This window comes from Streptomyces ortus (genome assembly GCF_026341275.1).
Taxonomy (GTDB): Bacteria; Actinomycetota; Actinomycetes; order Streptomycetales; family Streptomycetaceae; genus Streptomyces; species Streptomyces ortus.
Genome location: NZ_JAIFZO010000002.1, coordinates 6,077,892 through 6,193,234, shown reverse-complemented (window position 1 = coordinate 6,193,234; position 115,343 = coordinate 6,077,892). Strand labels below are relative to the sequence as shown.

General features: G+C 71.2%; 93 protein-coding genes and 9 pseudogenes (2 of these 102 cut by a window edge). 35 read left to right on the top strand and 67 right to left on the bottom strand.

The annotated features are described in order from the left end of the window. From K3769_RS30610 to K3769_RS30590, 5 genes and pseudogenes are all read left to right on the top strand, one after another. On the top strand, nt 1-106 hold the final stretch of the coding sequence (locus K3769_RS30610) for a hypothetical protein (RefSeq protein ID WP_267029485.1). 359 nt of this gene lie to the left of the window's left edge; 106 of the gene's 465 nt are visible here — the last part of the coding sequence; its start codon lies beyond the left edge, outside the window; the stop codon is at nt 104-106. Then, entirely contained in the window at nt 103-1,404 is a 1,302-nt protein-coding gene (locus tag K3769_RS30605) for a glycosyltransferase family 4 protein (RefSeq protein ID WP_267029484.1), read from the top strand. Before K3769_RS30610 ends, K3769_RS30605 begins: the two co-directional genes overlap by 4 nt. Further along, a pseudogene (cysC, locus tag K3769_RS30600) lies at nt 1,401-1,970 on the top strand (adenylyl-sulfate kinase); the annotation flags it as partial. The gene K3769_RS30605 and the pseudogene cysC, both read left to right, overlap by 4 nt. Nucleotides 1,971-2,000: 30 nt before the next feature. Then, a pseudogene (locus K3769_RS30595) lies at nt 2,001-2,398 on the top strand (elongation factor 1-alpha C-terminal domain-related protein); the annotation flags it as partial. A gap of 256 nt (nt 2,399-2,654) precedes the next feature. After that, complete coding sequence (locus tag K3769_RS30590; protein WP_267029483.1) at nt 2,655-3,107, top strand: ATP-binding protein; 453 nt, start codon at nt 2,655-2,657, stop codon at nt 3,105-3,107. A gap of 27 nt (nt 3,108-3,134) precedes the next feature. Here K3769_RS30590 and argF read toward each other — a convergent pair whose 3' ends face one another. After that, on the bottom strand, nt 3,135-4,142 hold the full coding sequence (argF, locus tag K3769_RS30585) for an ornithine carbamoyltransferase (protein ID WP_267029482.1): 1,008 nt from the start codon (nt 4,140-4,142) through the stop codon (nt 3,135-3,137). Nucleotides 4,143-4,306: 164 nt separating this feature from the next. After that, entirely contained in the window at nt 4,307-5,536 is a 1,230-nt protein-coding gene (locus tag K3769_RS30580; protein ID WP_267029481.1) for an arginine deiminase, read from the bottom strand. A 175-nt stretch (nt 5,537-5,711) separates the two neighbouring features. Between K3769_RS30580 and K3769_RS30575 the strand changes: the two genes are divergently transcribed. Beyond that, entirely contained in the window at nt 5,712-6,749 is a 1,038-nt protein-coding gene (locus tag K3769_RS30575) for an SPFH domain-containing protein (RefSeq protein WP_267029480.1), read from the top strand. Continuing rightward, a complete protein-coding gene (locus K3769_RS30570) occupies nt 6,746-7,666 on the top strand; it encodes a ferredoxin reductase domain-containing protein (protein ID WP_267029479.1) in 921 nt (306 codons plus the stop codon). The genes K3769_RS30575 and K3769_RS30570 overlap by 4 nt, the downstream gene beginning before the upstream one ends. A 32-nt stretch (nt 7,667-7,698) precedes the next feature. On the opposite strand, the gene K3769_RS30565 is transcribed toward K3769_RS30570, so the two are convergent. From K3769_RS30565 to K3769_RS30505, 13 genes are all read right to left on the bottom strand, one after another. Further along, nucleotides 7,699-9,408, bottom strand: a complete 1,710-nt coding sequence (locus K3769_RS30565) for an HEXXH motif domain-containing protein (RefSeq protein WP_267029478.1) — start codon at nt 9,406-9,408, stop codon at nt 7,699-7,701. Nucleotides 9,409-9,458: 50 nt separating this feature from the next. Further along, a complete protein-coding gene (locus K3769_RS30560; protein WP_267029477.1) occupies nt 9,459-9,689 on the bottom strand; it encodes a hypothetical protein in 231 nt (76 codons plus the stop codon). A gap of 100 nt (nt 9,690-9,789) precedes the next feature. Next, entirely contained in the window at nt 9,790-10,914 is a 1,125-nt protein-coding gene (locus K3769_RS30555; protein ID WP_267029476.1) for a caspase family protein, read from the bottom strand. Further along, on the bottom strand, nt 10,911-12,083 hold the full coding sequence (locus K3769_RS30550) for an alpha/beta fold hydrolase (protein WP_267029475.1): 1,173 nt from the start codon (nt 12,081-12,083) through the stop codon (nt 10,911-10,913). The genes K3769_RS30555 and K3769_RS30550 overlap by 4 nt, the downstream gene beginning before the upstream one ends. A 112-nt stretch (nt 12,084-12,195) precedes the next feature. After that, the gene (fxsT, locus tag K3769_RS30545) at nt 12,196-16,665 is read right to left on the bottom strand and encodes an FxSxx-COOH system tetratricopeptide repeat protein (RefSeq protein WP_267029474.1); all 4,470 of its coding nucleotides are present in this window, start codon (nt 16,663-16,665) and stop codon (nt 12,196-12,198) included. Nucleotide 16,666: 1 nt separating this feature from the next. Next, on the bottom strand, nt 16,667-17,776 hold the full coding sequence (locus K3769_RS30540; protein WP_267029473.1) for an AAA family ATPase: 1,110 nt from the start codon (nt 17,774-17,776) through the stop codon (nt 16,667-16,669). Then, nucleotides 17,773-19,308 carry a VMAP-C domain-containing protein gene (locus K3769_RS30535; protein WP_267029472.1) on the bottom strand — a complete coding sequence of 512 codons (1,536 nt, stop codon included), beginning with the start codon at nt 19,306-19,308 and terminating at the stop codon, nt 17,773-17,775. The genes K3769_RS30540 and K3769_RS30535 overlap by 4 nt, the downstream gene beginning before the upstream one ends. A 166-nt stretch (nt 19,309-19,474) precedes the next feature. Continuing rightward, nucleotides 19,475-22,069, bottom strand: a complete 2,595-nt coding sequence (locus K3769_RS30530) for a polynucleotide kinase-phosphatase (protein WP_267029471.1) — start codon at nt 22,067-22,069, stop codon at nt 19,475-19,477. Further along, nucleotides 22,066-23,556, bottom strand: a complete 1,491-nt coding sequence (locus tag K3769_RS30525; protein ID WP_267029470.1) for a 3' terminal RNA ribose 2'-O-methyltransferase Hen1 — start codon at nt 23,554-23,556, stop codon at nt 22,066-22,068. The genes K3769_RS30530 and K3769_RS30525 overlap by 4 nt, the downstream gene beginning before the upstream one ends. A 151-nt stretch (nt 23,557-23,707) precedes the next feature. Then, nucleotides 23,708-24,628: an LLM class F420-dependent oxidoreductase gene (locus K3769_RS30520; protein WP_267029469.1), complete on the bottom strand. Its 921-nt coding sequence runs from the start codon at nt 24,626-24,628 to the stop codon at nt 23,708-23,710. Between the two features lie 74 nt (nt 24,629-24,702). Then, a complete protein-coding gene (locus K3769_RS30515) occupies nt 24,703-25,164 on the bottom strand; it encodes a DUF6099 family protein (protein ID WP_267029468.1) in 462 nt (153 codons plus the stop codon). A gap of 246 nt (nt 25,165-25,410) precedes the next feature. Continuing rightward, complete coding sequence (locus tag K3769_RS30510) at nt 25,411-25,737, bottom strand: nucleotide pyrophosphohydrolase (RefSeq protein WP_267029467.1); 327 nt, start codon at nt 25,735-25,737, stop codon at nt 25,411-25,413. Between the two features lie 97 nt (nt 25,738-25,834). Then, nucleotides 25,835-26,224: a cell division protein SepF gene (locus tag K3769_RS30505; protein ID WP_267031608.1), complete on the bottom strand. Its 390-nt coding sequence runs from the start codon at nt 26,222-26,224 to the stop codon at nt 25,835-25,837. A 230-nt stretch (nt 26,225-26,454) separates the two neighbouring features. Between K3769_RS30505 and K3769_RS30500 the strand changes: the two genes are divergently transcribed. Together K3769_RS30500 and katG are read left to right on the top strand one after the other, a co-directional pair. Then, a complete protein-coding gene (locus tag K3769_RS30500; protein ID WP_267029466.1) occupies nt 26,455-26,910 on the top strand; it encodes a Fur family transcriptional regulator in 456 nt (151 codons plus the stop codon). A 54-nt stretch (nt 26,911-26,964) separates the two neighbouring features. Then, on the top strand, nt 26,965-29,196 hold the full coding sequence (gene katG, locus K3769_RS30495; RefSeq protein WP_267029465.1) for a catalase/peroxidase HPI: 2,232 nt from the start codon (nt 26,965-26,967) through the stop codon (nt 29,194-29,196). 99 nt (nt 29,197-29,295) lie between these two features. Here the strand turns inward: katG and K3769_RS30490 are convergent, their stop codons facing one another. The 10 genes from K3769_RS30490 to K3769_RS30445 all read right to left on the bottom strand — a co-directional run bounded on the left by K3769_RS30490 (nt 29,296) and on the right by K3769_RS30445 (nt 39,178). Beyond that, complete coding sequence (locus tag K3769_RS30490; protein ID WP_267029464.1) at nt 29,296-29,640, bottom strand: DUF3140 domain-containing protein; 345 nt, start codon at nt 29,638-29,640, stop codon at nt 29,296-29,298. Beyond that, on the bottom strand, nt 29,637-29,864 hold the full coding sequence (locus tag K3769_RS30485; protein WP_267029463.1) for a hypervirulence associated TUDOR domain-containing protein: 228 nt from the start codon (nt 29,862-29,864) through the stop codon (nt 29,637-29,639). The genes K3769_RS30490 and K3769_RS30485 overlap by 4 nt, the downstream gene beginning before the upstream one ends. A 163-nt stretch (nt 29,865-30,027) precedes the next feature. Further along, complete coding sequence (locus K3769_RS30480; RefSeq protein WP_267029462.1) at nt 30,028-31,041, bottom strand: DNA topoisomerase IB; 1,014 nt, start codon at nt 31,039-31,041, stop codon at nt 30,028-30,030. A 75-nt stretch (nt 31,042-31,116) separates the two neighbouring features. Beyond that, complete coding sequence (locus tag K3769_RS30475; RefSeq protein WP_372515075.1) at nt 31,117-32,292, bottom strand: spore photoproduct lyase family protein; 1,176 nt, start codon at nt 32,290-32,292, stop codon at nt 31,117-31,119. Between the two features lie 39 nt (nt 32,293-32,331). Further along, complete coding sequence (locus K3769_RS30470; protein WP_267029461.1) at nt 32,332-33,975, bottom strand: cryptochrome/photolyase family protein; 1,644 nt, start codon at nt 33,973-33,975, stop codon at nt 32,332-32,334. 150 nt (nt 33,976-34,125) lie between these two features. Further along, nucleotides 34,126-34,524: an ANTAR domain-containing protein gene (locus K3769_RS30465; protein ID WP_267029460.1), complete on the bottom strand. Its 399-nt coding sequence runs from the start codon at nt 34,522-34,524 to the stop codon at nt 34,126-34,128. Nucleotides 34,525-34,624: 100 nt separating this feature from the next. Further along, a complete protein-coding gene (locus K3769_RS30460; protein WP_267029459.1) occupies nt 34,625-35,653 on the bottom strand; it encodes a glycosyltransferase family 2 protein in 1,029 nt (342 codons plus the stop codon). Nucleotides 35,654-35,664: 11 nt separating this feature from the next. Beyond that, nucleotides 35,665-36,735 carry a glycosyltransferase gene (locus K3769_RS30455; protein ID WP_267029458.1) on the bottom strand — a complete coding sequence of 357 codons (1,071 nt, stop codon included), beginning with the start codon at nt 36,733-36,735 and terminating at the stop codon, nt 35,665-35,667. Continuing rightward, complete coding sequence (locus tag K3769_RS30450; RefSeq protein ID WP_267029457.1) at nt 36,732-37,844, bottom strand: glycosyltransferase family 4 protein; 1,113 nt, start codon at nt 37,842-37,844, stop codon at nt 36,732-36,734. Before K3769_RS30450 ends, K3769_RS30455 begins: the two co-directional genes overlap by 4 nt. After that, nucleotides 37,841-39,178, bottom strand: coding sequence for a glycosyltransferase family 1 protein (locus K3769_RS30445; protein WP_267029456.1), 1,338 nt, complete (start codon nt 39,176-39,178; stop codon nt 37,841-37,843). The genes K3769_RS30450 and K3769_RS30445 overlap by 4 nt, the downstream gene beginning before the upstream one ends. Before the next feature lie 398 nt (nt 39,179-39,576). Between K3769_RS30445 and K3769_RS30440 the strand changes: the two genes are divergently transcribed. Beyond that, nucleotides 39,577-41,109, top strand: coding sequence for an FAD-dependent oxidoreductase (locus tag K3769_RS30440; RefSeq protein WP_267029455.1), 1,533 nt, complete (start codon nt 39,577-39,579; stop codon nt 41,107-41,109). Between the two features lie 66 nt (nt 41,110-41,175). On the opposite strand, the gene K3769_RS30435 is transcribed toward K3769_RS30440, so the two are convergent. Further along, complete coding sequence (locus K3769_RS30435) at nt 41,176-42,654, bottom strand: aminotransferase class I/II-fold pyridoxal phosphate-dependent enzyme (protein WP_267029454.1); 1,479 nt, start codon at nt 42,652-42,654, stop codon at nt 41,176-41,178. A gap of 384 nt (nt 42,655-43,038) precedes the next feature. Between K3769_RS30435 and K3769_RS30430 the strand changes: the two genes are divergently transcribed. The 3 genes from K3769_RS30430 (at nt 43,039) to K3769_RS30420 (ending at nt 44,245) form a co-directional block, all read left to right on the top strand. After that, a complete protein-coding gene (locus K3769_RS30430; RefSeq protein ID WP_267029453.1) occupies nt 43,039-43,365 on the top strand; it encodes a plasmid stabilization protein in 327 nt (108 codons plus the stop codon). A 104-nt stretch (nt 43,366-43,469) separates the two neighbouring features. Beyond that, complete coding sequence (locus tag K3769_RS30425) at nt 43,470-43,694, top strand: hypothetical protein (RefSeq protein ID WP_267029452.1); 225 nt, start codon at nt 43,470-43,472, stop codon at nt 43,692-43,694. Nucleotides 43,695-43,855: 161 nt separating this feature from the next. Continuing rightward, complete coding sequence (locus K3769_RS30420) at nt 43,856-44,245, top strand: ANTAR domain-containing protein (protein ID WP_267029451.1); 390 nt, start codon at nt 43,856-43,858, stop codon at nt 44,243-44,245. Here K3769_RS30420 and K3769_RS30415 read toward each other — a convergent pair. From K3769_RS30415 to K3769_RS30405, 3 genes are all read right to left on the bottom strand, one after another. Continuing rightward, nucleotides 44,231-45,157 (bottom strand): SDR family oxidoreductase, encoded by a 927-nt coding sequence (locus K3769_RS30415; RefSeq protein WP_267029450.1) that lies wholly within the window; start codon nt 45,155-45,157, stop codon nt 44,231-44,233. The genes K3769_RS30420 and K3769_RS30415 overlap by 15 nt on opposite strands. Before the next feature lie 110 nt (nt 45,158-45,267). Then, the gene (locus K3769_RS30410; protein WP_267029449.1) at nt 45,268-45,804 is read right to left on the bottom strand and encodes a cysteine hydrolase family protein; all 537 of its coding nucleotides are present in this window, start codon (nt 45,802-45,804) and stop codon (nt 45,268-45,270) included. Between the two features lie 47 nt (nt 45,805-45,851). Further along, nucleotides 45,852-46,700 carry a helix-turn-helix transcriptional regulator gene (locus tag K3769_RS30405; RefSeq protein WP_267029448.1) on the bottom strand — a complete coding sequence of 283 codons (849 nt, stop codon included), beginning with the start codon at nt 46,698-46,700 and terminating at the stop codon, nt 45,852-45,854. Between the two features lie 282 nt (nt 46,701-46,982). On the opposite strand from K3769_RS30405, the gene K3769_RS30400 reads away from it, so the two are divergent. Next, nucleotides 46,983-47,960 carry an SDR family oxidoreductase gene (locus K3769_RS30400; protein ID WP_267029447.1) on the top strand — a complete coding sequence of 326 codons (978 nt, stop codon included), beginning with the start codon at nt 46,983-46,985 and terminating at the stop codon, nt 47,958-47,960. A gap of 65 nt (nt 47,961-48,025) precedes the next feature. On the opposite strand, the gene K3769_RS30395 is transcribed toward K3769_RS30400, so the two are convergent. The 9 genes from K3769_RS30395 to K3769_RS30355 form a co-directional block, all read right to left on the bottom strand. Beyond that, a complete protein-coding gene (locus K3769_RS30395) occupies nt 48,026-48,481 on the bottom strand; it encodes a DUF4232 domain-containing protein (RefSeq protein WP_267029446.1) in 456 nt (151 codons plus the stop codon). Nucleotides 48,482-48,773: 292 nt separating this feature from the next. Beyond that, nucleotides 48,774-49,601, bottom strand: a complete 828-nt coding sequence (locus K3769_RS30390; RefSeq protein WP_372515073.1) for an endo alpha-1,4 polygalactosaminidase — start codon at nt 49,599-49,601, stop codon at nt 48,774-48,776. Next, entirely contained in the window at nt 49,598-50,266 is a 669-nt protein-coding gene (locus K3769_RS30385) for a spherulation-specific family 4 protein (RefSeq protein WP_267029445.1), read from the bottom strand. The genes K3769_RS30390 and K3769_RS30385 overlap by 4 nt, the downstream gene beginning before the upstream one ends. Beyond that, nucleotides 50,263-51,168, bottom strand: coding sequence for an NAD-dependent epimerase/dehydratase family protein (locus K3769_RS30380; RefSeq protein WP_267029444.1), 906 nt, complete (start codon nt 51,166-51,168; stop codon nt 50,263-50,265). The genes K3769_RS30385 and K3769_RS30380 overlap by 4 nt, the downstream gene beginning before the upstream one ends. A 4-nt stretch (nt 51,169-51,172) precedes the next feature. Then, nucleotides 51,173-51,886 (bottom strand): nucleotidyltransferase family protein, encoded by a 714-nt coding sequence (locus tag K3769_RS30375; protein ID WP_267029443.1) that lies wholly within the window; start codon nt 51,884-51,886, stop codon nt 51,173-51,175. Nucleotides 51,887-51,995: 109 nt separating this feature from the next. Next, complete coding sequence (locus tag K3769_RS30370) at nt 51,996-53,003, bottom strand: SDR family NAD(P)-dependent oxidoreductase (protein WP_267029442.1); 1,008 nt, start codon at nt 53,001-53,003, stop codon at nt 51,996-51,998. 170 nt (nt 53,004-53,173) lie between these two features. Further along, a complete protein-coding gene (locus tag K3769_RS30365) occupies nt 53,174-54,523 on the bottom strand; it encodes a hypothetical protein (protein ID WP_267029441.1) in 1,350 nt (449 codons plus the stop codon). Beyond that, nucleotides 54,520-56,085 carry a GT4 family glycosyltransferase PelF gene (gene pelF, locus K3769_RS30360; protein ID WP_267029440.1) on the bottom strand — a complete coding sequence of 522 codons (1,566 nt, stop codon included), beginning with the start codon at nt 56,083-56,085 and terminating at the stop codon, nt 54,520-54,522. Before pelF ends, K3769_RS30365 begins: the two co-directional genes overlap by 4 nt. A gap of 132 nt (nt 56,086-56,217) precedes the next feature. After that, nucleotides 56,218-58,395, bottom strand: a complete 2,178-nt coding sequence (locus K3769_RS30355) for a hypothetical protein (RefSeq protein WP_267029439.1) — start codon at nt 58,393-58,395, stop codon at nt 56,218-56,220. 1,493 nt (nt 58,396-59,888) lie between these two features. Here K3769_RS30355 and K3769_RS30350 point away from each other — a divergent pair. Both K3769_RS30350 and K3769_RS30345 read left to right on the top strand, forming a co-directional pair. Further along, nucleotides 59,889-62,186, top strand: a complete 2,298-nt coding sequence (locus tag K3769_RS30350) for a molybdopterin-dependent oxidoreductase (RefSeq protein ID WP_267029438.1) — start codon at nt 59,889-59,891, stop codon at nt 62,184-62,186. A gap of 133 nt (nt 62,187-62,319) precedes the next feature. Then, nucleotides 62,320-62,871, top strand: coding sequence for an EF-hand domain-containing protein (locus K3769_RS30345; protein WP_267029437.1), 552 nt, complete (start codon nt 62,320-62,322; stop codon nt 62,869-62,871). A gap of 171 nt (nt 62,872-63,042) precedes the next feature. Here K3769_RS30345 and K3769_RS41205 read toward each other — a convergent pair. Continuing rightward, nucleotides 63,043-63,457, bottom strand: a pseudogene (locus tag K3769_RS41205) (hypothetical protein); the annotation flags it as partial. Nucleotides 63,458-63,628: 171 nt separating this feature from the next. On the opposite strand from K3769_RS41205, the gene K3769_RS30340 reads away from it, so the two are divergent. After that, nucleotides 63,629-65,368: a SpoIIE family protein phosphatase gene (locus K3769_RS30340; RefSeq protein ID WP_267029436.1), complete on the top strand. Its 1,740-nt coding sequence runs from the start codon at nt 63,629-63,631 to the stop codon at nt 65,366-65,368. A gap of 22 nt (nt 65,369-65,390) precedes the next feature. On the opposite strand, the gene K3769_RS30335 is transcribed toward K3769_RS30340, so the two are convergent. Further along, nucleotides 65,391-65,723, bottom strand: a complete 333-nt coding sequence (locus K3769_RS30335; protein WP_267031766.1) for a hypothetical protein — start codon at nt 65,721-65,723, stop codon at nt 65,391-65,393. Nucleotides 65,724-66,196: 473 nt separating this feature from the next. Next, nucleotides 66,197-68,041 carry a TerD family protein gene (locus K3769_RS30330; RefSeq protein WP_267029435.1) on the bottom strand — a complete coding sequence of 615 codons (1,845 nt, stop codon included), beginning with the start codon at nt 68,039-68,041 and terminating at the stop codon, nt 66,197-66,199. A 303-nt stretch (nt 68,042-68,344) separates the two neighbouring features. On the opposite strand from K3769_RS30330, the pseudogene K3769_RS41200 reads away from it, so the two are divergent. From K3769_RS41200 to K3769_RS30295, 7 genes and pseudogenes are all read left to right on the top strand, one after another. Then, nucleotides 68,345-68,548, top strand: a pseudogene (locus tag K3769_RS41200) (IS630 family transposase); the annotation flags it as partial. Nucleotides 68,549-68,964: 416 nt separating this feature from the next. After that, nucleotides 68,965-69,159 carry a hypothetical protein gene (locus tag K3769_RS30320; protein ID WP_267029434.1) on the top strand — a complete coding sequence of 65 codons (195 nt, stop codon included), beginning with the start codon at nt 68,965-68,967 and terminating at the stop codon, nt 69,157-69,159. 103 nt (nt 69,160-69,262) lie between these two features. Beyond that, a complete protein-coding gene (lanKC, locus tag K3769_RS30315; protein WP_267029433.1) occupies nt 69,263-72,016 on the top strand; it encodes a class III lanthionine synthetase LanKC in 2,754 nt (917 codons plus the stop codon). Then, entirely contained in the window at nt 72,013-73,359 is a 1,347-nt protein-coding gene (locus K3769_RS30310; RefSeq protein ID WP_267029432.1) for an MFS transporter, read from the top strand. The genes lanKC and K3769_RS30310 overlap by 4 nt, the downstream gene beginning before the upstream one ends. Continuing rightward, nucleotides 73,356-74,441: an MsnO8 family LLM class oxidoreductase gene (locus K3769_RS30305; protein WP_267029431.1), complete on the top strand. Its 1,086-nt coding sequence runs from the start codon at nt 73,356-73,358 to the stop codon at nt 74,439-74,441. Before K3769_RS30310 ends, K3769_RS30305 begins: the two co-directional genes overlap by 4 nt. Beyond that, nucleotides 74,438-74,944: a flavin reductase family protein gene (locus K3769_RS30300; RefSeq protein WP_267029430.1), complete on the top strand. Its 507-nt coding sequence runs from the start codon at nt 74,438-74,440 to the stop codon at nt 74,942-74,944. Before K3769_RS30305 ends, K3769_RS30300 begins: the two co-directional genes overlap by 4 nt. A 35-nt stretch (nt 74,945-74,979) precedes the next feature. Next, nucleotides 74,980-76,080: an MsnO8 family LLM class oxidoreductase gene (locus K3769_RS30295; RefSeq protein WP_267029429.1), complete on the top strand. Its 1,101-nt coding sequence runs from the start codon at nt 74,980-74,982 to the stop codon at nt 76,078-76,080. A gap of 160 nt (nt 76,081-76,240) precedes the next feature. Here the strand turns inward: K3769_RS30295 and K3769_RS30290 are convergent, their stop codons facing one another. The 7 genes from K3769_RS30290 to K3769_RS30260 form a co-directional block, all read right to left on the bottom strand. Beyond that, entirely contained in the window at nt 76,241-76,819 is a 579-nt protein-coding gene (locus K3769_RS30290; protein ID WP_267029428.1) for a GAF domain-containing protein, read from the bottom strand. Next, nucleotides 76,816-77,661 carry a S8 family peptidase gene (locus K3769_RS30285; RefSeq protein WP_267029427.1) on the bottom strand — a complete coding sequence of 282 codons (846 nt, stop codon included), beginning with the start codon at nt 77,659-77,661 and terminating at the stop codon, nt 76,816-76,818. Before K3769_RS30285 ends, K3769_RS30290 begins: the two co-directional genes overlap by 4 nt. Then, nucleotides 77,662-81,150, bottom strand: a complete 3,489-nt coding sequence (locus K3769_RS30280) for an adenylate/guanylate cyclase domain-containing protein (protein WP_267029426.1) — start codon at nt 81,148-81,150, stop codon at nt 77,662-77,664. Between the two features lie 70 nt (nt 81,151-81,220). After that, nucleotides 81,221-81,463, bottom strand: coding sequence for an aroma-sacti cluster domain-containing protein (locus tag K3769_RS30275; protein ID WP_267029425.1), 243 nt, complete (start codon nt 81,461-81,463; stop codon nt 81,221-81,223). After that, nucleotides 81,460-82,185, bottom strand: coding sequence for an iron-containing redox enzyme family protein (locus K3769_RS30270; RefSeq protein ID WP_372515179.1), 726 nt, complete (start codon nt 82,183-82,185; stop codon nt 81,460-81,462). Before K3769_RS30270 ends, K3769_RS30275 begins: the two co-directional genes overlap by 4 nt. Nucleotides 82,186-82,205: 20 nt before the next feature. Beyond that, nucleotides 82,206-83,333 (bottom strand): radical SAM protein, encoded by a 1,128-nt coding sequence (locus K3769_RS30265; protein WP_267029423.1) that lies wholly within the window; start codon nt 83,331-83,333, stop codon nt 82,206-82,208. Nucleotides 83,334-83,514: 181 nt separating this feature from the next. Next, entirely contained in the window at nt 83,515-85,410 is a 1,896-nt protein-coding gene (locus K3769_RS30260; RefSeq protein WP_267029422.1) for an AfsR/SARP family transcriptional regulator, read from the bottom strand. Nucleotides 85,411-85,645: 235 nt separating this feature from the next. Here K3769_RS30260 and K3769_RS30255 point away from each other — a divergent pair, with 235 nt between their 5' ends. The 4 genes from K3769_RS30255 to K3769_RS30240 all read left to right on the top strand — a co-directional run bounded on the left by K3769_RS30255 (nt 85,646) and on the right by K3769_RS30240 (nt 88,920). Next, nucleotides 85,646-86,146: an XRE family transcriptional regulator gene (locus K3769_RS30255; protein WP_372515071.1), complete on the top strand. Its 501-nt coding sequence runs from the start codon at nt 85,646-85,648 to the stop codon at nt 86,144-86,146. A 60-nt stretch (nt 86,147-86,206) separates the two neighbouring features. Continuing rightward, nucleotides 86,207-86,809, top strand: a complete 603-nt coding sequence (locus K3769_RS30250; RefSeq protein WP_267029420.1) for a ParH-like protein — start codon at nt 86,207-86,209, stop codon at nt 86,807-86,809. Then, entirely contained in the window at nt 86,802-88,064 is a 1,263-nt protein-coding gene (locus K3769_RS30245; protein WP_267029419.1) for an MAB_1171c family putative transporter, read from the top strand. The genes K3769_RS30250 and K3769_RS30245 overlap by 8 nt, the downstream gene beginning before the upstream one ends. A 304-nt stretch (nt 88,065-88,368) precedes the next feature. Beyond that, nucleotides 88,369-88,920, top strand: a complete 552-nt coding sequence (locus K3769_RS30240; protein WP_267029418.1) for a hypothetical protein — start codon at nt 88,369-88,371, stop codon at nt 88,918-88,920. A 34-nt stretch (nt 88,921-88,954) separates the two neighbouring features. On the opposite strand, the pseudogene K3769_RS40965 reads toward K3769_RS30240, so the two are convergent. Further along, nucleotides 88,955-89,077: pseudogene (locus K3769_RS40965) on the bottom strand (DUF5994 family protein); the annotation flags it as partial. A 501-nt stretch (nt 89,078-89,578) separates the two neighbouring features. Between K3769_RS40965 and K3769_RS30230 the strand changes: the two are divergent. Continuing rightward, on the top strand, nt 89,579-89,839 hold the full coding sequence (locus K3769_RS30230; RefSeq protein WP_267029417.1) for a hypothetical protein: 261 nt from the start codon (nt 89,579-89,581) through the stop codon (nt 89,837-89,839). Nucleotides 89,840-90,183: 344 nt separating this feature from the next. Here K3769_RS30230 and K3769_RS30225 read toward each other — a convergent pair whose 3' ends face one another. From K3769_RS30225 to K3769_RS30165, 13 genes are all read right to left on the bottom strand, one after another. Further along, nucleotides 90,184-90,621 carry a BON domain-containing protein gene (locus tag K3769_RS30225; RefSeq protein ID WP_267029416.1) on the bottom strand — a complete coding sequence of 146 codons (438 nt, stop codon included), beginning with the start codon at nt 90,619-90,621 and terminating at the stop codon, nt 90,184-90,186. Between the two features lie 136 nt (nt 90,622-90,757). Then, entirely contained in the window at nt 90,758-91,474 is a 717-nt protein-coding gene (locus K3769_RS30220; protein ID WP_267029415.1) for an ANTAR domain-containing protein, read from the bottom strand. Between the two features lie 13 nt (nt 91,475-91,487). Then, nucleotides 91,488-92,351, bottom strand: coding sequence for a GAF and ANTAR domain-containing protein (locus tag K3769_RS30215; protein WP_267029414.1), 864 nt, complete (start codon nt 92,349-92,351; stop codon nt 91,488-91,490). Between the two features lie 37 nt (nt 92,352-92,388). Next, nucleotides 92,389-94,272: a CheR family methyltransferase gene (locus tag K3769_RS30210; RefSeq protein WP_267029413.1), complete on the bottom strand. Its 1,884-nt coding sequence runs from the start codon at nt 94,270-94,272 to the stop codon at nt 92,389-92,391. Further along, nucleotides 94,272-94,868, bottom strand: coding sequence for a chemotaxis protein CheB (locus K3769_RS30205; RefSeq protein ID WP_267029412.1), 597 nt, complete (start codon nt 94,866-94,868; stop codon nt 94,272-94,274). The genes K3769_RS30210 and K3769_RS30205 overlap by 1 nt, the downstream gene beginning before the upstream one ends. A gap of 271 nt (nt 94,869-95,139) precedes the next feature. Further along, nucleotides 95,140-98,712: a GH32 C-terminal domain-containing protein gene (locus K3769_RS30200; protein WP_267029411.1), complete on the bottom strand. Its 3,573-nt coding sequence runs from the start codon at nt 98,710-98,712 to the stop codon at nt 95,140-95,142. 84 nt (nt 98,713-98,796) lie between these two features. Further along, nucleotides 98,797-100,341: a glycoside hydrolase family 32 protein gene (locus tag K3769_RS30195; RefSeq protein ID WP_267029410.1), complete on the bottom strand. Its 1,545-nt coding sequence runs from the start codon at nt 100,339-100,341 to the stop codon at nt 98,797-98,799. Then, nucleotides 100,338-101,411, bottom strand: coding sequence for an ATP-binding cassette domain-containing protein (locus K3769_RS30190; RefSeq protein WP_267029409.1), 1,074 nt, complete (start codon nt 101,409-101,411; stop codon nt 100,338-100,340). The genes K3769_RS30195 and K3769_RS30190 overlap by 4 nt, the downstream gene beginning before the upstream one ends. Beyond that, the gene (locus K3769_RS30185) at nt 101,408-102,361 is read right to left on the bottom strand and encodes an ABC transporter ATP-binding protein (RefSeq protein ID WP_267029408.1); all 954 of its coding nucleotides are present in this window, start codon (nt 102,359-102,361) and stop codon (nt 101,408-101,410) included. Before K3769_RS30185 ends, K3769_RS30190 begins: the two co-directional genes overlap by 4 nt. Before the next feature lie 3 nt (nt 102,362-102,364). Further along, nucleotides 102,365-103,294 (bottom strand): ABC transporter permease, encoded by a 930-nt coding sequence (locus tag K3769_RS30180; RefSeq protein WP_267029407.1) that lies wholly within the window; start codon nt 103,292-103,294, stop codon nt 102,365-102,367. A gap of 14 nt (nt 103,295-103,308) precedes the next feature. After that, nucleotides 103,309-104,286, bottom strand: a complete 978-nt coding sequence (locus K3769_RS30175) for an ABC transporter permease (RefSeq protein WP_267029406.1) — start codon at nt 104,284-104,286, stop codon at nt 103,309-103,311. A gap of 81 nt (nt 104,287-104,367) precedes the next feature. Then, nucleotides 104,368-106,050 (bottom strand): ABC transporter substrate-binding protein, encoded by a 1,683-nt coding sequence (locus K3769_RS30170; RefSeq protein ID WP_267029405.1) that lies wholly within the window; start codon nt 106,048-106,050, stop codon nt 104,368-104,370. 74 nt (nt 106,051-106,124) lie between these two features. After that, complete coding sequence (locus K3769_RS30165) at nt 106,125-107,147, bottom strand: LacI family DNA-binding transcriptional regulator (RefSeq protein ID WP_267029404.1); 1,023 nt, start codon at nt 107,145-107,147, stop codon at nt 106,125-106,127. A gap of 260 nt (nt 107,148-107,407) precedes the next feature. On the opposite strand from K3769_RS30165, the pseudogene K3769_RS30160 reads away from it, so the two are divergent. From K3769_RS30160 to K3769_RS30150, 3 genes and pseudogenes are all read left to right on the top strand, one after another. Next, nucleotides 107,408-107,533: pseudogene (locus tag K3769_RS30160) on the top strand (carbohydrate kinase family protein); the annotation flags it as partial. A 169-nt stretch (nt 107,534-107,702) separates the two neighbouring features. Beyond that, nucleotides 107,703-108,577, top strand: a pseudogene (locus tag K3769_RS30155) (PfkB family carbohydrate kinase); the annotation flags it as partial. A 1,238-nt stretch (nt 108,578-109,815) separates the two neighbouring features. Further along, complete coding sequence (locus K3769_RS30150) at nt 109,816-110,076, top strand: hypothetical protein (RefSeq protein ID WP_267029403.1); 261 nt, start codon at nt 109,816-109,818, stop codon at nt 110,074-110,076. 205 nt (nt 110,077-110,281) lie between these two features. Here the strand turns inward: K3769_RS30150 and K3769_RS30145 are convergent, their stop codons facing one another. Further along, a complete protein-coding gene (locus K3769_RS30145; protein WP_189774729.1) occupies nt 110,282-110,887 on the bottom strand; it encodes a hypothetical protein in 606 nt (201 codons plus the stop codon). A gap of 167 nt (nt 110,888-111,054) precedes the next feature. Here K3769_RS30145 and K3769_RS30140 point away from each other — a divergent pair, with 167 nt between their 5' ends. From K3769_RS30140 to K3769_RS30130, 3 genes and pseudogenes are all read left to right on the top strand, one after another. Beyond that, the gene (locus tag K3769_RS30140; protein WP_267029402.1) at nt 111,055-112,239 is read left to right on the top strand and encodes a helix-turn-helix domain-containing protein; all 1,185 of its coding nucleotides are present in this window, start codon (nt 111,055-111,057) and stop codon (nt 112,237-112,239) included. 160 nt (nt 112,240-112,399) lie between these two features. Next, on the top strand, nt 112,400-112,612 hold the full coding sequence (locus tag K3769_RS30135; RefSeq protein WP_267029401.1) for a hypothetical protein: 213 nt from the start codon (nt 112,400-112,402) through the stop codon (nt 112,610-112,612). A 527-nt stretch (nt 112,613-113,139) separates the two neighbouring features. After that, a pseudogene (locus K3769_RS30130) lies at nt 113,140-113,388 on the top strand (helix-turn-helix domain-containing protein); the annotation flags it as partial. Between the two features lie 546 nt (nt 113,389-113,934). On the opposite strand, the pseudogene K3769_RS30125 reads toward K3769_RS30130, so the two are convergent. From K3769_RS30125 to K3769_RS30110, 4 genes and pseudogenes are all read right to left on the bottom strand, one after another. Continuing rightward, nucleotides 113,935-114,161: pseudogene (locus K3769_RS30125) on the bottom strand (helix-turn-helix domain-containing protein); the annotation flags it as partial. A gap of 42 nt (nt 114,162-114,203) precedes the next feature. Continuing rightward, complete coding sequence (locus tag K3769_RS30120; protein ID WP_267029400.1) at nt 114,204-114,623, bottom strand: hypothetical protein; 420 nt, start codon at nt 114,621-114,623, stop codon at nt 114,204-114,206. A 220-nt stretch (nt 114,624-114,843) separates the two neighbouring features. Continuing rightward, nucleotides 114,844-115,236 carry a type II toxin-antitoxin system death-on-curing family toxin gene (locus tag K3769_RS30115; RefSeq protein ID WP_267029399.1) on the bottom strand — a complete coding sequence of 131 codons (393 nt, stop codon included), beginning with the start codon at nt 115,234-115,236 and terminating at the stop codon, nt 114,844-114,846. Then, on the bottom strand, nt 115,233-115,343 hold the 3' portion of the coding sequence (locus K3769_RS30110; RefSeq protein ID WP_267029398.1) for a ribbon-helix-helix protein, CopG family. The gene runs 84 nt beyond the window's last position; only the last 111 of its 195 coding nucleotides appear in the window; its start codon lies beyond the right edge, outside the window — the gene reads right to left on this strand; the stop codon is at nt 115,233-115,235. Before K3769_RS30110 ends, K3769_RS30115 begins: the two co-directional genes overlap by 4 nt.

Genomic DNA, 115,343 nt, shown 5'->3' with positions numbered 1-115,343 from the left:
GATCATGGTCTTTCCCGAGCAGCGCGTACACGGTCTGCGCGTACGCCCGTACTACACAGTGAAGGACAACCTTTCACTGGAGTGCCGTACGGGAGACGCCTCATGACGGATCATCAGACCTCAGCCCGGCGCGCGGACGCGACCGGACGGCCGAAGGTCCGCTATCTCCTGCTGCACGCCTACGGCCGCGGCGGCACCATCCGCACGGTGCTGAACCAGGCCAACTCCCTGGTGCGGGCGGGGTGGGAGGTCGAGCTGGTGAGCGCGCTGCGCCGCCGGGACGACCTCCAGTTCCCGCTCGACCCGCGCGTCCGCGTCAGCACGGTCGTCGATGTGCGCGAGAGCGCCCACTCCCCGGGCCAGGGGGTGGCCGGCCGCTGGCGGGACTGGCGCCGCGGGCGGCTGACCGAGCGGCCGGCGCGGCACGTCCCGGCGGGCGAGTTCGGCTACCGCTACTTCAACCGGTACGTGGAGCGGCGGCTGATCGCGTACCTCTCCTCGTTGCGCGACGGCATTCTCGTGACCACCCGGCCGGCGCTCAACTTCCTCGCCGCGGAGCACGCGACGGGCGGCGTGGTGCGGGTGGCGCAGGAACACATGAACCACGGCACGCACAAGCCTGACGTGCGGCGCCGCATCCGGGAGACGTACCCGCGCTTCGACGCGGTCGCCGTCCTGACGGAACGCGACCGCGAGGAGTACGGGCAACTGCTGCCCGGCACCCGGGTGGTGCGCATCCCCAACGCCGTGCACTCCCTCGACCAGCTCCCCTCGGACCACCGGTCGAAGATCGCGGTGGCGGCCGGGCGGCTGTTCCCGCAGAAGGGCTTCGACCTGCTGATCCCCGCGTGGGCGAAACTCGTCGAGGCGTACCCCGACTGGCAGTTGCGGATCTACGGCAGCGGCGAGAAGAAGGCCGAACTGCGCGCGCTCATCGAGGAGCACCACCTCTACAACCATGTGTTCCTGATGGGTCACACGGACCGGCTGGACGACGAACTCGCCAAGGCCTCCTTCTACGTGCTCAGTTCACGCTTCGAGGGACTGCCGATGGTGATGATCGAGGCGATGAGCCACTCGCTGCCGGTGGTTGCCTTCGACTGCCCGACCGGCCCCTCGGACGTGCTCACCCACGGCGTCGACGGCCTGCTGGTACCCCCCGAGGACCCCGACGCGCTCGCCGGCTCCATGGCCAGGCTGATGGGCGACCGGGCGTTGCGCGCCGACATGGGCCTCGCGGCCGTGCTGACGGCGGCCTCGTACGGCCCGGACGCGGTGCACCCGCGCTGGGAGGCCCTGTTCAACGAACTCGGCGTACCGGCCGCCCTGCCCTGCACACCCCCCCCCGCTCACCCCGAACCACGGCACCGCACCTCGGACGCCGCGAAGGGACACCACGCATGACCACCACGGCAAGGGGCCGCCGGAAGCCCCCTACCACCCAGGGGGCCACGGTCTGGCTCACCGGGCTGCCGAGCGCGGGCAAGACGACGATCGCCCGCTTCCTCGCCGGGCGGCTGCGCGCCGAGGGCCATCGCGTGGAGGTCCTGGACGGCGACGAGATCCGCCGCTTCCTCTCCGCGGGACTCGGCTTCTCCCGCGAGGACCGCAACACCAACGTGCGGCGCATCGGCCTGGTCGCCGAGGTGCCGGCCCGCAACGGCGTCCTGGCCGTCGTCCCCGTCATCGCCCCGTACGCCGACAGCCGCGGGGCGGTGCGCAAGCGCCACGAGGCCGGCGGGACGCCCTACATCGAGGTGCATGTCGCCACACCGGTCGAGGTGTGCAGCGAACGGGACGTGAAGGGCCTGTACGCGCGCCGGGCGGCCGGCCGCCTGACCGGGCTCACCGGCGTCGACGACCCGTACGAGCCCCCGCTCGACCCGGCGCTCGCACTGGACACGCGGTCGCAGACGCCCGAGGAGTCGGCGGACTCGGTGCACGCGGTGCTGGCGGCCAGGGGATTGGTGCGAGTTCCACGACGACCGTCACGGAGACACTCGTACGCGCCGCAGTCGCTGACCCTGCGCCTGGCGGACCACCTCGACGTCTCCCGCGGCGACATGATCACCGGTGGGCGGCGGCGCCCGCGCTGACCCCGGACGTGCGGGCCGCCGTCTGCCATCTGGCCGACCGTCCGCTGCGCGTCGGCGACCGTGTGCTGGTCAGGCACACCACCCGCACGGTGCAGGCCGTCGTGAAGAGCCTGGCCGCGGAAGGAGCCGGGCTGCACGCGAACGACCTTGGCCGGATCGTCCTGCGCACCGCCGAGCCGCTCGCCCGCGACGACTACGCCGACTGCCGCCGTACCGGCGCGTTCATCCTGATCGATCCGGCGGACGGGGCGACGCTGACAGCGGGTATAGCCGATCTGAGCGGGGGCGCCGGCACGGGCTGAGCCACCCGTCCGAGGAGTCGTACGAGGCCGGGCACCGAGTGACAGGGTGCCCGGTCTCCCGCTGTCGTGACAGGCCCGGTCACCGAGTCACGACTCGTCGATGGCTCGGTAACGGCGGGAGCGGTCCGCGCGAGGCGCACCGTTCTTCTGGGTAGACAGCCCGGACCGGGCCGAACGTCCCGGGGAAAGCCCGCCGAGCGCCTCTGCCGGGATGCGACGTACCATTCCTAAAGTTGAAAGCAGGACATCCTGCTCCATGAACGGATCCGCCTTGCACGAGCCTCACGCCCCAGCCTCCTGGCGCATCGCCCTGCCGCACTCCGTCGCGGCGGTGCCGGTCGCCCGCGCACTGGTCCGTACCGCGCTGGCGGAGATCGAGCTGACCGCGGACTGCGACACCGCTGAGCTGCTGACCGCGGAACTGGTCGCCAACGCCGTGGAGCACACCAGGGGCGACGCGCCCATAGAGCTGGTCGTGGAGCTGCTGCCCACCGGGTGCCAGGTCGAGGTGCACGACCCCGACCCGTCCCCGCCGGGCGACCTCACGGTTCCCGATCCGTCCTGCGAGCCCGACCCCTGGCTGGAGCACGGCCGAGGGCTGCTGCTGATCCGCACGCTCAGCTCGTCGTGCGGCCACCGCCCGACGGAGTCCGGCAAGGCGGTCTGGTTCCGGCTGCCGGTGGTCCCCCACCAGCGAAGGTCCGCCTGACAGCGCTGAGCCGCCCCCCGTCGCCGCTCAGGAGAGTGTCGCCACCAGTACGGCCTTGATCGTGTGCAGCCGGTTCTCCGCCTCGTCGAAGACGACGGAGTGGGCCGACTCGAAGACCTCGTCGGTGACCTCCAGGCAGTCCAGACCGTGCCGCTCATGGATCTCACGGCCGACCTTGGTGCCCAGGTCGTGGAAGGCGGGCAGGCAGTGCAGGAACTTGACGTCCGCGTTGCCGGTGGCCCGCAGGACGTCCATGGTGACGGCGTACGGACCGAGATCGGCGATGCGCTCGTCCCAGACCTCCTTGGGCTCCCCCATCGAGACCCACACGTCGGTGGCGACGAAGTCGACGCCCAGGACCCCCTCGCCGACCTCCTCGGTGAGCGTGATCCGCGCCCCGCTGACCACGCCCAGCTCGCGCGCCTGTGCCACGACCTCCTCGGCGGGCCAGTAGGCCCTGGGCGCGACGATCCGCACGTCCATGCCGAGCAGCGCGCCGGTGACCAGGTACGAGTTGCCCATGTTGAGGCGGGCGTCGCCCAGGTAGGCGAAGGCGATCTCGTTCAGCGGCCTGTCGCAGTGCTCGACCATCGTGAGCACGTCGGCGAGCATCTGCGTGGGGTGCCAGTCGTCGGTCAGGCCGTTGTAGACGGGCACGCCCGCGTGGGCCGCCAGTTCCTCGACGCCCTCCTGACTGTCACCCCGGTACTCGATCGCGTGGAACATCCGGCCGAGCACCCGCGCGGTGTCCTTCACGGACTCCTTGTGCCCTATCTGTGAACCGGACGGGTCGAGGTACGTGGTCGACGCGCCCTGGTCGGCGGCGGCGACCTCGAAGGCGCAGCGCGTGCGCGTCGACGTCTTCTCGAAGATCAGCGCGATGTTCCGGCCCCGCAGCCGCTGGGTCTCCGTCCCGGCCTTCTTCGCCGCCTTCAGCTCGGCGGCGAGTTCGATCAGGCCGCGGAACTCCTCCTGAGTGAAGTCCGACTCCTTCAGGAAGTGGCGGCCGGCGAGGGCGTACGGGACTGTCGCCATGGGGGCGCTCCAGGGTTACGTAAACAGGGACTCTTGGAATTCTATACGACGCCCCACATTTCTATACGGCCACGGCCGCGCATCCGGACGGTGCCGCACCCGGACGGTCCCGCACCCGTACGACCCCGCTGCCGTACGCCCCTGGCGCCGCCCGGGCCGGTCGGTCAGCCGCCCACCGCGTCCCGCTGGACCGGGCAGCTCATACAGCGCGGGCCGCCCCGCCCTCGCCCCAGTTCGCTGCCCGGGATCTCGATCACCTCGATGCCCTGTTTGCGCAGATGGGTGTTCGTGGTCTGGTTGCGCTCGTACGCGACGACGACGCCCGGCTCGACCGCGAGGACGTTGCAGCCGTCGTCCCACTGCTCGCGCTCGGCCGCGTGGACGTCCTGGGTGGCGGTCAGGACGCGGATCCGGCTCAGGCCGAGCGCGGCGGCGATCGCGCGGTGCATGTGCTCCGGCGGATGGTCGGTGACCTTCAGCTCCTTGTCGCCCACGCCCGGCTCGATGGTGTACGAGCGGAGCATGCCGAGGCCCCCGTACTGGGTGAAGGTGTCGCCGTCGACCATCGTCATCACCGTGTCGAGGTGCATCAGCGCCCGCCTCTTGGGCATGTCGAGCGCGACGATGGACTGCGCCGAGCCGGTGGCGAAGAGCTTGTGCGCGAGCATCTCCACGGCCTGGGGCGTGGTCCGTTCGCTCATGCCGATGAGCACGGCGCCGTTGCCGATGACGAGTACGTCGCCGCCCTCGATGGTGGACGGATAGTCGGCCTGCCCCTCGGACCACACGTTGAAGGTCTCCGCGCGGAACAGCGGATGGTGCCGGTAGATCGCCTCGAAGTGCACGGTCTCGCGTCTGCGCGCGGGCCAGCGCATGGCGTTGATGGAGACGCCGTCGTAGATCCAGGCGGAGGTGTCGCGGGTGAAGAGGTGGTTGGGCAGCGGCCCGAGGAGGAAGTCGTCGAGGTCCATGACATGGAAGCGCACGGAGGTCGGCTCGGGGTGCGCGTCGAGGAACTCCCGCTTGGTCATCCCGCCGATCAGCGCCTCGGCCAGTTCGCCGGCCGGCAGCCCCTCGAAGGCGGCCCGCAGATGATCGGTGGCGAGCGGCCCGTACTCCTTCTCGTCGAAGACCCGGTCCAGTACGAGCGACCGGGCCTCCGGGATGGCCATGGCCTCCGTCAGCAGGTCACCGAAGAGGTGGACGGTGACGCCGCGGTCGCGCAGGACGTCCGCGAACCCGTCGTGCTCGGCGCGCGCCCTGCGCACCCACAGCACGTCGTCGAAGAGCAGAGCGTCCTTGTTGCTGGGGGTGAGCCTCTTGAGCTCCAGATCCGGCCGGTGGAGGATGACGCGGCGCAGCCGCCCGGCTTCGGAGTCGACGTGGAATCCCATGACTCCATCCTGACCACCGAAGGGCCGCTTGACCCACTCGTCGGCTGTTTCTTCGCCCACTCGTCCGCCCGCACGCCCGCACGACCCGCCTCCCCCTTTCTAGTCATCTTGACTATTAATGACTCGACCGGTTATCGTCGAACAGACGACAATCGAGGGGGAACGAGGGAATCCGATGGCCGACATCACCCGGCGCCTGGGCTGGCGCCACCTGCGCGGCGCTCCGACCGCGCACATCCGGCACCACTGCGGCGAGGAGCTGCTGCACGACGGCCCCGGACTCAGCTTCTGGTACCGCGCGCTGAGCGCCGCGCTGTCCGAAGTACCGGTGGACGACCGCGAGTTGGCGATGACCTTCCACGCCCGTACGTCCGACTTCCAGGACATCGCGGTACAGGCGACCGTCACCTACCGGGTCAGCGACCCGGCGCTCGCCTCCGCACGCCTGGACTTCTCCATCGACCCCGACACCGGGATCTGGCGGGGCGCGCCGCTGGAGCAGCTGGGCACGCTGCTGACCGAGTCGGCCCAGCAGCACGCCCTGGACGTACTGGCCCGTACGACCCTGGCGTCGGCGCTGGTCGACGGCGTGGCGTCGGTACGGGAGCGGGTCGCGGCGGGGCTGGCGGCGGAGCCGCGGCTGCCCGCGACCGGTATCGAGGTCGTCGCCGTGCGCGTGGTGGCCCTTCGCCCGGAGCCGGAGGTGGAGCGGGCCCTGCGCACCCCGGCCCGCGAACAGATCCAGCAGGAGGCGGACCGCGCGACGTACGAGCGGCGGGCCGTGGCCGTCGAGCGGGAACGGGCGATCGCCGAGAACGAACTGGCGAGCCAGATCGAACTCGCCCGGCGCGAGGAGCAGTTGGTCGAGCAGCGCGGCACGAACACGCGGCGGGAGGCCGAGGAGCACGCGGCGGCGGACGCGGTACGCGCCGAGGCCGAGGCGGCCCGGACGGTGAAGCTGGCCGGGGCGGAGGCCGAACGGTCCGTGCGGCTCGCACGGGCGGAGGCGCAGGCGGCGCGCGAGGTCGGGGAGGCGCGGGCGCAGGCGCAGGCGGCCTGGCTGCGGGTGCACGCCGACGTCGACGTCAGCACGCTGCACGCGCTGACCGGGTCGCGGCTCGCGGAGAACCTGCCGAGCATCGACAGCCTGACCATCTCGCCGGACGTGCTGACCGGCCTGCTGGCCAAGCTGGGCGTCCGGGACGACGCATGAGCCTCGCCCCGCGGATCGTGCTGGTCCACCGCACCACGGAGTACGAGGAGTTGGTGGCCCACCACGGTACGCACGGGCAGGCCGCCTTCTTCCTCTCCTCCCGGGGCCGGGACATCGAGGAGGTCGCCGAACGCCACCGCCGCACCAGGCGCGCGCTGTCGGACGTGACCGCGGCGATCCCCCTGACCTGGCGTCAGAGCCGGGTCGAACGCACCGACCTGGACCGCTTCCTGTTCGCCCCGGAGGACGTGGTGGTCGTGGTGGGCCAGGACGGCCTGGTGGCGAACGCGGCCAAGTACCTCACCGGGCAGCCGGTGGTGGGCATCGACGCCGACCCCGGCCGCAACGCGGGCGTCCTGGTACGCCACCGCCCGGCGGACGCGGCCCGTCTGCTGCCCGCGGCGCTCGCCGCCGGCACGGGGACGGAGGAGCTCACCATGGTCGAGGCGGTCGCCGACGACACACAGCGCCTGCTCGCCCTGAACGAGATCTACGTGGGCGCGGCGGGACACCAGACGGCCCGGTACCGCCTGGCCGTGGAGGCGGGCGGAGCCTCCTCCTCCAAGCCGCAGGCCCCCTCCGAGGCGCAGGCCTCCTCCGGGGTCCTGGTGGGGACGGGGACGGGCGCGACGGGGTGGATCAGGTCGGTGTGGCAGGAGAGGGGCAACCCCCTGCCCCTCCCCCGCCCCACGGAGGACCGCCTGGTGTGGTGCGTACGAGAGGCCTGGCCGTCCCCGACGACCGGCACGTCCCAGGTGGCGGGCCAGCTGTCGGCCACGTCCCACCTCACCCTCACCGCCGAGTCCGAACGCCTGATCGCCTTCGGGGACGGAATGGAGGGCGACGCCCTGGAACTCACATGGGGACAGTCGGTGCGGGTGGGGGTGTGCGGGCGACGGTTGCGGTTGGTGGGGTGAGCCGGGCACGGACCACTGGTCCGCTCAGCGGCTCATCGGCTCAGCGGCTGGAGCAGTTCGGGCCGGGCCAGCATCCTGCGGGACACCCGGCCGCCACCGAGGGTGGCGCGGGCGACGATCCAGCCGGCGAGGATGTGCGGTTCCGCCGAGTCGGCGGTGAGGATGTCCCCGTACCGGGCGAGCGCGGCTGCCGGATCACCGGCGGCGAGATACTCGTCGGCGGTACGCGGCACTGCGGGCGGAGTCGCGAAGGCGTAGGTGCGGCTGTCGGACCAGGACGTCCGCTCGGTGCGGAGCACGAGCGTGTCCGCTGACGCCGACGACATCTGCCCGGGCAGCACGTTGCGCAGTCGCCATTCGGTGCGGTGCAGGGCCGCGGCCGTGCGGGCCCTGGCGAGAGCGGTCGCCGGGACGGGCTCACGCAGCCAGCCGTCGAGCGTGCGGGCGAGCCCCGCCGCGAAGGCCCTGCCCTGGACGGTCATCCGACCGCTCGTCAGCAGGGTGCGCACGACGAGACGGCTCTGCGTCCGGCGCAGCGCGAAGTGGTAGCCGGCCACCTCCGCCTCCTCGGGCCGCCGGGCCTCGGCGAGGCGGTCGCGCCAGAAGCCCGCGACGCCCGTGAAGGCGTACGCGCCGTGCAGCAGGCCGGTGAGGTGTCGGGGGTCGCCGCGCCACGGAGCGTAGTAGCGCTCCTCGCGGTCGTCGTCGAGCAGCGGGAACAGATGGAGCAGGGCGGCCAGTTTGCTGTGCTGGAACTCGTGCACCAGCGTTTCGGCGAGCGCGAGGGCACCGGCGGGCCGGGCGATGACCATGGCGGCGTAGGAGTCGCCACTGGAGGCGGAGAGCCGCACGGTGGGCGGGGCCTCGGGAAGTGCGGTGGTACGGCCCCATGGCACCACGGCGCGGATCTCGGCGGCGTCCAGGCGACCGGGCCCGTCCGTACCGCCGGCGGAGACGATCAGAGCGGACTCCTCGAACAGCCGCTGCCATGCGGTCGCTTCCCCGGCGTGGAGCCGGGCGGGCGCGAGGGGGTCGTCGAGGTCGCGGTAGGGGTCGAGGTCGTCCAGGGTGACGGAGGCTGTTCCCGACGGCCGCCGGAGCGTGAGGACGCGCAGCGGCGTCCAGTGCGGGTCGATGTCGGGTACGGCCCCCGCAGTGCCCACGAGTACGGCGGTGGGACGGCGGAGGACGACAGGCGGGCTGTCCACCACCTCCGACGTGAGCGTCAGCTCGCCGCCGCGCACGTTCGCCCGGCCGGCCGACGGCCCGCGTGGTGCGCCGGGCAGCCGCGCCAGGCCCAGGGAGGGAAGGACGAGGGCGCCGTCGAGGAGCGGCACCTTCAGGTCGGCGTCCGTGCCGGCCCGCAGAGCCGCCGCCACGGCCAGCGCGCTGAGGTGGCCTGTCTCGACCCACAGGGGCGGACCGCCCGCAGCGCTGCCGTGCAGACGGCGCAGTACGTGGCCGAGCCAGCCGCCGGTCTGCGGGGCGAGAAGCAGCCGGTCGACGGGTCCGGGGGCCCGGTCCGCGGCGGCCTTGAGGGTTCGCCACGCGTCGGCGGGAGTGTCGAGCGGTGTGGGCAGTGTGCCGAGGCGGACGAGCAGGGTGCGCAGAAGCAGCAGTCTGCGGGCGCGTTCACTGCGCGCCAGAAAGGTCAGGGCGTCGGCCGAACTCCCGCCGGTGGCCAGCTCGTTGAAAAGCCGCCCCGGCATGCGAAGCGGGAGGTCCGACTGCTTGCTGGTCATTCGCGGGGCCTCCGGTCGGGCGGACGGACGCGCTTCGGGCGCGGGGACCGTCATTCCGCTCTGCCTTGCGGTTCACCTCCGCCTTTTACGCTGTCCCGGGCGCGCAGAACCTCGGCGAGCACACGGGAGTCCTCGCCGAGCGGAGGGAGACCGTCGAGGGCGGCCAGTGACAGCGTCGCGAGGTCGGGCAGCTCGGACTCCCAGTCGTGGGCACCGTCTGCCGTGACGACCGGCTCGCGGGCGGCGGCTTGAGCGTCGTGCAGAGCATGCGACTGGTCCAAGGCGCATCCCTTTCTCAGGCAGTGGCACTCGATGCCCCGCGTACTGTCCATCATGACGAACACAGCCCTTGTCGGAAAGCCGTACGATCACGCCACCGGATCAGCCCGGACGACGCCGTTGGGCATGGTATGTCGCGAATTCCCGCAGCGCGTCGGCGAGTTCCGCTCGTTTGTCGGTGTCGTCGTCGACGGACACCACGACGTCGAACAGCTCCCACAGATCCTCAGGCCGACGACGGCCGAGCGAGTTGAGGATGCCGGTGACATCGGTGCGGGCCTTGCTGTGACGGGGCAGCGTCGCATGGATCCGGGGGCCCAACGCGGCGACGATGGCCTGCCGTTCGACGGGATCGGCCGTCCAGTCGTAGGCCATGACCGCCTCCACCGCCCGGAGCAGCGGAGACAGGCCACGCTCCTGCGCCGGCGGCAGCGTCTCGGTCCGCTGCGGACTCCACAGCCGGATCTCGGGGTGCTGCAACGTCCGGCCCGCCTCGCGCAGCGCCGCCACGCGAACCCGCACGGCGGAAAAGAGTTCCTCCGGATCGGGCAGGGCGGGCAGCGCCCCGGCCCGCTCCGCGAGCAGGTCGAGCAGGATCTCGGAGAAGAGGCCGGTGGCGCGCACGGGATCGTTGGCCGCGGCCCGGCCTCGGCCCGCGGCCCGCAGCATCGCCTGCCGGTGTGCGAGGTTGCGCCGTCCCACCGGGAGGGCGTCGTCGGGCAGCGGGTCCCTGAAGGACAGCGCCTCTTCGAAGGTCTCGCAGGCGTCCACCAGCCACAGTTGCTCGGTCAGTGCGGGAACGGCGTCGCCGGCATACCGGGCCAGGGCGGTATCCAGATCGAGAGCCACCTTGTCCCCGGTGGTCGCGTCGGAGCACAGCAGCCGGAGGTGGTCCGCGCGGTCGAGAACCCCGTGGCCGCCCCACCACACCCACAGCACCTCGCCCTGGGCGGCGGCGAGTTCTCGTACGAGCGCGCGCCGCAGAGTCGCGTGGTCGGCGGGCCGGTAGGGGGTGTCGGGGGCGAACGGGGGCAAGGGTGCCAGGTGCAGGCGCAGTTGGGAGTCCGGCACTCCGGCGAGCTTCAGCAGTCGGTGGAACGCGAGGGCATCCCTGGCAGGTCCGGGCAGGTCCCACGCACCGCCCGCGCCGTACTGCTCGATGCCGACGATCAGGGCGTGCACCCGGCGCGGATCCTGCCCCTTCCCCGCCGCTTCCGGTCCGGTCACGGCAGCCGGTCCGCGATGTGCCGGTACACGTCGGGATGGGTCCAGTAGGCACTGTGGGACGCGGGAAACGGCTGACGGCTGTCGACGGCGGTGTCGGTGACCCGTTCGTCGAAGAGACCGGCGCCCAGGTAACTGAGCAGGTCGCGGCGGTCGTACAGATTCAGCCAGGGCGGGACGTGCGCCGGCAGGGGCGCGGGATGCACGAGAGAGGGCAGGGCGCCCAGCTCGTAGAGGAACGGTGCCTGCGAGCCCGCGGTGACCAGCAGGCAGACTTGTGGGAGCGGCGCGGTGACCAGCGTGTCCAGGGCGATGACCCCGCCGAGACTGTGACCGACGAGGGTGACGGGCGGTTCGAGGCCCGCGACCAGCTCGCGCAGGTCCGCCCGGACCGCCTCGCCCCTGCTGAGGTACCGCAGGACGTCCCCGGCCGCGGGATGGGCGGCCTCGGTCAGTGCCCGTCGGCGGTGTACGACTGCTCGGGAAGCGCCGCGGCCCACCAGTCGTAACAGCCCTGCTCCCAGACCTCGTTCCACGCCCTGGGGTGGTGCACCGAGCGCCTGGGCGACGCGGTCCACCACGGCGTCCCTGGTGTCACCGGTCGGGATGAGCGGATCGTCGGCCTCCAGCGCGTCGGCGACGGTCCTCGCGACCAGCCGGCGAGCCGCGACCGCCGCGAGTTCGTCGGGAGGCAGCGCTGTGGCCGCGGGACCCAGCAGGGGATGGGCCGCCAGCTCCGACGCGGCATCCGCCAGCCCGGGGCCGAGCTCGCCGGCGGGGCCGTCCCCCTGCGCGGCCAGCTTCTCCAGGAGGGCCTGTATCTGCTGTTCCTGGGGTACGGAGCCCGGCGGGCGCTCGGTGGCCGACGCCGTCTCCGCCGCCGCCAGGGCGAGTTCGGCGTCGGGGTCGGCGTACAGCACCGCCCAGGCGGACGTCTCGTCGTCCGGGCCCGACCCGGCCAAAACATCTCCGAGGCCACGCCCGGCGCCCGCCTCCGGCGGCAGGCTCAACCCGCCGCCGGCCAGCGTGGCACCGTGCGGACCGCCCCAGTAGTACGGCACGACACGAAGTCCGTCCCGCAGGGCCCCGAGCCCTGCGGCCACCCGCCCGGTCAGGGCCGAGAAACCAGGCTCGCGCACCCCGGTCCCATGAATGAACACAACGGTCGCCATGTGTCCCCCCCTGACGCCCCTCAAGGTTCCCGTACGGCTTCGTCCCTGTGATGACCGGTACCGCGTCCCGTTTCGGACGGCACGGCGTGCCGAGCCTGCCCGGGACGCCGTGTCACAGCGGCATCGGTGCGATGTCGCACTCGATCCGCCGACGCAGGCGGACCGCGACGAGCCACGGATGGTCCTCCCGGACCACTCGCCCGAAGCCCTGGACCGCTCGCCGCTCCATCTCGTCCGCCTCCGGCACTCGTCCCAGCCCTCTGAGGTCGAGTGCCAGGTTCGAGGCACAGGCAAGAGTGAGCGGGTGTTCAGCTCCCGCGGCCTCGGTCAGCAGCGGAAGACCGGCCTCGTCGATCTGGCGGGCCTGCTCGAAGTCCAGCAGCGCGTATGCCGAGTTCGCCTGACCGATGCTGACCGTCAGTGTCGTCACATGGTGGGCTCCGAGTGTCCGCGCGAGCTGGGTGGCGGCGTCGTCCTCGTACTCCTGCGCGAGGGCGAGATCCCCGAGACCCCGCAGGGTGGCGGCGAGGTTGGCCTTCATGAGCAGGGTGTAGGCGTGGGTGGGGCCGAAGCGCTTCGTGCAGCCGGCCAGAGTCGCCTCGCCCAGCGCACGCGAGCCGTCCAGGTCACCGGCGAGACGCCGGTCGACACTGACGTTGATGGCCATCGCCAGAGACTCGGGGTGGCTGCTCGTGTACCCGGCCACGAAAGCGTGCAGGGTCTCGTCGGAGAGCTTGGCCGCATCGGCGATCGCACCGTCCCGACGTCGGCAGACCGCCAGATTGCCGGCGATGCGCAGGGTGAGCGGGTGGTCGTCACCGAGGGCGGCGCGCGCTTGGCGGTGCACGTCCTCCTGGAACACGCGGGCGCCTGGGTAGTCCCCGCTCTCGCGCATGTCGAGCGCCAGGCCGTTGAGTGTGTTCAACGTGAGGAAGCTGGCAGGACCGAGCATCTCCTCGCGCAACCGTGCAGTCTCCTGATCCATGGGCAGCGCCTCACGGAACTGACCGCACAGCCGGAGGTCCACGCCCCAGCTGTGCGCGGCCCGCAAGGCGATCTCGTCGTCCAGTCCCAACTGGGCACGCGCACGTTCGGTGGCTTCCTGCCCGAGGTCACGGGCCTCCTCGAACCTGCCCTGGTAGCGTCGTGCGTCGGCCAGTTCGATCATGGAGTCGATGAGGTCCTCCTCCTCGACCACCCCTCGGCGCGAGAGCTCCAGCGCCTTTTCGTTGTGCTGGATGGACTCGGCGCCCTCACCGACAATACGCAGCAGGAACGCCAGGATCTTCGAGATGCGGATGACGTGGACGTCCTCCTCGCCGGAGGTGTCGAGCCATGCGGTGTGGGCCTGCCGCGCGAGGGCGGCGGCACCTTCGTGGTCACCCCAGAAGTAGAGGAACAGCGTGGTGTCGTAGACCAGTTCACGGACATCCCTGTCCGTGTTCGTCACAGCCTGGGAGCTCAGCACGTGCGGTAGCAGCGCCTGATAGGCGGGCCATTCCTGCGACGATGCGTAGTGGCCGGGTTTGGCCGCCGACAGAAGCTGGTGGGCCGCGTTTTGCATACGCTCACGTTCCTCGGGCCCCTGCTTGGCGAGGAGCACATTTTGCAGCAGACGGTGCATCTGGAGTGTGTTGGCTCGCAGGTCCAGTTTTACCAAGGAGAACTGGGTCAGGGCGCGAACGGCCCGGCCGCGTTTGATCGCCTCGCCGAGAATGGGGTCGATGTGGGGCGAGATGTCGATTCCGCGGCTCCTGCGCAGCAGCGAGAGCGGAATGGGCTCGGGGGCCATACAGGCGCAGATGTCCAGGAGTTCGCGCGCCCCGGGGCTGTTCTCCTTGATCCGCTCCAGCGAGATGTCCCACGCCGCGGCGACGGAGACCGGGTAGTCAGGGGCCGGGTCGAGGTGGAGGATCTCCGGACTGCGCCGGTCCAACAGGTCGATGTAGTCCTCGACGAGCATGCCCGTGACCGCGCGCCAGGCTCCCGCCTGCTCCACGGCGAGCGGCAGGTCGCCCAGGGCCCCGGCGAGCAGGTCGGCATCCTCCGCGGAGAGGTCCGGGGAACGCTTCTGAAGAAGCTCAACCGATTCCTGCCTCTCGAACACGTTCACCTGAAGAGGCGACGCCACTCGTTCCCATTCGGGGTTCCGCGACGTGACAATGATCTTTCCAGGGCCGTTCCCGGGGAAAAAGCGGCGAACCAGTTCGATATTCTCGGCATTGTCGAAAATCAGCAGCCATTTGTCGTACGGCGACCCCGTGCGCAGCGCTTCGAGGACAGCCGGTACGGCCGTGTTGGCGGCCGGGGCGTTGCTTCCGTCCTGGCCCGCGGGGGTCACGCGCAGACGGACGGCCAGACCCGCGAGTGCCGTCAGGATCAGGCTCTCCCGCTCGGCCGGAATCCAGCAGATCACGTTGTATTCCCGCTGGTGACGGTAGACGTATTCCAGCGCGAGCTGCGATTTCCCCACCCCACCAAGCCCGTGCAGCGCATGCGGCAGCACAGCGGCGGTGTCCTGGGTGTCCAGCCGCCTCTCCACCGCCTGGAGGAGCTCCGTCCGGCCCACGAACGAGGTGTTCCGCAACGGAACGTTCACCATGAGAGCCGGCGTTCCGATCGCCGGTGTTCCGGTCGCCGGTGTTCCGGCCGCGCTGCTCGGCATGGGGGGCTCAGCCTCCGGGGACTCGGGTAGGGATGTTTCGGTAACCGGGCTCGCCACATGCTCTCCAGGTGGATCAGGATCGGGGACTCTCGACTCGGGTTTCTCACTGCCCGATCCCGCACCGGACGAAGCACCAGAAACGGCAGGTTTTGCTACAGCGGCCGCGAATCGTGGCGCATGCGGTGCAATGCGTTGTGCACGTTCGGAGTAACGACGACCGGACAGTGCGCGCAGGGCGGCCAACTGCGTCAGTACCCAGGCCCGCTCCGCGGGGTCGGGCAGCGCGGCGCCTTCCGGATCACGCAGCGCGTCGCGCAGCGCCACGCCCTGCTCGCCGGCCGCCGGAAGGGCGCTCAGTGCGTCGACCGTCAGGTGGAGATCGGTTCGGGTCACGGTCGCGAGGAGCTCTTCCCGGATCCCGTCGGCGAACTCCGGCTGCTCGTCGCCGGCCCCGTTCCAGTCGATCAGACCGCCCATCAGGATCTCGGCGAGATCGTCGACGCCGGTGGCCGGCGTGACCCGTTTGCGGTACTGGTCGACCAGTTCCAGGTCGAAGGGCATGGCGGCCATGTGCGACGCCATCCGGCGCGCGGCCGGAGACGCGAGACCGAAGAAGCGGCGCACCGCGTCCGGCGCGGCGCCGGCGTGCCCTGGGGCGTCCAGCCCCGGCGCGGGCGCACCCTTCGTGAGGGCGCCGGCCAGGACGACGGGCAGCTCGCGGGACACCCCGTGCATCCCCGTGACGAGGTCGGCCCAGGCGGCGATCGACGCGGGCTTGCGGGACAGCACAGGTACGGGAACGGCACCGTCGCCCCGCTCCGGCAGCGGACGCATCGGGTCGGGACCGTGGGCGGGCGGCCGGTACTCCAGGCTCTCGTTGGTCGCGCCGAATCCCCCGGCGGCGAGCAACGCCTGATGAGGGTCGAGCGAGGTGCGGTGGCGCAGGTGGGGCGGCAGCAGGTGGACGAGCGCGGTGGGGCCCGCCCGGCCCAGACGGCTGAGCAGCGTGTCGGCCGCGGAGCCCGCCCAGCCGTGGGCCAGACCGTCGGTGACGACCAGGAACACGCGATCGCCGCTTCCGTCGAGCAGTTCGGCGGGGTCGGCGGGAGCCTGGTCCGCGCCGCGGCGCACGGTCGCTTTTCCGGCGCGCGGAACCGCGACCCGGACGACACGCACGGCGCGGAAGGCCCCGCTCTCCTCGGCCGCCTGCGCCAGCCGAATGGCCCAGTCGCTCCAGATCCGCATGGTGGGCGCGTCGTCGATCAGCAGAACAAGGTCGAAGGACGATGTCAGGGCCGGTTTGAGGAAGGGCAGCCACAGCCCGTCGACGATGCCTCGCTCAGCGGTGGTCTCCTCGTCCAGCTCTTTGGCGAGCCTGGACGGAACACGGCGGCCGAGCCCGTGCAGGGAACGCGCGAGCCGGGCCGTCTCCCTGCCCGGAGCCGGTCCTGCGGGCGACGATCCCGCGTCGGGCAGCAGCGGCCCGCCGACACGCAGGACCTCGAACCCCTCGGGATCGGATAAGAGCCGAGGCCGCGTCGTCGCGTCCTCGAAAGCACCGCCCGGCAACGAAACGGGCCGGATCGACGGTTCGCCGGAGCGACCTCCGTCACCGGAGGTGGCCTCGGGCGGCTGCTGTACGGGGTCGGAGGCCGACGGGCCGCTGTGCGGAAGCCGAACCGTGCCGCCGGCCGCACCCGGTGGGGCAGGAGTTCCGCCACCGGCTTCGGCGCCCGGGTCGGGGCCGTGCCGTGCGTGACGTTCCCAGTGGGCCGCGAGCCATACGGCGTCGGCCAGCTCTTTCCAGTGCGGTGCGGGGTCCGCGTCGGCTTCGGGCAACGCCGAGCGGGACGACGCCCCGGTGCTGGGGTTCCCGTCGCCGTGCCCGGATGAGCGCTGCCAGTGAACGCCGGTCAATTCAGCGGCCCTTCGCGAGATCGCGGAGGAGCATTTCAACGAGCTTACGCCCGGCAGCATCGACCTGGGAACCACTCAGAGTAGTCAACTGCACCGCGTTCAGCAACTGATCGAGGGAATGGGTACCTCCACCCCCCACCCGGTGCAGGTAGTCGTCGACCAGGGACTCGGCGCCCTCCGGAAGCTCCCTCAGATGGCTCACCACGATGGCCAGAAGCTGCTCCCTCGTGGGCGACTGCAGCTCCAGCGGGAGGCAGCGCCGGCGGAACGCCGCCGGGAACTCCCTCTCCCCGTTACTGGTGATCACGACGACGGGGAACTCCCGGCACTCGATCCTGCCGTCGCGCACCACGGCATGTCCGCCCGGGTCGCTGGTGTGCACGACGGCCGACTCGGCGGCGTCGCGCACCAGTTCCGGGATCTCATAACTTCCGTTCTCCAAAACGTGCAGCAGGTCGTTGGGCAGATCGATATCGCTTTTGTCCAGCTCGTCCACGAGCAGGACTCGGGGACGATCGTAGGGCAGCAGAGCCGTCCCCAGGGCGCCCAGAGTAATGAACTCACCAATTTTTGGCGCCTGTTGACGATTTTCCGAGGCCGCGCGCCCCCTCCCGTCGGCAGTCGCGCCATCCGTGCCGTCGGCACTGTCGGAGAACTCCGCCGCGTCCTCGCCCCGGAGTCCCGCCCGCCACGCCGCGATCGCCTGTGCGCGTCCGAGAGCGTCGTACGTGTGCAGGCCGTCGCGCAGGGCGGTGCGGCTGACGATGCTCCATTCGAGGACCCGCCCCAGGCCGAGTTCCCGCGCGACGAGATAGGCGAGGGTGGACTTTCCGATGCCGGGAGGCCCGGTCACCAGCAGCGGCCGGCGCAGCACCAGGGCCGCGTTGACGATGTCGGTCTCCCTGGCTCCGAGCTGCTGGATCACACCACTGGTCCCCAGCCGCCGCAGTGCGGCCTCCGTGTCGTCCGGCGGAGCGGGCTGGGGCGGCCCGCCGCGGAACCGCCGCCACGGCGGAGGCTCGGGCAGCCGCGACGGGGACGCGTCGGGGGCGCGTCCGGTGGCGTGGAAGACGCGCCAGTCGCTGGGGGCCGTCTGCTCCAGTTCGGTCATGTCGGTGCCTCCTTGCCGTCGGTAAGGTCCTGGTCGAAATCATGGAAGTCGACGCGACGATTCGGGTCGTCCCAGAAGAAGGCGACGTGACGCCCCAGCAGAAGGGGCCGGCTGTCGTTGAGCGCGGCCTTGAGGCGCAGACGGTGGATGGCCATGGGGATCTGTGTGGGCGTCGGCACTGACGCGAACACGGCAGTCAGCACTTCCCGCCGCTCCTCAAGGAAAACACCCCGGCGATCCCACAGGGCAAGCCCGATCCCCTCGGCGATGGCAGCCTTGAGCGCCGCCAAGGGCGAGGCGGAACCGGGAGCGTCCATGACCACCGCCGTGGGACCGCTCTCCCCGGCCAGTACGGTTCCCCACTCGTCCAGCCGCCTGACGTCGGACTCGCTCCAGCCGTGCACCACGACGCCACGCTCACCGAGACCGCGCCAGCGCTCCCGCCACTGCTGCTGGACCCGTACATCGGTGGTACGCATCCGTTCCAGGCTGCGTAGGTGCACCGGGTACTTCAGAGCGAGCGGTAACGGCCCTGCGTCACCGATATGAAGCCTCAACCCGGCTACATCATGGTTGAGGAGGTCATACGGAAGGACGAACTCCACGTACGGCGGCGCTTGGGCGCGTCCACCCGAGGGCGACTCGTGCTCATCCGTCCACAGGCGGGCCTCCTGCCACAGGGCCCGCTCGACAGCCGGGCCGAGCGCATCGAGACGGGTGGTCGCGGGTTCGCCGGGCTGCGGGTTCCACCGGCCGGGGGTCGTGTTGAGCCAGGAACGGACCATGACCTCGTCCGACCCGTCCCGCGCTGGCTCTACTGACACGACCAGGCAGCGGGGGATCGCCGGGTCGTACTCGGCGGCGGCACGCCGTACCCGGCGCCGCTCCAGTTCTTCGGACAGGTCCGCTTCCCGAGCCCACTCCTTGGCCCAGCCGGCCAGCGCGGTCCGGTGATCGGATGCCCCGGCGAGTGCGCCTGCCAGGTCCATGAGCAGGACGGCGGGGGGAAGGCCGTCCGACTGGACATTCAACTCGACCACAAACGTGAAGAGTTGCTCGACGGAAAGTCCCATCGGCAGGTCCAGGCCGTTCAGCTCCAGGACCAGTTCGTCCCGTAATCGCATCGACGGCACGTCGCCCTTGGCAGCGTCCAGATGACTGCGCGCGGCGCGCTGGTCCTCCTTGGACAGCGGGCCGGACGGCATCGCGTCCGCCACCGAGCGGACCACCGGGGAGAAAAGCCGCTCCAACTCGGTGGCCGCCATGGGCCCTTCGTAAACCCGCACCACCAAGAGAAGTACGCGTTCTCCCCCTGCCACGCTCAATGAGATGCGGGCGAAAAGAGCGGCGTCGTCACGGAGTCTGACGCCCCGCGCCTCGACGGGTCTGCCCAGGTGCTCTCCGAGCACCTGGCCGAACTGCACACGCGTCTGAGCGTCGTCCAGGCAGCTCAGTTCGCACAGGGCTTCCGTCAGCTCGGCCAGCAGCTCAAGTCCCCGCACCCGGCCGGGTTCGTTCCCGGGCTCGCCCAATCCCGCGACTGTCCCCACCGACTGTCCCCCATGAGTCGGTACACCTGCTGGATCGGCCTGCGAACATAGCACGGCAACTGACGGTTAACCAGGTGCCCTTGCGGGCGCGTGCTGCGGGCGCGGCGCGACTGGTCCGTCGCGCCGCCTGCCTGTCGGCATCCGGCACCTACAACCGAGGGTCCACCGGCTCCGACTCCAGTGCCAGCACCCCGAACACGGCCTCGTGCACCCGCCACAGGGGCTCGCCCTCGGCGAGGCGGTCCAGGGACTCCAGGCCCAGGGCGTACTCGCGCAGGGCGAGGGAGCGCTTGTGGTCGAGGGAGCGTCCGCGCAGGCGGTCGAGGTTCTCCGGGCGGGTGTACTCCGGGCCGTAGATGATCCGCAGGTACTCCCGGCCCCGGCACTTGATGCCCGGCTGGACCAGCCGGCCCTTCGCGGTGCGGGCCAGGGCCTGGACGGGCTTGACCACCATGCCCTCGCCGCCGCGGCCGGTCATCTCCAGCCACCAGTCGACCCCGGCCCGGACCGACGCCGGGTCGGCCGTGTCGACGAACAGGCGCCGGGTGGTGCCCAGGAGCCCGGACGCATCGGCCGTCACCAGCCGGTCGATCAGGGCGAGCTGCTCGTCGTGCGGTACGGCCGCCAGGCTCCGGCCCTGGGTGGCGAGGATCTGGAAGGGGGCGAGCCGCACCCCCTCCAGACCGGTCGTGGGCCAGCAGTACCGCCGGTACGCGTCGGTGAAGGCAGCCGCGTCGGCGGCCCGTTCGCGCTGCCCGGTCAGCAGGTCCCCCACCTCGACGCCCCGCGCCGCCGCCCCCTCCAGCGCGCCCAGCGCACTCGGGAACACCGCGCCGGCCGCGGCGCCCACCGCCGCGTACTGCGAGCGCAGCAGGCCGGAGGCCTTGAGCGACCAGGGCAGCAGCTCGGCGTCGAGCAGCAGCCAGTCCGTCGCCAGTTCCTCCCACAGTCCGGCCTCCGTGGCGGCCTCCCGCACCCGGCCGAGGACCTCCTCGGTGAGGGAGACACCCCCGGCGGAGCCCTCCGCCGGTTCCGCGAAGAAGGGGCGCCCGGTACGGGTGTACAGCGCGCCGGTGACCCCGGTCGTCGCCCCGAACCGTTCGCGCGCGGTCTCCGCGGTGCGGCACACCAGCGCCACCGCCCGCGACCCCATGTGCTTCTCCTCGCACACGACCCGCGCGACCCCGTCCGACCGGTACTGCTCGAACGCCTCCGCCGGGTGCTCCAGGAAGCCCTCGTCCGCGGCTCCGCCGGCGGCCTCCCGCCGCGCGGTGGCGGTGGGCGCCATCGTCGGCGGCAGGTACGGCATCAGGCGGGGGTCGACGGCGAAGCGGCTCATGACCTCCAGGGCCGCCGCCGCGTTCTCCTCGCGCACGGAGACGCGCCCCGCGTGCCGGGTCTCCACGACCCGGCGGCCGGATACGTCCGCGAGGTCGAGCGGCCGTCCCTCGCGACCGCCCGGCGCCTCGGAGGCCAGCGGCCTGGCCGGCTCGTACCAGACCTTCTCGGCCGGTACGTCGACGAGTTCGCGCTCCGGCCAGCGCAGCGCGGTCAGCTTGCCGCCGAAGACGGCTCCGGTGTCCAGGCAGATGGTGTTGTTGAGCCAGGTGGCCTCCGGCACGGGGGTGTGGCCGTAGACGACCGCCGCCCGGCCCCGGTAGTCCTCGGCCCACGGATAGCGCACGGGCAGCCCGAACTCGTCGGTCTCGCCGGTGGTCTCGCCGTACAGCGCGTGCGAGCGCACCCGGCCCGACGTACGGCCGTGGTACTTCTCGGGCAGGCCCGCGTGGCAGACGACGAGGCCGCCGCCGTCGAGGACGTAGTGGCTGACCAGCCCGTCCACGAACTCGCGTACCTGCTGCCGGAATTCGTCGCTCTCGCGCTCCATCTGCGCGATGGTCTCGGCGAGGCCGTGGGTGGGCTGCACCGTGCGGCCCCTGAGGTGGCGGCCGTACTTGTTCTCGTGGTTGCCCGGTACGCACAGGGCGTTGCCCGAGCCGACCATGGACATCACCCGGCGCAGGACGCCCGGCGAGTCGGGGCCGCGGTCGACGAGGTCGCCGACGAACACGGCCGTACGCCCGTCGGGGTGCACGCCGTCCACGTAGCCCAGCTTGGCGAGCAGCGACTCCAGTTCGGCGGAGCAGCCGTGGACGTCGCCGATGATGTCGAACGGTCCGGTGAGGTGGGTGAGGTCGTTGTACCGCTTCTCGGTGCGGACCTCGGCGCTCTCGGCCTCCTCCGCGCCCCGCAGGACGTGCACCTTCCGGAAGCCCTCGCGCTCCAGGTGCCGCAGTGAGCGGCGCAGTTCGCGGACGTGGCGCTGGATGACGCGGCGCGGGACGCCGGCGCGGTCGGTGCGTGCGGCGTTGCGTGCGACGCACACCTCCTCGGGCACGTCCAGCACGATGGCGATGGGCAGCACGTCGTGCTTCCTGGCGAGTTCGATCAGCTGCTTGCGGCTGTCGGACTGCACGCTGGTCGCGTCGACGACGGTGCGCCGGCCCGCCGCGAGGCGCTTGCCCGCGATGTAGCCGAGGACGTCGAAGGCGTCCTTGCTGGCGCTCTGGTCGTTCTCGTCGTCGGCGACGAGGCCCCGGCAGAAGTCCGACGAGATCACCTCGGTCGGCTTGAAGTGCCGCCGGGCGAAGGTGGACTTGCCCGAGCCGGACGCGCCGATCAGCACGACGAGGGAGAGGTCGGTGACGGGCAGCGTGCGCACCCTGGTCTCGTTGTCGCTCATGCGGCCTCCTCCTTCTTCGCGTCCTTCGTCGTGTCCGTCTTCGTGCTCCGGTCGCCCGCCGTGAAGACGGCCATCTGGGTCGGGGGCCCCACCTCGGGATCGTCGGGGCCCACCGGTGCGAACTCCACGCCGTACCCGTGCCGTTCGGCCACCTCGCCCGCCCACGCCCGGAACTGCGCCCGCGTCCACTCGAAGCGGTGGTCGCCGTGCCGGACCCGGCCGGCCGGGAGGGTGTCCCAGCGGACGTTGTACTCGACGTTCGGGGTCGTCACGATCACCGTCGCGGGGCGCGCGGAGCCGAAGACCGCGTACTCCAGGGCGGGCAGCCGCGGCAGTTCGAGGTGTTCGACGACCTCGCTGAGCACCGCCGCGTCGTACCCCTTGAGCCGCTTGTCGGTGTACGCGAGCGAGCCCTGGACGAGGCTGACGCGCTCGGACTGCCGCTCCCCCATCCGGTCCAGGCCGAGGCGACGGGCGGCGACGGTGAGGGCCCGCATCGACACGTCGACCCCGACGATCTCGGTGTACCGCGTGTCCTTCAGCAGCTCCTGCACCAACTGGCCCTGTCCGCAGCCGAGGTCGAGCACCCTGGTGGCGCCGGTCGCCCGCAGCGCGGCGACGATCGCGTCCCGGCGCCTGACGGCCAGCGGTACGGGCGCCTCCTCGGTGTCCGTCCGCTCGTCGACGGCGTTGTCGATCTCCTCGACGGCGCTGTCGTCCGTCTCGGCGAGCCGTACGAGTTCCAGGCGCTCCCTGGCCTGCCGGGTGAGCGTGGAACGGCGTGCCAGATAGCGGCTGGTGATCAGCTCCTGCTCCGGGTGGCCCGCGAGCCAGCCCTCACCGGCCCGCAGCAGCTTGTCCACCTCGTCGGAGGAGACCCAGTAGTGCTTGGCGTCGTCGAGCACCGGCAGCAGGACGTACAGGTGCCGCAGCGCGTCGGCGAGGAGCTGTTCCCCTTCGAGTACGAGGCTCACGTACCGGGAGTCGCCCCACTCGGGGAACTCCGTGTCCAGCGCCACCGGTTCCGCGCCCACCGTCCACCCGAGCGGCTCGAAGAGGGCGCGTACGAGACCGGGGCCCCCGTCGGCCGGCAGTGCGGGCACCTCGACGCGCAGCGGCAGCGGGCGCGCGGGCAGCTCCGGCCTCGCCCGGCAGGCGCCCTTCATGGCGCTGGAGAACACGCTGCTCAGCGCCATGGCGAGCAGTGAGGAGGCGGCGTACGGGCGGTCGTTGACGTACTGGGCGAGAGCCGCGTCCGGTGCTCCGCCACGGCCCCTGCCCCTGCCGCGTCTGACCAGTGCCACCGCGTCCAGCTCCAGGAGCAGCGCCGCCGTGCAGCGCTCCGCGCTCGCCTCGGGGTAGAAGACGTGCGCCCTGCCGTAGGAGGTGCTGAACTCCTGCGCTCTGTCGGGATGCTTGTGCAGGAGATGGCCGAGGTCGGTGGCGGGGCGCTCCGGGGCGCCGGTGGTACTGATCGTCAGGAACACTGATCTGCCTCGAAACGTCTTCTGAACTGCGGAAACCCAACCGTGTCCGCGCGCCCGCCCAACGTACCGCCAACGCTCCCGCCCCACGCAGGCATTTTCGGGGGCGCGGGGGCGTCGGCACGGCCCCGCGCCCCCTGCGGGGCACCGCCGCTCAGAGCTGGGTCTGGACCTGGGAGGAGATGAGCTCCAGGTGGTCCAGGTCGTCGAGGTCGAGGATCTGGAGGTAGACCCGCTGGGAGCCGATCTCCGCGAAACGGCCGATCCTGTCGACGACCTCGGCCGGGGAACCCGCCAGGCCGTTGGCCTTCAGCTCCTCCACCTCACGGCCGATCGCCGCCGCCCGGCGGGCCACCTCGGCGTCGTCCTTGCCCACACAGGCGACGAGCGCGTTCGAGTAGACGAGGTCGGAGCCCTTGCGGCCGGCCTGCTCCGCGGCGGCCCGCACCCGGCCGAACTGGCGCTCGCTGTCCTCGACGGACGCGAACGGCATGTTGAACTCGTCGGCGTACCGGCCCGCGAGGCGCGGGGTACGGGAGGCGCCGTGGCCGCCGATGAGCACCGGCACCCGGGACTGCGCGGGCTTGGGCAGCGCGGGTGAGTCGGTGAGCTGGTAGTGGGTGCCGTCGTAGGAGAAGGTCTCGCCGACCTTGGTCTCCCACAGCCCGGTGACGATCGCCAGCTGCTCCTCCAGGCGGGCGAACTTCTCCTTCGGGAACGGGATGCCGTACGCCTTGTGCTCCTCCTCGAACCAGCCCGCTCCCAGGCCCAGTTCGACCCGGCCGCCGGACATCTGGTCGACCTGGGCGACCTGGATCGCCAGGACGCCGGGCAGGCGGAAGGTGCCGGCGGTCATCAGGGTGCCGAGGCGGATCCGCTTGGTCTCGCGGGCGAGTCCGGCGAGGGTGATCCAGGCGTCCGTCGGGCCGGGGAGGCCGTCCGCGGAGCCCATGCGCAGATAGTGGTCGGAGCGGAAGAAGGCGTCGAAGCCGAGGTCCTCCGTGGCCTTGGCCACGGTGAGCAGCGTGTCGTAGGTCGCCCCTTGCTGGGGCTCGGTGAAGATTCGAAGATCCATGCCTCCATCCTGCACGGTCGTCATCCGGACGGCCCCGCCGACACCGGACCCGTCAGGGGCTCCGCCCCCGCCCGCTACCCCGCCGCCGCTCCCTGGTCCCGCACCGCGAGCCTGCGCAGCATCTCGAGAACCCGGTCCCGGGACTCGTCCGCCGCGTCGATCGCCTCCATGCACTGCCAGTACGTCGCCTCGTCCGCGGCGGCGCAGGCCACCCCGACCAGGGCGATCCCGACCTCCGCGAGCAGCCCGCCCAGTTCTAGGAGGGCTCCCCGCGCATCGCCCAGCTCGGACAGCCGCGCCGCCCGCAGACTGCTGACATCGAGCGCCGGAGCGCCCAGCACCCCGCACCCCCGGCCGGCCAGCTCCGTCAATCCCAGCGCCTCGCCCCGCAGCTCGGGAGGCCCGGACACCGCCAGCCGACTGCCTATCGCCTGGGCGAGGGCGTGGGCCTGCCAGGCCTCGGCCATGGTCTCGGAGGCGTCGCCGCTCCTCATCAGGGCACACCTGCTCGCGCCGATGAGCCGCACCGCATCCATCCACTGTCCCCGTCTGTCCCGACGCGTTGTGCACACGCCTGCCCGAACTCCGCCTGCCACTACCCAGAGTGAGCTGCCTCGGGACGAAAAGCCAGAGGAAGTCTGAAATCTGCGGACACGGAATCGAATATAAGCAGATCGACAACTCCGGAGAGTGACAATCGGAATTGTTGGTTCGTTTTTCGGCGCAAGGCAGGAGAGTTGGGCGCAGTTGGTCGAGTTGGCAGCGGGTCGGCCGGGGGCGGGTCACTCCTCCACCGGGAACCTCACCTCGTTCCGGTCGATCTTCGCGTCGAGTGCCGCCAGCGCGTCGACCCCGAGCACCTCGCACAGCTGGAGCAAGTACGCCAGCACGTCCGCGACTTCGTCCCTCACCCGAGGCGCCTTCTTCGGGTCGTCCATCACCCGGGCCGACTCCTCCGGTGTCAACCACTGGAAGATCTCGACGAGTTCGGACGCCTCCACGCTGAGCGCGGCCACGAGGTTCTTGGGCGTGTGGTAGAGCTCCCAGTTCCGCGCCGCGGCGAACACGGCCAGCCGTCGCTGCAGGGTCGCCACATCAAGTTCGGTCACGGTGCAAGGTCTACCACCGTCGTTCCGCGCACCCCGCCGCCCGGGACGCGCCGCCCACGGCCCGCGCGGTGCGCGGGGAACGGGGAACGGCGCGAGGTCACACGCCGGGAATCCCGGCCCCCTGCATCAGTCCCGCCACCTCGGTGCCCGGTGGAGTCAGCAGGAAGACGTTCTTGTCGACCCGGTGCATCCCGCTCGCGAGGCCGAAGACCACGCCCGTGCTGAAGTCGAGCACCCGCTTGGCGACGTCCGTCTCGGCGCTGGTGAGATCCAGGAGGACCGGGATACCGGCCATCAGGGTCTCGGCGACCTCGCGGGCGTCCGCGAAGATGGTGATGCGCAGCACCACGAAGCGGCGCCGCGTCTCGGTCTCCGCGTCCGGGAGCGCCCGGTGGCCGACCGCCGACGGCCAGGCGTCGCGGCCTCGCAGAGGAACTACCTGGGCGAGCCCTTCCCACTGTTCATCGGTGACGTCGTGGCTGTTCACCGGCTCCCCCCGCCCTGTCGTGCCCTGTGTGATGTCCTGCGTCGTGCCCTGCACCGTGCTGACCACCCGCACCAGCCGTTGCCCGGCCATTGTTGCGCATGGTCACCCGTTCGGCCGAATGCGACACGGTCCGCAGCCGACAGACCGTTCCAGGCGTGCACGGCCCGTACCTAAACCTGTACGGTTCGTTTACTTGAACTGTTCGTGTTTATGTCAGTAGGTTGGGGGCCATGACCGCACCCGGGACTCCGACGACCGCCGAAGAGCTGCGCGGTGCCGGCCTGCGGGTGACGGCCGCCCGTGTCGCGCTGCTCGAAACCGTCCGGGCGGGTGATCATCTCGGTGTGGAGGCCATCGCCACCGAGGTACGGGCCCGTGTGGGCCACATCTCGCTGCAAGCCGTGTACGAGGCACTTCACGCGTTGACCACGGTGAAACTCGTCCGTCGCATCGAGCCGCCCGGCAGCCCGGCCCTCTTCGAGGGACGCGTCGGGGACAACCACCACCATCTCGTGTGCCGGTCGTGCGGAGTCGTCGCCGACGTCGACTGCGCGACCGGCCACGCCCCCTGCCTCACCGCGTCCCAGGACCACGGCTTCTCGGTCGACGAGGCCGAGGTCATCTACTGGGGCCTGTGCCCCGCCTGCGACACCGCTTCCCCCAGTCCCGCCGGCCTCAGTGCCTGAGCAAGTGATCCACCCCGTTGAGCATGTGATCCACCCCGTTCGGAAGGATTCCCCATGACCGAGAACCATGACGCGATCGTCACGGACCCGAAGCCGGAGGAGACCGGTGGCTGCCCGGTCGCGCACGGGCGCGCCCCGCATCCGACCCAGGGCGGGGGCAACCGTCAGTGGTGGCCCGAGCGCCTCAACCTGAAGATCCTTGCCAAGAACCCGGCCGTGGCGAACCCCCTCGGTGAGGAGTTCGACTACGCCGAGGCGTTCCAGAGCCTGGACCTTCCCGCGGTCAAGCGGGACATCGCGGAGGTTTTGACGACTTCGCAGGACTGGTGGCCCGCGGACTTCGGGAACTACGGCCCGCTGATGATCCGTATGGCGTGGCACAGTGCGGGCACGTACCGCATCAGTGACGGCCGTGGTGGCGCCGGCGCCGGTCAGCAGCGTTTCGCGCCGCTGAACAGCTGGCCGGACAACGTCAACCTCGACAAGGCCCGCCGTCTGCTGTGGCCGGTGAAGAAGAAGTACGGCCAGAGCCTGTCCTGGGCCGACCTGATGATCCTGACCGGCAACGTCGCCCTGGAGACCATGGGCTTTGAGACCTTCGGCTTCGCCGGTGGCCGCGCCGATGTGTGGGAGCCCGACGAGGACGTCTACTGGGGTCCTGAGACCACCTGGCTGGCCGACGAGCGCTACACCGGTGACCGTGAGCTGGAGAACCCGCTGGGCGCGGTCCAGATGGGTCTCATCTACGTCAACCCCGAGGGCCCCAACGGCAACCCGGACCCGGTCGCCTCGGCCCGCGACATCCGTGAGACGTTCCGCCGGATGGCGATGAACGACGAGGAGACGGTCGCCCTGATCGCGGGCGGTCACACCTTCGGCAAGACCCACGGCGCGGGCCCGGCGGACCACGTCGGCGACGACCCCGAGGCCGCCCCGCTGGAGGAGCAGGGCCTGGGCTGGAAGAGCAGCTACGGCAGCGGCAAGGGCGGCGACACCATCACCAGTGGCCTGGAGGTCACCTGGACGAGCACGCCCACCCGGTGGAGCAACGGCTTCTTCAAGAACCTCTTCGAGTACGAGTGGGAGCTCACCCAGAGCCCCGCGGGCGCGAACCAGTGGGTGGCCAGGGACGGCGCGGGCGCCGGGACGATCCCCGACGCCCACGACCCCTCCAAGAGCCACGCCCCGAAGATGCTCACCGCCGACCTGGCGCTGCGCTTCGACCCGGCGTACGAGGAGATCTCGCGCCGTTTCTACGAGAACCCCGACCAGTTCGCGGACGCCTTCGCCCGTGCCTGGTACAAGCTCACCCACCGTGACCTGGGCCCCAAGTCCCTCTACCTCGGCCCCGAGGTCCCCCAGGAGACCCTGCTGTGGCAGGACCCGCTCCCGGCCCTCACCCACGAGCTGATCGACACGGCGGACATCGCCGAGCTGAAGGAGCAGGTCCTTGCCTCGGGTCTGACGGTCTCCGAGCTCATCTCCACGGCGTGGGCTTCGGCCTCCACCTTCCGCGGCAGCGACAAGCGCGGCGGCGCCAACGGCGCCCGCATCCGCCTGCAGCCGCAGAGCGGCTGGGAGGTCAACAACCCCGACCAGCTCGCCCCGGTCCTGCGCACCCTCGAAGGCATCCAGTCGTCCTTCAACTCCGCGCAGCCGGGCGGCAAGCAGGTCTCCCTCGCCGACCTGATCGTCCTCGCCGGCGCGGCGGGCGTCGAGAAGGCGGCCAAGGACGGCGGCGTCGACATCGAGGTGCCGTTCACCCCGGGCCGCACCGACGCCTCCCAGGAGCAGACCGACATCGAGTCGTTCGCCGCGCTCGAGCCGACCGCCGACGGGTTCCGCAACTACCTCGGCAAGGGCAACAGCCTCCCCGCCGAGTTCCTGCTCCTCGACAAGGCCAACCTGCTGGGCCTCAGCGCCCCGGAGCTGACCGTCCTCGTCGGCGGTCTGCGGGTCCTGGGCGCCAACCACGGCCAGTCCACCCACGGCGTCTTCACCGACACCCCCGGCACCCTGACGAACGACTTCTTCGTCAACCTCCTGGACCTCGGCACGACGTGGACCTCCACCTCCGCCGACCAGACCGCCTTCGAAGGCCGCGACGCGTCCACCGGCCAGGTCAAGTGGACCGGCACACGCGCGGACCTCGTCTTCGGCTCGAACTCCGAGCTGCGCGCGCTGGCGGAGGTCTACGCGAGCGACGACGCGAAGGAGAAGTTCGTCAAGGACTTCGTCCAGGCATGGGTCAAGGTCTCCAACGCGGACCGCTTCGACCTGGTCTGAGCCCAGTAGCTCCCCAGGGATACATGCCCGGGTCGGTCCGTTCGGACCGGCCCGGGTTTCGCGTTCGACCACGCGGACGACCGTGCACCGGTGTCGTGCTCACGCCTTCGGGTCGTGGCCCCAGTTCATCAGCGAGTACCGCCACCGCGTGTCCGTGACGTCGCCCGAGGGGCGCTGCTCGAGGTGGCGGTGCACGTAGCCGACGACCTTGCGCATGTGGGCGACGTCGTCGTCGGTCAGGTCCGCCTTCTTCTTCTCCAGCAGGCGGACGATACGGCGCCCGGAGGCGTGCCCCACGCTCTCGCCGTCACCGTCCGACTGCCCCACGCTCTTCGAGTCGTCCGTGTCCAGCCACTTCTTGAGGGCGGCGGGCGTCATGTTGACGGCCTCGCCGAACTCCTTGACCGTGTCCGCACGGTCGGTGTCGGTCTGGCCGCCGCTCATGAGCCACCGCTCTTCTTGCGCAGCGACCCGGGCTTGTGGACGGCGTTGCGGCCGGACTTGTCGCTCTCGACCTCGTACTGCGGCTCGTCCTTCGAGGCGTCGACGTCGCGGCCCGCCACCTTCGCACGGCTCGTGATCTTCTTCTTCACCTTGCCGGGGACGGTCTGGCCATGACTGCTCCAGGAGACCTTGTCACCCTTGTTGAGCTTCTTGTCCTTCGCCACGATCCGCACGCTCCCTCGGTCTCGGCCCCGTCATGGACGACGTCATCACTTCCCACTGTCCGGGCGTTCGTGGCGGGGCGCATCCCAGCGGCGTCCGAGCGGCGTCCGGTTGTCCGCGTCCACGTCGGCGCGTACACCGAGGGGCAGCGGCGCCGCTGCGCCGCTACGCGCTGAGCAGCCGCAGCACCGCCTCCTCCACCGGTTGCGTGGCGAGCGCGCCCGCCACCGGTACGGAGCCCAGGGACGCCAGGTCCGGGGCGATCGTCCTTCCCTCGTCGAAGAGTTCGAACAGGCGCGGGTTGATGTACGAGGCCCGGCACACGGACGGCGTGTTGCCGAGGTATCCGGCGACCTCGCGGACCGCCCGTGCGGCGGCCCGCTTCCGGGCGCTCGCCGAGGTGTCCGCCACCTCCGCCGACACCGCGAGCGCGACCGCCGCGAGCACCGTGGCGTGCCAGGTCCTGAAGTCCTTGCTGGAGATGTCCAGGCCCGCGAGGTCCCGCAGATGCCCGTTCAGGTCGGTGGCGTCGATCGTGTGCCAGCGGCGCGACTCGTAGTACGCGAACAGGTGCTCGTCGCCGTCACGGCGGCGCAGCAGGGACCGTACGGCCTTGTACACCTGTTCGTCGACGATCTCGCGGCAGTAGCGACGCCCGCTCTTGGCCGCGTAGTCGAAGCCGACCGCCCCCTTGGCGCAGGTCACCTGGTGGCGCCGGACGGTCGTCAGGCCGTAGGACTCGTTCGTCTTCGCGTACCGGTCGTCGCCGACGCGGAAGAAGCCGAGGTCGAGCAGGCGGACCGCGAGCGAGAGCACCCGCTCCCGGCTCAGGCCAGAGCCTTCGAGGCCCTTGCCGACCTGCCGTCTCACCTCGGGCAGCGCCGCGCCCACCTCAAGGATGCGGGTGTGCTTGGCGGCTTCCTGCTTCTCGCGGAAGAGGGGGTGGTAGAGGTACTGGCGGCGGCCGGCCTCGTCCGTGCCGACCGCCTGGATGTGGCCGTTCGGGTAGGGGGAGATCCAGACGTCCCGCCAGGCCGGCGGAATGACGAGATCGCGTACGCGCCGTACCTCCGGGCCGTCGGAGAGGGTCCCGCCCCCGGTGTCGAGGTAGCGGAAGCCGCGGCCATGCCGGCGGCGGCCGTAACCGGGACCCGTGAGGTCGCTCGTCCGGAACCGCATCACGCTCCTCCTCCGTGCACCCGCGCCCCGCGGGACCGTGACCCGCACGGAACGTGGTTCCCCTTCCCACCGGTCTCAAAAGGCGTACCTGATCCGCAGCCACGGCGCGTGCGCCGCCAGCAGTTCCCGCAGCCGGGCCAGGGCCCGCTGCTTGGTCTCCAGGGCGTAGCGGACGTTGAGCGCCCCGTTCTGCGAGCGCTTGGTCTCCTGGATCTCCGGCTGCCACAGCACGTCCTCGGCGCGCGGGTGCCAGCCCAGGTTGACCTCGTGGAGGGCCTGGTTGTGGGTCAGCATGATGACCTCGGCCGCCGCCTGCGCCTTCACCCGGGCGGGCAGGACGTCGTCGAGGTGGATCAGCAGGTCGGCCCAGTCCCGCTCCCACCCCGGGCGCAGCACCACGGGTGAGAGGTTGAAGTGGACCTCGTACCCGGCGTCGAGGAAGTCGGCCGCCGCCGCGATGCGCTCGGGGACCGGGCTCGTACGGATGTCGAGGAGCCGCGCGTCGCCGGTCGGCATGACGGAGAAGCGCACGCGGGTACGGCCCTGCGGGTCGAGCGCCAGCAGGTCGGGGTTGACGAACTTGGTCGCGAAGGAGGCCTTCGCCGTCGGCAGGCGACGGAACGCGGCGACGAGATCCGCGGTGTTGTCGCAGACCAGGGCGTCGACGGAGCAGTCGCCGTTCTCACCGATGTCGTAGACCCAGGCTTCGGGGTCGCACTGGTTGGGTTCCGGTTTGGGGCCCTGGGCGCGTACGTGCCGCTGTACGTGGGCCACGATCGCCTCGATGTTGGTGAACAGGGTGATGGGGTTGGCGAATCCCTTGCGGCGGGGGACGTAGCAGTACGCGCAGGCCATCGCGCAGCCGTTGGAGGGGCCGGGGGCGATCCAGTCGGCCGACCTGCCGTTCGGGCGGGTGCTGAGGCTGTGTTTGACGCCGAGGACGAGCGTGTCGGTCTTGATGCGGACCCAGCGGCCGATGTTGCCGTCGTTGCCGTGCAGGGCGGGGATGCGCCAGTGGCCTTCGACCTCCGTCACCCGCACGCCGGGGAGCCGGGCCATGATCTGCTGCCCGCGCGGGGAGTCGAGGGCCGCAGGCTCGGCGTACACCTCCCGGACGTCGAGCATCCGGCGGGCCTCGGGGCTGTCCCGGAACGCGTACGACCCGGCCGGGGCCCCCGCTGTTCCCGCGGGGCGCTCGGGGAGCGGTGCGGCGTCCGCCCAGTCGAATAGCGCCTGCTGTTCGGGCTCCACGTGCTGTCCTGTTCCTCTCCTCGGCAGGGGCCCGGTCCCTCAGTCCCTGCGGGCGCGCTCCTGCTTTAGCAGCTCTTCGAGATCGGAGAGGCGGTCGAGCCCCCGTACAGCCTGCGTCATCCGCGCGTTGTGCTCGAACCGGTCGCGGTGGCGGTGCAGCAGGTTCCAGTACCCGGCGGTGAAGGGACAGGCGTCCTCGCCCACCCGTACGGTCGGCTTGTAGCGGCAGGGACCGCAGAAGTCGCTCATTCGGTTGATGTACGCGCCACCGGACGTGTACGGCTTGGTGGTCATGCGGCCCCCGTCGGCGTACTGCGACATGCCGACCACGTTCGGGACCATCACCCAGTCGTAGCCGTCGACGAAGCTGCGGTGGAACCAGTCGGTGACGGCCCCGGGCTCCCACCCCCGCTGCAGGGCGAGACTGCCGAGGATCATCAGCCGGGGGATGTGGTGGGTCCAGCCGGTCTCCCCGACCTGCTGGAGGACGTGGCTGAGGCAGTTGGCGTCGGTCGCGTCCGGGGACAGGTCCGTGAACCAGTCGGGCAGCGGCGCGTGGTGGCCCAGGGCGTTGCTCTCGCGGTACCCCGTGCCGAAGTACCAGTAGACGTGCCAGACGTACTCGCGCCAGCCGGTGATCTGCCGGACGAACCCCTCGGCGCTGTTGACCGGCACGTCTCCCGACCGCCAGGCCGCCTCCGCCCGCTCGGCGCACTCGGCGGGGTCCAGCAGGCCGAGGTTGAGCGAGGAGGAGAGCAGGCTGTGGCTCATCGTCGCGTCGCCGGCCAGGATCGCGTCCTCGTACGCGCCGAACGTGGGCAGCCGGTGCTCGACGAAGCGGGTGAGCGCGGCGAGCGCCTCCCGGCGCGTGGCGGGGAACCTGCGCGGCCCGTCCTCACCGACGAACTCGACGTCCCCCTCGCGCGCCCAGCGGTCGAGGTCGTCCCGCACCTCGGCGTCGATGTCGCTCTCCCGGGGCCGGTACGGCGCCGGGACACCGAGGTCGGCGGCGCCCTTGGGCGGGGGCCGCCGGTTGTCGTGGTCGAGGTTCCAGCGGCCCCCGGCCGGCCGGTCGCCCTCCATCAGCAGGTCGTGCGTCCGGCGGACCCGCCGGTAGAAGTCCTCCTGGCGCAGGTGTTTCGTGCCGAGGCCGTCCGCCCAGCGCCTGAACTCGTCGTGCGACACGAGGAAGCCCCGGGCCGGCAGGACGCGTACGGAGGGCAGGGAGCGTACGAAGGCGAGGGCGGCGTGGGACGTGGGGTGGTGCACGGTCACCGGAGCGTCGCCCACCGCCTCCCGCAGCCCTTCGCGGTAGGTGTCGGCCTTGACGTAGCGCACGCGGTCGCCGAGTTCGGCGGCCCGGTGGCGCATCGCCGACAGGATCAGGTGGGCCTTGGCGCGGTGGAACCGTCGTCGGCGCAGGACGCTGCGGGCCTCGATCATCACCAGCGGCGCGTCCCGGTGCGGGCCGCCGCGTGCGGGATCGACGAAGTGGGGGCCGAGCTGGTCGCCGAACAGCCAGTGGTGGGTGGCGGGCTCTTTGGCGGGCTGCTCCACGGCCCCGCGGCCGGACCCGTGCTCGGCCCGGGGCGCGGTCCCGCCCTTCGTCCCGCTCCTCGTCCCGCTCTTTGCCCCGCTCTTTGCCCCGCTGGCTGTCACGCTTTTCGTCACGTTCTTCGTCATGCCGAGCGCTCCGTCGACGAGTCGTCGCCTCGTCTGCGCCCTGCGCGGCGCGACGCTGTCCTTCGCAGATCAAAGCGCACGACGGCGCGGGCGGGGCGCGGCACACGCCGGGGTACCCCGCTTCTCGCGGAGCCGCCCGCACCTCGGCGATTACTCGGCGTCGGTCGCCTTCGCCCTGGGCAGCCCGGAGGGCTGGTGCAGCATGTCGCCGGTGTCGATGATGTCCCGGGCGACGTTGCTGAGCAGGAGCCGGTGCCGGCGGGCGTGGCTGCGCATCGTCTCGAACGCCTGGTTGAGGCTGACGTTGCGACGGGCAGCGAGCAATCCCTTCGCCTGTTCGATGATGGTGCGGGAGTGGAGCAGGCCGATGGTGGCGGCGTCGGCGAGGGTCTGGGCGAGGGCGAGGATGTCGGCGTCCAGGGGCCGGCCGGCGGAGCGCAGGAGCGGCAGGCTTCCGATGGTCTCCTGACGCAGCCACATCGGCGGGGCCACGGCGCGGGCGTAGCCGGCCGCGCGCAGGGAGCCGGTGAGGCACCCATGTCGCCGCACACCGCCTTCCGCGACGCCCGCCGTGCGGCGCCGGCCGCACCGGGCAAGCGTAGTAGAACGCCTACCACGCGTGACAGCCACGTGAGCCGACCGCTCCGGCTCAAGGCGACCGGCTGTCACCCGGGTCGCGGTGAGAGGTGTCCGGGGCCGGTGCCCGGCGCCGTGGTGGCGTGCCCGGTGCGGCCGTGGTGGTGGGCCCGGGTGCGGCCGTGGTGGTGGGCCCGGGTGCGGCCGTGGTGTGCCCGGTTGTGGTGGCCTCGCGGCGTGCGGTGGCATCCCCGCGTGCGGTGGCTTCCCAGCGGGCGGCGGTCCGGTTCCACCGGATCAGACCGTCCTCGGCGAACGCGTCGAGCCAGCCGCTCATCGGCCACCAGCCCCAGCGGCGGTGGAAGATCTCGCCGTTGCGCAGGATGTCGTCCAGGTGTCCGACCGGCGGGTCGGTGGTCGGGTGGTACTGGTGGAAGGCCGGGGCGCCGCCCACCCAGGTGAGCCCGACCCCGGCCGCGCGGGCCCGCTGGCCGTAGTCGGTGTCCTCGCCGCCGTACCCCTCGTACTCCTCGCAGAAGCCGCCGACCGCGTCCCAGGTGTCGGCGGTCAGGGCGAAGGACAGCGACCAGAAGAGGGTGTGGTCGGTGCCGTCCTGGATCTCACCGGCTCCGGGGGCGGGGCGGGCGGGGTGCGGCTCGGCGAGCGCGGGGAGGTCGGCGAGCCGGTAGCCGCCGACGGGGTCCGGTGGCGGCGGGAGGTAGGCGACGGTGCCGCAGAGGAGGGAGCGGGGGCGGTCCCCGGCCACCTCGGCATACCGCTCCAGCAGCCTGTCGCCCGGCACGCAGTCGACGTCGAGGAAGACGAGCAGTTCGGCGCCGCGGGCCAGGGCGTGCGCGGCGCCGAGGTTGCGGGCCCGGGCGAGCGGCAGCTTCCCGTCGCGCACCGGGCAGTCGACGACCGCGGCTTCGGGCCGCCGCCCGGCGGCCACGGCGCCCAGTCCCGGATCCCCCATGGCGACGACGACGTACTGTCCGGGCGCCCGGGAGCCACCGTCGAGCCCGGCCCGCTGCAGAGCGAGATGCCCGTGCCGCCCGGCCGCGAGGGTGATCACGGCGGTACGCGGCATGGCGATACGCGGCATGGCGATACGCATCAGAGGGCGGCGGGGTGGTCGGGGGCGCCGGGACGTCGTACCGGGGTGGTGTCACCCGCCGCCTCGGCCAGGGCGGTCGCCGCGAGGGCCGCGCCGTCGCCCGGTGACCACCGGGACCAACGGTCGCCGCCCCGCTCGTGGGCCTGTTCCAGGAGGGCGGGCCAGGTCTCCGGGGCCGGCCAGGCAGGCGTGACGACCGCCAGGTCGCCGCGGGTCAGGGCGCGGGCCGTGGCCGCCTGTTCCCCGAAGGGGCGGTCCTGGGGGACGACCACCGCGGGACGGCGCGCGGCGGCGCACTCGGCTAGCGCGTTCTGGCCCGCGTGGGTGACCACGACGTCCGCCGCGCACAGGGCGGGCCACGGATCGGCCGACCAGCCGCCGTCAGGACCGCCGAGCGTCGTCCACTCCCAGCCGGGGGTGGCCGCCCGGGCGGCCTTCACCTCCCCCGGTGAGACGTCGGACCCGCCCGCACCCATCAGGAGCAGCACCCTCCGGGGCGTACGCGATCGGTCCGTACACCCCGGGTCCGCGGCGCTCGCGGCGCGCGGGCGGCCGTCGAAGCGGGAGAAGGCGCCCGTGTGGACGGTCTTGGCCTGCCAGTGGGAGGGCCAGCCCGGCTCGGGCAGCGCGGCCGGCCACGGAGCGAGGAGCAGATCCGCCAGGTCGTACGCCGTCCGGTGCGGCGGGTCGGTGCGGTCGCCCCGCATCGCCGCCACCGCGACGGGCGTACCCAACAGCCTTGCCAGCAGGGCCACTTCGACGGAGACGTCGGACATCAGCAGCCGGGGCGAGGCCGCCTCGATCCAGCGCGCGATCTGCGCCATGCGCCCACGGAACCCGGCGTGTCCGAGGGGCGCCCAGTGCAGCCGCCCGCCCGCCGTCACGTCCGCGAAACCGGCGGGGTCGCCGTCGTCGTCCCGGGGCAGCCGCACCCAGTCGCCCGGCCAGGGCCAGTCCGGGGGCTCGGGAAGGGTGGACAGGCCCGTCACCCGGAGGGGGCAGTGCGCGGCGATCGTCCTGGCCCGGTTCAGATGGCCGCTGCCCTGGTGGTGGACGTAGTAGCCGATCATGCCGACACCGAGTGGTAGAAGCGCTCGTAGCTGCGGGTCATGACCTCCATGGAGCAGAAGGCCTCCGCGTGGCGCCGCGCGGCGGTCCGGGACAGGGCGATCGTCGGCTCGACGGCCGCCGCCAGCGCCGTACAGTCGCCGGGCCGGACCAGCCGGGCGCAGTCGTCCGTGACGATCTCCGGCAGCGCGCCGCGCGCGAACCCGCACACCGGGGTGCCGCAGGCCAGCGCCTCCGCGATCACCAGTCCGTACGGTTCGTCCCAGCAGGGTGAGACGACGGCGGCGGCCGAGGAGCCGACCAGCTCGCACAGTTCGGGCTGGGAGAGATGGCCCGCGTAGGTGATGGTGCGGTCGAGGCGGGGCCTGACGCACGCCTCGAAGTACTCCGTGTCCCCCACGGGTCCGGCGAGCCGCAGTCCCCGTCCCGCCAGGCGTGCGGCCTCGATCGCGAAGTGCGCGCCTTTCTCGGGCACGATCCGCCCCGACCAGACCAGTTCGTCCCCGCCGGGGCCCGGGTGCCAGCGCTCGATGTCGATGCCGTTGCGCACCACGGTGGCGGCGGGCACCACGTGCCGCCAGGCCGCGGCCGTGTGGTCGCTGACCGCGCTGAACCTTATCGGGCAGAGCGGCGGCGCCTGGATGGCCGACTCCAGCCACGGGGTGGGCGGGGTGTGCAGGGTGGTGACGACCGGCACGGAGAGCACGGCGGCCATCGCCACCGGCAGGTAGTGCAGGCTGTTGTTGTGCACGATGTCGTAGTCGCCGCGCGCCGGCGGGCGGGAGAGGTCGAGCATCAGCTGGAGGTAGGCGTGGTGCTCCGCCAGCCAGTGCGCGGCCACCATGCTGGTGTCCCGGCAGGCGGCCTCGCTGATGCGGGGCGGCCGGAACGGCATCTCGACCACCCCGAGATCCGGGTCCGAGCCCGGCCCCGCGAAGATCGTGACCTTGTGGCCGCGGGCACGCAGGGCCTTGGAGAGCGTCCAGGTGTGCGCTTCGAGGCCGCCCGCGAAGGGATCACGGATCGGGTGCCGGGCGGAGGCGATCAGGGCGATCCGCAGGGGCGCGGCGGGGGCGGACCGCGGCGGGGGCCCGGCGGCGGACGCGGTCACAACAGGTCCGCGTAGAGCGCTTCGTGCTCGCGGGCGAGCAGGAGACGTTCGGCCCGGCGGTCGGCCGGATCGGCCCGCCAGAGGGGCCGCTCCTTGTAGGCGGTGCGCACGGCCTGCCGCAGGGACGCCTCGTCGAGCCCGTCCCGGTCGTGGCCGTAGCTCAGGCAGGGCCGCTGCTCCGCGTAGAACCCGCAGGTCGGCGCGAGGACGGTGGTCCCCAGGTCGTGACACGCCTCCAGCCAGCCGGAGTGGGTGCCGAAGCGGTAGGGCAGCACGGACACGTCGAGGCCGATCAGATAGTCGTAGAGCGCGTCGTCGTCGAAGTAGTCGTGGACGTGCAGGCGCAGCCGCTCCTTGCGGTCCATCTCGCGGAGTTCGTCGAGCACTCCGGGCGCGTACCAGTGGCTCGCCGGATCGCCGATCTCCGGGTGGCAGTCGACGCGCAGCACCGCGTCGGGCAGTTCCGACAGCGCGTCCGCGAGCACCCGGGCCACCGGCAGCGGGTCCATGTTGGCCCGGATGCTCTTGGCGTGCAGCCCGACCGTGAACGTGTCGCGTACGGGCCGGGGGCGTACGAGGCCGGCCTGGCCGACCACGTGCGGGTGCGGCAGGACCAGCGCGGTACGGCCCCAGCGGGCGGCGATCTCCCGTGCGGCGCCCGGGGTGAGCGTGATGATCCGGTCCGCCGCGGGGATGAGCACGTCCAGCTGCGCGCGGTGCTCGGCCTCGTCCCGGTGGTGGGGGTTGACGAGGTCGTGGACGGTCTGGACGAGCGGTCTGCCGTTCCTCCGCAGGGCCTCGACGAAGGCCTCCAGCGCCTGCGGGGTCTGCGCGTCGAAGCCGAAGTGGAGATGGAAGACGTCGAAGGCACCGGCGTGCTCGTCGACCCACTCCGGATCGAGCATGACCGGCGGCCACCACCGGGCGGATCCGCTGGACACCCCGCAGGGACGGGGATCGGCCAGACGAATCACGCGATCGCCCCCGGGCGGAGACAGATGCCGCACGTACACGTGCCCGGCGGGGACGGAGGCGACGCGGATGATGCCACTGGGGTGGGGGGCGGCGGGGTGCGGTGTGGCGGGGCCGGGCGTCACGGGGTCGGACGCCACCGGGCGGGGCGCCACCGGGCGGGGCGTCGCGGAACCGGGCGTCACCGAGCCGGATGTCGCCGGGCCGGGCGTCGCGGAGCTGGGCGCCGGGCTGGGCGTCACGGGACCGGACGCCTCGGAACCGGACGTCGCGGAACCGGGCTTCACCGAGCCGAACGTCGCCGGGCCGGACGTCGCCGGGCCGGGCGTCGTGGAGTGGGGGCGGGTGGCCGGGTCGGGCACGGGGGTCTCCTCGTTCGGTCACGCCGGTCACGCCGGGGAGGTCGGGCAGGTCGGGCAGGTCGGTGGGGGCGGCGCCCCCACCCTTCGCTTCTCCGCCGCCGGCGTTCGCGGCTGCGGACGCCGTGTGTGCGGAGCGCGGTGGGGGCGGGGCGTGGTGGGGCGGGGCCTGCTCGTCCCACGTTCCCCCGCCGGTCGGTCCGGAGCATGCCGGACACGGCCGTCCGGGCGAGGGCGGGCCTGCCGGCCTGTCTGCCTGCCCCGCACTCGTCCCTCGCTTCGGCACGGGCCGGTCGGAGGGGTGACGGCCGGGAGGCTTCCGGAATCGTGGCGACAGGGCCGCTCAGGGGAAGAGGCGATCTTCCGCGTCTCCTTTCGGCCGGTGGGGGAACCCGGGTGCCATGACCACGCGATCTGAACTGCCGGGCACCGCCGAGTCCTACTGGATGGCCACCGCGCAGGGCCCCCGGTATCCGTCCCTGGAGACCGACACGACGGCGGACGTCGTCGTCATCGGCGCGGGCATGGCCGGCCTCTCCGTCGCCTGGGAACTGACCCGGGCCGGACGCGGCGTCCTCGTACTGGACGCGGACCGTGTCGCCGCCGGGGTGAGCGGCTACACGACGGCGAAGCTCACCGCGGCGCACTCGCTCGTGTACGAACGCCTGCGCCGCACCCGCGGTAAGGAGGGCGCACGCCAGTACGCCGACTCCCAGCAGGCCGCGGTGGAGCGCGTCGCCTCCGTGGCGGCGGAACTCGGCGTCGACTGCGACTTCGAGCGTTCCTCGGCCCTGACCTTCACCGTCGACCCGGCCCAACGCGCCACGTTCGAGGCGGAGGCGGAGGCCGCCGCCGAAGCGGGGCTGGCCGCCGACCTCGTGACGGAGACGGATCTGCCGTTTCCCGTCGCCGCGGCGGTACGCGTCGCGGGGCAGGCGCAGTTCCATCCGCGCAAGTACCTGCTGGCCCTGGCGGAGGACATCACCGCCCGAGGCGGCGTGATCCACGAACGGACCCGGGTGACCGGCCTCTCCGAGGGCACCCCGTGCACACTGACGACCGAGCGGGGCACGACGGTCACGGCGAACGACGTCGTCGTCGCCACGCACTACCCGGTCTTCGACCGCGCCCTGCACTTCGCACGCCTGTCACCGCGCCGCGAACTGGTCGTCGCCGCTCCACTGCCCGCCTCGGCGGCACCGGAGCACATGTACATCACGGACGACCTGGGCAAACGGTCCGTACGCAGCGCTCCACTCGACGACGGCAGGCGACTGCTCATCGTCACCGGGGAGAGTTTCACTCCGGGCACGGGCGACAGCAACGAACGCTTCCTGCGGCTCGACGCGTGGATGCACGAGCACTTCCCGGTCGGCGACACGGCGTACCGGTGGGCGGCCCAGGACAACGACGTGAGCGACGGCGTGCCGCTGGTCGGCCCGTACCACCCGGGCGCACGCCATGTGTACGTGGCGACCGGCTTCGCCGGCTGGGGCATGAGCGGCGGCGCCATGGCCGGCCAACTGCTGGCGTCGACGCTCACCGGCACGGAACCGGAGTGGGCGGGGCTGTACGACCCGCGCCGGCTGTGGAGCACCGTCCGGGAGGGTTCGGCGCTGCTGAAACAGCAGGCTGAGGTGGCCAAGCACTTCGTGGGCGACCGGCTGCGGACCACCCACGTCGACTCGGTGGCGGAGATCGCCCCCGGCTCGGGCGCGGTCGTACGGGTCGAGGGGCGGCGCTGTGCCGTCTACCGCGACGAGGCGGGCGCCGCCCACGCCGTGTCGGCACGCTGTACGCATCTCGGCTGCCTGGTCGCGTTCAACGAGGCGGAGACGGCGTGGGAGTGCCCGTGCCACGGTTCGCGCTTCGGTATCGACGGCGAGGTCCTCCATGGACCGGCCGTCCGCCCGCTGCCGCCACGGACGATCTGACGGCCCGAGCTCCTGAGCGCCTGAGTCCGGGTGCCCCCAGGCTCCTTCCGGACTTCGTCAACCTCGTCAGTCCGCGTCGACGTCGTGCACGGATACGCGGATGGTGGCGGCGCTGCCGTCGGCGGCATCGGGGATGAGCATCCCCGCGTCGGCGCCGCTGCGCAGGTAGTCCACCACGGCGCGGTCGAGCAGCTCGCCCGGCAGAACGGCGGGGATCCCGGGCGGATAGGGCGTGAGCATCTCCGCGCAGACCCGCCCCACCGCGCGGTCGGCGGGAACCTGCTCGACCGCACCGAAGAAGGCGTCCCGCGGCAGCGTCACCTGCCGCGGACGCAGGCTCGCCGGGTCCGGGACGCGGATGTCCGGGGCGGGCGGCAGCTCGTCGGCGTGGGCGACCAGGTCACGTAGACCGTCGAGGAGCCGTTCCGTGGTGGTCTCGTCGTCGGCGTGGGTGAGCTGGGCGTTGATGCGCCGGTGGTCGGAGGTGTGCAGGTTGACGCGGTGGTGCCGGCGCATCCAGTCGGCGGCGTCGTAACCGCTGAACTTGACCCCGCTCAGGTCGATGAAGACCTGGAGGGGGTCCAGGTCGAAGGCGCGCCCGGGGGCGCAGAAGTCGTCACGGTCGTTGACGTGCAGGCCCTCGATGTCCTCGATGGCGGCCCGTACCCGCCGGGCCCGGTCGAGGGCCCCCTCCATCAGCTCATGGCCGTGTTCCACCATCTGCCGGCGCCACCCGTCGAGGGCCGCGTAGATGAGGACGGAGGGGCTGGTGGTGTCGAGCAGGTCGGCGCGGGAGGCGAGGGTGTCGACCTCGACCAGGTCGCCCTGCAGGTGGAAGACCGACCCCTGTTCGAGCCCGGAGCCCATCTTGTGGACCGAGGTGACGCAGACGTCGGCGCCGGCGTCCATCGCCCAGGTGGGCAGCTCCGGATGGAAGGGCAGGTGGGCGCCCCACGCCTCGTCGACGATCAACGGCACGCCGTGCTCGTGGCACAGCGTCGCGACGGCCGCGATGTCGGCGCAGGTGCCGTAGGGGGTGGGGCTGGTGACCAGCGCCCCGCGCGCGTCGGGGTGCTCCGCGAACGCCGCGCGGAAGGACTCGGGGGACGGCGGGTGGGCGAGGTGGAGATCGGGGTCCCACTGGGGGTCGACCCAGACGGGTCGGATGCCCGCGAGGATCAGACCTGAGATGACCGACTTGTGCGCGTCACGTCCGACGAGGAGTTTCTCGTGCGGCCCGGCGACCGAGAGCATGGCGGCCTTCACGGACAGGGAGCTGCCGCAGGTGGAGAAGAACGTGTGATCGGCGCCCACCGCGTCGGCCATCAGGGCTTCGGCCCGCTTCAGGATCCCCTGGGACGTGGTGCGGTCGTCGAGCCCGGACACCGCGAGCATGTCCGCGTCGAACAGGGCATCGCCCAGGACGGCCCGTACCCGCGGGTCGGCACCCCGGCCCTGCTTGTGCCCCGGCGGCGTGAAGGGCAGCTGGTCCTGCGCCTGGTACGCCACCAGCGCGTCGAGTACGGGAGCTGTCGAGTGATCCATGGTGGAGGGCTTTCCGCTGCGGACGGGCGAGGACATCTCGCGTCGGGCTGTACACGGGTCGAGCCGCCGGCCGACCTGGCGGCAGGTCAAACCGTGCGACTGCTGCCGACGAGTGCCCCCTGGCGGCACGACCGACACCTGCAGTGGTCCGTCCTGGGCCGCAGGGAGGCGTGGCCGAGGTCGCTCTCCTCGCCCCCGACACCACCGCGCCGATGCGGGTTCATCCGTTCGGTGGCGGTCCGCTCGCAGACCCGGTGGGGCCCCGCATCAGATGGGAAGCGTGTGTTCCGGGTGAGAAACCGACCCCGGGGTACGCGGAAAGTCGTCGAAACGCGGGCCCGAAAGAGTCGCCCGCCCTCAGTCCCGGTTGGGGAGGAGTTCGTCATGCCGCAGGGTTCCAACGCGAAGCGTGAACGCCAGTACGAGCACATCAAGGAGAGCGCCGAGAAGCGCGGCACCTCCACGGGGCGTGCGAAGGAGATCGCCGCACGCACCGTGAACAAGGAGAGGGCCCGTTCCGGCGAGTCGAAGACGGCGAGCAGGACGTCCACCCAGGACAAGAAGTCGGCCCCGCAACGCGGCGGCGAGCGGTCCCACAGCGGCGCCCAGGGGCCGACGAGGGACCAGCTGTACGCGGAGGCGAAGAAGCGCGGTGTCGACGGCCGTTCGTCGATGAACAAACAGCAACTGGCCAAGGCCCTCGGCCGCTGACCGCCGTCCGGCGGCAGATGCCTGACGGCAGATGAGCAGGAAGCACACGGGAGTGCCCGCCGCCGCCCAGGCGGCGGGCACTCCGTCGGAGAAGGAGCCACCACATGACCACGCGTAACCACGAGCACGACAAGCACCACGACCACCACGAGCACGGGAAGCACCCCGATACCGCGGCCGGCGAGGTCCTCCACGCGGCGGAGGAAGCCGAGACGAACGTGGTCGACGACGGAGAGCGGCGCGGCAAGGACCGCGAGGGGGCCGACGCCCTGTCCCCGAACGAGGGCGCCCAGGACGACGTCCAGCGGCGCGACCGGCGCGACACCTGATACGACCGCGGCATCACCCCACCGCGACTGACACCACCGCGAAGCGACTCCCTCCTGACGCCCCCGCACCCGCGCCTGCGCCCACACCCACACCCACACCGGACTGTCGATGCATCGATGTGTCGATGCATCGATGCGCAGTGGGCGGGCACGCTCCAGACATGCGCCCATCCCAGCGCCCCGGCCCCCGGCGCGACCTCGTCGAACGACCTCTGCCCCGCGCGCCGCGCGAAACGGCGCGCCAAGTCGCCCGTCCCGACGGCGGGATGCCCACCGGAGAGCAGCTCCTCGCGGAGACGCAGCAGCTCAAGGAGGCACTGGAGCGGCGGCCGGTCGTCGACATGGCGCGCGGAGTACTGATGGCCGCCTGGTCGTGCACCGCCGACGAGGGCTGGGAGATCCTGGTCTGGGTCTCCCAGCACTCCAACACCAAGGTGCACGACGTGGCGAAGGCCCTCATAGCGACGACACAGAACGAGCCGTTGCCCGCCCACATCGAGGAGCACCTGCCCGCGGCACGGGTGCGGTGGCAGGCGTCACGGGATGGGTGAACCACCGGTGGCGTTGACGATCTCCGCAGTGATGTAGCTCGCCTCGGAGGAGGCGAGGAAGACGTACGCGGGAGCCATTTCCGCGGGCTGCGCGGGGCGGCCGAGCGGGGACTGCTTCCCGAACTCCGCGGTGTCCGGGAGTGTCGCGGGGATCAGCGGGGTCCAGACAGGACCCGGCGCCACGGCGTTGACGCGGACGCCGTCGGCCGCGACCATCTGGGCCAGCCCCTGGGTGAACGTCGCGATGGCACCCTTGGTCATGGCGTAGTCCAGCAGGTGCGGGCTGGGCCGGTACGCCTGCACCGAGGTGGTGTTGATGATGGAACCGCCCTTGGGAATGTGCGGCAGCGCCATCTTCGACAGCCAGAACATGCCGTACAGGTTCGTACGCATCACCCGGTCGAACTGCTCGGTGGTGATCGCCGCGATGCCGTCGGGCTGCGCCATCTGATAGGCGGCGTTGTTGACGAGGATGTCGATGCGGCCGAACTCCAGCACCGCGCGTTCGACCAGCCGCAGGCACTGCTCCTCCTCCCGGATGTCGCACGGGACGGCCACGGCCGTGCGGCCCGCGTCCCGCACGAGACGTGAGGTCTCCGCCGCCTCCTCGCCTTCCTCGGGCAGGTAGGTGAACAGGACGTCGGCGCCCTCCCGCGCGAAGGCCAGCGCGACGGCCCGCCCGATACCGGAGTCACCACCGGTCAGCACGGCCTTACGGTCCTGAAGCCGGCCCGAGCCCCGGTACGAGTCCTCCCCGTGATCGGGCGGTGGGTCCATGGCCCCGGTCCACCCGGGATGCTCCTGATCCTGCTGAGGAAAGTCCGGCTCGGGCCGCCGAGGCTGGGACTGGGACGCGGGCTGGGGCTCGGGCTCGGGCTGGGGCTCGGCCTGGGAACGGGGTGTGTCGGACATCTGATCGCCCTTCGTCTGATCCATTCGAGTTCCCCGAATTCCGGAAGATCCCCGCATCACTGAAGATCCCCGAATCCCCTACTTCTCGACGGCTCGCCCGGCCGCCGGTGTCACCACGCGACGTCCGCGGCCCGCGTGATCTCCGCGTTCATGTTCCGCCGCATCATGCTCAGCGCGGCCTCCGCGAGCTCCGGGTGGATGGCGGCCACGGCATCCTCGGGTACGACGACGTCGAGACGCCGGATGTGCGCGTCGAGCGCCGAGTACAGCACGCACTGCTCGGTCACCTGGCCGGTCAGAACCACCCGGTCGACGCCGAGTTCCGCCAGCAGATACGTCAGCGGTGTCTCGTAGAAGATGGAGTGCCGGGCCTTCACGATGAACAGGGACTCCTCGTCCGGCCGCAGGGGCTCCACGAGAGCGGCGTGCGGCGTCGCCAGGGCCTCCTCCAGCAGTTCGCCGTGATGGGAACGCCACTGTCCCCAGTTGTCGTTGGCGTAGATCACCGGGACGTCGGCCGCACGGGCCCGGCGGAGCAGTGACACGATCCCGGGCAGCGCCGCCTCGGCGGCGGGCAGCAGAAGTTCCGCGTCCTTGTGCTCGTATGTATTGATCATGTCGATGACGATGAGTGCGGAGCCGGTCATACAACCACCATCCCCCGTCCCCGGCCTCCGGGCACGCCGATACGGGCTCAGCGCAGCACCTGCGGGCCGATGACCGTGAGGAGGCGCAGCCTGTCGTAACTCTCACTGCCCGGGACCGCGGTGTAGACGAGCAGGCGGTGTGACTGTTCCGGGTCGAGGAGGGCCTGGCAGTTCAGTTCGAGCGCGCCGACCTCCGGGTGGATGAAGCGCTTGACGTGCTGGGGCCGGACCCCGACCTCGTGCTTCTCCCACAGAGCGCGGAATTCCTCGCTCTGCGGGAGGAGCTGCTGGGCGTACCGTGCGGCCCGCGAGCCAGGGCCCCGGAGGGTGGCCACCTCACGCAGGCCGGACGCGAACATCCTGGAGAGGAACGCGTGGTCCGCCGGTGCGTAGAGCGTGCGGACGGCCGGGTCCGCGAACCAGCGGTAGCCGATGCTGCGCGCCGGGCCGGTGAAGCGGGTGGCGTCACCGGTCAGGGCGATGCCGGGCAGGGTCTGCCGCAGGGTCTCGCCGAGTTCGGTGATGACCTCCGCGGGCGTGTCGCCCAGCCGGTCGAGGATGCGCAGCAGGCCGGGGCTGATGTGCTCGCTGACGGCACCCGCGCCCCGGACGGGCGGGGCCTGACCGGCGAGACGGAAGAGATGGTCCCGCTCGTCGAGGGAGAGATGCAGCCCCTGCGCGATGGAGGCGATCATCGACTCGGACGGCTGCGGGCCGCGCTCGCGCTCCAGCCGGGCGTAGTAGTCGGTCGACATGTGGCAGAGCTCGGCGACCTCCTCCCGGCGCAGCCCGCTGGTTCTGCGCCGCTGTCCGCGCGGGAGGCCGACGTCCTCGGGTTGCAGCAGCTCCCTGCGGTGCCGCAGGAACGCGGCGAGCCCGGCCCGGTCGATCTCCATACGTGGTCTCCCTCTCGTGCTGATCCCTTTCTAGCGCGCACACCCGCGCTGATCCACGGATCGCCGATCCCCCTCTACGGCAGTGAGCCTCCGTGCGGGTCGGCCGAGCCTCGGCGCGCTCATCAGTGGATCGGCAGTCCCTGGATGGCCCCGGTCATCAGGGCCACGGTGGACCCAACGCCCCCGTAGACGACACATCGACTACGCATTGACCACGCATTGACCAACACATTGACCAACGCATTGATGAACCATTGATGCCACCCGTGAGGGAGTACACACATGCCACGCCGAGACACCGACAGGGAAACCGGCAGGGAAACCGGCAGGGACATCAACATCGCCGTTCCGGACTTGACCGGGAAGACCGCTGTGGTCACCGGAGCCAGTGACGGGATCGGGCTCGGTATCGCATCGCGCCTGGCCGCCGCGGGCGCGGAGGTCATCATGCCGGTCCGCAATCCGCGCAAGGGCGAGCAAGCGGTCGCGGGGATCCGCGAGCGGACCCCCGACGCGAACGTGTCGCTGCGCTCCCTGGACCTCTCCTCACTCGCCTCCGTCGCGGAGCTGGGCAGGACCCTGCTCGACGAGGGCCGCCCCCTGCACCTGCTCGTCAACAACGCCGGCGTCATGACCCCGCCCGACCGGCAGACCACGGCCGACGGTTTCGAGCTGCAGTTCGGCACCAACCACCTGGGGCACTTCGCCCTGGTCGACCACCTGCTGCCGTTGCTCCGGGCCGGCCGGGCCCGCGTGACGTCGCAGATCAGCGTCGCGGCGAACAGCAACGCCATCAACTGGGACGACCTGAACTGGGAACGTTCCTACAGCGGCATGCGCGCCTACAGCCAGTCGAAGATCGCCTTCGGCCTCTTCGGCCTCGAACTCGACCGGCGCAGCAAGGCGGCGGGCTGGGGCATCACCAGCAACCTCTCCCACCCGGGGATCGCGCCGACGAGCCTGCTCGCCGCCCGCCCCGAGGTCGGCCGGGCCAAGGACACGATGAGCGTGCGCCTGATCCGGGCCGCGTCGGCCCGCGGCCTCGTCGTCGGAACGGTCCACACGGCACAACTGCCCGCTCTCCTCGCCGCCACGTCACCCGAAGCGGTCGGGGGCGAGTTCTACGGGCCGAGCGGGCCCGGACACATGGGCGGCCCTCCGGCGCGGCAGAAGCTGTACAGCCGCCTGCGCGACACGGAGGACGCGCGGCGTATCTGGCGGCTCTCCGAGGAACTGCTGGGCGCGCACTCCAAACGATGACGCCTACGCACCTGGGCCCGCCCGTGCCTACGTCCCAGGCGGGGCCCTCGGTGACCCCGCACGATTCAGGGCGCCTGCGCGGTGAACGGACCGACCGTGAACGAGTCGCCGCAGACCAGCAATGTCCCCGGAGACGCGGTGAGCGCTGCCGTGTTGTTCGGCGGGTAGACCTTGATCCGGGCGGGCTTCGCCCAGCACTTGCCGTCCGTGACCCCCTTGTCGGGTGTCCGCACGACGGCGTGCGCGGCCTGCCCCGCCTTCAGCACGACGTTCTCCGCCTTCGCGGCCCCGTCCTGCGAGCGGGTCGCGGGCTTCCCGATGAGCCCGCCCTCGGCGTCGACCAGTGACAGCCCCGCGTACCCCTTGAGGGCGCAGGTGCCGTCCGTGGTGTTGGTGAGGGTCAGGTCGAAGTACTTACTGTTCATCTCCTGACCGGTGGCCGCGAGCCGCGCCCGCAGATCGTCCGTGGTGCAGTCGCTTCCCTTGGCGGGACTCTCGGTCGAGCCCCGCTCCGAGGTCACCGCGCCGGAGCCCCCGGCTCGCGACGAACCGGTGGGCGACGCGCTCCCGGCCCCCGCATCCGTCCCGCCCGAGGAGCCGGCCCCACTCGGCGCGTCGGACACGGCACCGGCCGCGGAAGAGGAACTCTCCGCTCCCCCGTCATGTCCGCCGCAAGCCCCGAGCCCGAGCACACCCGCCGCGACCACACCGGCGACCAAAGCGGGCCTCCGACTCCATCGCATTCCATCAGCATTCATACAGGTCGCGTATCCACCCCCACCAAGAACATGCACACACCACGCACTCCACCGTTCAGCAGGTGCTGCGCCAGCGGCCCAGATCGAGCCGTTTACGCATCGAGTCGAGGCCGAGGCGCTTGGCGATCGGGCAGAACGTGCGCTCGGGCTCGCTGTACTCCACGTGAAAGACGGCCTTGCCCGCCTTGATGAAGGGACTCAGCGACGAGCATTCGCGGTACTGGGCGCATTGCTCGTTGACCGCGAAATCGAAGTCACCGACCAGGTCGGGGATCTGTTCCAGGTCGTTCTTGAGACCGACCGCCAAGCCCCGTTCGTGTGCGAGGTTCGCGATCATGCGGTTGTAGGCGAGCTGGTGGGCGGCGGTCAGCGGGAATCCTGTGTCGTTGGTGTGGCCGTCGAGGAGGTCGGGCTCGACGGCGTCGAAGCCCTTCGCACGGCACATGTCGAGACGTGCGGCCATGATGGGGCGGAGCACCGAGCGGCGGCGGATGTCGAGCCAGCGCTCGCCGTTCCATCCGTCGGAGCGGCCGAGAACGGCGGCGGGAAAGTCGTCGCGGTCGGGGCGGAAGGACTCCCAGGCGCCGGCGTTGATGTAGCAGATGACTTTGCGGCCGCTCTGGTGGAGGCGTCGCACGACGGCGGGGCCGTTCTCGAAACCGTCGATGTCGTAGACGGGGACGTCCACACGGGTGTCGACGGTGCCACTGAGCTGCCACTGCCAGGCCGTGCCGGGGCGCGGATGCCAGCGTGCGGCCGGCGGATGTCCGTCGGGGGTGCGGCCCGGGGCCGTGACGCACCCGGTGAGCAGCCCCGCCAGCGCTCCCGTGCACACGAGGTGTACGACGGACGGCGGGAATGACGGGCGGGTTGTGGACCTCACGCGGTTCCCCTCCTCAGCGCCGGGGGCAGAGCGGCCCAGGGGTTCGCGCCCTCCCCCGGTACCGCGCAGTGGATGTCGGCCCGGCGGATCCGGGTGGTGCGGGCGGCGAGGTCGCACAGGCCGTCCGGGATGCCGTGGACCAGATGGCAGAAGCGGCTCGGCGGGTACGCCTCGGTCCACGAGGGCACGGACGAGGTGAGGTAGGCCTGCCAGTCCCCTTCGAAGGTGACCAGGAGATCGGCGAGGGAGGCGTAGCCGGGATCGGGGTGGACTCCCGGGTTGAGCGTGACGGTGCCGACACCGTGGTCACGGACCTCTTCGGCCAGCGCGCGGTAGTACGGCAGCAGGCCGGCTTCGGCGCCGGCCTGGTCGAGAAAGACACCGTCGGTTCCGTACCAGCTGATGTGGTGGCGCAGGTCCTGGAGCACCGCCTGGTGGGGACGGGTGCCATAGGCGGTGTCGAGGTATCCGAGCACGCGGATGCCCGCCGTACGCAGCGCCCCGGCGGCGGCGGCGAAGGCCGGGTCGCGGGTCGCGCCGGGGCCGTCGGCGACGTTGAGGACGACGCCGTACAGCCGCGACGGGACCCGCGTCAGAGCCTGCCAGGCCGCTGGGTCCACCGCGGGGTGGACGTACAGCGGAACGAGCAGTCGGCCGTGTGTCATACCGGGGCCGGGGCCGGGGGTGTGCCGGTGCGCGAGGTCCACAGGTCGGCGAGCGAGGTGGCGAGGGCGCGTTCGGGATGCCAGCCCAGAGCCGTTGCGGCAGCCGTGATGTCCGCCTGCTGCCAGGAGACGGCCGACGAACGCCGGGAACCGGGGCCGTTCTCGTCGATCCGCCCGTGGAATCCGCTGATCCGGGCGAGGCCCTGCGCCACCTCGCGGACCCGGGTGGCGCTGCCGCCGGCGATGTTGAGGATGCGGGGCAGCGGACCGGGCGTGGTGGCGGCGAGGGCGGCGGCACGGGCCACGTCCCGTGCGTCGACGAAGTCGCGGTACGCGGACAGGTCACCGACCCGTACCGCGCCGTCCGGCCCGGCGCGCAGCAGTTCGTCGGCGAGCCGCCCCGGCAGGCTGGTGCCGGGCGAGCCCGGACCGAGGGGGTTGAACACCCGGAGGACGACGGCGTCCAGCGCGGCCTCGGCGACGGTCAGCGAACCCGCCAGTTTGGTGGCCCCGTACGCGCCCTGCGGACAGGTGGCGGCGTCCTCGCCGAGCGGTTGCCCGGCGTTCGTCCCGTACTCGCCGGCGGATCCGAGATGGACCAGCCGTACCGGGATGCCGGCCGCGGTCAGGGCCTCGCACAGCACGGCGGGCCCTCGGGCGTTGGTCTCCGCCAGCAGGAGCGGGCCGCCTCCGACGGCACCGGCGCAGTTGACGACGGCGTCCGGGGCCAGCGCGCGCAGGTCGGCGGCGAGAGCGGGGACGGTGGTGGTGGTGAGGTCGACCCGCAGGTCGGCGCCCGGGGAGCGGCCGGCGCCGAGCACCCGCACGCCGGACATGGCGCGCAGGTGCTCCGTGATGTGCCGACCCAGGAACCCGGTGGAGCCGAGGACGAGGACGCGCATCAGGTCACGCTCCCTTCAGCAGCAGGTCACGGTGGGTGGTGAACTCGGCGTTGGCCCGGTCGTAGTCGTCGGGGCGGCCGATGTCGAGCCAGTAGCCGTCGAACTCGTGGGCGGCCGGGGGCGTGCCGTCGCGAAGCAGGTCGAGGACGAGTTCGTCGAAGCCGAGCGGCAGACCGGGGGTGTAACCGTCGAGGGTGGAGCGGGAGAGTCCGTAGACGCCCATGGAGACCCGGTAGTCCAGGGTCGGCTTCTCGGAGAAGCCGACGACCTGTTTGCTGTCGGTGGTGAGGACGCCGAAGTCGATCCTGACCTTGCGGCAGTAGGTGGCGATGGTCAGCGGCGCACCGTCGGCCTGGTGGCCGCGCAGGACGGCGCGGAAGTCCAGATCGGTGAGGATGTCGCCGTTCATGACGAGGAAGTGTTCGGGCAGCCGGTCGAGCATGGTCAGCACCGGTCCCATGGTTCCCAGCGGGCTGTCCTCTGTCGAGTAGTCGACGCGCATACCCCATTGGGAGCCGTCGCCGACGTAGGCGCGGATGATGTGGCCGAGGTGGCCGATGGCGATGGTGCAGGTGGTGAAGCCGGCGTCGGCGAGCTGCCGCATCACGATTTCGAGGATGGCGTGCTGGTCGCCGATGGGGACGAGCGGCTTGGGCAGGGCGGTGGTGTACGGGCGCAGCCGGACACCCTTGCCTCCGGCCAGAATGACTGCGTGCATGGCGGACTCCCTTGTCGGTGGGTCGTTCGGCGGGTCGGCGGGTCGGCTCGTCGGCGGGTCGATCGATCGACCACCGGTCGATCGGTGGTCGAGGGCCCAGGACGAGTCGTCAGACGTTGTAGATGGCGGTCTTGTAGCGGGCCAGGTTCGCCGGGTCGGAGAAGAACCGGATGGTCTGCTCCAGCCCCTCCTGGAGGCTGTGGGCCGGTTCCCAGCCGGTCGCGGCGCGCAGCCGGGAGGCGTCGCAGACCAGCCTCATCACCTCGGACGCGGCGGGCCGGATGCGCTGTGTGTCCTCGCGGACCGCGAGTTCGGCCCCCATGAGCTTGCCGACCAGAGTCACCAGGTCACCGACCGAGATCTCGCCGCCGGTACCGGCGTTGAAAGCGCGGCCGACGACCGCTTCGGCGGGAGCGGTGCCCACCGCGAGGAACGCCTGGGCGGTGTCCTTGACGAACATGAAGTCCCGGGTGGGCCGCAGGTCACCGAGGGCGATGGTCCGCTCCCCTGCCGCGACCTGCCCGATGACGGTGGGGATCACCGCCCGCATGGACTGACGCGGCCCGAAGGTGTTGAACGGCCGCAGAGTGACCACCTGGGTGCCGAAGCTCGCGTGGTAGCTGTCGGCCAGCCGGTCGCCGCCCGCCTTGGAAGCGGCGTACGGGGACTGGGTGTTGACGGGGTGGTCCTCGGTGATGGGGACGGTCTGCGCGGTGCCGTACGTCTCGCTGGTGGAGGTGTGCACCATCCTGGGGATGCCGAGCCGGCGTACGGCTTCCAGCACGTTGAGCGTCCCGGTGACATTGGTGGCCACGTAGCTGTGCGGTGCCTGATAGGAGTACGGGATCGCGATCAGCGCGGCCAGGTGATAGACGGCCTCGGTACCGGTGAGCAGGTGCTGCACCGATCCGGCGTCGCGTACGTCGCCGAGTACGACCTCCACGTTGTCCATCACGTCCTGCGGCAGGGTCTCCAGCCAGCCGTAGGAGGAGAAGGAGTTGTACTGGGCCATGGCGCGTACCCGGTGTCCTGTTGTGACGAGTGCCTCCACCAGGTGCGAGCCGATGAATCCCTCGGCACCGGTTACTGCGACGATTGCGGGAGCGGACGAGGTCACGGATCTGTCTCCTCTGATCTGCGTCTGAAATATGGTCTGGATCTGATCTGAATCTGGCCTGGATCTGATCTGAATCGGCAATCGGGATCTGATCGGCCAGGCCGGCGTGGGATAACCGGGGTTACCGGGGCTACCGGGGCTACCGGGGCTACCGGGGTGACGGGATCCGGTCAGCGGTGGGCCGTGGTCCGGCCCATCCGGGTGCACGCGACCGCCAGGAGCACTGCCGCCGCGCAGCCGCAGGCCACCAGCTCGGCGGCTGCCGGGCTGAGCAGAGCCGGTCCCCGGTGGTCCGCGCCCGACAGGGCCGTCTCCGCCGCGGCGGCGGCGAGGCAGGCCACGGCGGACGGCCAGGCGATGCCCGCCGCCTGGAGCAGCAGGGCGACCCACAGCGCCGCGCCGAGGGCCAGCAGCGGCAGCGGCGGAATGCCGGTGACCAGCGCAGGGGCGGCGAGCACCGCGAGATACGCGGTCAGGCACAGGGCGAGCACGCCGGCCGCCCGGAGCCGGAAGCCCCGGGGGGTCCGGCTGTGCCGCAGAGCGGTGAGTGCGAGGCTCCGGTAGCGGTAGAGCAACCACTCGGCCACGCCCATGCTCAGCGTCAGCACGACGGCGGCCGACCTGCCCGCCGCCGGGGCCAGCAGCGTCAGCGCCCCGGCGGCAAGGCCGAACAGCCCGTACGGGACGGAGGCGGTGAGCCGGGCGGTGCCCGGTGCCGAGAGGCTCGCGGTGCGCAGCGACCGTACGATCCCCCCTGCCGCCGACAGCGCCGCCAACGCGACGGTGGCCAGCAGCAGCCCAACGACCAGTGCCGGGCCGGGGCGCCACAGAGGTATGCAGACCGCCCCGGCCGCCGTTGGTACGAGCGCGATCAGCAGGTGCTGTTCGCGTCCCAGAACGAGCAGCACCGTGGCCGCCGCCAGATAGAGCGCCTCTCCCGCCGCGAGGGCCGCGACGGCGCCCGTCCCGGAGACGGCCAGTGCGGCGGCCGCCGCTGCCGTCACCCCGGCCGGGGCCCCGAACAGCAGGCATCGCGCCGCTGCCCGTCGGCCGCCCGTGGCCAGCCGTACGTAGGCGCGGTGGGCCAGCGCCTGGTTCCAGGCCCAGGCCACGAGTGCCGAGGCGACGAGCCCGGTGACCCGGCCGGGCAGCAGCCCGGAGCCCAGGAGGTAGGCCAGCCCCGGCAGGCCGAACAGCATCCCCCGCACCAGGCACTGCCGTGAGCTGGCCCGCCAGGGATCGGAGACCGGTCCGGGGTCCGGGAAACTGCGCGGCACCCGGGCGTACAGCTCCTCCGCGACAGCGAACAGGTCCCGTCGTGCGTAGCGGGTGGTGATCTGTTCCTGCGTCAGTCCTTCGGACTCCAGCACCGCGGCGATCTCGTCCGGGTGAACGGCGGCCCCGCACACGTCCGCCATCCGTCCGGCGAGCTCGTCGAGCGGGTCGTCGGCCCGGGCCGGCCACTGCGGCAGGGTCGGCAGGCGCAGCACCAGGGTTCGCTCGTCGCCCGGCCCGTTCACCACTCACCTCCGGCCCGTCGGGCGCGCGGCGCCGGGTCCTCGGCCGGGTGCGCCCGGTCCTCGCCCGCTGCCAGCGCGCCGTAGATCTCCCGGAAGGAGTCGATGGTGTGCCGGAGCGTGAACTGATCGATCACCCTCAGTCGTGCGGCCTCGCCCATCCAGGCCCGGCGGGCGGGCGCGCGCAGCAGTTCCAGGGCTGCCCGCGCCATCGCCTCCGGTTCGCGCGGCGGTACGACGAGTCCGGTGCCGCCCACTGCCTCGCGGACCCCGCCGACGTCGGTGGAGACGGTGGCCCGGCCGCACGACATGGCCTCGATGAGGGTGAAGGGAAAACCTTCGCTGATGCTGGAGAGCATGACCACCGTGCCCGCCGCGTAGGCGTCGCGGATGTCCTCCACCCGGCCCTCGAACGCCACCGCTTCGGCGATGCCCAGGTCCCGGCTGAGAGCCTGGCAGCGTTCCCGGTAGGCCTGGCCGCCACTGGGCGTGCCGCCGAACAGCCGCAACCGCACCTGGGGCATCTCCCGGCGTACCAGGGCGAAGGCCCGGATCAGCGTTTCCAGGTCCTTGATGGGATCGACCCGGCCCGCCCAGGCCAGCGTGGGGACCTCCGGCTCCGGACCGGCGGGAGGAAAGGCCCCGGGGTCCACACCGTTGTAGACGGTACGGATCTTGTCGGGTGCGGTGCCGCCACGTTCCTCCCAGCGTCGGTTGTAGTGGTTCCCTGGCGTGACGAGCGCGGCGCGGGCGTAGGTCTCCTGTGCCAGCAGCCGGAAGAAGCCGAGCAGCAGTGCCTTCACCGGCCAGCGGAAACCGTCGGCGCCGTAACCGATGTACCGTTCACGCAGGTAGACGCCGTGTTCGGTGAGCAGCAGGGGCGTGCCGTGCAGGTGCCGGGCCAGCAGCCCGGGGAGGACCGCCAGTCCGCCGCTGACGGCATGGGTGATCCCGTCCCTGGGCGGGGCGACCGCCAGTGGGCGCAGGGCGTGTTCCAGCAGGTCGGTCGCGGTCAGTGCGTCGTGCATGGTCGGCCGGGCCGCGTGGGTCGGCAGGTGCGGGCGGTTCCAGACGGCGGCCAGGGTGCGTAGCGCCGCCTCGGTGCGCAACCCCGCCGTCAGTTCCCCGTACTGGGCCAGTACCGCGAGGCCGTAGAGCCCTTCGGCGAAGCGCTCCAGGGTGCTGGGGCCGACATGGGAGCCGGCGCCGGGGCCGGGGCCGGGATCGAGGAGGGACAGCAGGAACATCTCGTAGGTGTCGACGAAGCTCCGCAGCCGCCGGCCGGTCGGTGCGCGACCGGTCGGCGTCGGTCCCCAGGTGGGGATGGAGACCACCTTGCTGACGTGCGTGGGTGTCTCCCAGGTGACGGGCTCGCGGCCGTCACCGGTGACCGCGAGTATCTGGAAGTCCGCGTCGGGTATCCCGCGGACGAGCTGATCGCACCAGACGCTCACTCCGCCCTGGCTGTGCGGGTAGGTGCCTTCGGTGAGCAGGGTGACGCGGATCGCGCCGATGTCGACGCCCGCGATGGCCGTGGTCGAGCCGGATCCCACTGTGTCCCCCATTGCCGACATGGTGCGGTCGGTCCTTGCCAAGGTTCCCGTGTCCCTGTGTCCCTGTGTCCCCGTGGCCCGCCGTGCCTTTCGGGCCCGCCGGGACGTCTGCGTCGTCGAGCTGGTCATGCCCGCCGAGCACAGTCAGCGCTTGGGGAGGACGGTGTCGCCGGGGCCTGCCGGGACTGGGTTGGCCACACCACTGGGCACACGCGTCGCGGGCGCCGGTGTCTCCACGTCGGCGGTGCCGGTGGCGGTGGAGGCCGCGGGCGTGGCGGGTGCGGTCAGTTGCAGGGTGATCGAGGACTGCAGCGTGCCGGGGGTGGTCCAGCCGGACAGCTGCCCGGCGTAGGCGGTGCCGAAGGCGGTGCTGCCGATCAGCTGCTTCTGAGTGGTGCCGGCGGGCATGGTCGCGCTGGTCCGGGTGCCGGTCGGCGAGCTGATGGTGACCGTGTCGCCGATCCGGTAGGCGGTGACCTGGTTGTTCTTCAGTGCGGCGGCCCAGGCGGCGCGTTGCTTCAGCTCGGTCCCGATGTCCTTCAGCCGCAGATTGACCAGCGGGGTGTTGGCCCCGTAGAGACTGGTGTAGTCGCCCAGGATCTTGTTCAGCACCGGGTAGGCGATGCGATCCTCGGCGAGGTTCGACTGGTGGATGTACACCGGCCGGGGGTCGTTGGACAGCGCGTGCCCGAGGGCGATGCGGCTCTCCAACGGGACGATGTACGACGTGTAGCCGGTCTGGGGGTCCAGCGGGGCGCTCAGGCAGGTGGTGGTCGAGGAACCCTCGCAGATGCCGCTGCCGCCGTCGGCCTTGCTGGTGTAGATGAAGTTGTACTCGTCCACCTGCTCGGCCGCGCGGCCCACGTTGTAGTAGACGTTCATCGGGAAGCGCGGCGCGGTGAGGGCGGAGCCGATCTGGCGCTGCTGCGGGTCCCGGGAGTTGTCGCCGGCCAGCCACTTCACCCCGGTGGCGGTCAGGGCCGGGGCCAGGTTGGGGTTGTCGGCGGGCTGCTGTGGCAGCACCTTCATCCCGGAGTGCTCACCGGTGACCAGTTCCGTGTTGTCGAGGGTGAGGCCCTTGCCGCCCGCCCAGGTACGGTTCCGGGTGATCTGCGAGGTGATGTCGGCCTGGCTGACCCACTGGACCTTTCCGCTTGCGTCGGTGGAGCACTTCCACGGCACCACGCTGACGTCCTGGACGCAGCCGAGGAACGGGTGCGTGTAGGTGTGGTTGACCCAGCGGAAGGCGCTCTTGTCGGCGATGAGCTGATCCGCCGTCGGGTCGGCACCACCGTGTTCGGCCTTGTAGTCCTCGCTGCCGCCGCCGTTGAACACCATGTCCAGAGTGAACCCGCGGTCGGCGGACCACTGCTTGGCGTACCGGGCGTCGGCGGCCGTCATCCGGATCGGGTCGGGGGTGGCGCCCTCGCCCGGGGCGCAGTCCACGTCTCCGGGGGTGCAGTTGAGCGAGGTGTTCCACCGGTCGTCGCCGAGGAGGACATCGTCCACGTGGACCGCGAAGTAGTTGCGGTCGGCACCCAGGTGGATGCCCTGGGTCAGCCACTCGACGATGCCCCGGCTGAGCAGCCGGTACTGCTGCTGGTGCTGGTTGTAGACGAAGTTGACGACCAGTTCCCGGCGCCCGTCGTGGGCGTACTCGCCGACGAGCGAACCCCGCGCGGAACTGCCCGGGATGGGAGCGTCCACATAACTGGTGAACGTGGCCCCTGCCTGCTGTTGGGCGAGCGGGACGGCCAGATAGCCGTAACTCTCTGACACACCGGGCGCGTTGTCCTCGAAGGGGACGTCACCGTCGAGGTAGCCGAAGGGGCCGCTCTTCCCGGCCGACGTCACCTGGGCGGTGGCGCCGTCGAGCGAGCCCATGTACCCGGGCGCCTGCGCGTAGTTGAGCCCGACCTCGGGTCTGGCGTAGGTGTAGGCGTCGGCCTGCCGGATGCCGAAGGTCCGCTCGAAGGTCGCGAGGGCCTCCATCTCCGCGGAGCCGGCGCCGAACGGGTTGTCGTTCGGCAGGACGACGGCCTGGTACTTCGCCCTGGGACGACCGCTGACCGTATCGCTCAGGAAGGTGGTGTTGATCTGCGGCCGCCCGCTGTCGGCCAGGTCGACCCTGGTGTACGGGGTACCCGCCGAGTCGAGTTCGGCGGTGATGGCTCCGGTGGCCGGACCTCCGTCATCGACGACGAGCACCTTCAGGTCGATCCTCGGCTCCGTCGTGGCCGCTCTCGTGGTGACGGGCGACGTGACGAGCGTGAGCACGGCGGCGCTTCCGCACACCCCGGCTTTCCACAGCATGCGACGCATGATGAACTCCCCCCAGCACCGCAGGTTCAGTGCGGCACGGCATAACAGCTGAACAGATTCCGATCGGAAATTTTTAGAAATTGAGTAGGCATGTCTACTCGCGGGCACGATCGCGCCAGACGTGAATACGGCCGCACATACGCGAATCCCTCATCCCCCCGCATCCCCGTCGCCCAGAGTTATACCACCATATGATCTACCGTCGCGGCTCATGACCTGATGTGCCGGAAGCCCATATGAGGCCGTCCACGGAATCGGAAGGGCGCGCCGAAATCCCACCACCCGAATAATCGATCAAGAAGATGCGCAGCACAGAGCGCATGCGTGAGGCAGAGGAAGCGTCGAGGAGACCTTCGGAGCCCAGCCCAGGAGTTCGCCGACCGGCCACCGATCGGCCGCCGATCGGATCACCCGATGGTGCGATTTCGACGATATGACCGTACTAATCATCCCCGCATCCGCTAAGCGCGCCCGGACCGGGCCTGACGTCCGGCTCGGCCACCGCCTCAACGACCGAGTCCGATCGATTCTGACCGAAGGATCGAATCCACGACTGGGGTATGAGGTCAGAAAGGCATGGCGAAAAGAATTCTTCGATAACCTCCAGACGTTGTCGGCGACGGGTGCGCAGTGGCTCTTCGAAGATTTCCGTGAAGCCGCTCGGTGGGTTGTCACACCTCGGGTCGATGTCCGGTCCCTTGCCCCGCCCCGACGGAGCCTGAATTCACTTACGCACTCAGCCCAAGGGTGACGGCGTTGGGGTCGAGTTGCGGGTGACCTCCAACAACCCACCGCCGGCCCTTCACCGGCTCGTCCGCGCCGACCTGGCGTTCGGGATCGTTTCCCTCGGGCGCTGCCGCCGGATCGGGCACGGGCGAGGCTGGACAGGAGTACGGACGGGAGACGTCCCTCCATGACCGCGCTGCTCGACTCCTCCATCGCGAGGGCCGGTGCGGGACCCCGGGGGCCGACCGCAGGGGGTGCCGCGCTCCGGCTCTTGCGGTCCGGCCGGCGACCGGGTCTGTCGGTCAGCCCGTGGGCGACCTCGACAACGAGACACGAGGACCGTTCCGGATCCATGAACGCAGGAAACTCCTGCCTGCTGGTGACCGGATACGCGAAGCCGTCGACAACGACGTCCACCCCGCCCTCGCGCGGGCGGCAGAACAACCCGACCTTCCGCACCTCGCGACGGTCATCGCGCGCGCGACCGCAGCCGGCCGACAACGGCAAGTGGGACGACGGGGCGTCGACCTCTCACCGCACCTTGTCTGTCCGCAGGTCAGCACGTTGCACGGAGGGAAAATCGAACGAGAAGGACACCTGTGCGACTGTCGGAAGGCTCGGGCGCCTTCATGGTTGGGCAGCGGGCGGCAGGGGGAGTCTGTGTCCTGCGGCCCGTCAACTGACGTGCAGCCCCTGCGACATGAGAGGCCGCTGCCCAAGAGCCGGGGAACTTCAGAGACGGAGTTGATTCCATCGTGGAACGACGCATGTCGGTTGCGACGCACTGGGGCAGTTTTGTCGCGGTGGTTGATTCCGGTCGGCTGGTGCGAATCGAGCCGAGGGCCGACGACCCCGCGCCGTCGCCCATCGGACCCGGAATGGTGAGAGCCGCTGACGACAGCGCCCGCGTGTTACGCCCCGCCGTGCGCAAGGGCTGGCTGAACGGCCTGCCGCGCGCCCACGACACGGCCAGGGGCACGGACGCCTTCGTGGAGGTGAGCTGGGACGACGCAATCGCCCTGGTGAGCGAGGAACTGCGCCGCGTACGTTCACAGCACGGAGACAGTGCCGTGTTCGGCGGCTCCTACGGCTGGGCGAGTGCGGGCGCCTTCCACAACGCGCAGGGGCAACTCCACCGGTTCCTGGCGTTGGGCGGTGGATACACCGACTCTCGCAACACGTACAGCACCGCCGCTTTGGAGGTCGTCCTCCCCCATGTGATCGGCGGAGCTCCGTGGAGCTACCAGTCCCGGATGCCGATGTGGGACGAGATCGCCGACAACTGTGACCTTGTGGTGGCGTTCGGAGGGCTGGCCCTCAAGAACAGCCAGATCAACCCCGGCGGACTGGCCAGACACCGGACGCAGGACCTTCAGCGTAAGTGCCGCGCGGCCGGGGTGCGGTTCGTGAACATCAGCCCTATCCGCAGCGACACCGCCGGCTTCCTCGACGCCGAGTGGCTGCCCGTCATCCCGAACACCGACACCGCCGCGATGCTCGGCATCGCACACACCATGCTGGTCAACGACTGGCACGACGAGGACTTCCTTCGCCGTTGCTGCGTCGGGTTCGACCGCTTCGCCTCCTACTTGACCGGCGAATTCGACGGCGTTGCCAAGGATGCTGCCTGGGCGGCGAGGATCACGGGCATGGGCCGGGACACGATCACCGAACTGGCTCGCCGCCTGTCCACGCAACGTTCGCTCATCATGGTCAACTACGCGATACAGCGGGCGGACCACGGCGAACAGCCGATCTGGATGTCGGTCGTGCTGGCTGCCATGGCGGGCTCGATGGGGCGGCCCGGCTGCGGCTGGGGCGCGGGCTACGCGACGATGGACGCGACCGGCGTCGCCCCCGGCCGGCCCTCCGTGGCGTCGATTCCCCGGGTTCCCAACCCTGTCGCGGATTTCATCCCTGTCGCCCGGATCGCCGACACCCTGCTGCATCCGGGCAGGACCATCGACTACGACGGCCGGCGCCTGACCTTGCCCGAGCTCCGTCTGATCTACTGGTGCGGCGGGAACCCGTTCCACCACCACCAGGATCTCCACCGCTTGACCCGCGCCTGGCAGACCCCTGACACCGTGGTGGTGCACGAAGCCTGGTGGAACACCACGGCCAAGTTCGCCGACATCGTCCTGCCCGTCGCCACCAGCCTGGAGCGCGACGACTTCGCCGCCGGATTCTCCGACCCCCACCTCGTCGCGATGCCGAAAGTCCGTGAGCCGGCGGGCGAGTCACGCACCGACCACCACATCTTCGCCGCCCTGGCCTCCCGGCTGGGATACGAGCGCGAGTTCACACAGTCACGCTCCGAGATCGAATGGGTCCGGCACCTCTACGAGCAGACGAGGGCCGGCCTCGGCGACGACGGGGCCTTGCCGAGCTTCGACGACTTCTGGCGAAGCTCCACGGCTGAACTGCCGTCGCTGAGCGGTCCGTTCCCCGGCAGCTTCGAGGCGCTCCGCGCAGATCCGCAGCGTTTCCCCCTGGCGACCCCGTCGGGCCGGATCGAAATCTTCTCCGAGGAGATCAACTCGTTCGGCTACGACGACTGCACCGGGCATCCGGCGTGGTTCGAACCAGTGGAGTGGCTCCGTGCCGGCCTCTCGGACCGCTTCCCGCTGCACTTGATTTCGAATCAGCCCGCCTCCCGCCTGCACAGCCAGTACGACAACGGCGGCCACAGCCTCAAGTCGAAGATCCGTGGCCGTGAGCCCGTGACGATCAATCCGCTGGACGCCGCGTCCCGTGGCATCGAGAACGGCATGATCGTACGCGTCCACAACGACCGCGGCAGCTGCCTGGCGGGCGCAGTCCTGTCGGACGACGTCATGCCAGGCGTCATCCAACTGTCCACCGGAGCATGGTGGGACCCGGCCCAGCCAGGCCGAAGCGGCACCTTGGACCGCCACGGCAATCCGAACACCCTCACGGCCGACCGAGGGTGCTCGCGACTGTCCCAGGGACCGAGCGCCCACAGTGCGCTCGTCGACGTCGAGCCTTACGACGGCCCCCTTCCGGATGTGCTCGCCTTCGCACCCCCGCCCCTCGAACACTGACCCGCAAGCTGCCTGCTCCTCGGGCCGGCCCTTGGAGTCCGCGTTCGCCGAGCGCGCAGCGGGCCGCCCCGGCCGCCAGAGGCTCCACTCCTCGTTTTGCAATTGCGTAATCAGATGATTACTGTGCGCAGTCGTGACTGCACTTCAAGACCTCAAGTACGCCCAGTGGTTCAGGGGCGCCGACGTCGACGGCGACGGGTTCATCACCCAGCAGGACGTCCGCGCGATGAGCGAGCGCTACATCGCCGCCCGAGACACCGCACCGAACTCCGCGACCGCCCGCCGGCTCATCGAGGGAATGGACGGGTTCTGGACGAATGCGATCGCCCCGATGGACCAGGACGGTGACGGGAAGGTCGATCTGCGGGAGATGACCGAAGGCTTCGGGAGCGTCCTGACCAACCCCGCCCTCTATCCGCAGCAGATCGCGCCGGTCACCAACTGCTTCTTCGACCTGGTCGACCTCAACGCAGACGGCAAGATCGACCAGGCCGAGTTCCAGCAGATGTTCGACTCGGTCGCCGGTGTGCCCGGCGAGGACTGCGCCACTGTCTTCGCCGCTCTGGACAGGGACGGCTCCGGTGGGCTGGACCGCGCCGAATTCCACCAGGCCCTCACCGAGTTCTTCTACGGCAACGACCCGGACGCTCCTGCCAACCACCTCTTCGGCAGGGTCACCGCCTGACAGCCCGGGATCCGGCCGCCCACACCACTACTGTGTGGGCGGCCGGCTTCCAGGCCTCAGGCCAGGCAGCCTCCGGCGCGTCCCGCCGCTCGGTGGCCGACTCGTCGTCCGCCGCACCGAGCCGCCACACCGGGCCCGCGCCGCCGTTGCGGTCAGGTGGGAACGGAGACGGAGCTCCAGTCGGCCGAGCCGATACCGACTGATCTCATCCGTGCGCTCCAGCGCGCGGGCAACGCGGTGCCCGTCATCCGCGGCGGCGGCGACGGCGACGGCGACGGCGACGACGGCCGATGCAACCGCGCCGGCTCCGAGAACCGCGAGCCCTCCGACATCCTGAGCGTCGCCACCACGTCGCCACCACGTCGCCGGGCAACGCCGGGTCCGCCCGCCGCGCGGCCCCACGACCGTGGCGTGCAGCCTCTTCTCCGCGACCTTCCGCGCCTCCGACGCCTCCGACGCCTCCGGGCAAGCACCGACACCCCGTGCAGCAGCGCCCGGTGACGGCGCACCCGGCTCACCGACTCGACTGGCTGAACAGCGTCCCCGGCCCCTCGCCGTGTGTGCACGCCCACCTGCGCAGGAACGTACCCCCGCCTTCCTCATCACTCGCGGCCGGCGCTCGGGACTTCGAGAGCGGCCTCCTTCAGCGCCACCGCGATGTGCTCGAGCAGTCACAGCACGAAAGGCCAGCCTTCGGTGCATGGCGGAGTCCGGTTGGGGTACTCGCGCAAATTCCGGCTTGAACAAGAGGTGGGACATGGACGACGTCGCCGCTCCCGGCTGGGGCAGTGTTCCCCTGCCCGGGCATCGGGCGCGTTCTGGCGCCCCGCTCGACGGAACGCTGGAAGACCTGCGGGAGTCCGCCCTCGCGGTCGATGACGACGGCATCATCGCCGCGGTCAACGGCGCGGCCCTGAGCCTGCTGGGCAGAGAAGCCTCAGAACTCGTCGGTCAGGACTTGCACGACCTGCTGCACAGGGACAGATACGGGCACTCGGTACCGCGTACGCGCTGCCGGATGCGGAAGGCGCTCCTCACGGGGGACACCAGGCACGGCGAGGCCGAGTGGTTCGCCCACGGGGACGGCACTCTCGTCCAGTTGTCCTGGTTTGTCACGCCCTACGCATCCGGCCCAGGCGGGACAGGTGCGCTGGCGATGCTGTACGACGCCAAGCAGCCCGACGTTCGCCATAGCGACGGTGGGCACTCGGCGCCGCTGTCGGAACTGGACCGCCTGGCCCTGCTGGCCGAGACGACCACGCAGCTCACATCCACCCTTGACGTGGACGAGGCGCTGCACCGGCTGGCGGCCCTGAGCGTGCCCCGGCTCGCGGACTGGGCGGTGGTCGACCTGCTCACCGAACGTGACGAAGTACGACGTGTTCTCGTCATGGAGCACAAGGACGGCATTCTGGTCGAGCGGGACGACCTGCAAGGCCCGATGCCTCCCGTGCCGGCGGAGTCGCCGATGCCCCTGTCACGGGCCCTGCGCGGCGCAGCCTCTTCCCTCGCCGGCCCCGCCACCTACCAAGGTCCGCCCGACTCCGGCATCGCGGTCGAGCAGCAGCGCCTGTTCACCGCGACCGGTATGCACTCCGCCGTCATCGCCCCCATTCGCGGGCTGCGCGACGTTCTCGGCGCCCTGACCCTGGGCCGCGACCGGCGTCATGGCGCCTTCACCCCTGCCGACCTGCCGCTGCTGGAGGACCTCACCCGCCGGGCGGGCCTGGCGCTGGACAACGCGCGCCTGTACCAGCGCCAGCGCAAAGTCGCCGAGACCATGCAACGGCACCTGCTGCCCCAGCTGCCCGTCCTGCCCGGGCTGGAGATGACCGCGCGCTACGTACCCGCTCCGGACGCCTCATCCGTGGGCGGTGACTGGTACGACGCCTTCGCGCTGGCCGACCACACCCACGCACTGGCCATCGGCGACGTCGTCGGACACGATCTCGACGCCGCAGCCGGCATGGCTCAACTCCGCAACATGCTGCGCGCCTTCGCCTGGTCCCAGCCGGAGGCCGCACCCAGCGTCGTCGTCACACGGCTCGACGATGTCGTGATGCACATAACCGAGGTACCCATGGCCACCATGATCCTCGCCACGCTCACACTCGGCGACGACGCACTGTGGCGCCTACGCTGGACGAACGCCGGCCACCCGCCGGCCCTGCTCGTCACCCATGACGGTCAGACCCGCTACCTCGACGAGGCTCACGGCATGCTTCTCGGAACCGGAGTCACCAGACCGCGCCCCGACGCCGTCACCGTCCTCCCGCCCCAGGCCACGCTCGTGCTCTACACCGACGGGCTGGTCGAGTCGCCGCGCCACTCCATCGATCACGGGCTCGACCGGCTGCGCCGGCATGCGGCCTCCCTCGCACACCGCCCCCTTGACTCCTTCTGCGACTTGCTGCTGAGCCAGGTCCGCCCGAGCGACAACGACGACGACGTCGCCATGATCGCGCTGCGCACACCCCCTCCCGCAGAGCGCGCCTGACCCGGCATCCGCCTCAACAGCCCTACGCACACTCCATGAGCGTGTTGAAGACCGGATTCTGCAGGCCGGTGTCGACCAGGCTGAGCATGATGATGAGAAAGAAGCCCTCCAGCTCGCCGCGAACCAGAGAACTGAGCAGCAGACCGATGCCGCCGTCCGGTCCGGGCGGATCGAGCCGGTCCCGGCCGTGCAGGCGTTCGACGGCCCCGACGTGGTACTGGCCGACGGCACCCGAGTGCGACCCGACACCGTCATCGCCGCCACTGGGTACCGGTCCGGCCTGCACGACCTGGTCGGGTCCCTGGGCGTACTCGACGAGGCCGGACGACCCCTCGCCGTAGGGGCACAGAACCATCACACAGCCCCGCGTCTGTACTTCGCCGGATACACCAATCCCCTCACAGGTGTCCTTCGGCAGGCGGGCATCGAGGCGCGCACCATCGCCCACGCGTTCCGCCGCGAGAAGGCGCGTGCAGCCCGTTCCGTCTCCCGGCCCGGCGACCGCACAGCCGGCGCACGCCACAAAGGGAGCGCTCCGAACTGACGGAGCTTCGGAAGCCTGGGCCCTTCAACGGCCGTCCCTGACAAGGCGATTGGACGCCGCGACACGGCCGGAGGCAGGCGTGGACGCTTCGGCGGAGAGCAGCGCAGGGGCATGGATGGGATGTCACATCGATCGGGGCCGCCCCGTGCGTGCCACGGTGACGTGGCGGCTGAGTGAGGGGCAGCTTGGGTGACGTGCTGTCACCCCATACGAGTGTGGGCAACAGCCTGTCGAGACCCGATTGCGTGGGCCGACCAGCCCGGCTCTGTCAGAAGGCTTGTCCGCTATTCCGCGACGTCGACTCCGTAACTACGAGCAAGATCGGCGAGGCCATGGTCATAGCCTTGCCCGACGGCACGCAGCCGCCAGCCTTCGCCGCGACGGTAGAGCTCGGCAAGGATCATGGTGCGCTCCGTGGTGGCGGCGTCGAGGGTGGCCCGGGCGACCGGGGCCGCGCCGATCCCGCGGGTGGCAGTGATCTCGATGGCGCCGACGTCGGCGAAGGTCGCGGCGCCGTCGATCGCGGCTGCAATGACGAGCCGGTGAGTCTCCAGGGGTAGCCGGTCCAAGTCGGCGGTGACGGCCTGTTCCGTCGGACCGTCCGTGGCAAGCCGTACGGTGCCGTCCGGGTGCTCGGGGGCACCGTAGAAGACGAAGTCCTCGTCGCCTGCCACCTGTTCGTGCTCATCGACCGCGAAGGCGACGACGTCTACGTCACAGGCGGTCTGTTGACGCCACGCGGCGGTGACCGTCCAGGCCGTGCCGGTGTCGGACAGGTCGAGAACGGCGCCTCGGACCAAGACCGATGCCGTGTCCGGCCGGTGTCCGGCCGCGTTCTGTGCCGCCGAGGGCATCACCGGTGTGGCGGGCGCGAACAGCCAGTCGGCGTTGTGCACGGGCAGGCCGAGGGCGGCGATACGGCTCATGCGCCGGTCCGCTTCGCCGCCGGGCAGCACGACGACGTCGGACACGCTGGCGGAGAGGTTGACCGCCGCGGAGGCTCCCAGGGCAACAGCACGCGCGCGTGCCTCGACGGCCTCGTCGTGGATGCCGCCCAGGACCAGGACCCTGCGCCCGCTGAGCGGCTGTTCCGCCGTGGCAGTCGGTTCCATCGGTGCGACAGTCCGCTGGACCGGGACGGCAAGCGTCGGCGCGGGCGGTGCGGTGGGCTCGCCGGCGAGCGTCTCCTCAGCGGCATGCTGCCTGGCGGCGCCCTTGGCCTGGCCGGGCTGCACCATCTCCAGCAGTCGCAGGTAGGTCAACTCGTCCACCACGGGGACGCCCTCGTCGGCGGCCCGCTTCAACTTGGCAGATCCGGTGGCGGGGTCGTTGGTGACGACGACGCTGGTCCGGCCGCTGACCGACGTCATCAGGTTGAGCCCGGCCGACACCGAGCGGGCGACGAGTTCCTCGCGTGAGACCCGGGTTTCCCCAGTGATGGCGACCTTCATCCCCTGCGTCAGCTGCTCACCCGGCTCAAGCCGACCCGGATTACGGTACGCGCAGGGCGTCTTGGGCACGTACGGCTTGTAGTCCTGGCGCGGCGGACACTCCAGGAGCGGCAAGGCCAGGCCCAGTTGCTCGGCAGCGCGCAGCGAGCCGCGCAGGATGCCGGAGAGGACGCGTACGTCGTCCTGCGCGTCGTGGGCCTTGTCCTGGCGCACACCGTAGTGCTCGGCGAGTGTGCCCAGCTTCAGATCGGGCGTCGCGGGCCCGACCAGACGGTTGAGGGCAAGCGTGCACAGACGTCTGCTGACCGGTACCCAGGAGCGGACGTGGGCGAATTCGTGGGCCAGGAAGTCGTAGTCGAACTGCGCGTTGTGGGCAACCAGGACACGGCTGCTGAGCAGTGCACCCACCTGCGGGGCGATTTCCTCGAATGTGGGAGCGCCGGCGAGACGGTCCGGAGTGAGGCCGTGGACGTGCACCGGACCTGGATCGCAGCCCGGGTTGAGAAGGGTGGAAAACTCCCCTGTCTGGTTGCCCTGTGCGTCCAACGTGAGGATCGCCAGCGAGAGGACACGGTCCCGGCCCGGTCTCAGCCCAGAAGTCTCCACGTCCACCAGCGCCCAGTCATGGAAGTAGCCGGGAAGCGTGGGCCACTTCGGACTCGACGACAGCAGGACCATGCGGGGCTCCCCTCCCCTTGCGTGGCGGGCAGCACGCCCTTGCCACGGTGATGCACCATCTGCGGGATTTTCGCATGCGCCGAGCGCCGTTCGTGGTGGTTCCGTGACGGAGAGCTAATGCTGTGACTGCATAGGTTCACGGTCTGGTGTCTGTCTGCTGCACATACCAGTTCTGCAGCCAGTCGAGAAGGGGCTCCGAACAGCTCATGGCAGGAGATGCCGAGCGGGCCGCGCACCGGGGCCGGGCGGGACTTGACGGGCTTTGCGGGGGAGGGAGAGAGAAGCGGCGGCGGAACCGGTACAAGTACGCAGACTGACCGACCACGCTCCGCCACCTTCACCCGCTGGTCCATCCGCAAACTCCCCGCTCACCTACACCGGGTGCACGGTCGCATGATCCGGATGGGCCGCGAGGCGTTACGGTACCTGCTCGCCCGCCGCGGCATCACCTTCCAGCGCGCCAAGGCATGGAAGGAGTTGTCCGACCCCGAGCGTGACACCAAGCTCCGGACTCCATGTCGTCGCCGAACCGGGCGGCGATCGCCTGGATGCCCATGATCTCGGTGTCAAGACATCGCCCGTAACGCCCACACCACCCATAACGCGCACGCACAGAACCGCGGGTCAGGTGCCCTTCCCGACCGGCTCCAGGACCGCCACGCACTCCACATACGACGTCATCGAAAAAACGTCGGTCCAAGCAGGCCGGTGAGCCCTTCCGTGCGGAGGCGAGGGCCTGGCAGCCGTGGGTGAGATCTCCCGCAGTGGATCGGGAGCCGTGGCGACCTGGGCCCCGGCCCGTTTCCGGGCGTACATACCGCTTGCATACCGGTGGTTCACCGATCCCGAGTTGGTCCCGCCTAGCTTCGGTGGGGCCGGGCGGCGATCGCCGTCCGGTCCGTGGAACCCATCGGAGGACCACCATGGCCGAGGACATCGAACCCACCCCCGAAGAGGTCGTCGAGGACGCGCAGTCCCAGGAGGAGCCGGAGGTCGAGGCGCACTCCGCGGAGGCGGTCCTGGGCCTGCAGGGCATCGAGGACGCGTCGCAGGCCGGGATCATCGACGACCCGGCGGCGGGGAGCTGCAGCTCCTGCAACGGCTCGCTCTGCTCGTGACGCACCCCCAGTAGTACGGCGTCGGCCGGGCCGTGCTGGACCGCCGGCCCGGCCGGCGGTCGAGCCCGCCAGCCGGACGCGGACGAGAAAGGACCCCGTAGGCATGCAGCTCCCCTGGAACACGATGCTGCGTTACCTGAGGTACGACCCCCGATGGTTCGAGGACCCCGTCCGCCGCCAGCCCGGCAGCGCCCATCTGACCGAGTTCCGTGCGGCGATGCCGGGGAACTGGCGGCTGCGGCGCCACGGACACTGGCTCGTCGGGGACCCGCCCGGCGCGCCCGAACTCGGCCAGGGCTGGAAACTCCACGTCTCCGCCACCTCACGGACCAGCACCGAGACCCTGCGCCGCAGCCTGCCCGTGCTGCGTGACGCGGGCGTGCGCTTCAAGTTCCTGATCGACCCCGCCGAGGTGCGCGAGCTGAACAGCAAGTCCTTCTCCCGTCCGGCCAGCGGCAAGTTCATCACCGTCTACCCGCCCGACGAGACGTCCTTCCACGACGTCGCCCGCGGGCTCACCGAAGCGTTGCGGGGCTGCGAGGGCCCGTACGTCCTGTCGGACCGCCGCTACCCGGGCTCCCGCGTCGTCTCGTACCGCTACGGCGGCTTCACCAGCAGGTTCCGGCTCCAGCCCCTGGGTGTGAGGGAGTTGCTGATCGAGTCCCCCGACGGGGCCCTGGTCCTTGACACCCGGACCCCGTACTGGTCCATGCCGGAGTGGACCACGGATCCCGTGACCGGCGAGGGCCCGCCCCCCGTCGCGACCCCGGAGGAACCGGACGCGCCGGCGGCGAAGCGCGTACTGAACGGCCGGTACGAGATCGGGAGCGCCGTCGCCTTCAGCAACCGCGGCGGCATCTACCGGGCGGTGGACACCGTCACCGGCGCCGACGTCGTGCTGCGCGAGGCCCGGCCCGGTGTGGAGGTCGGCCCCGACGGGCTCGACGCGGTCGTACTGCTGCGCCACGAGTACGACCTGCTGACGGAACTGGCCGACAGCGGGTTCTTCGTCCGCCCCCTCGACTTCTTCCGGCAGTGGGAACACTCCTACCTCGTCGAGGAATGGGTGGGGGACAGCCATCTGGGACTGATCGTCACCACCGAGAACCCCGTGTTCGAGCTCGACCTGTCGGCCGAGCGGTTGACCGCCTACTACCAGCGCCTGCAGCGGATATGGCTGCAGCTCGCCGACGCCATCGCGCTCTGCCACGAGCGCGGCATCGTCCTCGGCGACCTGTCCCCCACCAACGTCATGGTCACATCGGACGACCGGATCCGCGTCATCGACCTGGAGTCCGCCTTCCACGAGGGCGGCGCCCCCGGAGCGGGGCTCATGACGCCGGGGATGGTCACCCGGCGTGCCCTGGCCGCCAAGCACGGCGACCGCCGCACCGACTACTACGCGCTCGGCGGCCTGATGCTGGCGACCATGCTCGCCTGCCAGCAGAACGACATGGTCGACCACGAACTCCCGCTGCGCCTGATGACCGAGGTGGCCCGGGACCTCGACCTGCCCGCCGGCCTCACCTCCCTGATCAGCGACCTCTACAGCGAGGACGAGGAGCTGCCCGACCCGGCCGTGCTCCGCCGGCGGATGGCCGAGCTGCCGTTCGACACCGCCTGGCGCCGGCCGCCGCCGCTCGCCCACCGGCTGCGGCCCGAACCGGAACGCAGCGCCCCCCTGCACGAGCGGATCACCGAGGTGCTCGACGGCGTCGTCGACTACATGAAGGGGACCGCGACCGTCGAACGCGAGGACCGGCTCCTGCCCGCCGACGTCCTGGTCTTCGAGACCAACCCGCTCTCCCTCGCCCACGGCGCGCACGGCGGCCTGTACGCCATGCACACCCTGGGCCACGAGATTCCCGACGCCCTTCTCTCCTGGACCCTGCGCCGGCCGACCGACCACGACGCGCTGCCCCCCGGCCTCTACTACGGCTCGGCCGGCGTGGCGTGGTCGCTGTCCGCGCTGGGCCACCGGGACCAGGCGGTCCGGCTGCTGCGCGAGGCCGGCGGCCATCCGCTGCTGCACACCGAACCCGGCGTCCTGACCGGCGCGGCGGGCCACGGCATGGCCTGTCTGCGGCTGTGGCGCGACCACGGGGTGCAGGAGTTCCTCGACCGCGCCGTCACGATCGGCGACCGCCTGACGGCGGAGGCCCGCTGGGAGGACGGCCGGGCGCACTGGCCCGACTCGGCCGACCGGATCCCGGTCGGCTACGGCTACGGCGCGTCCGGCGTCGCCATGTTCCTGCTCGCCCTACAGGGGGCCACGGGCGACGGGCGGCTGCTCGATCTCGGGCTTGCGGCGCTGGAGTTCGACCTCTCCCACCCCATCTACTCGACCAGCGGAGTGCTGTCCTTCCCGTCGTTCGCGCAGAGCGATGGCCCGCGGGTACGGCGCCACTACTGGGACGCGGGCACGGCCGGGGTACTGACCACCCTCCTGCGCTACTGGGACGTCACCGGCGAGGACCGGTTGCGCAAGGAAGTGGACCGCGTGCTCCCCGACGTCCGCCGCAAGTACACCGGTCTTCCCCAGCTCTTCCACGGGATCAGCGGCCTGGGCAACACACTCCTGGACGCGTACGAGTTCCTCGGCGACCCGGAACTCCTCGGCGACGCGCAGCGGGCGGCGGAGGCGGTGCTCTGCCACACCCTGCGGCGCCCCGAAGGCGTCGTCTTCCCCGGAGAGCAGTCACTGCGGGAATGCTGCGACCTGGCGAGCGGCTCGGCGGGCGTGGCCCTGTTCCTCGACCGGCTCCGGCACGCCGCCCCGGGACGGCGCACCAACCGGAACTTCCTCCTCGACGACCTGCTGACCGGCGCGCGGCCCGCCCCGGGGGACGGCTCGTGACCACCGAGGCCGTGCGGACGGACGGGGGCCGGACCTCGGTGCTGCGCCACAACCGTCCATTCCGGCTGCTGTGGGTGGGGCAGACACTGTCGGGCTTCGGCTCCTCGATGGCCGGGGTGGCACTGCCGCTCGTCCTGCTGGCCGGGGGCCATCCCCCCACCTCCGTGGCCGCGGTGACCACGGTGGTGGCCGTCACCGGCCTGCTGGTCCGCATCCCCGCCGGGATACTGAGCGATCACCAGGACCAGCGCAGGCTCGTGATCGCCTGCGACCTCGTCCGCCTCGTGGTCTCCGCGGCCGTGGCCCTGTTCCTGCTCGCGGGGCCCCTGCCGATGTGGCTGGCGATCGGCGCGGTCATCGCCTCCGCGAGCGCGATGGAGGTGTTCAAGCCGTCGCAGTTCCAGCTGATCCGGCGCGTCGTCAGCAACGAGCAGATCCCCACGGCGGTGTCACTGAACCAGGCCCGCGCCTACGGAGTGTCGATGGCGGGCCCCGCGGCGGGCGGACTGCTCGTCGGGGTGTACCCCGCGCTGCCCTTCGCGGTCGACGCGGTCACCTTCCTGGCGTCGGCGCTCTGCGTCGCCGCCATGGTGCCGCGCAAACGGGCGGCGACCGCGCCGCCGAAGGACCCCAAGGACCTCTCGGTACCGGAACCCGCGGTGGTCCCGCCGGCCCCGCCCGGTCCGGAGCCGGTGCGGCAGGCGCCGGCGGCGGGGTTCCGGGACCGGCTGACCGTCGGCTTCCGGCACCTGGCGCACGACCCGTTCCTGCGCCGCTCCACCGTCTTCTTCAGCGGTATGACCGTGGTCTTCAGCATGTTCGGCTCCGCCCTGATGCTCGGGGTGGGCGACCGGCCCGGTGGAGCCGCGGCCGTCGGCTACGCGTTCAGCAGCGCGGCCCTGGCGGGGCTGCTGGGCTCGCTCGCCGCCCCCACCCTCCAGCGCAGACTGCCACTGCCGGTCCTCGTCGCCTCCGGACCGGCGGCCGCCGGCGCGCTCCTGACCCTCGCGTGGCTCAGCGGGAGCACCCTCGCGTTCGTCGCCGCGTTCTCCGCGATGTCCCTGCTGGTCCCGGCGATCAACGCGGCCGTCGTCTCCGTCATGGCCACCTCGGTCCCCCCGGAGATCTACGGCCGCGTCACCACGGCCAACGACTTCGTCGTCCAGCTGCTCCAGCCCTGCGCGCCACTGGCCGCCGCGCTGCTGCTGACCACCAGCTCGCTGGCGGTGACCGCCCTTGTCCTGGCGGTCTCCTACGTGGTGCTCGCGCTCCTGGCCTTCACCCTGCCGACGCCGACCGCCGCCCCCATCGCTCCCCAGGAGCCCACCCGGAGTGACGCATGACCACGACCTCCCGGCACGCGCCGCGGTCCGCGGACCCCGCCGAACCGTCCCTGCCGCTCTCCGTGCTCGAACGGGGCGGCCATCCGGCCGGAACGAGTGCCGAGCAGGCGGTCCGGGACATGGTGGACACGGCCAGGACCGCGGACGCGCACGGCTACCGGCGCTTCTGGGTCGCCGAGCACCACGCCGTGCGCACGAGCGCCAGCAGCTCCCCCGCCGTGCTGATCGCGCACATCGCGGCGCGGACCGAGCGGATCCGGGTGGGTTCGGGCGGGGTGATGCTGCCCAACCACCCGCCGTACACGGTCGCCGAGCAGTTCGCCACCCTGCAGACCCTCCACCCCGGGCGCATCGACCTGGGCATCGGCCGCCCCTCCGGCGGCAGCACCGAAGCCCACCGGCTGCTGGAGGCGGCCCTGCGGCGGGCCCCCGGGGCCGGCACCGGGTTCCCCGCACAGATCGACGAACTGCTGGGTGTCCTGTTCCGCAGGGGCCCTGACCGCAACCGCTTCCACTCCCTGCCGCTGACGCCGCGGTCCGCCACCCCGCCCGAGGTCCACGTCCTGGGCGCCGGCACGACCAGCGCCCGCCTCGCCGGGGAACGCGGACTTCCCTTCGTCTACGGCCACCACCTCAGCCGCTCCGTCTGCCGCCCGGAGGCCGTGGAGGGCTACCGGGCGGCGTTCCGGCCGGATCCGGACCACCCCGGGCAGGACGGCTCCCGGCCCCACCTCGCCGTCTCGGTCCACGTGGTGTGCGCCGAGACCGACGAACTGGCCGAGTCGTTGGCCCTGCGGACCGCCGTCCACCTGGCCGTCCACTCCGGCAACACCACCTCCCTCGGCCCGCTGTCCCCGGCCCGGGAGGAACACCTGGCCCGCCGGATCCTCGACGAGTACCAGGTGGTGCACGGCGCCCCCGCGAAGGTCGCCGCCGAACTGGAGGCGCTGGCCGCCCTGTTCGCCGCGGACGAGCTGATGATCGCGCCCTTCGAAGTCAGCGGTGAGGCCCGCGCCCGCACGCTGCGCCACACGGCACGGGCCCGCGTGACGTCACCGGCCCGGCGTGCGGCCCGCCGATGAGGAGCACCCCGTCCCTCACACCGGGCGCCGCCACCCGGGACGCCCTGCGCGCGGTGCTCGGGCAGTTCGCGACCGGAGTGACCGTGGTCAGTGCCGGGCGGGACCTCCCCCAGGGGATGACGGCGAACTCGTACACCTCGGTCTCTCTCGACCCCCCGCTCGTCCTGGTCTGCGTGGCCCGCACCGCGGCCGTGCACGCGACCGTGCTCGCGGAGCGGCACTTCGCGGTCTCCATCCTCCGCTCCGGCCAGGACCACGTGGCCCGGTACTTCTCGGACCACCGCCGGCCCCGGGGACCCGGCGCGTTCGACACGATCGGCGCGTTCACCGGGCGCGTGACTGGTACGCCGCTGATCACGGGCGCGCTGGCCTGGCTGGAGTGCGCCCTGACCGCCGTGTACGACGGCGGGGACCACTCCATCCTGCTCGGCGAGGTGCGTGACCTCGCCCGCGGCACCCCGGGCGAGCCCCTGACGTACTTCGCCGGCTCCTTCCGGCCGTGACCCGACCCCGTCCACCACACACTCCGGAGCGAAGCATGAGCGTGGCCGACCCGATGACCGACGACGCTCCGGACCCGACTGTCCCGCCTGTGCCCCGGTCCGTGCTCGAACTCGGGGGCCGCCTCCCGGAGACCGGGGCCGAGCGCTCCTTCCAGGACATGGTGGACACCGCGGAGACGGCCGACGCGTACGGCTACGCGCGCTTCTGGGTCGCCGAGCACCACTCCTCGCACCGGACCGCGAGCGGTGTACCCGCTGTGCTGATCGCGCACATCGCGGCGCGGACCGAGCGGATCCGGGTGGGTTCGGGCGGGGTGATGCTGCCCAACCACCCTCCTCTGACGGTCGCCGAGCAGTTCGCCACCCTCCAGGCGATGTATCCCGGACGGATCGATCTCGGCCTCGGCCGGTCCGTGGCCGGGCCCGTGAGGCCGGACGGACTCATGGAAGCGGCCCTGCGCCGTGATCCGCTCGGCGCGGCCGAGTTCCCGGAGCGGATCGACGAACTCATGGGCTTCCTGCTGGACCGTGGACCGGAGCGGCACCGCTTCCACGCGCTGCCGCTGACGCCCCGTCCGTCGAGCCCGCCCGAGGTCCACGTCCTGGGCGCCGGCGAGGGAAGCGCGCGGATCGCCGCGGAGCGGGGGCTGCCGTTCGCCTACGGCCATCACCTGGGCCGTTCCAAGTGCCGGCCGGCGGCGACGGCCCACTACCGCTCCGCCTTCCGGGCGGCACGGGCGGGCGGAAGGCCGTACCTCGTCGTCTCGGTCAACGTGGTCTGCGCCGGGACCGACGAGGAGGCCGAGAGGCTGGCCCTCCACACCTCTGCGCGGCTGGGCGGCCCCTACCGGGAGGCCGCCGCGGACACCACGTTGTCCCCGGCCCAGGCCCTCCAGGTGGCCCGCCGGACCCTCGCCGAGAACCAGGTGGTCCTCGGCGCGCCGACGAAGGTGAACGCCGAACTGGACGCACTGGCCCGCCGGTCGGGGGCGGACGAGCTGATGCTGGTGCCGTACGAACTCACCGGCGCCGCACGCTGCCGCACGCTGCGCCTGGCGGCGGCCCCCCGGCACACGCCCCCGTGGGAACCACGCGGACGGCCGACCGCGGCCCCGGACCGACGACTCACCCACTGAGGGAGGCGCCGGTACGGGCCTGCACGGGGCCGCGCCCACCCCTCGTGGGCGCGGCCTCCAAGCCGCCCCCCCCTTCACGGGCCCGCGTCGCCCTCCCCCACGGGGCGCCCCCCTCATAGGCCCGCCCTGTCCCGGTGCCCGTCGGCCGGTCGGCGGACCGTCAGGTGGATGTTCCCAGCAGGCGGCGAAGGTCCTCCGCCATGCGCAGGGCCGCCGCGAGGTCCTCGCCGCAGAGGTCCGGTCCCGCCGCGCGCCGCCGGCGGTCGAGCACCACCCGCAGGGCGAAGGCCGCCTGCCGGGCGAACAGCGCCAGCAGGTCCAGTTCGTCGAGGCTGGACCGGGACTGGGGAGCCGGGTCCAGGACCTCCAGCACGCCCAGGATCCGGTCCTCGTGGGTCAGCGGAGCCGCCATCAGGGCGTCGGGCACGTACTCCGTGGACTCGGCGAACGCCCGGTCGAAGTCGGAGCGGTGCGACAGGTCGTCCACGATGACGGGCTCGCCGGACATCACCACCCAGCCGGCGACACCGCTCTTCGCGGGGAAACGCCTGCCCACCAGAACATCCTCGCCCTGGCCGGAGACCGCCTGGAAGACCAGTTCGTGCCGCGCCTCGTCCAGCAGGAACACCGAGCTGGCGGCGGCACCGAAGATGGCGCGCGCCACGTCGACCACGGACCGCAGGAGTTCCTGCGAGAGCAGGTCGTTCGCCGCGTCGGTCCCAGCGTTGTCGTCGTTCACGAAGCACCCCTCATACCGGTGTGTACGTTGGCCGCGGAAAGGTAGAGCGCGTTCTTGAGCTGAAAGCTCGTCAGCCTGCGGTGCCGGGACAGGACACGGGCGCACAGTCCCGTGATGTACGGCGTGGCGAAACTGTTGCCCGTCGTGCGGATCGTCGTGCCGCCGAGCCAGGCGACCTGGACGTTCTGGCCCGGAGCGAAGAACTCCACCGGCGGACTGGGGTTGTAGAGGTGCAGGTCGGGGTCGTCCTCCGCATGGCTGCCCACGGAGATCACCGACGCGAACCGCCAGGGGAAGCTCTCCACCGTGGAGTTGTGGGCCGAGGCGACGATGACGGTCCGGCGGAAGTACGCCTCGTCGGCGAGGACACGCAGTTCCTCGACGAACCGTGCCCGGGTCGTGGACAGACTCAGGTTGATGACGTCGAAACCCTCGTGGATCGCCCACCTGAGGCCCGCTAGCAGGACGTCCCCGGTCCCGCCGAACGTCCTGCCGAGCACCTGCACGCTGTAGAGCTCGCATTCCGGCGCGATCCTGCGGATGATCCCCGCGCAGGCCGTGCCGTGACCGCAGCTGTCCGTGGCCGCGGTCTCCGTGACGCCGATCCCGTGCTCGTCCTTCGTCACGGCCCAGGCGCCGTCGACCCGGCCGACCAACGGATGGCCGGACTCCACACCGGAGTCGACGACGCACACACGGACACCGCGTCCGCGGGCGTCCTCCCCCTCCCGTGCCGACCCGGGGCGCTCCTCGTCGGCGGTGACACCGATGTCCTCGGGTCGCCTGCCGCGCAGGCTCCACACCAGTTCGGGGCGGCGCGGCGCCGTCTGTACCGTGTCCATTCAGGGGCCCTTCGGTGTCCGGTCGGGGAGCGGAGCCGTGCCGGGGCGGGAGCCGCCGCCGGTACGCCCGGGAGTGGCGTCGAGGGCGTCGAGGGCCGCCGCGGCCCGCCGCGCACCGGGCAGATGCCCCTTCGACTCGAAGCAGGTGACGGCCCGTTCCGCCGCCGCGCGCGCCTGCGTCGCCCCGCCCGTCCGCCGCACGACCTCGGACCGGTCGAGCCAGGCAATCGCCCTGACGACCGGCGAGTCGGTGCCGACGGCGTGGCGCACGGCGCGTTCGGAGAGCGTGACGGCGTCCGCGGGCCGGCCCTCGGCCACGGCGATGCGGGCCAGCAGTCCGTCGAGGTCGGCGGCGTCGGAGCGGGCCGGTGACGCCGGGGCGGGCGAGGCCGTGCCCAGATCATCCGGACCGCCCGCACCGCCCGGACCGGTGGCCGCGGTCAGATGGGCCACCGCCTCGTCGACCCCGCCCGCGTCCAGCAGCAGCCGCGCCGACTCCCTGTGCAGCGCGGCCAGCAGTCCGTCGGCCATGAGCGCGTGCGCGGCGGCGGTGGCCTCGTCGAGCAGTTCCAGCGCGTGCCGCCCGTCGCCCGCGAGGGCCTCCACGGTGGCGTGGAACAGCGGCAGCACCACCGCCCCCTCGGCGTAGCCCAGGCCGTCCACGAGTCGTCGTACCCGGGTGAGGCAGGTGTGCGCGTCCTGCCACCGTTCCCCGAGCGCGAACAGCACCGCCAGCGGGCAGTTCAGTGTCAGCCGGACCGTCGGCCGCTGTTCGCCGTGCTCGGCGAGCAGCGTCCGCGCGCGGGCCGTCGCCCCGGGCACGGGTGCGGGACCACGCCACAGAGAGATGCCCATGGCTCCCAGCGCCAGGGCGCGTTCGGGCTCGGCGCCCGAACGCAGTGCGTGCTCGAGGCCGCGGCTCAGGAGGAGGTCGGCGGCTTCGTGCCGCCCCTCGAACTGGCGCTCCTGTGCGAGCCGGACGGCCGCTCTGGCCTGGCCGAGTTCGTCGCCGGCCCGTTCGAAGACCGCCATGGTCCGGTGGGCGATCTCGCCTGGGGTGCCGCCCGCGAGGTCCGCGGACACCACGGAGAGCGCGAGCCGCGCGTGCGCGGTCTCGACGAGGTGCGGGGCGGGCGCGGTCAGGACGTCCCGCAGCAGGGAACACCCCTCGTCCGTGCGACCGGTGGCCAGGCAGACCTCGCCGAGTCCGCGGGTGGCGGCGATCCGGTCGGGCTCACCGTCCCGGGCCAGCCCGAGGGCCCGGCGCAGGAGGCCGTCCGCCCAGGCGAGGTCCGAGCGGGCGAGGGCACGGGTGCCGCTCTCGACCAGGAGGTGGGCTGCGGCGCGCCGCAGCGCTTCGGTACGGGGCCCGGCGAGGCCCAGTTCGGTCCGGTAGCGGTAGGCGTGCTCCAGGTGGCCGGCCATCGCCGCGCTCGCCTCCACCGTGCGGTCCTCCGTGCGGTTCCCCGGACGGTCCTCCGTGCGGTTCCCCGGACGGTCCTGCGTGCGGTCCCCGTCGCGTGCGGTCGCGTCCGGCGGCCGGGCGGCGAGCTGTGCAGCGAGGTGTTCGTGCCGCTCGGCCCGGGCGCGCTTCGCCATGGAGTGGTAGGTGACCTCGTGGAGGAGACCGCTGCTGAACCGGAGCACGGGCGTCTCCCGTCCGCTCCCGTCCGGCACGTCCGGCACGTCCACGAGTCGGTGCCCGCGCAGGCGCACGAGCGCGGCCTCGACGCCGCCGCGCAGGGACGGCACGGCGTCACCGCCCGTCGAGGCGCCCGCCGGGGCACCCACCAGGACGTCCGCGGGCACGCCGTCGCGGTCGCGCTCGGCCAGCGCGGCCACGTCGTCCGCGGTGAACTCCCGCCCCACCACGGCCGCGAGGTCCAAAGTGGTGCGCTCCGCGCGGCCGAGCGCACCGATCCGAGCGCCGAGCAGGGCCTGCAAGGTGGTCGGCAACCCGTCGGCGCCCCCGGCCCGGTAGCCGGACCCGTGTTCCATGACGGCCGCGACCAGGTGCTCCAGGTGGAGCGGGTTGCCGCCCGCCGCCTCCAGCACGTGCGCCGGTACGCCCGACCCGGCCGCGGTGTCCTCGGCGACGGCCGCGCCGGAACCGTGCGCGCCCACCTCCATGAGGGTCTCCGCGACAGTCGCGGCCTCATGTGCGGTCAGGCCGGGCAGGGACAGCGACCTGGCGGCCCGCCCGGTCGACGCCCACTCGGAGCGCCGGTCCAGGAGGTCGGGACGGGCCAGGCAGACGAACAGTACGGGCGAGGCGGTCAGGTCCGCGGCCAGTGTGCCCAGGACGTCGAGCAGCACGTCCGAGGCCCACTGGCAGTCGTCCACCACCAGCACGACCGGCCGCCTGCGGGCGAGCGCGGCCAGGAGGTCGCCGGCCGCGGCGCAGGTGTCGTCGACCGAGGGGTTCGGCGTGCCGTCCTCCAGCAGACCGCCGGCGAGCAGCGCGAGCGCCTGCCTGATCTCGTCGCGCTCGTCGGTGTCCCCGTCGGTGTCCTCGTCGGCTCCGGCCGGATCCCGTATGTCGGGGAAGTGCCGCAGCACCTCCCGCACCGCGTCCGCCAGCGGTGCGAGGCTTCCGTGCTCACCGTAGGGACGGCAACGGCCGGAGCCCTGGGCGCAGGCGGGACCCGTGTCCCTGAGCCACTCGTGGACCAGGCGCGTCTTGCCCATGCCCGCCTCGCCGTGCACGACGAGGACGTTCGGTGCGTCGTGCCCCCCTGTCACGTCCCGCAACGCCTGCCGCAGCAGGCCGAGTTCGGCCGTCCTGCCGACGAGGGGCACGTCGAAGCGGCGCGAGAGCCGCGGGTCGTCCTCGGCGACGGCGAGCAGCCGGTACGCGGTCACCGGCGCCGTCTTTCCCTTGAGCCGCAGCGGGCCGACCGGCTCGGAGCGGGCGCTGGGGCCGGCCGCCCGCCTGGTCTCGGGACCGATCAGGACCTCGCCCTCGGCGGCGTGCTGTTCCAGGCGGGCGGCGACGTTGACCGTCTCCCCGGCAACCAGGGCCTGTCGGGTGGACACGTCTGTGCTCGTGACGGCGGGTCCGGTGTTGACGCCGATCCGCACGGCCAGCCGGATGCCCAGGGTGGGGTGCAGTTCGTTCTCGTTGAGGTCGTGTACCGCGTCGAGCATCGCGAGCGCCGCGGACAGCGCCCGCCGGGCGTCGTCCTCGTGGGTGACGGGCACCCCGAAGACGGCCATGACGGCGTCCCCGATGAATTTCTCGACCGTGCCCCCGCATTCCTCCAGCGGCGCCCGCATCCGGTCGAAGTACCGGAGGACGACCGTGCGCAGGGTCTCCGGGTCCAGTACTCCGGAGAGCGCGGTGGAGCCGACCAGGTCGCAGAAGACGACGGTCACGATCTTGCGTTCCTCGGCGGGGGCTGCCGCGCCCGCGCGGCCGACGGGCACGCCGCAGGACGGGCAGAAACGTGCTCCGGACGGCATCGCGCGGTCGCAGGCTGCACACCGCATGGCTGACTCCTCCTGGCTGGCGGTTCGCGGACGGTCGGCGCGGGTCACGCGGGGCCGCACGGCCCCGGTGTCAGAACAGCGCTCCGCCGGCGATCTCGCTGTGCGCCTGCACCTCGGGGCCCGCCTCGTCGAGCCGGTCCTTGAGGTCGAGGACGAGTTCGAGCTCCTCCGCGCTCAGGTCCCGAAGCACCTGGCGCTGCTCCTCGGTCAGTGCGGCGAGTCCGAAGCCGTGGATCTCCAGGGCGCGGAGCGTGTCGTCCCCGCGGTCGTCGGGACCGCCGGCTGCCAGGGGTTCTTCCAGGCGTTCGCTCATGACGGGTACGTTCCTTCCGGGAGGCGGTGGGTCGGGCGTGGTTCCCCTGCGATCCGGCCGAACAGCCCGACGAGGCCGTCCACGGTGTGCAGGGCGCTCGTGGTGACGGCCCGCCGCAGGACGGGCGTCAGCGGAAGGACGTCGAGCAGCTCGAAGAGGTCGGCGGTGTGTCCGTCGTCCAGCTCGGCGTGTGCGCGGACGGTGCGCAGCGAGGCCTCGGGGACACCCGACGAGACGATGTGGTCGGCGAGCCGGCGAGCGGGGGCGTTGCTCTCCAGTACGGCGATGTATCCGAGCAGGGCTACCGGGTGGTGGTGCTCGATCCAGTAGTACTGGGCCCCCACGAACCGGGCGGTCGCCGGCGGCGGCTGCTCGCCGGCGACGGCCGCCGCGGTGTCGCCGAGCGCGGTGTCGCCGAGCGCGGCGAGATCGGTCAGCAGCCAGTCGTCGTGGCCGCGTTCCTCCTCGGCGTGGACTCGGAGGTAGCGCTCCAGCGGTGCGGCTACCGGATCGTGCGGGCGGAGCGCGGCGCACAGCGTGGCCGCGCGTTCCATGAGCGGGACCGAGGCCCGGATCACGCCGTGCATCACCGCGAGGTACGTCGCGTAGCGCGGGGCGAGTCCGGTGGGCCGCCACAGTGCGTCGGTGGCCGCCCGCACCATCGGCTCGGTGAGCGCGAGCCGCGCCCGGAGGCCGGCGGCGGTGCTCACCGCGGTGCCCATCGGGGTGCCCATCGGGGTGCTCACCGCGGTGCTCCGGGCAGGGCGACCAGGTCCTCGTACCCGGCCGTGCCGTGCCGTCGTACGAACGACACCGGGCCGGCCTCCCGCTGCAGCTGCGCGACGTGGAGGTCGAGCAGCGCACCCGCCGGGCCGCCGGCCAGCCGGTCCGCGGCGGCGAGGACTTCGGGGTGCTCGCCCAGAGCACGGCACCCGTCGCAGTACCCCGGCCGCGGACCGGCACCGGCCGCCGTGCCGTAGCGGGCGGTCAGATGGCCCGGCCCCACCGTCCTGATCATCCGCAGGGCGGGCGCCGACCGTACCCGCCGGCTCACGGAGGCCCAGTCGCTCCCGTCGAGGTGGCCGACCGTCAGGTGGGCGGGGGCCGGCCGGCGGTCGACGGTGTGCTGGTTGCAGCAGGCCAGGATGGTGCCGTCGGCCGCCACGACCGGCCAGGCGGCCATCGAGCAGGGCCGCACCCGGCCGGGGTCGGGGGCGGGGACGGCTTTCGCGGCGGCCCAGGAGGCGGCGCGGCCCACCGGGCGCAGCGAGTTGACCAGCATGGGGACGCGGTCACCGAACGCGCGGCGGATGTCGGTGGTCACGTCCGCGAGGTAGGGGTCCAGCGGTCCGTCGCCCACGACGTGGAAGCTGCAGGCGATCCCCCGGTCGAGGACCTGCCGCACCACCGAGAAGGCGCGGGCGCGGGGGACCTCGCGTTCGTGGAAGGCGTCGACGCTCACCGAGAAGTGGTCGAGCGCGCCGATCGCCCGCAGGACGGCGGGCGGGATCACGGCATGGTCCGGCTCCCCGGGTCCGGATCCGGGGCGGTTCCCGGCGCCGCGGGCGGCGAACCAGGCACCCGTGAGCAGGGCGACCCTGGTGCCTGCGGCGCGCGCCCGGCCGGCCAGTTCGGCGGTGAGGTCGCTGCGCAGCAGTGGTTCACCGCCGGTCAGCATCAGGACCTCGGGGCGGTCGGTGGCCTCGAAGGAACCGACGAACCTCAGGAGCCGGGCGGAGTCCGGTTCTGGGGAGGCCATGGTCGAGGTGGTGGAGCAGTGCGCGCAGTGCAGCGGGCAGCGCCCGGTGACGGTGACCAGCAGGCCCGCGGACGGGACCGGGCGGAGGGACATCAGCTCGGCGAGTTGCATGGCGTGCTCACCCTCCGTCCGTGGGGTCGGCCTCCGTCTGTGGGGTCGGCCTCCGTCTGTGGGGTCGGCCTCCTCCGAAGCGTCGGCCAGGACGGTTCGGGACGCGGACCGTAGCGGTTGGGATCCGGTAAAGGCCCAGGTGGCGGCGGAGTCCGGCGGGGGTGGGTGTCCGGCGCGGGTTTCACGCGGGTATCTGCGTGACCGGCGGCGATTGCAGGGCGGTCTGTTCACGGGCGAACACCCGGATGAGCCGCGGCAGTTCGTACCGTGCGGCATGGGCAGTGATCTCGGTGTCCGGGGTGAGGAGCACACCGCAGTCCATCAGGGACTCCAGTCGGCGGAGCACCTCGTGCTGTGCGCGGCCGAGCCGGCCGGCCGCCTGGGCGAGGGTGAAGGGGCCCCCGGGGAGGTCGGACAGTTCGCGCAGCGCCGAGCGGTCCGCCGGGGACAGGTCCTGCCAGCCGCTCGCCAGCCGTGGCCGTACGTCCATGTCACCCGCGACGAGTTCGTCGAGCACCGTCCGGCTGTCCGCCAGCCGCCGGGCGTACTCGTCCAGCGGCAGGTGGCGTCGTACGGCGAGTTTCAGACCGCATACGCGTACCGCCAGAGGCAGCATCCCGGTGGCGGTGACGATGTGCGCCGCGGCTTCCCGGCCGGCGCCGAGCCGGGCGGGGCCGACGATCCTGCCGAGCAGTTCCAGGCACTCCGCGGTGTCGAACGCCGTCGCCTCCAGCCGGTGCGCCGGGGTCAGGCCGGCCAGCGGGGTCCGTGCGGTGACCAGTACCGCGCTGGCCCCGGTGTCGGGCACGAGCGGTCGCACACACGATTCATCGACGCAGCCGTCCAGCACGACCAGGACCTTCCGCCCGGCGAGCCAGCCACGCCAGGCGGCCGCCGTGCGGTCCGGCTCCGCCGCGCTGACGGTCCGCGCGATGGACGGCGCGGGCGACCCCACGAGTTCGGCCAGTTCGGCCAGTACCGAAACGGTGGGCCGGGCCCGGCCCGCCGTGTCCCGCATCCGAATGAGCACCCTGCCGTCGGGGAACGCGTCGGCGAGCCGGTGCGCCGCGTGGACCGCCAGCGCTGTCTTGCCGGTCCCCGCCGGCCCGGTCACCACCGCCAGCCGCGGACCCGCGTCGTCACGGGCCAGGAGGGCGAGCAGCGTGCCCAACTGCTCCCGGCGGCCCGTGAAGTCGGGCAGGTCGGGCGGCAGCAGCGTGGCCGACCGCCGGTCCGGACGGTGTACGGGCCGGGTGCCGGCCCGGCCGGCCTGGCCGAACACGCCGCCGGCGCCGCCCCCGCCCGAGAGCATCGACCGGTAGAGCGTCTGGAGCGCCGGACTCGGCTGCAACCCGTACTCGGCGGCCAGGAGTTGGCGCAGCCCCTCGTAGGCGGCGAGGGTCTCGGTCTGGCGTCCCTGGTCGAAGAGGGCGTTCATCTGGGCGGCTCGCAGCCGTTCGCGCTCGGGGTGCTCCTCGACGAGTTCGCCGATGGTCTCGGCCACCTCGTGGGAATTGCCCAGCCGCAGCTCGGTCTCCGCCCAGCTCTCGTACGCCTGCAGACGGCGGCCGTCGAGCCGGTCGGCCTCGCACCGCAGTGCGGGAGAGGACCGCAGGTCGTGCAGCGCGGGGCCGCGCCACAGGCCGAGCGCTTCGCGCAGCATGCCGGAAGCCTGGACGAGGTCGTTCTGGTAGGTGGTCTCACGGGCGGCGCGGACCAGGCGCTGGAAGCGCAGGGCGTCGAGCTCCTCGTCGTCCACCCGCAGCAGGTAGCCGCCCGCCTGGTGGACGAGCCGGTCAGCGGCGCCGAACGGGTCCAGGAGCCGGCGCAGGGCCGACACGTACACCTGGATGTTCTTCCGGGCCGTCCGGGGCGGATCGCCGTCCCACAGCGTGTCGGTCAGCAGGTCGAGGGGGACGGGTGTGCGGGGGCGGCACAGCAGCATGGCCAGGAGCAGCCGCTGTTTGAGCGGGCCGAGTGCGAGAGGGAGGACGTGTCCGCCGGCCGCGTCCGCCGTGTGTGCGGACAGCGGCCCGAGGACGGAGAACCGCAAGCCGGTGCACGGTGGTTCGCCCATATCCGGTCCACCCTTCGGTCATGAGCTGAGATGAATGAATCGAGAGGCTGACATATACCAGATGCCTTGGGCATGGGTAAACGGTGAGTGTGCGCCACACTCCCCATGGTGATCACCGGACGACGATCACACCCAACTGCTATTACAAGAAGGCCAGTTGTCGTCTGTGTGTCATCCCGGTTCCCCGGTATGCCTTCGTCCTCAGTCTGTCCGTCGACGAGGGGCGTCAGCTAGGATGAACGATGTGTACAGTCGACCCACCGAGGCGGCACCGAAGGGCGGAAGGCACGTGATGGGCGAGAGCGGACCCGCGTCGACGCCGTCGGATTCGATGCTGGCGGACCGCATCGACGCGCTGTTCCGGGTCGTGCGGCGACCCAACCGCGAGCAGTACAGCCACGAGGAGGTCGCCCGCGCCTGCCGTGAGGCGACGGGCGAGAGCTTCTCCGCCACCTACCTGTGGCAGCTGCGGACGGGACGGCGCGGAAATCCCACCAAACGCCACCTCGAATCCCTCGCCAAGTTCTTCGACGTACCCGTCGTCTACTTCTTCGACGACGAGCAGGGCGCCGTCATCGCGAAACAGCTGGAACTGCTCGACGCGCTGCGCGACGCCGAGGTGCGCAGCGTGGCACTGCGCGCGGTCAACCTCTCGCCCGAGGGCATGGGCACGATCAGCGACATGATCGACGTCATCGCCCGCCGCGAGAAGGGCGCGGGCGGCGCCGGACCGTAACCGGCGAGCGCGCTCAGAACGGTGGACTCGCGAGTTCCGGCGGCGGCGAGAGGACGGCGTGTGCGTAGTGACCGGCGAGGGCGGCAGCGGCGGCGATGTCGGCGCATCGTCGACGGGCTCGACCTGCCCACCCCCTTCGACGCGGCCGACTTCATCGGCGCGCTCGCGCGGATGCGCAGCCGGCCCATCGAACTGATGCCGGTCCGTGCCACGTCGGACATCCCGTGCGGAGTGCTGATCACCACCGACCGCGCCGACTACATCATGTACGCCGCCGACACCACGCCGCTGCACCAGCAGCACATCCTGCTGCACGAGGCGGCACACGTCATCTGCGGCCACTACGAGACGGCGCCCGCCTCGTCGGCCGCCGCCCGGGTCCTGCTGCCCGACTTACCTCCGGCACTGGTACGACGTGTCCTCAGTCGCAGCGTGTACACCGAACCGCAGGAGCAGGAAGCCGAACTGGTCGCCTCGCTCATCCTGACCCGTGCGGCGCACCTCGCCCGGACGGGACCCACCGGGACCGAATGGCCGCGACTGCACACCCTGTTCGGACGGACCGGCAACCAGGAGCCCGCCGGGGACGGCCGGCCCACCGACGGCCCGGACGGCCCGGACGGCGCTGACGGCGCTGACGGCCCGGACGGCGCAGATGGCTGACCTGGGCAGTCTCGTCGCCGCCGTCCTCTTCCTGTCCTTCGCCCTCTACCGTGCACTGATCATCTGGCGGGGCTCCGATCCCGCCCAGCGGTACATCGCCGGCTTCGCAGGGTGCATGGGGGCCGCGATGCTCTTCCGGGCCCCCGTCGTGATGTCCGCCCTGCGGGACCTGGCACCGCTGGACACCGTCGTCATGCTGATCACCCACGAACTCAAGAGTTTCGCGCACGTCATGCTGTTGCTGGTGGGGCTGTCGCTCAGGCCCGCAGCCGCCGACCGCACAGCGCAGAGGCGGCAGATCCGGCTCGCGGTGGCGGTCCTGGTGACCGGAGCCGCCGTCCTGCTCATGGCGGGCGTCAGGGCCGAGAGCGGGCTGGCGACCGCCCCACCGGACCGCCGGTGGCTCCTCGCCGTGTACAACGTGCTCTTCGCCGCGTACGGCACCTGGTGCCTGCTCGTCCTGACCCGTGAACTCGTCCGGCAGACCCGGCAGGTGGCCGCGGGACCGATGCGGACGGGACTGCGCCTGATGACCTTCGCCGCGCTCCTCGGCATCGTGTGGACCCTGTGGGTGCTGACGTACGTGCCCATGAACCTGGCCCAGGGACTCCACACGGCCAGCGAGGATGTGGTGTGCAGCGTGCTGGGCGCCGTCACCGCCGCCCTCGCCACCGGCGGGGCCACCGCGACCTGGTGGGCGAGCGCGTCCGGCGGGCTCCTCGCCGCGCCCGGCCGCTGGCTGTCCGCGTACCGCACGCACCGGGCCCTGGAACCGCTGTGGTCGGCGCTGCGCACCGAACTGCCGCAGATAGCGCTCGATCCCGCCGCCCCGCGCCACCCGGTGCTGTGGCGGGCGGAGTTCGACCTCTACCGGCGGGTCATAGAGATCCGCGACGGGCACCTGGCCCTGCGTCCGTACTTCCCCGCCGACGCCACCGACCGGGCGGCGCCCACCGGGACCGACGGGACATCCGTCGGCCCCGTCGGTCCCGGTGAGCGGCCGGCGGAAGTCCGCGCCGTCGTGGAGGCCGCCACCATCGCCGCCGCCCTGGAGGGCAAACGGGCCGGGCGGGCCCCGGCCGGCGGGAGCCCCTCCAGCCCCGCGTCGCAGCAGATAGCGGGCACCGTCGCCGCCGAGGTGGCATGGCTCCTGCTGGTCACGGCCGCCTTCGTGTCCTCTCCCGAGGTCGCGGCGGCGCGCGTCCGGGCCCGCACGGACACCGCCGGGCTCAAGGCCGGACCGCGGTCACGGTGACCACGGCCCGGCCGCCGACTGGTTCGCGGCGGCGGGGCAGCGGGCGCAGACAGGCCACCGGAGGATCCCTGACCGTCGACAGGGGGCCACGTACTCTTCGCGCTACTCGGCGTGCAACTCCTTCAGCCGGGCGACCGCCTCGTCCGGTGCCACTGGCCTCCAGGGGCGACGGGGCACTGATCGCCCTGAGCACCCCTGCCGCTGTCGACTCACCTGCCGTGTCGGCGCCGGGCCGGGTCGAGGAGGAGAACTGGATGACGCAGTTGTCACCGGACGGCCGCTCACCCACGGGCTGGCGGACCCGGTGCACGCCAGGGACTTCCGCGAGCAGATCTACCAGTGGTGCGCCAACCGGCGTCCCCAGGGGGAGTTCGCGCAGGTGCTGGTCCGCGTCCGTGCCGACGTCCTCGCGACGGGTCATCCCGATCAAGCCCTGGTCGGGCTCTACCACCTGGCTCGGCGTGAGCGCGGCACGACGCGTGCCCGGCAGGCGCTGTGCGAGCTGGTGGCGCGCAACCGCCGACTGCGCCGCGTGCTGCTCGACCGTCTCGCCCATTCCGACTTCTCACCCACCGATCTCGGGATCTTCCTCCAGGCCGGCGACCCCGAACTGTTGACGCAGCACACCGGCACCTCGCACAAGCTCGTCGACGAACAAGGCGCGCAGGGCTCCCTGACAACCTGTTGGCACGCGGTACTGGCCGGGCTGCCTCCTCCGCAGTGGCAGGCCGAAGCGCGACGCCGGCTCCACTGCAAGCCGCCGACACCGGACCGCACGGCGGGCTCCTGCTGGACCTCCTCGTCAGCGCGGCACGGCGGTGCACGGAAAAGCGGGGCGAGGTCTTCGCTCTGGTGATCTTGCGCTGTACGACCGGCCACGGGGAGGGGTAGGGGCTCACCGTGATCCGGGTGATCCGTCCCCGCAGCGGATCGAGCACGGCCGCCAGTGCGGGCAGTTCGGCGTGGAGATCACGCGAGCGCGGCCACCAGGCGCCGTCCAGCAGTGCCGGCACGGAGCCAGGCCGGGGCGAGAGCAAGGCGCAGACGAGAGGGGGCCGGCCGGCCTTCGGATGTCGTCGGGCGGGAGATGGTCACAGTCATGACGCAGCCCCTGCCCCGGACCTGCCGTAACCGGTCCGGTGTATTCGATCGCCGAAAACGACACAGGTACGGATGCCGGTACCCCGAGGATTCCCGGTACTCCCCGAACCACCCGAACGGCGGCGCGGACGCGGATCGTCCGCCGCCGATGTCCATGGAGCCCGGTCCGCTCACGTGCTGTCCGACGTGTCCCTGCTTCGCGCCCGCGGCCATCCGGTCCCGGCACCGACACCGACACCGACACCGACGGTGGACACGGGCGGCAGCACTCGCCCCCGGCGCTCAGGGAACACACGGTGTCGTTCGGACCACCCGGTCCGAGAGATGCGTCGAGCTCCGAGGCGAGTGATGTATGCGACTAGAGTGATCGGCGCTCTGGTCCGATCGCATCCAGCCGCGCCAGTGAGGTCGCCATGGAGTCCCAGGAAGCACCCTCGGCCGGGTACGCCGAGGTTCACATCGTCTCTGCGTCGCCCGAGGACGCACGGCGGGTGGCGGAAGTACTCCGCCGTTGCTTCTCCGCCACCGAACAGCGCAGTTATCCGGCGAACGGCGAGGGCGGCACCTGTCTCGAACCCACCGTGGACACCACCCGCGCCGCAGAGCCCGCCCGTTCGTGGCTGGAGTCCAGCCGGTCAGCCGAACACACAGGTCAGGAGATCGGGCGCGACTGATCGTCCGCCCACCCCGTGTCGTACGCCGGGAAACCGGCGACCTGCGACCGGATCTGCGTCGTCCCCACCGTCACCGTCTGCAGCAGCGAGCAGCGAGTAAGAAGGTCGTCACCGAGTCGACCCGGTGAGCCCGCAGTGTGCGGCGTCAGTCGTCGTCGGCGGCCCGCTTCCCGGGGCGGGCCGGAGACGAGCACGGGCATGCCGGTGCGGACGCATGCCAGGCAGTTCCAGGCAGGGGCCTTCTTCGTTCTGGATCCGGAGGAACTTCAGCAGGCGTACCTGTTCGCCGGAAACGGCCATGGCACGGAGGTTGCCGCCCCGGTCGGCGAGCAGCACTCCGCACCTCAGAGCGGTGCGCGCAGAACCTCGCCCGGCCGGGCGGCGTCGGCGCTGGTGAGCATGGGGCTGTTCGCGGCGAGCAGTCGTGCGGCGGCGGATCGGTTGCCGTAGACCCGCTCGGCGACCAGATCGAGGGACTCGCCTTCGAGGACGGTGACGAAGCGCGGGCTCAGATCCTCCTGCCCTGCGTCGACGCGGTCATCGACCCGTGTCACTCCGACCACGTTTCCGAGGGCGAGCAGAATCTTCTCCTTCTGCTCCTGTACCGCCGCGTCGCCGCCGACGACGACCGTGGTCCCCTCGACGACCACCGTGAAGTGGTCGTGGGTCAGCCCGAGGTGTTCCAGACGCTCCTTGAGCTGTGCAGCCGCTTTGTCTGGATTATCCGACAGCGCGACCGCCAGCCGATGGCCGACCTCCGGGTCGAAGTCGTATGTGGTCATGTGTGCTTTCCTCCACGTGCCGCTCTGCGAGCATCGCGCTGCTATCGGGTGTACCACCGGCCGGTCCGCGACGGTCGGCACGTCTCGTGGCAGCGGGCAAGCCCGGCACGAGGAACGGGGGCCGCCGGAAGACGGCTCACGGAGTACTGATGTCCAACCGGGCCTCGACCACCGCAAGCGCCACCTCGTGCAGTTTCGACCTGTTTTTGCGAGCGTACGTGCGCAGGAGGATGAACGCCTCGTCCGGCGTGACCTTTCTCTGGGCGGTGAGTACGCCTTTCGCCTGTTCGATGATGATCCGACTGGTCAGGGCCCGCTCCAGTTGTGCTGTCAAGATGCGGCTCTCCTCCAGCTCGTGCCGGCGGAGCAGCGCCAGGGCCGCGGCGTCTGCCAGCGACTGGCCCAGGGCGAGGGTGTCCTGGGCCGGCGGCGAGTCGGTGGTCCGCAGGAGGACCAGCGCCCCGAAGGAGACATCGCGGACCCGCAGGGGCAGCGCGGCGACCCGGGTGAAACCGAGCTCACGGGCCCGGGGGGTGTACGCGGGCCAGCGCACTCGGGCCGGCGCGTCGAGGGCGGCCTCGACCCTGTTGCCGTTCTGCCGGCAGTCGTGACCGGGGCCTTCCTGCGCACGAGCGGCCTCCGACTCCAGTACGGCGATCCGCGGATCCGATCCCGACGCACAGGGGGAGTCCGGGCTGCCGATGGCGAACACGGCCCCGGCCGAATGGATGTCGAGCAGTTCCGCGCTGTGTTCCGCGAGAACCGTGAGGAAGGCGGAGGGGTCGAACGGGTGGTCCAGCACTTGGGCCAGTGCGACGAAGGCGTCGGCGAGCCGCTGATCCGACGAGGGCATGAGGGGGTGCCTCTTAACTGATATCGAGAGTGCCGGACATGATCCGTTGGGCCACGGACTCAAGTGGTTCACCGCTGGCGAAGGCGTGCGCCTTGATCAGGGCGAGTGCGTCGGCGACCGGCCGCTTCCCGCGCTCGGCGAGGGCGCCGGCCGCCTGATGGACCACCGCGCGCACGTCTGCCTCCGCGCCGAGTTCCGGATCCACGTCGGGGGCAAGCAGGATGGTGTCGGTGAGGGCTTCCGCGACCTGGGCGAAGCTCTGCAGGTCCGTGGTGGTGTGGCGCGGGTCGAAGACCGTCAGGGCGCCCAGGCAGCCGGACGATGTCTTGAGGGGGACCGCGAACACCGTGGAGATGCCGAGCGTCGTGAGCCCTGAGCCGTATGAGGGCCAGCGCCGCTCCATCGCCCCGCCCGAGGCGGACACCGGGATTCCGTCGCGGGCGGCGTCCCGGGCCGGGCCGATCCCCAGCAGGTACTCCAGATCCTGCGCACTGCGGGCCGGCCGGTCGGACGCCGCCACGGCAAGCTGGGTCAGGTCGGAGCCGACGAGCGTCAGCGCGGCGCTGCCGGTACCGCAGGCGCGGGCCACCTCGCTCATGAACAGCGGGGAGGTACCGCAGTCGGCCAGCCACTGCGTCAGGCGCCTGGCGAATGTCTCCTGCAGGCGCGCGGTCGTCAGGTGGCGGGCCTCGACCCGCCGGTGTATTGCGGCCATCGAGTCATGGAAGGCGTCCCCGGACTCGCCCGCGAGGCTCTCGTGACGTTCCGCGTAACGAGCCTCCCTGGCCGCGCGCTCCTGGGCCAGGCCCGCATGCCGCCACGCGTTGTCGGCGCGTCGTCGGCTGTGCGACTCGGACGCCCCACTGTCGGCAACCATGCAGCCAGGGTAGGGCAGCCGTTCGTCAGCCGGAGGCCTAACTTGCCACATTCTCCATCAGAAGGACCACGCCGCCGTTGTGGCCGTCGAACGGCGAGCACACGACCGAGCAGTTGATGGTTCTGCCGATCCGGTTGACGGCCGCGAGAGTGAGAGCCGACGACTGCTCTCCCGAAGAGATGCACCGCTGGACGACCTCGCGGAGCTCTGTGGTGGGCAGGCCGAAGTCCAACCCGAAGAAGTGCTCGCCGAGCACCTCCTCGCCGCGCAGTCCCCACAGTTCGGCAGCGCCTCTGTTCCAGCTCTTGACCTTCAGGTCGGTGGAGAGCACCACCACGCCGGCCGCGATGCTGCTCAGCACTCCCTCGAGGAACGCCCGGGCCTCGTCGAGGTCGGTGGAACGAATGCGCATTTCGTCGTTCATGGTCTCGAGCTCTTCGTGGCCCGACTGGAGTTCTTCGTTGGTGGTCTCCAGTTCCTCGTTCGTCGACTGGAGTTCCTCGTTGGTCGTCTCCAGTTCCTCGATGCTCGACTGGAGTTCCTCGTTCGTGGTCTCCAGTTCCTCGTTCGTCGACTGGAGTTCCTCGTACGCGGTCTCCAGGTCGTCGCGTACCCGCTTGACCTCCGTCTTGAGCTGGACGGCCGAAGTCACGTCGATGAACGTAATGCTGGTGCCGATCGGGAGCCCCGGCCCGCCGGTGATCGGCTGGATGAGGATGTCGAAGTACTGCACCGCCTCACCGAGGTGCCGCTCCACGCCGTTGACCCGCAGCATGCGGCGCTCGTACGTCGCCTGGTCGATGAGGGAGCGCAGCTCGAAGGGCCGGTAGGACAGTTCCAGGTCCTGGAACGGGCGGCCCACGTCCTGGGTGGTCAACCCGAAACGGCCGCGTGCCTGGCTGTTGATCGTGACGACCACGCCCTCGGCGTCCAGGGCGACGCCGGCACTCGGCGCGGCGTCGAGAATGAGGTCCCTCAGGTGGCCCGGGCCGGGAACGGGGGCCGTCTCCGTGCCGTGCACCGTCTTGGGCCGCGGCGCTGCTGCCACGGAGTAGGGCACGTGCCTGCCTCCCGCCCGGCGCCGGAACAACCGCTGGCGGACACTGATCGGCTCGAAACGCTCCGTGTCGTTCAGCAGCATCTCGGCCTTGCCGAGGAAGAGGCAGGCACCCTCGCGCAGCGCGAAGTGGAACCGGTCGACGATCTGGGCCTGCGCCTCGACGTTGAAGTACATCAGAGTGTTGCGGCAGACCAGCAGGTCCAGCCGGGAGATCGGGGCGTCCTGGGTGATGTCGTGGCGTCCGAAGATCACCCTGCGGCGCAGATCCGGCCGGAACGCGTACTTCGCGCCCCGCGGCTCGAAGTACCTGTCGCGCAGGTCGGACGAGAGCGGCCCGAGAGCCTTCTCCGCGTACAGTCCGGAGCGCGCCTCCCTCAGCGCCTCCTCGTCGACGTCCGTCGCGTAGATCTTGACCCGGCGCAGGCACTCCTCGAGACCAAGTACCTCCGCGAACATGACGGCCAGTGAGAAGGCCTCCTCCCCGCTGGAGCAGCCGGCGCTCCAGACCCTGATCTCACCCGCGGGGCCACTGTTCGCGACGATGCCGGGAACGATCTCCCGCTGGAGGAACGCCCAGGAGTCGGGGTCGCGGAACACCGACGTGACGTTGATGAGGATGGTGTTGAAGAGGGTCCGGAACTCATCCGCGTCGGTTTCGAGCAGATCGCGGTAGTCGGTGTGACTGCGGACCCCGACATCGGCCATGCGTTTGCGGATCCGGCGGCCGAGGGTGGAGCGTTTGTACCCGGTGAAGTCGAAGCCGCGGGCGTCCCTGATGAACTCAAGGAGGTTCTCCAGACCGGCGTCGTCGGTCACCCTGCCCTCGGTCCCGTCGGCGTCGCTTCCGGATGTCTCGTTCATCACTGCCTCGTGGTCCCTACCAGTCCGTGGACGGCCTCGGCGATTTCTTCCAGGCTTAGCACAAGGTCGACCGCTCCCGAATTCACAGCAGCCTGCGGCATCCCGGCGAACTCCGCCGTCCGCGGGTCCTGGGCGATGACGGTGCCGCCCCGTTCCTTCACGTCCAGCACACCGGCCGCGCCGTCCACACCGCTGCCGGTGAGCACACAGGCCAGAGCGCGTGACCCGTACGCGGAAGAGACCGCCCCGAAAAGCAGGTCCGCCGAAGGGCGCACGAAGTGGACGGGCTGGCTCTCCGAGAGCCGCAGAAGGCCGGTGGGCCCCACGAGCAGGTGCCGGTTCGGCGGAGCCACGTACACGGTGCCGAGCTGGATCCGTTCATGGTGCTCCGCCAGTTTGACAGGGAGCGCGGACTGCCGGCCGAGTACTTCCGCGATGAGGCTGCGGCGCTTCCGGTCCAGGTGCTGCACCACGAGCACCGGCACCGGAAGAGCCGGGTCGAGCGCGCCGAGAAGCGTGCCGAGTGCGCGGATGCCGCCCGCCGACGAGGCGATCGCCACGACGCCGAAGCCGGAGGCCCGCGAGTCTGCCGTCATGCCGCGACAGTAGCTGACGCCGGAGCAGGCGTGGTCCTACCGGGAACGGGCCAAGGAGCTTGTCACAGGACACGCCGGAGGCCCTGTCCGGCGCCGGTGCGGCGGCAGGCGGCCGACCGCCTGCCGCGATCGGCGCCCCGCCCGGTCCCATCGGCTGGGAGGGACGTTCCATCGTTCGGCCGGAAAGCTGAGATCTCGGCAAGGGCGAATACCTCACCCGGCCGGGGGCGGAGCCTCCGCGGTCACGGTTGCTTGTCGGCTTGACCGGCGGTCACAGCTCCTGCGCGTAGGTGTCCTGGTACGCCGCCCTCCCTCCGAACACGTTCAGGGCGATGTGGCCATCGGTGTACGTCGTGTCCGTCACGTCGATGATCCGGGTGCCGTTGAGGAACACCTGGATGCGGTCGCCCTCGGTGAGGATGCGGACGGGGTAGGTCGTGCCGCGGCGGACCAGGGCCGGGACGCGGGCGAGAGCGGCTCCGTCGTCGAAGAAGCCGTCGGCCTTGGCGACCAGGCGGATCACGCGCAGGTCGGGGTCGATGTTGAGGCAATAGGCATCATCGCCGTCGGAGGAGGCGCGCCAGAGGAGGGAGAGGGCGCCGCCGGTCTCCGGGTCGGGGCCGCCGAGCCGGATCAGGGTGGTGAGGTCGAAGTCCGCCGTCGTGCGGGACGAGATCGCGTTGGAGTCCTTGTCGAAGCTTCCGGCGCGGCCCGCGCTGTCCGTCGACCAGCGGCCGGCGGGGGTGATCGTCAACTTGCCGAGGTCCGAGCGGAATTCACCCCCGGCCGGGGCGGCCACCAACGGCTTCACCCGATCCACCAGGCGGAAGGTGCTGTCCAGCCTGTGCACCTTGAGCGAGTCGATGTGTGCGGTGCCGCCCTTGGCGTAGAAGGCCATGCCGTCGGCGTCCGGGCCGGGGAGGATCAGGCTGGTCACGGCGGCCCGTCCGTCCGCGCCGAACGCCTCGACCGAGGACGAGTCGACGTACACGCGCAGGGTCACGCGGCCGTCGGCCGTCTTCATCGGCGCGGTGGTGCGGCCCGTGAAGTACTGCGTGAAGTCGCTCGGGCCCGATGCCGAGCGGTCCACGAACAGTTCCTGGACCTCGGCGTCGTATCCGACTGCCGTGTGCTGGTCGTCGTCGGTCCGGAGCCGGAATCCGATCTCCTTGGCGGTACCGAGGATGATCTCGGCCTCGATCTCGTAGGCGATGCCCCGGACTCCCGCGAGCGGGTTCGCGGAGTCGGGGCCGACGGCGAGGTTGTCACGGGTCGTGGTGGACGTGCGCAGCGTGACCAGCTCCGGGACCGGGCGCTGCGCCAGGCGTACACCGTCGGCGGTGTCCGTCAGGGTCAGTTCGCGCGGGGTGCTCAGCTGGCCGTTCCAGCCGCCGGTCGGGGCGCTGAAGGGGTAGTCCCAGTTGCTCATCCAGCCGAGCCAGACGCGGCGGTGGCCGGGCAGGCCGTAGAAGGACATGGCGGCGTAGTAGTCACGGCCGGAGTCGGCGCGCAGGACCGTGCCGGCCTTCTGCCCGGGGGTGAAACCGGTGCCGTTCCACTCACCCGTGAAGTACTGGGCGGCCGAGCCGTTCGTGGCGCGTACGGCACCGGTGCTCAGGGTGAGGACCCACTTCACCTTGTCCTTGTCACCGTCGACCGGCAGCGGGAAGAAGTCGGGGCACTCCCAGACGCCGGGCGTGGCCCAGTCGCCGTAGCCGAAGGAGCTGACCTGGGCCCAGGTGAGGAGGTCGGTGGAGGTGAGGAAGCGGATGTGGTCGCCGCCGGAGACGACCATCAGCCACTGGTCGTGAGCCTCGTCGCGGATGACCTTCGGGTCGCGGAAGGTCCAGCCGGCGTCGGGGCCGCCCGGGTTCTGCACGGCCGGGGTCGAGCCGCCGTGCCACTGCCACGAGCGGCCCTTGTCCTTGCTGTACGCGATGCGCACGCTCGCGTTTCCGCCCGGCTTGTCCGGGTGGTAGCTGGTGTAGTACGCGATCAGGCCCGAGCCGCCGCCGAAGAAGCCGGAGGTGTCGTCCGCGTCCACGACCGCTGAGCCCGACCAGCAGTTTCCGTACTCGTTCCACGGCAGGGCGATCGGCAGGGCCTGCCAGTGGACGAGGTCGGTGCTGACCGCGTGCGCCCAGCGGCCCTGGTCCTGGTGGAAGAGGTGGTATTCGCCGTCGTAGTACACCAGGCCGTTGGGGTCGCTGGTGGAGCCGGTGAGCTGGGAGTAGTGGTATGTGGGGCGGTATGGATCGGTGAAGTAGTCGGCGGTGCTGTGGACTTCGACGTTCTGGAAGTACGACGTCCCGTGCGCTGCCGTGGTGCCGACGGTGGCGCCCGTGGTGCGGGACACGCGGATTTTCAGCGCCCGTACGCCGTCCACGTACACCTCGATCGTCCTGCTTGTCGCTCGGACCTCGACGCGATAGGTGCCACCGGAGGCGATGCGCCGGACCGGGCCGGCAGCGGAGGCGAGGCGGGCGCCGGAGGAGCGGTCCAGCAGGACGACGGAGTTGCGGCCGGCTTCCAGGCGGGCTTCGTAGCCGCCGGAGCCGTTCGCGGACGCGCGCAGGACGAGGCCGGCCGAGGAGGAGGGGCCGCCGGGTGTGACGTCGGCCCTCGCCACCAGGTCGCCGTCGGTGAAGGGGGCCGTGCGCAGGCCGTTCTCGCCGCGGATGCCGCGCAGGTCGGGGGTCCAGGTGCCGGAGCGGGCCGTCCAGCCCTGGAGGTCGGTGGCGAGGTCGGCCGCGGCGATGTTCTCGAAGGACACCGCTCCGGCCGATGCCGTGACGGCGAGTCTGCCCTTGGTGTGGGTGGAGTCCTGGGCGGTGATGACGGGGCTGTAGCCGTCGGGAGTGAGGAAGTTGGTCTGCCAGTGCACGCGCAGTTCGTCGTGTTCGGCTTCGAGGCGCACGCGGTAGACCGTGTCGGCCTTGATGGTGGTCGCGTACGTGCCGAGGGTGACGTTGCCGTCGATGCGGTAGAGCCTCAGTCTGCCCTGGGCCGCGTCGATCTGGATGCCGTAGCCGTGCGTGGCCGTGGCGTCGGTGCGCACCAGCAGTGCGGCGACGGCGGAGGCGTCGTGCAGGAGCAGGTCGGCCTGGAGCGCGGTGTCGTACGCCTTGGTCGTGGTGAGGGCGCGGGCGGTGGCTCCCTGGGGCGGGGCCGCGCGCCAGCCCAGCGGACTCGCCGTCCAGGTACCGCCGCTCGTGGTCCAGCCGGTGAGGTTGGTGGTGACCAAGGAGAGGGAGGGCGGGCCGAAGGTGACCGTGCCGTCCTGGACGAGCAGGCCCACCGAGCCGGTGTCGTGGCGGTGGTCCTCGGTGTGGAGGAGCCGCTTGCCGTCGACGCGCACCGTCAACTTCGGTCCGTCGACTGCCACTTCGAGGTCATGGGGCTGGCCGGCCCGCGTGCCCGGAAGCGGAGCGGTGGCGAGTGTGTCACCGCCGGCCAGATCGTAGAGCCGTATGCGGGCGCGGCCGGGGTCGAGGGCGACCGCGTATCCGGTCGAGCCGTCCAGGGCTGCCCGGAACACCAACGCGCCTATGGCGGAGGAGGATTGGGGCGTGACGCGGGCCGCGTACGTGCCCTTGGCCGCGAGTTGCTGCTCGGACAGGGCGAGGGCGGGCCTGCGACGGCGGACGGTCGCCTTCTGGCCGCCGTCGGAGGTGCGGGTCCAGCTGCCGGTGACGGGGATGGGGTCGGGCATCGGGGTGGCGGCGGGGGTCGCTCCGGCGGCGCTCGGCGTGACGGCCTGTGCTGCGGGGAGGACGCCTCCGAGAGGCAGCAGGGTGGCGGCGGTTCCTCCGGCGAGCAGGAGGGTACGGCGGGACACGCTCATGGCAGCTCCTGAGGAGAGCAGGGGAAGGTGGGCCACGGCCCGGGGAGACGTTCACCCCGCGGGCCGTGGTCGTGTGTAAGACCGTCACGGCCAGAGCGGCCGGGGTCCGTCGGTGAAGGCCGACGCCATCCGCCAGGCGTCGAACCGCTCCAGGGTCACGTCGCCGTCGGCACCGATACCGACGCCTACTGCCTCGTCCGGGCGGGTGGGGTAGATGCGGGCTGTCAGCGCACGCCCGTTGGCGAAGATCTCCAGTGCGGAGTGGTCGACGAGGACCCGCAGGTCGACCCGCCCGTCGGGGTCCAACGGCAGTGTGCCGTAACGGGGTTCGGTGTCGACCGAAGGGTCGAGGCTGCTGGTCTCGCGGTGCAGACGGAGCGTGCCGCTCGCTCCGTCGTGCGCCCGGCTCACCTCCACGACCGTGCGTTCCGCGCCGTCCGGTGTCTCGCGGACCACGAGCCGGGCGGTCGCTCCGGGGGCGAGGCGCAGGGTCGTCTCGATGTCCAGCTGGTCCCCGCGCACGGCGTGCAGCCGGGTGTACGGGCCGGCCGGCCGGCCCGGAGCCACCTCTACGCGCTCCCGCCGCAGCTCGGTCAGCTCCGGCACAGGGGCCTGATGCAGGCCGCCGTCCGTGGCGAGCGTGACGACCCTCGGCAGGGACATCACACCGCACCAGCCGGCCTGCGCGTTCGCCTCGTCCGTCCGGCCCTCCTGGAGCCAGCCGAACATGATGCGGCGGCCGTGCTCGTCGCGGGTGGACTGGGGGGCGTAGAAGTAGCGTTCGCCGTAGTCGAGGCGGTGGAGGGCGGTCGTGGTGAAGGTGTCGCCCTGGTAGCGGCCGGTCCAGTACAGGGGGTGGTGGGTGGTGCCCTCGTCCCAGGCGGAGAAGACCAGCGCGTCGGTGCTGCCCGCCTCGTCGCCCTCGCCGAGCCGGAAGAGGTCGACGCACTCCCACATCGTGCCGGTCCAGTCGAGTTCGCCCCGGTTCTGCGAGGCGTCGCCGGTCAGCAGGGGGCCGACGTAGCGCCAGCTGCGCAGGTCGTCGGATTCGTACAGGAAGGCCGTTCCGCCGGCGCCCCGGATTCCCGAGCCCACCAGCTGCCGCCACACCTGGTTCTCGCCGGAGCCCTCCCGCCAGACGCAGTGGTCACGGAAGGCCGTGATGTCGATGTCCTCGGGTGGGGCGGTGATGACGGGGTTGGCCGGGTCCTTGGTCCAGTACCGCAGATCCGCTGATCCCCTGGCCACGCACGGGAGTTCTTGCTCGCCGTGCCTGCCCGAGTAGACGAGCGTGGGCACACCGCCGTCGTCGACCAGGACGCCGGACCAGCAGCCGTCGCGGTCCGGGCCGTCGGTGCCGGGGACGAGGGCGACCGGTTCGTCGGTCCAGTGGACGAGGTCGGTACTGGTGGCGTGGCCCCAGTGGATGCGGTGGTGGGCGGCTGAGAGCGGGTTGTACTGGTAGAAGAGGTGGTAGACGCCGTTCCAGTGGCTCAGGCCGTTGGGGTCGTTCAGCCAGCCGCCGGGCGAGGTGAAGTGGAAGCGGGGGCGGTGGGGGTCGCGCAGGGCGCGTTCGGCCAGCCCCTCGGCGGTGTGGCTGCCGGAGGGGAGGGTGAGGTCGTGGGTCATGCGGCGGTGGTCTCCGCTTTCTCGGTGGCGTCGGTGGCCTCGCCGTCCGGTCGGTCGGTGGCCTTCAGGACGCGGCGGGCGATGTCGGAGGCGGGTGCGCGCAAATGGCAGCGCACCCAGTGGGGCTGGCCTCCCCCAGCCTCCGGCCGGGGGGACCCCCATCTCGCTTCGCCGACGATGTGGCGGACGGGGTCGGTGCGGCTGCACGTCCCGTCGTCGCCGTAGGGGCAGAACGTGGGGTTGAGGATCGCCTCGCGGAGCCTGGCCCGCTCGACGGGGTCGTAGCTGCCGGTCCGTTCGGGGTCGGGTACGGCGGACAGCAGCAGGCGGGTGTAGGGGTGGGCGGGGGCGTCCATGACGGCCAACGCGTCGCCGCCCTCGACGAGTTCACCGGCGAACATGACCATCGTGGTGTCGGCGAGGTAGCGGGCGGAGCCCAGGTCGTGCGTGATGTAGAGCATGGCGATGTTCCGCTCGTCGCGCAGGCGCCGCATCAGGTTGAGCACGCCGACGCGTACGGAGACGTCCAGCATGGACGTCGGTTCGTCGGCCAGGATGAGGCGCGGTTCCACCGCCAGCGCGCGGGCGATGGAGACGCGCTGACGCTGGCCGCCGGAGAGTTCGTGCGGGTAGGACTGGAGCATGTCCTCGGTCAGGCCGACCGTTGTGATCAGCTCGCGCAGCGCCTCCGGTGTGGCGGAGTGGCCGTGCAGGACGAGGGCCCGGGTGAGGAAGTGCTCGATGCGGTGGACGGGGTTGAGTGAGCCGAAGGGGTCCTGGAAGACCATCTGGACCTTGCGGCGGTACGCCCGTGACGCCCGGCGCCGCTCGGTGCGCAGGACGTCCTCGCCGTCGAGCAGCACCTGTCCGGTGGAAGGCTGTTCGAGGCGGGCGAGGCAGCGGGCGATGGTGGACTTGCCGCTGCCGGACTCGCCGACCAGCGCGGTGATCCGGCCGGCCGGCAGGTCGAAGGACACGTCGTTGACGGCACGGACGCGGCGCCGGGAGAAGACGGTGCCGACCTGGAAGTCCTTGGTCAGACCGCGTACGGACAGCAGGGGCTGGGTCATCGTGGGGCTCCCTCGGCACTCTGGGCCGCCCACCGGCCGGGGGCGATCTCGCGCAGGTCGGGGATGTTCATGGAACAGTCCGAGCGGTCCTCGGGACAGCTGACGTGGAAGCCGCAGCTGTCGGCGGTGCGCGGGGCGTCGAAGAGGCCGGTGAGCTCCTGGCGCGGGCCGGTCAGCGGCGGGAAGGCGTTCATCAGCGCCTCGGTGTAGGGGTGGAGCGGTCCCGCGAACAGGTCCTTGGCGTCGGCGAGTTCGACGATCCGTCCGCCGTACATCACGCCCATGCGGTCCGACAGCTCGATCATCAGGGACATGTCGTGGGTGATGAAGAGGATGGAGAAGCCCAGCTCCCGCTGGAGGTCGCGGATCTGCGCCATGATCTCCTGCTGCACGACCACGTCGAGCGCGGTGGTCGGCTCGTCCATGATCAACAGCCGGGGGTGGAGTGCGACGGCCATGGCGATGACCACGCGCTGGCGCATACCGCCGGAGAGCTGGTGCGGGTACGCCTTCAGCCTTCCCGGGTCGATGCCGACCAGCTCCAGCAGCTCGCCGGCCCGCTCCCGCGCGGTCCTCCTCTTCATCCGCTCGTGGGTGGTGAAGATGTCGACGATCTGCTCGCCGATGGTCAGGACGGGGTTGAGCGAGTTCATCGCCGACTGGAAGACCATGGCGATTTCCCGCCACCGGAAGGCGCGCAGCTCCCGTTCGTTCAGGGCGAGGATGTCCCTGCCCTGGAAGCGGATGCTGCCAGCGGTGATCTCCGCCGGGGGCTTGAGCAGCCGCATCACCGCGTTGGCGATGGTCGACTTGCCGCAGCCGGACTCCCCGGCGAGGCCGAAGACCTCTCCGGCGCCGATGGAGAAGGAAACGTTGTCGGCGCCCACGACGGTGCGTCCGTCGCCGCGGTATTCGACGCGCAGGCCGTTCACCTCAAGTACGGGTTCCATGGCTCAGCCCTTCCTCTCACGGCGGGCACGACGGGCACGGCGGTTGCGCAGCCTCGGGTTGGTGATCTCGTCGACCGCGTAGTTGACCAGCGCGAGTGCGAAGGCGACGAGGGCGATGCACAGTCCGGAGGGGACGAAGGCCCACCATGTGCCCGTCATCAGCGCGCCGTCGTTGCTGGCCCAGTACAGGTTGGTGCCCCAGCTGACGACGCTGCTGTCGCCGAGGCCGAGGAACTCCAGGCCGGCCTGGGCGCCGATGCCGAAGATCACGCAGCCGAGCAGCGTGGTCATCACCACGGACGCCATGTTGGGCAGGATCTCGCGGAACATGATCCGCAGCGGGCGCTCGCCGGTGACGACGGCGGCGGCCACGAAGTCCTTGCCGCGGATCGACTTGGCCTGCGCGCGCAGGACCCGGGCCGAGCCCGCCCAGCCGGTGACGACGAGGACCAGGATCACGGTGGAGGTGCCGGGCGGCAGGAACGCGGCCAGGATGATGAGCAGCGGGAGGCCGGGCAGCAGCAGGAAGATGTTGGTGACCAGGGTCAGCGCGTCGTCCATGATGCGGCCGAAGTACGCGGACGCCAGGCCGACGAGGATGGCGACCGCGGTCGCCACGAGCCCTACGGTGAACCCGACGAAGAGGGAGCTGCGCGCACCCCACAGGGTGAGGGCGAGCACGTCCTGCCCCTTGGCGGTCGTACCGAGCCAGTGCGCGGCCGAGGGAGCCTGGCTGCCCGTGGAGTTGATGAGCGACGGGTCGCCCGGTACCAGGACGGACGCGAGCAGGGCCAGCAGCGCGAAGAGAGCCAGCAGGATCAGCCCGGTCAACGCCTTCTTGCTGTCGATGAGCTGGCGCAGCAGTCCGCGCCGACGGGTGGTGCGCACGGGGGTGGTCGGCGTGGTGGCCGTCGCGATCTCGATGGCGGTCATGTCGGCAACCTCCTTCAGCGGACGCGGACGCGCGGGTCGAGGCGGACGTAGACGAGGTCGACGAGGAAGTTCGCGACCAGTACCGCGGCCGTGATCGTCAGGAAGATGCCCTGCATCAGCGGGTAGTCCAGGCCCTGGACGGCCATCAGCAGCTGGTAGCCGATGCCTGGGTAGGCGAACACGACCTCGGTGAGCAGGGCGCCGCCGACGACAAAGCCGAGCGCCATGCCGAAGTTGGTGACGGAGGGCAGCAGGGCGTTGCGGGCGGCGTAGCGGAACATGATCCGCGAGGGGCTGAGCCCCTTCGCCTCGGCCATCGTGATGTAGTCCTCGGCCGCCGTGGCGATCATGGTGTTGCGCATACCGAGCATCCAGCCGCCGATGGAGACCAGCACGATGGTCAGCCCGGGCAGCACCAGGTGGGTGGCGACGTTGGAGACGAACTCGGCGTTGAAGCCGGGGGTCAGTCCGACGTCGTAGGCGTGCCGCATGGGGAACCAGCCGAGGCTCACCCCGAACAGGTACAGCGCGCCCATCGCCAGCCAGAAGTACGGGAACGAGCCGACGAAGATCAGCAGGGGTGGGAAGGCGGAGTCGAGGACGCCGCCGCGCCGCCAGGCGGCGACGATGCCGAGCAGGTTGCCGAGCACGGCCGCGATGACGAGCGCGACGCCGCCGAGCAGCAGGGTCCAGCCGATCTGCGAGCCGATCACGTCGGTGACCGGCGTGGGGAAGCGGGTGATGGAGATGCCGAGGTCGCCGGTGAAGACGCTCTTGACGTAGGAGACGTACTGCTCCCAGAGGGGGCGGTTGTCGAGGCCGAAGAGTTTCCGCAACTGGGCTATCTGGTCGGGCTGCATCGTGCCCTGGGCCTGCGCGAACATCCGGGAGACCGGGTCGCCCGGCATGAAGCGCGGGAGAACGAAGTTCAGGGTGATGGAGGCCCAGAAGGCGAGCAGATAGAACCCCAGGTTGCGCAGGATGAGACGCACGGGTCGTGCTCCTGTCGAGGGAGTGCGGGAGGGGCGGTGAGGGCGGCCGTCCGGGGAGGAGGACGACCGCCGGTCCGTGCGTCAGCCCTTGACGGGCTTCAGCGACGTGAGCACGAGGATCGTGCTGCCGTTGCGGTTGCCGAGGGTGGCGTACGGGTTCTCTTCGGTGGGCCAGCCGGTGAAGCGGGCGTCCGTGTACGCGCCCCACTCGGGGCCGGTGAACAGCGGGACGACGGGCGCGTCCTTGTTGTACAGCTGCTGCAGGCCGTTCATCTGCTCGGCTTGCGTCTTCTCGTCCGTGGCGGCGGCGAAAGCGTCGATGAGCTTGTCGGCCTTCTTGTCGCCGAAGCGGTGGTAGTTCTCCGTGGCCTGCTTGCCGACCGGCTGCACCATCTTGGTCGACATCACGCCGCGGTAGTACTCGTACGGGGTGGCGCCGTTGTTGCTCCACACGATGCCGGTGTCGAAGGTGCCGGTGTTGTACGACGACTGGACGGCCGACCAGTCGGGCGTCTTCACGGTGGCGGTGATGCCGACCTTGGCGAGGTCCTGCTTGATGATGTTGGCGACCGAGATCCAGTCGGAGGAGGCGGAGCCGACGGAGATGTCGAGCGTGAAGTTCTTGCCGTTCTTCAGCTTCCGCTTGCCGCCGCTCTCCTTGTAGCCGGCCGCGTCGAGGGCCTTGGCCGCCGCGTCGGCGTCGGACTTCGTCCAGGTGCAGGAGGCGGCGAGCGAGGTGTCGCGCCACTTGTCGTACGTACGGGCCAGGCCCGTGCAGTCGGCGGGTTCGGCGTAGCCGTTCATCGCGACCTTGGTGATCTGGTCGCGGTCGACGGCCATGCTGAGCGCCTTGCGCACGGCCGGGTCGTCGAAGGGGGCCTTGGTGGTGTTCAGCTGCCAGTTGATCATGGCGCCGGTGGCCGGGAACCAGTAGTGGTTGTGCTTCTTGTCCTTGGCGACGAAGGACTTCTCGATGTCCGGGATGAACGACTGCGTCCAGTCCACCTCGCCGTTGGTGAAGGCGATGTTGGCGCTGTCGTTGCCGGAGAAGGCGAGCATCTGGATGCCGGCGATCTGCTGCTTCGCGGGCTGCCAGTAGTCGGGGTTCTTGCGCAGCTCGTACGACTGGCTCTGGAACTTCTCGATCTTGGTGTACGGGCCGGTGCCGACCGGGTTCGGGTTGGTGAACTTCGCCGGGTCCTTCACCTTGGACCAGATGTGCTTCGGCAGAATGTAGTGGCCGCTGATCTCGTAGAAGGCGGTCGAGAACGCCTTGTTGAACGAGAATTTCACCGTGTGGGCGTCGACCGCGGTGACCTTGTCCAGGTAGTCGAAGCCGCCGAGCACCTTCTTCTGGAGCTCGAAGGTGTAGACGACGTCGTCGGCGGTGAGCGCCTGGCCGTCCGACCACTTGACGCCGTCGCGCAGCGTGAAGGTGAGGGACTTGCCGTCCTTGGCCTGCTCCCACTTGGTCGCGAGCCACGGCGTGTCCTTGGCATCCGCCATGCTGTGCACCGCCAACGGCTCGTAGACCGCCTGGAGGGTCATGGGGGCGGCCTGCGGGGAGAGCGGGTTGAAGTTGCGCGTGAACGTCGCCAGATCCTCGCGCGGGATGGTGAGCAGCTGGTTGCCGGAGGTGTCACCGGCGCCCGAGGCGCCCGAGCCACCCGTACAGGCGGACAGGACCAGGGCCGCGGCGGCGGTCGCGGTGACCGCTCTCAGGACGGCTCGTGGCCGCCGTGAAGGTATGCGGGAGGGTGCCATAATGGAGACTCTTTTCCTCTCTTCAACACACAGGGCGAAGACGGGACGGGACAACTCGGCGGACTGATTAGCGGTCAGACCGACGAGCGTTCGAGCAGCGGGCAGTCGATCGTCACCCGGTGGGTGCCGAGCGGCTGCCCCGCTGCGAGAGCGGCGAGCATGTCGATGCCCTTGGTGCCCATGGCCTCGAAGGGCAGGGCGAGCGTCGTCAGCTTCGGCCGCAGATAGGCGGCGATGAGTTCCTGGTTGTCGAACCCCACCACGGCCACGTCGTGCGGGATGCGCAGCCCACGTTCCTTGATCGCGTCGTACGCGCCCATCGCCATCCGGTCGTTTCCGCAGAACAGCGCGGTCGGCCGGTCGCCGACCGGGCGGTCAAGGAGTTCGCAGGCGGCGGTGTAGGCGCTGTCGGCGGTCGCCCAGCCGGGGACGACGAGAGAGGGGTCGGGGGTGATCCCGGCCTCGCGCAGGGCACGTTCGTACCCCTCGCGCCTGCCGATGGCGGCCGGGATCGCCGGGTCGAGGTTGATGAACCCGACGCGGGTGTGACCGGCGTCCAGGAGTCGGCGGGTCGCCTTGTATCCGCCCGACACCTCGTCGGGCAGGATGCACGGCAGTTCACCTGCCGCGTCGTAGCAGTTGACGAGCACCGTCGGCACCTCCCGGACGGCCTTGGGGAGCGTGACGGCGCGATGCCAGGTCGTGGCGTACAGCAGCCCCTCCACCCGGTGCTCCAGCATCTGGTCGAGCGCGGCGGCTTCCTGGGCGGGGTCGCCCTCGCTCGCGGCGATCAGCAAGAACCTCCGGTCGCCCCAGGCGCGGCTCTGCGCGCCTGTGATCACCTCGCCCGCGAACGGGCCGGTCACGATCTCGGTGATCAGCCCGAACCACCCGCTGCGGTTCGCGGCCAGCGCCCGCGCTCCGGCGTTGGGCCGGTAGCCGAGCTCGTCTATCGCCGCCAGGATCCGCCGACGGGTCTCCTCGGGGATGACGGCACCGGGCTTGTCGTTGAGGACGAAGGAGACGGTGGTCCGCGAGACACCCGCATGGCGCGCCACATCGCTCATGGTCACCCGATGCGTCCTGTTCGTGGCCACGTCCAGTCCCTTTCGGCCGGCCGAGGGCGAGACAACGCCTCCGGTTTCGCGCTTTAATAACGCGCGTTACTTCCTTGTGGCAGGGAAGTTACGTCCGTCTTGAGCGGCATGTCAATACCTGTGCAAGGGCGGCATCGGGCCACCGTCCCGGTGCCCTTTTGCGACCGCACTCTTTCTCAGAGAGGCAGGCTGAGAGAGGCAGACAGTCACCATGGCCCGACCCCCGACCCCCGACCCCCGACCCCCGGGCCCCCGTCGGTGTCGCCGTCCTCGGCGAGTGCGTCGCAGACGCCTTCACCGACCCCGTCCGGTCCAGCGCCGACGAGCTCGCGCCGCGGGCCCCGCCCGGTGGCGGCCCCGCCGACACCGCCGTCGCTCTCACCCGGCCAAGGGCTGTCCCGTGATCCGCGGTGGATCAGCGCGCGGCGTCGGATGCGGTGCATGGCAAGGTGCCAGGTCACCTTCATACGGGGTGCATTCGGGTGATCCGCAACGCCGCGAGGTGGAGGTGCCGTAGCTGTCGTCGTGCGCCCGCCGGGAACTGCGGGACAGCCCTTGGGCACCCCCACCCGCTCCCTCGGAGGCTTCTCCACGGATGTCTTCGGCACCCCTCTTCCGCGTCCACCTCAGCGCCTCAGGCGTCGACCTGACCGGCAGCGTGGCCGCCCCGAGCCCAGCACCCTCGCCGTCACCATCGCCGACCTCGACGAGACCGGCCAGGCCAGGCCACGTACACCTTCTACGCCGACAGCGCGGCCGACCGGCAGTGGACCGACGAAGAACTCACCGCCACCGGGCCGGAGAGCCCGGCCTGCCTGCACACCGGCTCCCTGACCCTCGTACGTCAACCCGGCGGCACCCACATCGAGGACCACCTCGCCAAGGCACGCGAGCACGTCACCGTGTCCATCGACCCCAACGTCCGCCCGCTGCTCGTACCGCCCGCCGCCCACCGCGAACGGCTCCCCCACTGGTGCGCCCTCGCCGACATCCTCCGCCTCAGCGAGGACGACCTCGCGTCGCTCCCGCCCGGCGTCAGCCCCGAGGAGGCGCGCGACACCTGGCATGCCGCCGGCGCGCGCAGCGTCGTCATCACCTTCGGCGAGAGGGACGCCCTCGCCTCCCTCGCCGGTCCCCGCGTCGCCGTCCCGGCGACGACCGTGGACGTCGCCGACACCGTAGGCGCCGGAGACCCCTTCACCGCGGGCCTGCCGCACCGCCTCACCGCACTGGGACACGTGGGCGGCCGACTCGACGGACTGGGCTTCAAAGCCATCACCGACGCCTGTACCTTCGCTGCGGACGTTGCCGCCCTGACCTGCTCCGCACCCGGCGCAGACCCGCCCTGGGCAGAAACCTCCGCGATCTCCGTTCCCGCGATCTCCGGACGCGCCGTCCGCTCGGCCGGAAGTAGTCCAGTGGTCCCGTAGAAGCGCAGCGTTGCGGCCGCAGGCCGGGGCGCTCGGCCAGCCGCGAGATGCGGTGGGCCGTCGCACCACCGACGGTAAAACCTCGACACAACCCGAAGGTCAAGCCACCATCGCCAAGCCACCCGAACCCTCGCCCGGACGGACAGCCAGGACCCGTCCGCGTCCGTCCGTATTTGGTTCGCCCGCCGGAACATCCAGGATTGCGGGAACCCGCACACTTTTCCCCTCGGACGCCCTAGCCGACACCGTCCCGCCGATCGCGCCCGCGCGGCCTACCACCCGAGCTGAAGGAGGCCATGCCCCTGTACGACCCCTGGGTCTTGGCATCGCCCCTCAGAGCAGTCACCCGGACGACGAGCAGTAACCGCGAACACCTGATTCACCACAGGCCAGAGGGGTTGCAGGTCCCCCGAGTGCCGTCGGACTCCAACCGACAAGCAGCGGATGCAGTCCGTTCAAGCGAAGTTGACGCACCGACACCCGCAAGTGAACGTTTCCGCAGTTCAAAGAGCTGCGCAGGTGGGGCGGATGGGACTCGAACCCACGGCCGGCGGATGATGAGTCCGCTGTTCCTCTCTACGAGGTATCAACCCGACCGACAGCGCGCGTCAGCAGACTGATTCCGCTGACTGCCGGGGCACGCTCTGAACCAAGGTTCCGAAGCCAAGCTCCGGACCAGACGCGGGCCAGCGGCCGGTCACACATTCCAACTAGCCTCGTTTCAACTGGTCAGCGAGGTACGAGCCCTGTACCACCAGAAGGCGAAGAACCTGCCGGGCGGTCCGCACCGGTGACTGAGCCTGACCGCCTGACAGCACGAAGTTCTCGGCGATCACGCTTGACCGGCTTACGCATCGGACCGCCTGACCAGCGAAGCAACACACCTGACACCCCATCAGAAAAAGCGTCAAATGAGCGTCATTCCGGCGTCAGGATATCGCCCGTAACGCCCACACCGCCCATAACGCGCACGCACGAAACCGCAGGTCAGGCGCCCTTCGCCACCGGTTCCAGGATCGCCACGCACTCCACATGGTGCGTCATCGAAAAGCTGTCAGCTTGAGCGGGTCACGGAAAAGTCCAGGTCAGAGCTAGTTTCTGAGCTCGCCGTCCTGCGTGTGAGTGCCTGGAGCGTCAAACGAGCGTCACGGTCGACAAGTAGCAGGACGTCCCCATGGCCGGGGTGGGCGGCGGTGTGTTCGGTGACGAAGTCAGCGTCCGTAAAGGCCGGAAAATGCATGACGCTGGAGTGCATCAACTCCAGCCACGCTCTCTCGCCGATGGCCGCGTCGGCGAACGCACCACCTCCGACCAGCCTGCCAACAAGGCAGAACGGCGGCGAGCACGGCACTGCACAGGTCCATCGCCGCCCCCACCCGTACCTGCCCGGCCAGCAGGAGAGGACCGTCGGTGTGTGGCATGCGGATGGTGATCGTCTTCAGCAGCCCGCACATCGCAACGACATCGTCGCCTTCTTCGGTGTCGGCTGTTCGGCATAGCGGCTCCAGGAAGCGCGGCTACGTTCCTGACGCTGAGAGACCATCTCACTTGGCGAGTCTGCAGTAGCAGAAGAGGGGACAGGCGATGCTGGTGAAGGCCAGGAAGTGGTTGCCGCCGGCGGAGCAGGTGGGCACCACAGCGGCGCGCCCGGGTTCCGGCCGCGCCGCTGTCGAGCTGTGGTCAGCCCTCGGGGGAGCCCCCGGCTCAGTGGAGCTTGTTGACGGCGGTCTTCGTCGTGGTGCGGAAGGCGGTCAGCGGGGCGTCCTCGAGGTCGCCCATCTGGCCCCAGCGGACGAGGGTGACGGTGCGGCCGTCGCGGCCGACGGAGAACAGGTGGATGTCGGAGATGCCGATCTGCGGGTCGGCGGTGTCCAGGCTGTAGACCCAGGCGCCCTCCTCGACGGCGAGCTTGCCGTGGGAGGCGCTGACGGCCTGCAGGCCCGGGTTCTGCTGCTCCAGCAGGGGGCCGCAGCCGGCAAGGGCCCCGCGGAGGGTGTCGACCAGCTTCACGGCGTCGGCCTCGGTACGGGCGACGGTGGTGACCTGGACGCCGTTGGTGTCGAGATCGGTGCTGAACTCGCGGTAGCGGGTGTTCTGCGCCGGGATCTTGTACGGGGCGCAGAGGACGCCGCCGTTCTCCGGCACGCCGGTGAAGACCTGGGTGGCGGTCCACGGCGTCGACGACGGCGGCATCTGGGAGGCGGCGAGGAAGGCGGGCTGGGCAGCGGCCTGCGCCGGGGCGGTGGCGAGGGCCGCGAGGCCCAGTGCGGCAGCGGCTGCGGTGGCGAGTGCGGTGCGGAGCTTGTTCATGGTGGTGGATCCCCCGTCGGGTCGTTCGTTCGGTCAGTGCTGAACCAGCGTGGGGCCGGCGCCCGCCGACTGCAACGATCACGCGCCCACCAGCCGTCCCGGAACCATTCCACCCCCGCTGACGTGCAAGGACGTGAGGGATGGGATGCAGGTTCGAGGGGGATGGAATGCCGAAGGACGTCGCCGTCGAGGAGTTCGCGGGGCTCGTGCGCGCGCTGAAGGCGCGGGACGGGAGGAGTTACGAGGCGCTGGGCCGGCGGCTGAGCGTCAGCGCGTCCACCCTCCACCGCTACTGCTCGGGCGCGACCGTCCCACAGGAGTTCGCCGTGGTTGGCCGCCTCGCCCTGCTGTGCGGGGCGGACGAGGAGGAACGGCGGGCCCTGGAGGCGGCCTGGACGGAGGCGGACCGCGCCCGCCGCCGAGCGGCCTCGCCCGCGCCCGCGCCTGTGCCGGCCGTGTCGGCCGCGCCGGAATCGAACCCGGAACCGTCCGCGCCGGAACCGGGCCCCGGCCCCGCCCCGGACCCGACCGCGCCGGAGGCGGACCGCGCCCGCCCCCGTCGTGGCGCCCCCGCTCCCCTCCTCGTCGCCGCCGCCGTCGCCCTCGTCGTGCTCACCCTCGTCGCCGCCCTGCTCGGCCACCCAACCCGTACGGCTTCCGCCCCCGCTCCCGCTTCCACCGCTCCGGGGCGGACCGCGGCCCCCCTCCCCTTCACCTGGAGCATCGGTTCCCAGCTCTGGGAGGGCGGCTGCGGGCACACCTACCTCGTGGACCGGGCCCCCCGCGCGGTCGCCCCGCCGCCGGTCGCGGCCGACTCCGGGGCGTGGGCCGGGACGCACGGTGCCGTGCACGGCGGGGAGGCGCTGGTGCGGATCACGATCCAGGGCCGGTCGCCGTCCGACGCCGTCGTCCTCCATGCCCTGCACGTGCGCGTGGTCGACCGCGCCGCGCCGCTGCCGTGGAACGCGTACCGGATGGACAACGGCTGTGGCGGCGCCGTCACCCCGCGCCACTTCGCCGTGGACCTCGACCGACCGCGCCCGCTCGCGAGGCCCGTCGACGGCCTTGACGCCTCCGGTGCAAAGGTCCGGAAGATCCCGGCCGTCTCCTTCCCGTACAAGGTCACCTCCTCCGACCTCGAGGAGTTGCTGGTCTCCGCGCGGACGGCGGGCTGCGACTGCCGCTGGTACCTGGAGCTGGAGTGGAGCGCCGGGGGCCGTACGGGGACGGTGCGGATCACGGACGGCGGGAAGCCGTTCCGCACGAGCGGGACCAGGGGGAGGCCGACGTACGTGTACGACTCCGCCGAAGGGCGCTGGATCACAGACTCGGACTCTGGACAGACCGGGTGACCGGGTGACCGGGTGACCGGGTGACTGGGTGACCGGGTGACTGGGTGACTGGGTGACCGGGTGAGTAACTTCGAACGGGAAGACCGCTGCCAAGGGCACCGACCTGGAGAACTACGCAAGCACCGACGCGCTGTCGAAGTTCCGTTCGAATCTGGCCCACATGAAGGAACCGCGCACCGTGATCCGGGGCGAGCTCGGACACGACGCGAAGGTGACCCCGCTCGACGCGGTCGCGAAGCTGCCGACCGCGACGATCGAGGACTGCGCCGACCTGTCGAAGTGGCAGACCATCGACACCCGCACTTTCAAGGTCCTTCCCCTCCCGACGAACCAGCCGCGCCGCTACGTCGCGACGGCGACGACGGAGAAGTAGGGGAACGGCTGGATGGTGACCGACTACGTACCGGACGGGGCACGCACGTGCTGAGGCGCGCGGCGACCGCCGCGATGCTCCTGGCGGGCGTCCTGGCGCCGGGGCTCGTGTACGCGGACGACGGCCACCGCACTCGGCACCAGCCCCGGCTGCCGGAGCTCGCTGCTTTCGGTGACGATGTGCGCCTCGTACACCACCGCCGCTGGCGGCCCCCCGGGCACCGATGCTCATAAAGCGGCTCGTCGGCTGTGCCTCGGGCCCAGCCACGTGGGCGGGGGCGCACCGAAGACCTCATTGTGCTTTCCTTCGGGTCATCATGCGGATCCATGGTGTCGGACGGACCGCATCTCGGCTCCGGCACCCAAGCGCCCACTCGCACTCATTGAAACGAAGGCACCCCAGCCGTCCGCCGGAAACACGAGCATCGGCCCTTGGGGAACTCAACTGCCCCGCATGAGCTTGCCGCGCCCCGGCGTCGGAGAAGGAAACGGGAAACAGCTTCGATCGCCTTGTCCGTCCGGGAGTTGGTGCCGCACTCTTTCGTGCAGCACCGCCTCGACCCGGATGACCGGGTTTGGGAGGTTCCCGTGCCACATTCATCCACCCCGTTCGGTGAGGAACTGAGGAAGCGGCGTCTGGAGGCCGGACTGAGCCTTACAGACCTGTCCGGTCTCGTGCACTACAGCAAGGCGCAGCTCAGCAAGGTCGAGCGGGGCATCAAGGCGCCCAGCCGTGATCTCGCGCGGCTGTGCGACGCCGCATTCGGTACCGACGGGGCACTGATCGCCCTGGGCACCCCTACCGCTGTCGACTCACCTGCCGTGTCGGCGCCGGGCCGGGTCGAGGAGGAGAACTGGATGATGCGGTTGTCACCGGACGGCCCGAATTCGTTCGGGCCCGTGGGCCGGCGCGAGGTGATGAATGCCGGCGTCGCCTCGCTGATGACCTGGAGGTCGGACGGATCAGGTCCGGCTTCCCCAACCGCCGGCGCCGGCGTGCTGGAAGCCTCACACTCCCTGTTCACGCACTACCGCAGACTCGGTCAAACCGTGGAACCCGGCCTGCTTCTGCCCGTGCTGATCGCGCAGACACACACGCTGCGGGAGCTGTCGTCACAGAGCGACAATGCCACCAGGCGTCGCCTGCTGGCGCTCGGTTCCCGGTACGCCGAGTACGTGGGCTGGCTGGTGCAGGAGACCGGGGACGAGCGTGCGGCGCTGTGGTGGACACAGCGTGCGGTCGACCTGGCCGCCGCCGGCGGTGATCAGGCACTGGCCGGTTACGCGCTGGTCCGCAGGGCGTTGGTCACGCTGTACCGGGTTCGAGATGCCGAACAATGGAGCAATCTGGCGCATCGTCAAGTTCGTTCGCCAGTAGACCGTGACAAGCAGGATGCGATCCTCGAGCGGGAGCCCCCAGGGCCGCCCACGCTGGAGCTCGGTAGCGGTTTCACGCAGCACGGCGGTCACCAGCTTCCCGAAACAGCGCGGGCTCAGCCCGGTGAAGGGCCTATCCAGGACGACCCCGACGCCGTGATCACTGCAGTCACATCAGGATCGTTCCACCTGGAGCCGACCGGGATGGGCACGGGTCAAGTACGGAGCCCCAAGTGCCGGTCCAGCTGACTGCGCAGACGCGCAGAAGCCCCACGCAGAGTCCCGAGTTGTCGCACTTCTGCCGCCGCCACTTCCGTCCGTCCCGCCAGCGCAAGCACAGCGGCATAGGGTCGTTCGCCCTCGGCGAGCTTCGCCGCCACGGCGTCACGGACGGCTCGCAGCACCGTGTGGTCCGCACTCGGATGTTCCGCCAGCAGGCGAAGGAGCCTGTTGTCGTTCCAGGCGCTGTCTCGGGCCGTGCTCAGTTCCAGCAGAGTGCCAGGCGCCGTGGAGGGATTGGCGGCCAGCGCCTGCCAGACGAAGGGGTACGGACACCGCGCGAGTCGATGCAGAACGACGCTGTCGCTCTCGGCATGCGCCAGTTCGAGGTAGTCGGCAGGGGTGTGCACGGACATGGCCCCTCAGGATCGTCGGGCGGATCATCCTGCCATCAGGACTCGGTCACCCGTGCGCGGGGCTCTGATCCCAACCGGCTCGAAGATCACTTACGGGACAGCCCTTAAAGGGAGCCACGCCTTCCAGTGCACAGCGTTCCATTCCGGCTTGACCTGAGCAGGGCTCGGACCGCGCGTGAGGGCAGGGCACGCGCGTGCCCTGCCCTCACGTCGTCGAACGTCAGGAAACAGGAAACCAGGCCGCCAAGCGCTTGGCGACGCCCGGTACATCGAGGTGGTCCTGCGCGACGTCCTCGACGAACGGGCCGGCAACGGAGACGGGCGGTGGAACGGTACTGGCACTGACGCCGTTGAACCGCAGGAAGACGCGCATGGCCAGCCAGGCGGTGCGCTTGTTGCCGTCGATCAGCGCGTGATTGCGGGCGACGGAGTGCAGCAGTGCCGCCGCCTTCTCGTGCAGCGTGGGATACAGCTCGGCCCCGAACACATTCGTGCGGGGTCGCTCGATCGCCGACACCAGAAGGCCCATGTCACGCACACTGTGGTCGGTACCGTTGACCGTGCGGGCGATGGCCAGGATCTCGTCGAGCTGGAGGTAGCGCACGTCGGTCACTTCAGGTAGTCCAGGATCTCCGCATCGCTGTCCATGAGCTCGGTCAGGACGTCATCGACCTTCAGCTCGGCCCGATTCTGAGCGTCACGGATGGCCTCGATGGCGAG

Bases quoted from the DNA above. Each gene is read 5' to 3' on its own strand.
- K3769_RS30170 (WP_267029405.1), bottom strand. From the start codon at position 106,050: ATGGCACCCTCCCGCATACCTTCACGGCGGCCACGAGCCGTCCTGAGA.
- K3769_RS30285 (WP_267029427.1), bottom strand. From the start codon at position 77,661: ATGGACACGGTACAGACGGCGCCGCGCCGCCCCGAACTGGTGTGGAGC.
- K3769_RS30570 (WP_267029479.1), top strand. From the start codon at position 6,746: ATGAGCCTCGCCCCGCGGATCGTGCTGGTCCACCGCACCACGGAGTAC.
- K3769_RS30580 (WP_267029481.1), bottom strand. From the start codon at position 5,536: ATGGGATTCCACGTCGACTCCGAAGCCGGGCGGCTGCGCCGCGTCATC.
- K3769_RS30225 (WP_267029416.1), bottom strand. From the start codon at position 90,621: ATGACCACATACGACTTCGACCCGGAGGTCGGCCATCGGCTGGCGGTC.
- K3769_RS30275 (WP_267029425.1), bottom strand. From the start codon at position 81,463: ATGAGCGAACGCCTGGAAGAACCCCTGGCAGCCGGCGGTCCCGACGAC.
- K3769_RS30460 (WP_267029459.1), bottom strand. From the start codon at position 35,653: ATGCCGCGTATCGCCATGCCGCGTACCGCCGTGATCACCCTCGCGGCC.
- K3769_RS30230 (WP_267029417.1), top strand. From the start codon at position 89,579: ATGGAGTCCCAGGAAGCACCCTCGGCCGGGTACGCCGAGGTTCACATC.
- K3769_RS30320 (WP_267029434.1), top strand. From the start codon at position 68,965: ATGGCCGAGGACATCGAACCCACCCCCGAAGAGGTCGTCGAGGACGCG.
- K3769_RS30520 (WP_267029469.1), bottom strand. From the start codon at position 24,628: ATGGATCTTCGAATCTTCACCGAGCCCCAGCAAGGGGCGACCTACGAC.
- K3769_RS30470 (WP_267029461.1), bottom strand. From the start codon at position 33,975: ATGACGAAGAACGTGACGAAAAGCGTGACAGCCAGCGGGGCAAAGAGC.
- K3769_RS30260 (WP_267029422.1), bottom strand. From the start codon at position 85,410: ATGGGCGAACCACCGTGCACCGGCTTGCGGTTCTCCGTCCTCGGGCCG.
- K3769_RS30575 (WP_267029480.1), top strand. From the start codon at position 5,712: ATGGCCGACATCACCCGGCGCCTGGGCTGGCGCCACCTGCGCGGCGCT.
- K3769_RS30515 (WP_267029468.1), bottom strand. From the start codon at position 25,164: ATGGATGCGGTGCGGCTCATCGGCGCGAGCAGGTGTGCCCTGATGAGG.
- K3769_RS30380 (WP_267029444.1), bottom strand. From the start codon at position 51,168: ATGCGCGTCCTCGTCCTCGGCTCCACCGGGTTCCTGGGTCGGCACATC.
- K3769_RS30355 (WP_267029439.1), bottom strand. From the start codon at position 58,395: ATGCGTCGCATGCTGTGGAAAGCCGGGGTGTGCGGAAGCGCCGCCGTG.
- K3769_RS30400 (WP_267029447.1), top strand. From the start codon at position 46,983: ATGCCACGCCGAGACACCGACAGGGAAACCGGCAGGGAAACCGGCAGG.
- K3769_RS30335 (WP_267031766.1), bottom strand. From the start codon at position 65,723: ATGGTTCTGTGCCCCTACGGCGAGGGGTCGTCCGGCCTCGTCGAGTAC.
- K3769_RS30265 (WP_267029423.1), bottom strand. From the start codon at position 83,333: ATGCAACTCGCCGAGCTGATGTCCCTCCGCCCGGTCCCGTCCGCGGGC.
- K3769_RS30590 (WP_267029483.1), top strand. From the start codon at position 2,655: ATGAACGGATCCGCCTTGCACGAGCCTCACGCCCCAGCCTCCTGGCGC.
- K3769_RS30295 (WP_267029429.1), top strand. From the start codon at position 74,980: ATGAGCGTGGCCGACCCGATGACCGACGACGCTCCGGACCCGACTGTC.
- K3769_RS30490 (WP_267029464.1), bottom strand. From the start codon at position 29,640: ATGAGCGGCGGCCAGACCGACACCGACCGTGCGGACACGGTCAAGGAG.
- K3769_RS30270 (WP_372515179.1), bottom strand. From the start codon at position 82,185: ATGGGCACCGCGGTGAGCACCGCCGCCGGCCTCCGGGCGCGGCTCGCG.
- K3769_RS30205 (WP_267029412.1), bottom strand. From the start codon at position 94,868: ATGACGGCAGACTCGCGGGCCTCCGGCTTCGGCGTCGTGGCGATCGCC.
- K3769_RS30120 (WP_267029400.1), bottom strand. From the start codon at position 114,623: ATGTCCGTGCACACCCCTGCCGACTACCTCGAACTGGCGCATGCCGAG.
- K3769_RS30150 (WP_267029403.1), top strand. From the start codon at position 109,816: ATGACGCTGGAGTGCATCAACTCCAGCCACGCTCTCTCGCCGATGGCC.
- K3769_RS30300 (WP_267029430.1), top strand. From the start codon at position 74,438: ATGAGGAGCACCCCGTCCCTCACACCGGGCGCCGCCACCCGGGACGCC.
- K3769_RS30210 (WP_267029413.1), bottom strand. From the start codon at position 94,272: ATGAACGAGACATCCGGAAGCGACGCCGACGGGACCGAGGGCAGGGTG.
- K3769_RS30190 (WP_267029409.1), bottom strand. From the start codon at position 101,411: ATGACCCAGCCCCTGCTGTCCGTACGCGGTCTGACCAAGGACTTCCAG.
- K3769_RS30530 (WP_267029471.1), bottom strand. From the start codon at position 22,069: ATGAGCGACAACGAGACCAGGGTGCGCACGCTGCCCGTCACCGACCTC.
- K3769_RS30455 (WP_267029458.1), bottom strand. From the start codon at position 36,735: ATGATCGGCTACTACGTCCACCACCAGGGCAGCGGCCATCTGAACCGG.
- lanKC (WP_267029433.1), top strand. From the start codon at position 69,263: ATGCAGCTCCCCTGGAACACGATGCTGCGTTACCTGAGGTACGACCCC.
- K3769_RS30185 (WP_267029408.1), bottom strand. From the start codon at position 102,361: ATGGAACCCGTACTTGAGGTGAACGGCCTGCGCGTCGAATACCGCGGC.
- K3769_RS30220 (WP_267029415.1), bottom strand. From the start codon at position 91,474: ATGCCCTCGTCGGATCAGCGGCTCGCCGACGCCTTCGTCGCACTGGCC.
- K3769_RS30135 (WP_267029401.1), top strand. From the start codon at position 112,400: ATGAAGGAACCGCGCACCGTGATCCGGGGCGAGCTCGGACACGACGCG.
- K3769_RS30480 (WP_267029462.1), bottom strand. From the start codon at position 31,041: ATGCGGTTCCGGACGAGCGACCTCACGGGTCCCGGTTACGGCCGCCGC.
- K3769_RS30145 (WP_189774729.1), bottom strand. From the start codon at position 110,887: ATGAACAAGCTCCGCACCGCACTCGCCACCGCAGCCGCTGCCGCACTG.
- K3769_RS30340 (WP_267029436.1), top strand. From the start codon at position 63,629: ATGGACGACGTCGCCGCTCCCGGCTGGGGCAGTGTTCCCCTGCCCGGG.
- K3769_RS30415 (WP_267029450.1), bottom strand. From the start codon at position 45,157: ATGTCCGACACACCCCGTTCCCAGGCCGAGCCCCAGCCCGAGCCCGAG.
- K3769_RS30180 (WP_267029407.1), bottom strand. From the start codon at position 103,294: ATGACCGCCATCGAGATCGCGACGGCCACCACGCCGACCACCCCCGTG.
- K3769_RS30280 (WP_267029426.1), bottom strand. From the start codon at position 81,150: ATGCGGTGTGCAGCCTGCGACCGCGCGATGCCGTCCGGAGCACGTTTC.
- K3769_RS30435 (WP_267029454.1), bottom strand. From the start codon at position 42,654: ATGGATCACTCGACAGCTCCCGTACTCGACGCGCTGGTGGCGTACCAG.
- katG (WP_267029465.1), top strand. From the start codon at position 26,965: ATGACCGAGAACCATGACGCGATCGTCACGGACCCGAAGCCGGAGGAG.
- K3769_RS30195 (WP_267029410.1), bottom strand. From the start codon at position 100,341: ATGACCCACGACCTCACCCTCCCCTCCGGCAGCCACACCGCCGAGGGG.
- K3769_RS30140 (WP_267029402.1), top strand. From the start codon at position 111,055: ATGCCGAAGGACGTCGCCGTCGAGGAGTTCGCGGGGCTCGTGCGCGCG.
- K3769_RS30245 (WP_267029419.1), top strand. From the start codon at position 86,802: ATGGCTGACCTGGGCAGTCTCGTCGCCGCCGTCCTCTTCCTGTCCTTC.
- K3769_RS30550 (WP_267029475.1), bottom strand. From the start codon at position 12,083: ATGGCGACCGTTGTGTTCATTCATGGGACCGGGGTGCGCGAGCCTGGT.
- K3769_RS30200 (WP_267029411.1), bottom strand. From the start codon at position 98,712: ATGAGCGTGTCCCGCCGTACCCTCCTGCTCGCCGGAGGAACCGCCGCC.
- K3769_RS30500 (WP_267029466.1), top strand. From the start codon at position 26,455: ATGACCGCACCCGGGACTCCGACGACCGCCGAAGAGCTGCGCGGTGCC.
- K3769_RS30565 (WP_267029478.1), bottom strand. From the start codon at position 9,408: ATGACCAGCAAGCAGTCGGACCTCCCGCTTCGCATGCCGGGGCGGCTT.
- K3769_RS30350 (WP_267029438.1), top strand. From the start codon at position 59,889: ATGTCGGTTGCGACGCACTGGGGCAGTTTTGTCGCGGTGGTTGATTCC.
- K3769_RS30440 (WP_267029455.1), top strand. From the start codon at position 39,577: ATGACCACGCGATCTGAACTGCCGGGCACCGCCGAGTCCTACTGGATG.
- K3769_RS30425 (WP_267029452.1), top strand. From the start codon at position 43,470: ATGACCACGCGTAACCACGAGCACGACAAGCACCACGACCACCACGAG.
- K3769_RS30385 (WP_267029445.1), bottom strand. From the start codon at position 50,266: ATGACACACGGCCGACTGCTCGTTCCGCTGTACGTCCACCCCGCGGTG.
- K3769_RS30375 (WP_267029443.1), bottom strand. From the start codon at position 51,886: ATGCACGCAGTCATTCTGGCCGGAGGCAAGGGTGTCCGGCTGCGCCCG.
- K3769_RS30540 (WP_267029473.1), bottom strand. From the start codon at position 17,776: ATGACCGAACTGGAGCAGACGGCCCCCAGCGACTGGCGCGTCTTCCAC.
- K3769_RS30605 (WP_267029484.1), top strand. From the start codon at position 103: ATGACGGATCATCAGACCTCAGCCCGGCGCGCGGACGCGACCGGACGG.
- K3769_RS30215 (WP_267029414.1), bottom strand. From the start codon at position 92,351: ATGGTTGCCGACAGTGGGGCGTCCGAGTCGCACAGCCGACGACGCGCC.
- pelF (WP_267029440.1), bottom strand. From the start codon at position 56,085: ATGGGGGACACAGTGGGATCCGGCTCGACCACGGCCATCGCGGGCGTC.
- K3769_RS30405 (WP_267029448.1), bottom strand. From the start codon at position 46,700: ATGGAGATCGACCGGGCCGGGCTCGCCGCGTTCCTGCGGCACCGCAGG.
- K3769_RS30305 (WP_267029431.1), top strand. From the start codon at position 73,356: ATGACCACGACCTCCCGGCACGCGCCGCGGTCCGCGGACCCCGCCGAA.
- K3769_RS30330 (WP_267029435.1), bottom strand. From the start codon at position 68,041: ATGGTCCTGCTGTCGTCGAGTCCGAAGTGGCCCACGCTTCCCGGCTAC.
- K3769_RS30430 (WP_267029453.1), top strand. From the start codon at position 43,039: ATGCCGCAGGGTTCCAACGCGAAGCGTGAACGCCAGTACGAGCACATC.
- K3769_RS30420 (WP_267029451.1), top strand. From the start codon at position 43,856: ATGCGCCCATCCCAGCGCCCCGGCCCCCGGCGCGACCTCGTCGAACGA.
- K3769_RS30410 (WP_267029449.1), bottom strand. From the start codon at position 45,804: ATGACCGGCTCCGCACTCATCGTCATCGACATGATCAATACATACGAG.
- K3769_RS30255 (WP_372515071.1), top strand. From the start codon at position 85,646: ATGAACGATGTGTACAGTCGACCCACCGAGGCGGCACCGAAGGGCGGA.
- argF (WP_267029482.1), bottom strand. From the start codon at position 4,142: ATGGCGACAGTCCCGTACGCCCTCGCCGGCCGCCACTTCCTGAAGGAG.